This window comes from Paenibacillus canaveralius, assembly GCF_047238265.1.
Lineage (GTDB): Bacteria > Bacillota > Bacilli > Paenibacillales > NBRC-103111 > Paenibacillus_F.
In genome coordinates this window covers 1,697,501-1,812,843 of the sequence record NZ_JBDFMM010000001.1, presented here as the reverse complement: position 1 = coordinate 1,812,843, position 115,343 = coordinate 1,697,501, and the positions used below count along the sequence as shown (strand labels likewise).

The 115,343-nt window shown below is 54.8% G+C and carries 108 protein-coding genes, 2 rRNA genes and 6 pseudogenes (2 of these 116 running past the window's edge); 26 read left to right on the top strand and 90 right to left on the bottom strand.

Annotated features, from left to right (window positions below):
- The 20 genes and pseudogenes from dxs to ABC395_RS08390 all read right to left on the bottom strand — a co-directional run.
- A protein-coding gene (gene dxs / locus ABC395_RS08485) for a 1-deoxy-D-xylulose-5-phosphate synthase (RefSeq protein ID WP_413002236.1) crosses the window boundary here: on the bottom strand, positions 1–1,582 show its 5' portion. It extends 320 nt beyond the left edge of the window; the window shows 1,582 of its 1,902 coding nt (coding positions 1–1,582); the start codon lies at positions 1,580–1,582; the stop codon falls past the left edge of the window.
- A 94-nt stretch (positions 1,583–1,676) separates the two neighbouring features.
- Positions 1,677–2,567, bottom strand: a complete 891-nt coding sequence (locus ABC395_RS08480; RefSeq protein ID WP_413006708.1) for a polyprenyl synthetase family protein — start codon at positions 2,565–2,567, stop codon at positions 1,677–1,679.
- Positions 2,568–2,575: 8 nt separating this feature from the next.
- Positions 2,576–2,851, bottom strand: a complete 276-nt coding sequence (gene xseB / locus ABC395_RS08475) for an exodeoxyribonuclease VII small subunit (protein WP_103995211.1) — start codon at positions 2,849–2,851, stop codon at positions 2,576–2,578.
- Complete coding sequence (xseA, locus tag ABC395_RS08470; protein ID WP_413002234.1) at positions 2,835–4,202, bottom strand: exodeoxyribonuclease VII large subunit; 1,368 nt, start codon at positions 4,200–4,202, stop codon at positions 2,835–2,837. Before xseA ends, xseB begins: the two co-directional genes overlap by 17 nt.
- Positions 4,203–4,205: 3 nt before the next feature.
- A complete protein-coding gene (gene folD, locus ABC395_RS08465) occupies positions 4,206–5,078 on the bottom strand; it encodes a bifunctional methylenetetrahydrofolate dehydrogenase/methenyltetrahydrofolate cyclohydrolase FolD (RefSeq protein WP_413002232.1) in 873 nt (290 codons plus the stop codon).
- A gap of 167 nt (positions 5,079–5,245) precedes the next feature.
- Positions 5,246–5,707, bottom strand: coding sequence for a transcription antitermination factor NusB (gene nusB / locus ABC395_RS08460; RefSeq protein WP_413002231.1), 462 nt, complete (start codon positions 5,705–5,707; stop codon positions 5,246–5,248).
- Positions 5,708–5,811: 104 nt separating this feature from the next.
- Positions 5,812–6,042: a DUF2273 domain-containing protein gene (locus ABC395_RS08455; RefSeq protein ID WP_103995215.1), complete on the bottom strand. Its 231-nt coding sequence runs from the start codon at positions 6,040–6,042 to the stop codon at positions 5,812–5,814.
- A gap of 14 nt (positions 6,043–6,056) precedes the next feature.
- Positions 6,057–6,623 carry an alkaline shock response membrane anchor protein AmaP gene (amaP, locus tag ABC395_RS08450; protein ID WP_103995216.1) on the bottom strand — a complete coding sequence of 189 codons (567 nt, stop codon included), beginning with the start codon at positions 6,621–6,623 and terminating at the stop codon, positions 6,057–6,059.
- 79 nt (positions 6,624–6,702) lie between these two features.
- Positions 6,703–7,113: an Asp23/Gls24 family envelope stress response protein gene (locus tag ABC395_RS08445; RefSeq protein WP_103995217.1), complete on the bottom strand. Its 411-nt coding sequence runs from the start codon at positions 7,111–7,113 to the stop codon at positions 6,703–6,705.
- 84 nt (positions 7,114–7,197) lie between these two features.
- Positions 7,198–8,557: pseudogene (accC, locus tag ABC395_RS08440) on the bottom strand (acetyl-CoA carboxylase biotin carboxylase subunit).
- 18 nt (positions 8,558–8,575) lie between these two features.
- Positions 8,576–9,070 carry an acetyl-CoA carboxylase biotin carboxyl carrier protein gene (gene accB / locus ABC395_RS08435; RefSeq protein ID WP_103995219.1) on the bottom strand — a complete coding sequence of 165 codons (495 nt, stop codon included), beginning with the start codon at positions 9,068–9,070 and terminating at the stop codon, positions 8,576–8,578.
- A gap of 170 nt (positions 9,071–9,240) precedes the next feature.
- Positions 9,241–10,014, bottom strand: coding sequence for a SpoIIIAH-like family protein (locus tag ABC395_RS08430; RefSeq protein ID WP_413002228.1), 774 nt, complete (start codon positions 10,012–10,014; stop codon positions 9,241–9,243).
- Positions 10,015–10,180: 166 nt separating this feature from the next.
- A complete protein-coding gene (spoIIIAG, locus tag ABC395_RS08425) occupies positions 10,181–10,822 on the bottom strand; it encodes a stage III sporulation protein AG (RefSeq protein ID WP_413002226.1) in 642 nt (213 codons plus the stop codon).
- A gap of 43 nt (positions 10,823–10,865) precedes the next feature.
- Positions 10,866–11,642 (bottom strand): stage III sporulation protein AF, encoded by a 777-nt coding sequence (locus ABC395_RS08420; protein WP_413002224.1) that lies wholly within the window; start codon positions 11,640–11,642, stop codon positions 10,866–10,868.
- Positions 11,643–11,784: 142 nt separating this feature from the next.
- Positions 11,785–12,984 carry a stage III sporulation protein AE gene (gene spoIIIAE / locus ABC395_RS08415; RefSeq protein ID WP_413002223.1) on the bottom strand — a complete coding sequence of 400 codons (1,200 nt, stop codon included), beginning with the start codon at positions 12,982–12,984 and terminating at the stop codon, positions 11,785–11,787.
- Between the two features lie 51 nt (positions 12,985–13,035).
- Positions 13,036–13,428 (bottom strand): stage III sporulation protein AD, encoded by a 393-nt coding sequence (spoIIIAD, locus tag ABC395_RS08410; protein ID WP_103995224.1) that lies wholly within the window; start codon positions 13,426–13,428, stop codon positions 13,036–13,038.
- A 10-nt stretch (positions 13,429–13,438) separates the two neighbouring features.
- Positions 13,439–13,642 (bottom strand): stage III sporulation protein AC, encoded by a 204-nt coding sequence (gene spoIIIAC / locus ABC395_RS08405; protein WP_009674926.1) that lies wholly within the window; start codon positions 13,640–13,642, stop codon positions 13,439–13,441.
- 15 nt (positions 13,643–13,657) lie between these two features.
- Positions 13,658–14,179 (bottom strand): stage III sporulation protein SpoIIIAB, encoded by a 522-nt coding sequence (spoIIIAB, locus tag ABC395_RS08400; protein ID WP_413002221.1) that lies wholly within the window; start codon positions 14,177–14,179, stop codon positions 13,658–13,660.
- A 4-nt stretch (positions 14,180–14,183) separates the two neighbouring features.
- Complete coding sequence (locus ABC395_RS08395; RefSeq protein WP_413002219.1) at positions 14,184–15,398, bottom strand: stage III sporulation protein AA; 1,215 nt, start codon at positions 15,396–15,398, stop codon at positions 14,184–14,186.
- Positions 15,399–15,466: 68 nt separating this feature from the next.
- Positions 15,467–15,733 (bottom strand): YqhV family protein, encoded by a 267-nt coding sequence (locus ABC395_RS08390; RefSeq protein WP_413002217.1) that lies wholly within the window; start codon positions 15,731–15,733, stop codon positions 15,467–15,469.
- A gap of 146 nt (positions 15,734–15,879) precedes the next feature.
- Here ABC395_RS08390 and comA point away from each other — a divergent pair, with 146 nt between their 5' ends.
- The 3 genes from comA (at position 15,880) to ABC395_RS08375 (ending at position 18,207) form a co-directional block, all read left to right on the top strand.
- Entirely contained in the window at positions 15,880–16,725 is an 846-nt protein-coding gene (comA, locus tag ABC395_RS08385; protein ID WP_413002216.1) for a phosphosulfolactate synthase, read from the top strand.
- Positions 16,715–17,452 carry a 2-phosphosulfolactate phosphatase gene (locus ABC395_RS08380; RefSeq protein ID WP_413002214.1) on the top strand — a complete coding sequence of 246 codons (738 nt, stop codon included), beginning with the start codon at positions 16,715–16,717 and terminating at the stop codon, positions 17,450–17,452. The genes comA and ABC395_RS08380 overlap by 11 nt, the downstream gene beginning before the upstream one ends.
- 290 nt (positions 17,453–17,742) lie before the next feature.
- Positions 17,743–18,207 carry a DUF441 domain-containing protein gene (locus ABC395_RS08375; RefSeq protein ID WP_103995230.1) on the top strand — a complete coding sequence of 155 codons (465 nt, stop codon included), beginning with the start codon at positions 17,743–17,745 and terminating at the stop codon, positions 18,205–18,207.
- Positions 18,208–18,381: 174 nt separating this feature from the next.
- Here the strand turns inward: ABC395_RS08375 and ABC395_RS08370 are convergent, their stop codons facing one another.
- The 8 genes and pseudogenes from ABC395_RS08370 to ABC395_RS08335 all read right to left on the bottom strand — a co-directional run bounded on the left by ABC395_RS08370 (position 18,382) and on the right by ABC395_RS08335 (position 25,636).
- Positions 18,382–19,638, bottom strand: a complete 1,257-nt coding sequence (locus tag ABC395_RS08370) for an aspartate kinase (protein ID WP_413002212.1) — start codon at positions 19,636–19,638, stop codon at positions 18,382–18,384.
- 215 nt (positions 19,639–19,853) lie between these two features.
- Positions 19,854–20,649 (bottom strand): annotated as a pseudogene (locus ABC395_RS08365) (ABC transporter ATP-binding protein).
- Positions 20,636–21,559 (bottom strand): ABC transporter permease, encoded by a 924-nt coding sequence (locus ABC395_RS08360; protein ID WP_413002210.1) that lies wholly within the window; start codon positions 21,557–21,559, stop codon positions 20,636–20,638. The pseudogene ABC395_RS08365 and the gene ABC395_RS08360 overlap by 14 nt, the downstream one beginning before the upstream one ends.
- 64 nt (positions 21,560–21,623) lie before the next feature.
- On the bottom strand, positions 21,624–22,655 hold the full coding sequence (locus tag ABC395_RS08355) for an ABC transporter substrate-binding protein (protein WP_413002209.1): 1,032 nt from the start codon (positions 22,653–22,655) through the stop codon (positions 21,624–21,626).
- Positions 22,656–22,880: 225 nt separating this feature from the next.
- Entirely contained in the window at positions 22,881–23,438 is a 558-nt protein-coding gene (gene efp / locus ABC395_RS08350; protein ID WP_042228653.1) for an elongation factor P, read from the bottom strand.
- Between the two features lie 26 nt (positions 23,439–23,464).
- The gene (locus ABC395_RS08345; RefSeq protein ID WP_413002206.1) at positions 23,465–24,535 is read right to left on the bottom strand and encodes a M24 family metallopeptidase; all 1,071 of its coding nucleotides are present in this window, start codon (positions 24,533–24,535) and stop codon (positions 23,465–23,467) included.
- 4 nt (positions 24,536–24,539) lie between these two features.
- A pseudogene (aroQ, locus tag ABC395_RS08340) lies at positions 24,540–24,984 on the bottom strand (type II 3-dehydroquinate dehydratase).
- Between the two features lie 94 nt (positions 24,985–25,078).
- Complete coding sequence (locus ABC395_RS08335; protein WP_413002205.1) at positions 25,079–25,636, bottom strand: YqhR family membrane protein; 558 nt, start codon at positions 25,634–25,636, stop codon at positions 25,079–25,081.
- A 160-nt stretch (positions 25,637–25,796) separates the two neighbouring features.
- Here ABC395_RS08335 and ABC395_RS08330 point away from each other — a divergent pair, with 160 nt between their 5' ends.
- Both ABC395_RS08330 and ABC395_RS08325 read left to right on the top strand, forming a co-directional pair.
- Positions 25,797–26,747 carry a DUF1385 domain-containing protein gene (locus tag ABC395_RS08330; RefSeq protein WP_413002204.1) on the top strand — a complete coding sequence of 317 codons (951 nt, stop codon included), beginning with the start codon at positions 25,797–25,799 and terminating at the stop codon, positions 26,745–26,747.
- On the top strand, positions 26,744–27,031 hold the full coding sequence (locus ABC395_RS08325) for a hypothetical protein (RefSeq protein WP_413002202.1): 288 nt from the start codon (positions 26,744–26,746) through the stop codon (positions 27,029–27,031). Before ABC395_RS08330 ends, ABC395_RS08325 begins: the two co-directional genes overlap by 4 nt.
- Positions 27,032–27,246: 215 nt before the next feature.
- On the opposite strand, the gene ABC395_RS08320 is transcribed toward ABC395_RS08325, so the two are convergent.
- Both ABC395_RS08320 and mntR read right to left on the bottom strand, forming a co-directional pair.
- Positions 27,247–28,212: a patatin-like phospholipase family protein gene (locus tag ABC395_RS08320; protein WP_413002201.1), complete on the bottom strand. Its 966-nt coding sequence runs from the start codon at positions 28,210–28,212 to the stop codon at positions 27,247–27,249.
- Positions 28,213–28,331: 119 nt separating this feature from the next.
- A complete protein-coding gene (mntR, locus tag ABC395_RS08315) occupies positions 28,332–28,766 on the bottom strand; it encodes a transcriptional regulator MntR (RefSeq protein ID WP_413002200.1) in 435 nt (144 codons plus the stop codon).
- 206 nt (positions 28,767–28,972) lie between these two features.
- Here mntR and splB point away from each other — a divergent pair, with 206 nt between their 5' ends.
- A complete protein-coding gene (gene splB, locus ABC395_RS08310) occupies positions 28,973–30,031 on the top strand; it encodes a spore photoproduct lyase (protein WP_413002199.1) in 1,059 nt (352 codons plus the stop codon).
- 32 nt (positions 30,032–30,063) lie between these two features.
- Here splB and ABC395_RS08305 read toward each other — a convergent pair whose 3' ends face one another.
- The 8 genes from ABC395_RS08305 to ABC395_RS08270 form a co-directional block, all read right to left on the bottom strand.
- Positions 30,064–30,777 carry a cytochrome c biogenesis CcdA family protein gene (locus tag ABC395_RS08305; protein WP_413002198.1) on the bottom strand — a complete coding sequence of 238 codons (714 nt, stop codon included), beginning with the start codon at positions 30,775–30,777 and terminating at the stop codon, positions 30,064–30,066.
- A 33-nt stretch (positions 30,778–30,810) separates the two neighbouring features.
- Positions 30,811–31,614: a metal ABC transporter permease gene (locus ABC395_RS08300; RefSeq protein WP_413002196.1), complete on the bottom strand. Its 804-nt coding sequence runs from the start codon at positions 31,612–31,614 to the stop codon at positions 30,811–30,813.
- 65 nt (positions 31,615–31,679) lie between these two features.
- A complete protein-coding gene (locus ABC395_RS08295; protein WP_413002194.1) occupies positions 31,680–32,453 on the bottom strand; it encodes a metal ABC transporter ATP-binding protein in 774 nt (257 codons plus the stop codon).
- A 70-nt stretch (positions 32,454–32,523) separates the two neighbouring features.
- A complete protein-coding gene (locus ABC395_RS08290; RefSeq protein ID WP_413002192.1) occupies positions 32,524–33,480 on the bottom strand; it encodes a metal ABC transporter substrate-binding protein in 957 nt (318 codons plus the stop codon).
- 212 nt (positions 33,481–33,692) lie between these two features.
- Positions 33,693–35,711, bottom strand: coding sequence for a methionine--tRNA ligase (gene metG / locus ABC395_RS08285; RefSeq protein ID WP_413002190.1), 2,019 nt, complete (start codon positions 35,709–35,711; stop codon positions 33,693–33,695).
- Positions 35,712–36,166: 455 nt separating this feature from the next.
- Entirely contained in the window at positions 36,167–36,406 is a 240-nt protein-coding gene (gene yidD, locus ABC395_RS08280) for a membrane protein insertion efficiency factor YidD (protein WP_413006707.1), read from the bottom strand.
- Entirely contained in the window at positions 36,403–36,816 is a 414-nt protein-coding gene (locus tag ABC395_RS08275; RefSeq protein ID WP_103995248.1) for a Fur family transcriptional regulator, read from the bottom strand. Before ABC395_RS08275 ends, yidD begins: the two co-directional genes overlap by 4 nt.
- 281 nt (positions 36,817–37,097) lie before the next feature.
- Entirely contained in the window at positions 37,098–37,994 is an 897-nt protein-coding gene (locus ABC395_RS08270) for an MBL fold metallo-hydrolase (protein WP_413002189.1), read from the bottom strand.
- A gap of 193 nt (positions 37,995–38,187) precedes the next feature.
- Here ABC395_RS08270 and ABC395_RS08265 point away from each other — a divergent pair, with 193 nt between their 5' ends.
- Entirely contained in the window at positions 38,188–38,823 is a 636-nt protein-coding gene (locus ABC395_RS08265) for a DsbA family oxidoreductase (RefSeq protein ID WP_413002187.1), read from the top strand.
- 216 nt (positions 38,824–39,039) lie between these two features.
- Positions 39,040–39,144: a sporulation protein YjcZ gene (locus ABC395_RS08260; RefSeq protein WP_219819049.1), complete on the top strand. Its 105-nt coding sequence runs from the start codon at positions 39,040–39,042 to the stop codon at positions 39,142–39,144.
- An 84-nt stretch (positions 39,145–39,228) separates the two neighbouring features.
- Here the strand turns inward: ABC395_RS08260 and ABC395_RS08255 are convergent, their stop codons facing one another.
- Positions 39,229–40,542, bottom strand: a complete 1,314-nt coding sequence (locus ABC395_RS08255; RefSeq protein ID WP_413002185.1) for a hemolysin family protein — start codon at positions 40,540–40,542, stop codon at positions 39,229–39,231.
- Positions 40,543–40,917: 375 nt separating this feature from the next.
- On the opposite strand from ABC395_RS08255, the gene ABC395_RS08250 reads away from it, so the two are divergent.
- A complete protein-coding gene (locus tag ABC395_RS08250) occupies positions 40,918–41,307 on the top strand; it encodes a divergent polysaccharide deacetylase family protein (protein ID WP_413002183.1) in 390 nt (129 codons plus the stop codon).
- Positions 41,261–41,737 carry a divergent polysaccharide deacetylase family protein gene (locus ABC395_RS08245; RefSeq protein ID WP_413002182.1) on the top strand — a complete coding sequence of 159 codons (477 nt, stop codon included), beginning with the start codon at positions 41,261–41,263 and terminating at the stop codon, positions 41,735–41,737. The genes ABC395_RS08250 and ABC395_RS08245 overlap by 47 nt, the downstream gene beginning before the upstream one ends.
- A 436-nt stretch (positions 41,738–42,173) precedes the next feature.
- Here ABC395_RS08245 and ABC395_RS08240 read toward each other — a convergent pair whose 3' ends face one another.
- Positions 42,174–43,175 carry an NAD(P)H-quinone oxidoreductase gene (locus tag ABC395_RS08240; protein WP_413002180.1) on the bottom strand — a complete coding sequence of 334 codons (1,002 nt, stop codon included), beginning with the start codon at positions 43,173–43,175 and terminating at the stop codon, positions 42,174–42,176.
- A gap of 291 nt (positions 43,176–43,466) precedes the next feature.
- Here ABC395_RS08240 and ABC395_RS08235 point away from each other — a divergent pair, with 291 nt between their 5' ends.
- Entirely contained in the window at positions 43,467–44,573 is a 1,107-nt protein-coding gene (locus ABC395_RS08235) for an NAD(P)H-dependent flavin oxidoreductase (RefSeq protein WP_413002178.1), read from the top strand.
- Positions 44,574–44,776: 203 nt separating this feature from the next.
- Here ABC395_RS08235 and ABC395_RS08230 read toward each other — a convergent pair whose 3' ends face one another.
- The 13 genes and pseudogenes from ABC395_RS08230 to ABC395_RS08170 form a co-directional block, all read right to left on the bottom strand.
- Positions 44,777–46,462, bottom strand: coding sequence for an alpha/beta hydrolase family protein (locus ABC395_RS08230; protein WP_413002176.1), 1,686 nt, complete (start codon positions 46,460–46,462; stop codon positions 44,777–44,779).
- A 161-nt stretch (positions 46,463–46,623) separates the two neighbouring features.
- Positions 46,624–47,079, bottom strand: coding sequence for a Dps family protein (locus tag ABC395_RS08225; RefSeq protein WP_413002175.1), 456 nt, complete (start codon positions 47,077–47,079; stop codon positions 46,624–46,626).
- 240 nt (positions 47,080–47,319) lie between these two features.
- Positions 47,320–49,467 carry a DNA topoisomerase III gene (locus tag ABC395_RS08220; RefSeq protein WP_413002173.1) on the bottom strand — a complete coding sequence of 716 codons (2,148 nt, stop codon included), beginning with the start codon at positions 49,465–49,467 and terminating at the stop codon, positions 47,320–47,322.
- A gap of 208 nt (positions 49,468–49,675) precedes the next feature.
- Positions 49,676–50,848 (bottom strand): MFS transporter, encoded by a 1,173-nt coding sequence (locus ABC395_RS08215; protein ID WP_413002171.1) that lies wholly within the window; start codon positions 50,846–50,848, stop codon positions 49,676–49,678.
- A gap of 42 nt (positions 50,849–50,890) precedes the next feature.
- Positions 50,891–51,526: a KinB-signaling pathway activation protein gene (locus ABC395_RS08210; protein WP_413002169.1), complete on the bottom strand. Its 636-nt coding sequence runs from the start codon at positions 51,524–51,526 to the stop codon at positions 50,891–50,893.
- Positions 51,527–51,605: 79 nt separating this feature from the next.
- Complete coding sequence (locus ABC395_RS08205) at positions 51,606–51,959, bottom strand: DUF1516 family protein (RefSeq protein ID WP_413002167.1); 354 nt, start codon at positions 51,957–51,959, stop codon at positions 51,606–51,608.
- A gap of 244 nt (positions 51,960–52,203) precedes the next feature.
- A pseudogene (locus ABC395_RS08200) lies at positions 52,204–53,191 on the bottom strand (Gfo/Idh/MocA family protein).
- Positions 53,184–54,188, bottom strand: coding sequence for a Gfo/Idh/MocA family protein (locus ABC395_RS08195; RefSeq protein WP_413002165.1), 1,005 nt, complete (start codon positions 54,186–54,188; stop codon positions 53,184–53,186). Before ABC395_RS08195 ends, ABC395_RS08200 begins: the two are co-directional and overlap by 8 nt.
- A gap of 150 nt (positions 54,189–54,338) precedes the next feature.
- The gene (locus tag ABC395_RS08190; protein WP_413002164.1) at positions 54,339–54,953 is read right to left on the bottom strand and encodes an NAD(P)/FAD-dependent oxidoreductase; all 615 of its coding nucleotides are present in this window, start codon (positions 54,951–54,953) and stop codon (positions 54,339–54,341) included.
- 73 nt (positions 54,954–55,026) lie between these two features.
- Positions 55,027–55,548: pseudogene (locus ABC395_RS08185) on the bottom strand (FAD-dependent oxidoreductase); the annotation flags it as partial.
- A gap of 152 nt (positions 55,549–55,700) precedes the next feature.
- Positions 55,701–57,374: a b(o/a)3-type cytochrome-c oxidase subunit 1 gene (locus tag ABC395_RS08180; protein ID WP_413002162.1), complete on the bottom strand. Its 1,674-nt coding sequence runs from the start codon at positions 57,372–57,374 to the stop codon at positions 55,701–55,703.
- Between the two features lie 29 nt (positions 57,375–57,403).
- Complete coding sequence (locus ABC395_RS08175) at positions 57,404–57,874, bottom strand: cytochrome c oxidase subunit II (protein WP_413002160.1); 471 nt, start codon at positions 57,872–57,874, stop codon at positions 57,404–57,406.
- Positions 57,875–57,927: 53 nt separating this feature from the next.
- Complete coding sequence (locus ABC395_RS08170) at positions 57,928–58,101, bottom strand: cytochrome c oxidase subunit 2A (protein WP_009677255.1); 174 nt, start codon at positions 58,099–58,101, stop codon at positions 57,928–57,930.
- A gap of 211 nt (positions 58,102–58,312) precedes the next feature.
- Here ABC395_RS08170 and ABC395_RS08165 point away from each other — a divergent pair, with 211 nt between their 5' ends.
- Positions 58,313–60,412, top strand: a complete 2,100-nt coding sequence (locus tag ABC395_RS08165; RefSeq protein ID WP_413002158.1) for a sulfatase-like hydrolase/transferase — start codon at positions 58,313–58,315, stop codon at positions 60,410–60,412.
- An 82-nt stretch (positions 60,413–60,494) separates the two neighbouring features.
- On the opposite strand, the gene ABC395_RS08160 is transcribed toward ABC395_RS08165, so the two are convergent.
- The 4 genes from ABC395_RS08160 to ABC395_RS08145 all read right to left on the bottom strand — a co-directional run bounded on the left by ABC395_RS08160 (position 60,495) and on the right by ABC395_RS08145 (position 63,867).
- The gene (locus ABC395_RS08160) at positions 60,495–61,337 is read right to left on the bottom strand and encodes an SMP-30/gluconolactonase/LRE family protein (RefSeq protein ID WP_413002156.1); all 843 of its coding nucleotides are present in this window, start codon (positions 61,335–61,337) and stop codon (positions 60,495–60,497) included.
- Between the two features lie 99 nt (positions 61,338–61,436).
- Positions 61,437–62,648, bottom strand: coding sequence for an ROK family protein (locus tag ABC395_RS08155; protein ID WP_413002154.1), 1,212 nt, complete (start codon positions 62,646–62,648; stop codon positions 61,437–61,439).
- A complete protein-coding gene (locus tag ABC395_RS08150) occupies positions 62,641–63,177 on the bottom strand; it encodes a chromate transporter (RefSeq protein WP_413002152.1) in 537 nt (178 codons plus the stop codon). The genes ABC395_RS08155 and ABC395_RS08150 overlap by 8 nt, the downstream gene beginning before the upstream one ends.
- A 15-nt stretch (positions 63,178–63,192) precedes the next feature.
- Positions 63,193–63,867, bottom strand: a complete 675-nt coding sequence (locus ABC395_RS08145; protein ID WP_413002150.1) for a chromate transporter — start codon at positions 63,865–63,867, stop codon at positions 63,193–63,195.
- A 381-nt stretch (positions 63,868–64,248) separates the two neighbouring features.
- On the opposite strand from ABC395_RS08145, the gene ABC395_RS08140 reads away from it, so the two are divergent.
- Positions 64,249–65,274, top strand: coding sequence for a phosphatidylinositol-specific phospholipase C/glycerophosphodiester phosphodiesterase family protein (locus ABC395_RS08140; RefSeq protein ID WP_413002148.1), 1,026 nt, complete (start codon positions 64,249–64,251; stop codon positions 65,272–65,274).
- 427 nt (positions 65,275–65,701) lie between these two features.
- Here the strand turns inward: ABC395_RS08140 and ABC395_RS08135 are convergent, their stop codons facing one another.
- The 14 genes and pseudogenes from ABC395_RS08135 to ABC395_RS08070 form a co-directional block, all read right to left on the bottom strand.
- Complete coding sequence (locus ABC395_RS08135; protein WP_413002147.1) at positions 65,702–65,935, bottom strand: CsbD family protein; 234 nt, start codon at positions 65,933–65,935, stop codon at positions 65,702–65,704.
- A gap of 292 nt (positions 65,936–66,227) precedes the next feature.
- A pseudogene (locus ABC395_RS08130) lies at positions 66,228–66,882 on the bottom strand (HD domain-containing protein).
- Positions 66,883–67,207: 325 nt separating this feature from the next.
- Positions 67,208–67,927, bottom strand: a complete 720-nt coding sequence (locus tag ABC395_RS08125; RefSeq protein ID WP_103995274.1) for a KDGP aldolase — start codon at positions 67,925–67,927, stop codon at positions 67,208–67,210.
- A gap of 43 nt (positions 67,928–67,970) precedes the next feature.
- Complete coding sequence (locus tag ABC395_RS08120; RefSeq protein WP_413002145.1) at positions 67,971–69,071, bottom strand: DgaE family pyridoxal phosphate-dependent ammonia lyase; 1,101 nt, start codon at positions 69,069–69,071, stop codon at positions 67,971–67,973.
- 78 nt (positions 69,072–69,149) lie between these two features.
- Positions 69,150–69,800, bottom strand: coding sequence for a DUF4310 family protein (locus ABC395_RS08115; RefSeq protein ID WP_103995276.1), 651 nt, complete (start codon positions 69,798–69,800; stop codon positions 69,150–69,152).
- A gap of 1 nt (position 69,801) precedes the next feature.
- Positions 69,802–70,587 carry a DUF4311 domain-containing protein gene (locus ABC395_RS08110; protein ID WP_042228726.1) on the bottom strand — a complete coding sequence of 262 codons (786 nt, stop codon included), beginning with the start codon at positions 70,585–70,587 and terminating at the stop codon, positions 69,802–69,804.
- A 77-nt stretch (positions 70,588–70,664) separates the two neighbouring features.
- Positions 70,665–71,003, bottom strand: a complete 339-nt coding sequence (locus tag ABC395_RS08105) for a DUF4312 family protein (protein WP_042228729.1) — start codon at positions 71,001–71,003, stop codon at positions 70,665–70,667.
- 3 nt (positions 71,004–71,006) lie between these two features.
- Positions 71,007–71,372 carry a glycine-rich SFCGS family protein gene (locus ABC395_RS08100; RefSeq protein WP_103995278.1) on the bottom strand — a complete coding sequence of 122 codons (366 nt, stop codon included), beginning with the start codon at positions 71,370–71,372 and terminating at the stop codon, positions 71,007–71,009.
- A 13-nt stretch (positions 71,373–71,385) separates the two neighbouring features.
- Positions 71,386–71,751 (bottom strand): hypothetical protein, encoded by a 366-nt coding sequence (locus tag ABC395_RS08095; RefSeq protein WP_413002141.1) that lies wholly within the window; start codon positions 71,749–71,751, stop codon positions 71,386–71,388.
- Complete coding sequence (locus ABC395_RS08090) at positions 71,735–72,874, bottom strand: amidohydrolase/deacetylase family metallohydrolase (protein WP_413002139.1); 1,140 nt, start codon at positions 72,872–72,874, stop codon at positions 71,735–71,737. The genes ABC395_RS08095 and ABC395_RS08090 overlap by 17 nt, the downstream gene beginning before the upstream one ends.
- Positions 72,875–72,876: 2 nt before the next feature.
- Entirely contained in the window at positions 72,877–74,805 is a 1,929-nt protein-coding gene (locus ABC395_RS08085) for a BglG family transcription antiterminator (protein ID WP_413002137.1), read from the bottom strand.
- Between the two features lie 189 nt (positions 74,806–74,994).
- Positions 74,995–76,749, bottom strand: a complete 1,755-nt coding sequence (gene ptsP, locus ABC395_RS08080; protein WP_413002136.1) for a phosphoenolpyruvate--protein phosphotransferase — start codon at positions 76,747–76,749, stop codon at positions 74,995–74,997.
- A gap of 8 nt (positions 76,750–76,757) precedes the next feature.
- Positions 76,758–77,015 (bottom strand): HPr family phosphocarrier protein, encoded by a 258-nt coding sequence (locus ABC395_RS08075; RefSeq protein WP_009677256.1) that lies wholly within the window; start codon positions 77,013–77,015, stop codon positions 76,758–76,760.
- A gap of 196 nt (positions 77,016–77,211) precedes the next feature.
- Positions 77,212–78,468, bottom strand: a complete 1,257-nt coding sequence (locus ABC395_RS08070) for an MFS transporter (protein WP_413002133.1) — start codon at positions 78,466–78,468, stop codon at positions 77,212–77,214.
- Positions 78,469–78,676: 208 nt separating this feature from the next.
- Here ABC395_RS08070 and ABC395_RS08065 point away from each other — a divergent pair, with 208 nt between their 5' ends.
- From ABC395_RS08065 to ABC395_RS08055, 3 genes are all read left to right on the top strand, one after another.
- On the top strand, positions 78,677–79,894 hold the full coding sequence (locus ABC395_RS08065; RefSeq protein WP_413002131.1) for a S8 family peptidase: 1,218 nt from the start codon (positions 78,677–78,679) through the stop codon (positions 79,892–79,894).
- Positions 79,895–80,340: 446 nt separating this feature from the next.
- Entirely contained in the window at positions 80,341–82,086 is a 1,746-nt protein-coding gene (locus ABC395_RS08060; RefSeq protein ID WP_413002129.1) for an ABC transporter ATP-binding protein, read from the top strand.
- A complete protein-coding gene (locus tag ABC395_RS08055; protein ID WP_413002127.1) occupies positions 82,079–83,986 on the top strand; it encodes an ABC transporter ATP-binding protein in 1,908 nt (635 codons plus the stop codon). The genes ABC395_RS08060 and ABC395_RS08055 overlap by 8 nt, the downstream gene beginning before the upstream one ends.
- A 319-nt stretch (positions 83,987–84,305) precedes the next feature.
- On the opposite strand, the gene ABC395_RS08050 is transcribed toward ABC395_RS08055, so the two are convergent.
- From ABC395_RS08050 to ABC395_RS08035, 4 genes are read right to left on the bottom strand one after another with little or no spacing between them, the layout of a single operon-like run.
- Entirely contained in the window at positions 84,306–85,508 is a 1,203-nt protein-coding gene (locus ABC395_RS08050) for an acyl-CoA dehydrogenase family protein (RefSeq protein WP_413002125.1), read from the bottom strand.
- The gene (locus ABC395_RS08045) at positions 85,505–86,347 is read right to left on the bottom strand and encodes an ATP-binding cassette domain-containing protein (protein WP_413002123.1); all 843 of its coding nucleotides are present in this window, start codon (positions 86,345–86,347) and stop codon (positions 85,505–85,507) included. The genes ABC395_RS08050 and ABC395_RS08045 overlap by 4 nt, the downstream gene beginning before the upstream one ends.
- A gap of 28 nt (positions 86,348–86,375) precedes the next feature.
- Positions 86,376–87,179: an ABC transporter permease subunit gene (locus tag ABC395_RS08040; RefSeq protein ID WP_413002122.1), complete on the bottom strand. Its 804-nt coding sequence runs from the start codon at positions 87,177–87,179 to the stop codon at positions 86,376–86,378.
- Positions 87,180–87,210: 31 nt separating this feature from the next.
- Complete coding sequence (locus ABC395_RS08035) at positions 87,211–88,260, bottom strand: sulfonate ABC transporter substrate-binding protein (protein WP_413002120.1); 1,050 nt, start codon at positions 88,258–88,260, stop codon at positions 87,211–87,213.
- Positions 88,261–88,553: 293 nt separating this feature from the next.
- Here ABC395_RS08035 and ABC395_RS08030 point away from each other — a divergent pair, with 293 nt between their 5' ends.
- The 3 genes from ABC395_RS08030 (at position 88,554) to ABC395_RS08020 (ending at position 90,922) form a co-directional block, all read left to right on the top strand.
- Positions 88,554–89,186 carry a YhbD family protein gene (locus ABC395_RS08030; RefSeq protein ID WP_413002119.1) on the top strand — a complete coding sequence of 211 codons (633 nt, stop codon included), beginning with the start codon at positions 88,554–88,556 and terminating at the stop codon, positions 89,184–89,186.
- Positions 89,187–89,188: 2 nt separating this feature from the next.
- Positions 89,189–89,917 (top strand): bactofilin family protein, encoded by a 729-nt coding sequence (locus tag ABC395_RS08025; RefSeq protein WP_413002118.1) that lies wholly within the window; start codon positions 89,189–89,191, stop codon positions 89,915–89,917.
- Between the two features lie 75 nt (positions 89,918–89,992).
- Complete coding sequence (locus tag ABC395_RS08020) at positions 89,993–90,922, top strand: helix-turn-helix domain-containing protein (RefSeq protein ID WP_413002117.1); 930 nt, start codon at positions 89,993–89,995, stop codon at positions 90,920–90,922.
- Between the two features lie 125 nt (positions 90,923–91,047).
- Here the strand turns inward: ABC395_RS08020 and ABC395_RS08015 are convergent, their stop codons facing one another.
- The 5 genes from ABC395_RS08015 to ABC395_RS07995 form a co-directional block, all read right to left on the bottom strand.
- Positions 91,048–91,734 carry a hypothetical protein gene (locus ABC395_RS08015; protein ID WP_413002115.1) on the bottom strand — a complete coding sequence of 229 codons (687 nt, stop codon included), beginning with the start codon at positions 91,732–91,734 and terminating at the stop codon, positions 91,048–91,050.
- A gap of 89 nt (positions 91,735–91,823) precedes the next feature.
- On the bottom strand, positions 91,824–92,816 hold the full coding sequence (locus ABC395_RS08010; RefSeq protein WP_413002113.1) for an aldose 1-epimerase: 993 nt from the start codon (positions 92,814–92,816) through the stop codon (positions 91,824–91,826).
- Positions 92,817–92,882: 66 nt separating this feature from the next.
- Positions 92,883–94,025 (bottom strand): metallophosphoesterase, encoded by a 1,143-nt coding sequence (locus ABC395_RS08005; RefSeq protein WP_413002111.1) that lies wholly within the window; start codon positions 94,023–94,025, stop codon positions 92,883–92,885.
- Between the two features lie 361 nt (positions 94,026–94,386).
- Positions 94,387–95,910: a glycosyl hydrolase family 18 protein gene (locus ABC395_RS08000; RefSeq protein WP_413002109.1), complete on the bottom strand. Its 1,524-nt coding sequence runs from the start codon at positions 95,908–95,910 to the stop codon at positions 94,387–94,389.
- 379 nt (positions 95,911–96,289) lie between these two features.
- Positions 96,290–96,847, bottom strand: a complete 558-nt coding sequence (locus ABC395_RS07995; protein WP_413002107.1) for an NUDIX domain-containing protein — start codon at positions 96,845–96,847, stop codon at positions 96,290–96,292.
- 232 nt (positions 96,848–97,079) lie between these two features.
- Between ABC395_RS07995 and msrA the strand changes: the two genes are divergently transcribed.
- The 4 genes from msrA (at position 97,080) to ABC395_RS07975 (ending at position 101,186) form a co-directional block, all read left to right on the top strand.
- Complete coding sequence (msrA, locus tag ABC395_RS07990) at positions 97,080–98,048, top strand: peptide-methionine (S)-S-oxide reductase MsrA (protein ID WP_413002105.1); 969 nt, start codon at positions 97,080–97,082, stop codon at positions 98,046–98,048.
- A gap of 188 nt (positions 98,049–98,236) precedes the next feature.
- Positions 98,237–98,932, top strand: a complete 696-nt coding sequence (locus ABC395_RS07985) for a response regulator transcription factor (RefSeq protein WP_413002104.1) — start codon at positions 98,237–98,239, stop codon at positions 98,930–98,932.
- Positions 98,922–100,058 (top strand): sensor histidine kinase, encoded by a 1,137-nt coding sequence (locus tag ABC395_RS07980; RefSeq protein WP_413002102.1) that lies wholly within the window; start codon positions 98,922–98,924, stop codon positions 100,056–100,058. Before ABC395_RS07985 ends, ABC395_RS07980 begins: the two co-directional genes overlap by 11 nt.
- Positions 100,059–100,247: 189 nt before the next feature.
- Complete coding sequence (locus ABC395_RS07975) at positions 100,248–101,186, top strand: D-alanyl-D-alanine carboxypeptidase family protein (protein WP_413002100.1); 939 nt, start codon at positions 100,248–100,250, stop codon at positions 101,184–101,186.
- Between the two features lie 155 nt (positions 101,187–101,341).
- On the opposite strand, the gene ABC395_RS07970 is transcribed toward ABC395_RS07975, so the two are convergent.
- Positions 101,342–103,258 (bottom strand): arginine--tRNA ligase, encoded by a 1,917-nt coding sequence (locus tag ABC395_RS07970; protein ID WP_413002099.1) that lies wholly within the window; start codon positions 103,256–103,258, stop codon positions 101,342–101,344.
- Between the two features lie 670 nt (positions 103,259–103,928).
- Between ABC395_RS07970 and ABC395_RS07965 the strand changes: the two genes are divergently transcribed.
- Positions 103,929–104,249, top strand: coding sequence for a T9SS type A sorting domain-containing protein (locus tag ABC395_RS07965; RefSeq protein WP_413002097.1), 321 nt, complete (start codon positions 103,929–103,931; stop codon positions 104,247–104,249).
- Between the two features lie 943 nt (positions 104,250–105,192).
- Here ABC395_RS07965 and cyoD read toward each other — a convergent pair.
- The 6 genes from cyoD to ABC395_RS07935 form a co-directional block, all read right to left on the bottom strand.
- Complete coding sequence (cyoD, locus tag ABC395_RS07960) at positions 105,193–105,537, bottom strand: cytochrome o ubiquinol oxidase subunit IV (protein WP_413002095.1); 345 nt, start codon at positions 105,535–105,537, stop codon at positions 105,193–105,195.
- A 1-nt stretch (position 105,538) separates the two neighbouring features.
- Positions 105,539–106,138: a cytochrome o ubiquinol oxidase subunit III gene (cyoC, locus tag ABC395_RS07955; protein WP_181024381.1), complete on the bottom strand. Its 600-nt coding sequence runs from the start codon at positions 106,136–106,138 to the stop codon at positions 105,539–105,541.
- Positions 106,139–106,168: 30 nt separating this feature from the next.
- On the bottom strand, positions 106,169–108,139 hold the full coding sequence (locus tag ABC395_RS07950) for a cbb3-type cytochrome c oxidase subunit I (RefSeq protein ID WP_413002094.1): 1,971 nt from the start codon (positions 108,137–108,139) through the stop codon (positions 106,169–106,171).
- 23 nt (positions 108,140–108,162) lie between these two features.
- Positions 108,163–109,131 (bottom strand): ubiquinol oxidase subunit II, encoded by a 969-nt coding sequence (cyoA, locus tag ABC395_RS07945; protein WP_413006706.1) that lies wholly within the window; start codon positions 109,129–109,131, stop codon positions 108,163–108,165.
- 501 nt (positions 109,132–109,632) lie between these two features.
- Positions 109,633–109,911: a hypothetical protein gene (locus ABC395_RS07940; RefSeq protein ID WP_103995309.1), complete on the bottom strand. Its 279-nt coding sequence runs from the start codon at positions 109,909–109,911 to the stop codon at positions 109,633–109,635.
- 429 nt (positions 109,912–110,340) lie between these two features.
- Positions 110,341–111,387, bottom strand: a complete 1,047-nt coding sequence (locus tag ABC395_RS07935) for a glycoside hydrolase family 88 protein (protein WP_413006705.1) — start codon at positions 111,385–111,387, stop codon at positions 110,341–110,343.
- 207 nt (positions 111,388–111,594) lie between these two features.
- Here ABC395_RS07935 and ABC395_RS07930 point away from each other — a divergent pair, with 207 nt between their 5' ends.
- A complete protein-coding gene (locus ABC395_RS07930; protein WP_413002092.1) occupies positions 111,595–112,458 on the top strand; it encodes a helix-turn-helix domain-containing protein in 864 nt (287 codons plus the stop codon).
- A gap of 59 nt (positions 112,459–112,517) precedes the next feature.
- On the opposite strand, the gene ABC395_RS07925 is transcribed toward ABC395_RS07930, so the two are convergent.
- Positions 112,518–113,276 carry an SDR family NAD(P)-dependent oxidoreductase gene (locus ABC395_RS07925; protein ID WP_413002090.1) on the bottom strand — a complete coding sequence of 253 codons (759 nt, stop codon included), beginning with the start codon at positions 113,274–113,276 and terminating at the stop codon, positions 112,518–112,520.
- 202 nt (positions 113,277–113,478) lie between these two features.
- On the opposite strand from ABC395_RS07925, the gene ABC395_RS07920 reads away from it, so the two are divergent.
- The gene (locus ABC395_RS07920; RefSeq protein WP_413002089.1) at positions 113,479–114,147 is read left to right on the top strand and encodes a TetR/AcrR family transcriptional regulator; all 669 of its coding nucleotides are present in this window, start codon (positions 113,479–113,481) and stop codon (positions 114,145–114,147) included.
- A 380-nt stretch (positions 114,148–114,527) separates the two neighbouring features.
- Here the strand turns inward: ABC395_RS07920 and rrf are convergent.
- Both rrf and ABC395_RS07910 read right to left on the bottom strand, forming a co-directional pair.
- A 5S ribosomal RNA gene (gene rrf, locus ABC395_RS07915) occupies positions 114,528–114,644 on the bottom strand.
- A 175-nt stretch (positions 114,645–114,819) separates the two neighbouring features.
- Positions 114,820–115,343 (bottom strand): 23S ribosomal RNA (locus ABC395_RS07910) (it continues 2,393 nt past the right edge of the window).

Sequence of the window (115,343 nt, the reverse complement as noted above, 5' to 3'; positions counted from 1 at the left end):
GGTTAATGCCTTCCTTCTTCAGCATATCCGCGGCTTCAAGAGCGACCTGATTCATCGGGCCGACGGCCAGTACCGCCATCGTATCCCCTTCGGTCAGCGTTTCCCAACTGCCGATCGGAATCGGCTGCGGATTCTCATCCATCGGGACGCCGAGCCCGTTAATGCGGGCATAACGCACGGCGACCGGTCCCTCGTTATAGTCAATCCCCGTCCGCATCATGCGGCGGAGTTCATTCTCGTCTTTAGGCATCATGAGCACCATATTCGGCAGACTGCGCAGGAACGCGATATCGTACACGCCCTGGTGCGTTTCCCCGTCCGGGCCTACAAAGCCCGCACGGTCAATGGCAAACATGACGTTGAGCTTGGGACGGCAAATATCATGCACAACCTGATCGTAGGCGCGCTGGAGGAACGTCGAATAGACGGCGAATACCGGTTTCAGCCCTTCCGCAGCCATACCGGCACACAAAGTGGCCGCATGCTGTTCGGCGATCCCCACATCGATCATACGCGTAGGGAAACGGGCGGCGAAATTCATCAGCCCCGATCCGCCCGGCATGGCCGGCGTTACAGCTACGATGCGCTCGTCTTGCTCCGCAAGCTCTATCAGCGTATTGCCGAAAACTTCGGTGTACATCGGATTGCCCACGGCTTTAAGGAACTGGCCGGATTCAATCTTATACGGGCTGGCTCCGTGCCATTTGTGGGAATCCATCTCCGCGGGAGAATAGCCTTTCCCTTTGGTCGTAATGACGTGGATGAGCACGGGGCCCTCCACTTTCTCGGACTGCTTCAATGTTTCAAGCAGCAGAGGAAGATTATGACCGTCGACGGGACCGATGTAATTAAAGCCCAGCTCTTCGAACCAGACACCGGAAACAAGCAAATATTTCAGGCTATCCTTGACTTTCTCCGCGGTCTTGGCCAGAGTCCCTCCGATAGCCGGGATTTTCTTAAGGAGACTTTCGACTTCTTCTTTCGCTTTGCGGTAATGCTTATCGGACCTGATCTTGCTCAAATAATTGTGGATCGCGCCCACGTTAGGGGCGATGGACATTTCGTTATCGTTCAAAATAACGGTCAAATTCTTCTTCTCGTGGCCGATATGGTTCATCGCTTCAAGCGCCATACCGCCCGTCATGGCTCCGTCGCCGATAACGGCAAAAACACGGAAGTCTTCGCCCTTCAGATCGCGGGCCATGGCCATCCCCATCGCCGCCGATAGCGAGGTGCTGCTGTGTCCCGCTTCCCATACGTCGTGATCGCTTTCCGCCCGCTTGATGAAGCCGCACATCCCTTTATACTTGCGCAGGGTATCGAAGCGGTCTTTGCGCCCGGTTAAAATTTTGTGCACATACGCCTGGTGCCCCACATCGAAAATAAATTTGTCCCGGGGGCTGTCGTAAAGCGTATGCAGCGCAATGGTCAGCTCCACTATGCCCAGGTTGGAGGAGAGGTGCCCGCCGGATGCAGACAGCTTTTCGATGAGAAATTGCCGGATTTCTCCCGCAAGCTGTTCAAGTTCCGCCGTAGACAACCTCTTTAAATCCTCTGGCTGGTTAATATGATCGAGCAGCACATTAATTTCCTCGCTTTCCGAAGGTGAAAATTAGCAATATTTATGAAATACGTTCATGTGTTCGTGTATTTTATTTCACCATTATACCACAATTTCAGCGGTCACGCTTCATCAGGTAATCGGCCAGCTCAAGCAGCCGCCGCGGATCCGGCAGAACCCCTCCGGAGATCGCCGTTTTGGCCTCGTCCGTTAATTGGACGACCCGCCGTTCCGATTCCTCCAGCCCGATGAAAAAAGGATACGTCACCTTCTGCTGCTTCTCGTCGCTGCCGACGGCTTTGCCCAGCTTCTCCTGCGTGCCGGTCACATCCAGAATATCGTCCTGGATCTGGAACGCCAGCCCGATCGAGCGGCCGAAGTCCGTAAGCGCTTCAAGCTGCCTGTCGTCCGCCCCGGCTATCCGGCCGCCCGCGCGAAGCGAGAAAATAATGAGATCGCTCGTTTTGTGCTGATGAATATATTCCAGCCCGCTCAGTTCCGTAATCCCCTGCTCGCCCTTCATGTCGGCCACTTGTCCGCCGACCATTCCCCGGGCGCCGGCATATTCGGCCAGCTCCTCGACAATCGTCAGTACTTGATCGGCTGGAACGCCGTGCCTGCGCGCCTGCGAAACGCTGTAGAACGCCTGAGTCAGCAGAGCGTCTCCGGCAAGGATGGCCATCGCTTCTCCGTAAACTTTATGGTTGGTTAGTTTACCCCTGCGGTAGTCATCGTTATCCATGGCAGGCAAATCATCGTGAATCAGCGAGTACGTATGAACCATTTCGATGGCGCAGGCTACCGGCATAGCGGCTTCCATGCGTCCTCCCAAGGCTTCCGCCGCGGCAAGGACAAGTATCGGCCTCAGCCGTTTACCTCCCGCGTCGATCGAATATTGGGCGGACTGCCGCAGCACGTCCGGAATGTCCCATATCCGGGGAAACAGCTCCCGAAGCTCCCCTTCGATTTCTTTCGCATAGGAAGCGATATATTCTTGAATGTTCATGTCGTTGTTCAACGGGATTCCCCTTTGTCCTCGATCATATTGGCTCCGAACGGCTTTTTCGAAAGACCGGCTTCGCTTTCCACAAGCATTTCGATCTTCTTCTCCACAACTTCAAGCTTTTGGCCGCACAGGTGAGACAATTTCATGCCCTCCTGGTACAGCTCGATCGCCTGCTCGAGAGGTACGTCTCCGCTCTCCAGCTTCGCTACGATTCCTTCCAGCTTGTCCATCGCTTCCTCGAAGCTGATGGCGGTCTCTTCCTGCAAATTACTTTCGTTCCCCATTTGTTTTCTCCTCCATCGCCCAGACGTGGCAGTCGAGCCGTCCGTCGGTCAGCTGAACTCGGACCATATCGCCGATCTGAACCTGCTCGATCGAATTTAATACGCGTTTTTCTTTCTCGTCGTAAACAAGGCTGTACCCCCGCTGCATGACTTTAAGCGGGCTCAGCGCATCCAGGTGGCGCAGGGTGGATACGAGCTGCTGCCTGCGGCCCCTGGCGACGCCCTGCATCGCCAGCGTGAGCGCCCGTTCCGCGCCTTCCACGCGCTTGCGGGCGTAGCGCACCTGCTCCTGCGGGTTGAAACCCGACAGGGTGCGCTCCAGACGCATGCGGCGGTCGCCGGCCCGGCCGACAAGCTGACGCATGCGGAAAGAAAGCTGCTCGCCCAGCCGGTCCAGCCGCTGGGCCGGATGCTGCAGAAGCTGCCGGTGCGGATTGATCAGGTAAGGCGAGCGGCGGAGCCGGTCCAGCCGGTCCTGACGACGCTGCAGCTGCTGCAGCAGGCCGCGGTGAAGGCGCTGGCGGAGATGAGCCATCTGCTGCTTCAGCTCCAGATGGTGAGGCACCGCCAGCTCCGCCGCGGCCGTAGGCGTCGCCGCCCTGAGATCGGCGACGAAGTCCGCGATGGTGAAGTCGGTTTCGTGGCCGACGGCCGAGATGACGGGGATCGCGGAGGCGAAGATGCTGCGGGCAACGACTTCTTCGTTGAACGCCCACAGCTCCTCCAGCGAGCCCCCGCCCCGGCCGACGATCAGCACGTCGACTTCACCGAGCCTGTTCATCGTCTCGATGGCACGGACGATGGACGGGGCCGCCTGAGCTCCCTGCACAAGCACCGGATGCAGCAGAATCGGCACATTCGGAAACCGCCGCTGCAGGGTGATAATAATGTCCCGGACGGCGGCCCCCGTCGGCGATGTGATCACGCCGACGGCTTTGGGCATCCGGGGAATCGGCTTCTTCCGCTCGGTGCGGAACAAGCCCTCGCTCTCGAGCTTCTGCTTGAGCTGCTCGAACGCGAGGTACAAGCCGCCGATTCCGTCCGGCTGCATCTGCGTCACGTAGAACTGGTACTGCCCGTCCCGTTCGTAGACGGAAACGTTCCCGCGGGCGATTACCATCGTCCCTTCCTTCGGACGGAAAGGAAGCCGCTGGTTGTACGACGCGAACATAATGCTTTTGAGCCGGCTGTCTTTATCTTTAAGCGTAAAATACATATGACCGCTTGAATGATGCGTAAAGTTGGAAATCTCCCCGCGGACCCAAACGTCTTGAAGTCGGTTGTCGCCTTCAAGCTTCATTTTGATATAGCGGTTGAGATCCTTAATGGATAATACGGCGCGCTCGCTCATGCGTTACACGCCCGCTTCTGTACCCGTATTGGACGCGCGGCGGGCCGAGCTCAGCGTATTCTTGAGCAGCATCGTGATGGTCATCGGACCTACACATCCCGGAACCGGCGTGATATAACCCGCGATTTCCTTGACCGCATCGAAATCGACATCCCCGCACAGCTTGCCTTCCGCGTTGCGGTTCATTCCGACGTCGATCACGACCGCACCCGGTTTCACGTGCCGGTCTTCAATCACGCCGGCTTTGCCTACCGCGGCAACGAGAATGTCCGCCTGGCGTGTAATATCCTGGAGATTCGGCGTGCGCGAGTGACATATCGTAACCGTAGCATGCTCGCGGAGCAGCAGCATCGCCATCGGCTTGCCGACGATATTGCTTCTTCCGACGACGACGGCATGTTTTCCGGCCGGGGACACGCCGATTTTTTTCAGCACTTCCATAACGCCTGCCGGCGTACAAGGAAGCATGCCTTCTTTGCCGATCATCAGATTGCCCACGTTAACGGGATGGAAACAGTCCACATCCTTCTCGGGCGTAATTTCATCTACGACCTGCTCTTCGTTGATGTGGCCGGGAAGTGGAGACTGGACAAGAATTCCGTGAAATTCCGCATTACGGTTATATTCGTGGATCAGCTTCACAAGCTCTTCTTGGGAAGTATCGGCCGGAAGACGGTGAACATGAGACTGGATACCGACCTGGGCGCAAGCTTTTTCCTTGTTGTTGACGTAAACGTGGGAAGCCTGGTCGTCGCCGACGATAATCACCACAAGTCCGGGTGTCGTACCCCGGGCGGAAAGCTCCTCGACTTCCTGTTTGATTTCTTCCCGAATGGAACGGACGATTTCTTTGCCGTTAATCACTTCTGCTGCCATGACGGTTCTCCTCCCTAATTGTCCGTGAATGGTTTTCTTTGTTTTTCCTGTGTCCCTGTTATCCTTGTTGTCCTTGTTATTTCCCTATTGTAGCCCGCAATAAGCAGATAGCGCAAAGCCGCCGGACAATTCTTCTCAGAAGTCCCGACAACCGTGCGCCCGGTTTATTACTGTTTGCCGCCGCGGATAGTTTCCCTCAGCGTATCTACGTCTTTGATCATTTTGCCGAGTACGCCGTTCACGAATTTACCGGAATCGTCCGTACCGAAATGCTTTGCCAGATCGATGGCCTCGTTAACGACAACCTTTGGCGGGACGTCTTCCTGAAAGAGCATTTCGAATGCGGCCAGACGCAGCACTTCACGGTCTACGCGGGAAAGCCTGTCCATTTTCCAGCCCTTCAGGTAACCGGCCAGCAGTTCGTCGATGCGGTCCCGGTTGCTTAACGTGCCGTCCACGAGTTCGCGGATATACTCCGGCATAATTTTTTCCTTATGATCGACCTGGGCCTCGTTATCGTTCTCCGCCTCATGGACGGCAACGTTCACCGCTTCCGCCGCCGAAACCCCGTTCATATCGATCTGATACAAGCTCTGCAAAGCTATTTCTCTGGCTACTCTACGCCTCATTGTATGCCTCCCACATCTTAAACCGCTAGTTCGTTCGTCTACGTCTAGTATACGTCATTTTAAATCCAACCCAAACAAAAAAATCCAAGGTTGAACCCAGGATTTCAGCGAAACATTCTCCATTTTTGCGTAAGAAATTGCCAAAGGTTCTGGAAAGGGAGCAGAAAATCTTCGCCCCGGTCTACTTTTTTGCCGATATAATACCCCAGGAACACGATAAATGCAAAAATCAGCATATCCCAGAAGCCGAAAAACAGATAGACCAGGCCCAGAACAAGTCCTGCGCCTCCGCCGGTTATCGTTCCGGGGTGCTCCTGCCACAATTTTCTCCACATGAGAGGACCCACCTCTATTCTACCCGGCTTTTAAACGTTGGGGTATTCTGCACGATATTCGCCACATACACGGATACGACGGAGACCGGGATTCCCGTAATCTCTTCCACGTGATTCTTGACCGCGGACTGCATTTCCTCCGTAATTTCCGGAATGGAAGTTTCCCCGTCCACTACGGTACGGATACCGATCTCGAGTCCGGCTTCACTCACCTTCACACGAGCGCGCAGATCGCGTACGCCGCGGCTTCTTCCGGCCGCTTTCAACGACAGATTCTCCACCGTTTCCACCGAAATCCGGATATCCCCATACTCACTGCGCTGGTCGATAGACGGCGCCTGCGTACGGCTTCTGCGGACAGATATGTAAAAAAAGCGGATGCTGATCAGAAAAATAACGATTCCGGCACCGATCACCCATGCCTTGGATACGGTAAAGCCGCTGTCGAACACATCCTGGAGAAAATAATCGGTCGATCTCATCGGAATAAGCTGAAAAGCTGCGAGTACGGCGATGGCGGAAAGGAACATGATCGCGAGGCTGAATAGAAATAACAGGAGTCTGTCCAATAGTTTGACCACAGCAAATGGCTCCTTCCGAAATAAGTGAGGAACCCCCGTCCTTAGCGGTTGGGGGTCAGTGTGTAGCCGCTGCTATTTATTATTTTACGCGCAGTGCGGCCGAATCCTCTTCAACCGGCTTCTCGGCCGTTTTGAATTGGACGTCGTGAATGTGAACGTTTACTTCCACGACACTCAGCCCTGTCATCGATTCGATTGCCAATTTCACGTTCTGTTGGATCTTGCCGGCCACTTCGGGAATCCGGTGTCCGAATTCCATCACGATCGAAACATCGATCGCCGCTTCGCGCTGACCGACGTCCACCTTAATGCCTTTGGCAAAGTTTTTGCGTCCGAGAAGCTCGGTAATGCCGTTAACAAAGCCGCCGCTCATGCCGGCCACGCCTTCAACCTCGACGGTAGCGAGTCCCGCAATCACTTCTATGACTTCCGGAGCGATCTGAATGGTGCCCATATCTGTCTTCTCGTAATCCGCTGCAATCATCGTCATCCTATGCACACCTCCTGCACGTTTGGGATAAGCCCACTAATTTAATACTATACCATTCCGGAATTTTTATGACAACGAATCCGCTCAGGATTCGGGGTCGTTCACGTCGTGCTCTTCCAGGAATTTGATATCGAAATCTCCGCTCAGGAATTTACGATGATTCAGCAGTTTCAAATGAAAAGGAATCGTCGTATGGACGCCTTCGATTTCAAACTCGGCCAATGCCCGCTTCATCCGGTTCACGGCTTCTTCACGGGTCGCTCCCCATACGATCAGCTTGGCGATCATGGAATCGTAATGCGGGGGAATCACATAGCCCGGATAAGCCGCACTGTCCACACGGACGCCTATGCCGCCCGGAGGCAGATAGAAGTTGACGCGTCCCGGAGAAGGCATAAAGTTGCGTTCGGAATCTTCCGCGTTAATCCGGCATTCGATCGACCAGCCGTTGATCTGAATATCTTCCTGCGTAAACGGAAGCGGGTTCCCTTCTGCGGCACGGATCATTTCCTTGATCAGGTCGACGCCCGTCACGTATTCCGTTACCGGGTGTTCCACCTGGATACGGGTATTCATCTCCATGAAGTAGAAGTTCCCGTCGGGTCCCAGCAAAAATTCGAGCGTGCCCGCACCGGAGTAGTTGACCGCCTTCGCAGCGCGGACGGCCGCCTCTCCCATCGCCTGACGGATCTCCGGCGTCAAGGTCGGGCAAGGTGCTTCTTCGACCAGCTTCTGGCGGCGGCGCTGCACCGAGCAGTCGCGTTCACCGAGATGGACCGCATTGCCGTGCTTGTCCGCTATGATCTGAATCTCGACGTGCTTCATGCCCGTCAGGTATTTCTCCAGATAAACGCCGGAGTTGCCGAAGTTCAGTCTGGGCTTCCTGCTGGGCCGTCATTATATGCTGAATCAGCATATCCTCGCTTTCGGCGATCCGGATGCCTTTGCCTCCGCCGCCGGCCGTCGCTTTGATAATAAGCGGATACCCGATGTCACGGCCGAGAGAAATGGCTTCGTCGAGATCCTCGATCAGCCCGTCGGAGCCCGGAATAACGGGAACGCCCGCTTCCTTCATCGTCTGCTTCGCGACCGCCTTGTCCCCCATTTTGGTAATGGCTTCCGGGGACGGACCGATAAACGTAATGTTGCAGTTTTCGCAGATTTCCGCGAAATCGGCATTTTCCGCCAGGAACCCGTAACCGGGGTGAATGGCGTCCGTATCCGTGAGCGTAGCCACACTCATGATATTTGTAAAATTCAAATAGCTGTCTTTGGAAGGCGTAGGTCCGATGCAGTACGCTTCGTCGGCAAGACGGACGTGTAGAGCGTCCCGGTCCGCTTCCGAATAGACGGCAATCGTCTGAATGCCAAGTTCACGGCAGGCGCGAATAATCCGCACGGCAATTTCACCGCGGTTTGCAATTAAGACTTTCTGAAAACCCATTTTGTTCCCTCCGTTCAATTACTCCGGCTTCACCAAGAACAGAGGCTGGCCGTACTCGACAAGTTGGCCGTTCTCGACCAGAATTTCAACGATTTCGCCTTTTACTTCCGCTTCGATCTCATTCATCAGCTTCATTGCTTCCACGATGCAGACGACCGATTTCTCGTTCACGTTAGAACCTTTCGAAACAAACGGGGCAGATCCCGGAGAGGAAGCCTGGTAGAATGTGCCTACCATAGGCGATACGATTTTATGTAAGGTAGAATCCGATTCCTTCTGTTCATCCGCTTTCGGAGCTTCTGCTGCCACTTGTGCGGGAGCGCTTCCGGGTACCGCTTGAGCAATGGCGGGCGCGTACGTTTGCTGCACGGGAGCCGCCGTAACGACTACGGACTCGGTTTTGTTAGGTTTGCGTATCGACAAACGCGCACCCTCGTTTTCAATTTCGAGTTCCTGCAGGGACGTCTGGTCCATTAGTTTCATTAATTCTTTAATTTCGCTCAGCTTGAACATCCATGTCACTCCTTCAAAAATGGTGAACCGATGCCGTAATACGACGTATGTATTATATCACAACCGCAAGAAATGGAAAGAGTCCAGTTTGTCCGGACTCTTTCCATTTCTGGTTACTATGAGGTTACATGCGCTATCCCAGCCGTATTCCGTGCCGTTTTTCCCGCCGTTTACTTCACGTACTGGACCGAAATTTCGGGTCCGACTTTCAGTTCTTTCATCACAGTTTCCACGATGGAAACCGCCTGGCTTTTCTCGAGTTTGTCCGATTGTACGGTCACTTTCCACTTGCTTCCGTCCTGGGTGAGAACCGCGTTCGGATAATCTTTGGAGAGAACGTCCTCCACGTTCGTCACGCGCGTGTTCGTGTCCTCGATCTGCTGAAGCTCCTGCTGCGCTTTGCTCACCGCTTCGGAGGACTGGTTTTTATCGGTGATGAGCGTCAGCAGCTCTTCGGTCTTCTTGGACAGGGCGTCCTGGCGGTCGAGCTGGAGCTTCGTGAGGTAGTCACGGCCGGATTTGCTGCTGGCCTGCGTCTGCTGGCTCACTTTAGCTTCAGCCGAAGCCGGAGCGGCCGCCGCATCCTTGCCGTCCTTCGACGCGGTCGCGTCCGTTTTCGTGTCCTGCGCCTTGGCATCGCCCGCTTTGGCCTCCGCTTTCACATCCGTTTTCGCGTCGGTTTTGGTGTCGGTTTTGGCGTCGGCCGTCGCTTTCGTATCGCCGGCTTTCGCATCGGACGCTTTATCCGCGGCAGCTTTACCCGCTTCGGCGACGGCCTGCTCCGGGGATACCTGGCTCAGATCGATCTTCACTTCTTCCGCTTTAGGAGCCGTGGAAGCGACATCCACCTTGCTGACATCCTCGGTGAACAGATAATAGGCGGACAGTACGACCATCAGGCTCAGCATGGAAACGAGCCATATTGTTTGTCTTTTGGCATTCATGGAATAATTCCTCCTAACGGATTAATAAGTGGTGGGTTTTGCCGCACACTGTTTTACTTGCTGTTTTACTTGCTGTTTTACTTGCTGTTTTACTTGACGGCTTACTTTTTTACTTACTTACTGCCTTACTTATGCCGGAATGCCCGGTCCTTTCTTTAAGCCCCGACTATTCGGCTGTTTTTCTCGGGAGAATGGAGATCCGGTGAACCGGAACGTCGATGCCCCGGGCGACGGCTTCGATCATCATCTTCTTGACGGTAAGATCCTCGGCCCCTTTGGCGACTACGAGTACTCCGCTCACTTTGGGTTTTATCGTCTTGACGATAAGGGGCTGCTGATCGCCCGACACTTGATAAAGCACGACTTTGCCTTCCTTCGTAACCTGGGAAATATTGCGGTTCGCGCCGTTCGTATCTTTCTCCGTCGTCAGCTGCTGATTTTCCTTCGAATCCTTCTCCACGACGATTTCTTCCGTAGATTCAATCGTGATGAGCACTTCCACATCCCCTACGCCGACTACCTTGCGGAGGATATCCCTAAGCCGGGATTCGTAGGCTTCCTCGTATTCCCGGAAAGGCGTTTTGTCCTTGGCCGCTCCGCCCATAAACGTCTCTTTGCCCGGCTGGGCCAAAGGGGACGCCCGGCTGTCGCCGGCGGGTTCCACTTCTTTGAAATTGAGAAACGAGCTTAAAATCATCAAGGCGGCACCGACCAGACCGAGCAGTACAATCCAAAGAAAGGAATTGGAACGTTTGCCGTCCTCGCCTGTCCCGAACCATTTACTCCTCCACTGCTTCCAAGAGCCCATCCGCTCACCTCACCATCGCTCCCTGCCGCTTCTTCTGGTTTTCCTAAAGCTTCGACTTTTCCTTCGTCCATTGCACCGAAATGTGAGACGGGTCAACCTTCCAGCCAAGTTCTGCGGCTTTGGCGAGCTTCTCTTCCGCTTCCCGCTGCGCCGGGGTCGGCTGCTCCCCGGTCTGCGCGGGAACGGCTCCGCCGCCCGGTCCGCTTGCGCCGCCGATGCGGACATCCACGGGCGCCACGGGCGCAATGGGCGCGACCGGCTTTACCGGCCCCATGCCGGAAGCTCCGGCTTCGCCCGCCAGAGCGCCGCCGTTGGCGTCCGGTTCCGCTGCCGCAGGTGCCGCTTCGTCCAGCGTCATCTCCACGCTCGCCACCATTGCGGCGCCCTGCCCGTCCACCGCCGCCTTCACCCGGATGTCCCGGATGAGATAAGGCGTTTCCTTCTGCAGCGTCTGCCTCATCTCGGCGGCAAGCTTCTCTTCCAGCAGGCGGACCGCCTGCTCCCGGCTGCCGGCCTGAAGCCGGTCCGACTGTTCCATGACCGCCTGAAGCGATGCCGGCTGGCCGGGAGTTCCGCTCCCTGCGGACGCCCCGCCGTCCCCAAGCTGCCGCCCCTGCTGAGCCTCGGCGAGAAGCCTTCCCGGGTCCCAGCTTTTGCGGGCCAACTGCAGCACGGGCGAAAGAAGCGTCAGCAGGATGAAAAGGCTCATCGCCGTCCGGACATACCGCTGCATCTTGTTCGTCGGGAGCATCAGCTCGATAAAAGCGGCGAGCAAAATCAGGGCGACGACCGTTTTGAGCCAACCGCCTAGCCAATCCACGGGGCAAGCCTCCTTCTTAGGCGAGCAAGCCCCTATCCGGCAGTCCCCAGGTTGTTTGAGCTTGTTCGCCTATGCTTGTATATATTCGCCATCGTTTCGGGATATGCCAAAATTTTGACGGAAGCTTACGGCTTCTTCCGGTTTACCGCACCATCACCGCGATATTCCCGGCCGTTATCATAATCGTAAGGGCAAGGAAGAACATGAGGCCGACGGCCGACAAGGCGGCGAACACATACACCATGCTCTTGCCGATCGTGGACAGGCAGGCGATGATGGGGCTGTCGCCCAGAGGCTGCATGACCGCCGCACTAATGTGGTAGATCAAGGCCAGCACCAAAATTTTGATCGCCGGAAACGCGCAGAGCAGTATCACAATGACGACTCCGGTCAGGCCGACCGCATTTTTCACAAGCAGCGAGGCTCCCAGCACCGTCTCCGTCGCGTCCGAGAACAGTCTGCCGACAATTGGGATAAAATTGCCCGCAATATATTTCGCGGTCCGCAGCGTCACGCCGTCGGTTACGGCTCCCATGCTCCCCTGAACGGAAATGACGCCCAGAAACACGGTCACGAACACCCCGAGCGTGCCGATGGCGATTTTCTGGAGGAGTTTTGCCAGTTGGGTCACTTTATATTTGTCCGTCATGGAACTGACGATATGGAGAACAGCCGAGAAGAACAGCAGCGGAAATACGAATACATAGATGACCGTACCGATGGTATGGATCATGAACACGATCAGGGGATGCAAAATGGCCACCGACGTGATCCCCCCGGAAGAAGCGAGCAGGGACAGCAGAAGGGGCATGAGGGCGATCATAAACTGAATCATGGACGAAATCGCGCCGTTGGCATACTCGATAGCCACCTGAAAGCTGTTCACGGCTATAATCAGGAGCACCAGATAAGACACGACAAAAGCCACCTTGCTGACATTGTTGCGTTCAAACGAGCTTTGCAGCGTCTCCAGCAGCATGCTGAATACGGTAAGAATCACAATCGACACGAGCAGCTTTCCATTAACCACGATCTCGTGAAAAAGATATTTCAGCGCCCCTTTCCACAGGTTGGAGAAATCGAACGCTTTGGTCCCGGTGATGAGATCGGAAAAGCTCGGCGGCCGGTTTTCGGGAAAATAGCCCCCGTAATCTTTCATAAGCTTGTCCCAGAACTTCTCGACAGACGCCGTATCGAGCTGGTTCGTCTGTTCTTTGACAAGCGTATCGATCGGGTTTACGGGATTCAGATTCTGCGCCCCCGTGTGGCTGAGAAAGCCTAAAAATAGTGCGACGAATAAGACAAGTGTTGTCCATGTCCTTTGCGGCATCTGCTGCGCCAATGCTCTCCACTCCCTATCCGGTCCAACTCCCGTTCAGGCTTGTCCGGTTGTTCAGGCGGCCGGAAACAGTTTAATCACGGTTTCGATAATAACGGTGATAATCGGAATGGCCATGACCATAATGAGAATCTTGCCGGAAAGCTCGATTTTCGAAGCGATCGATTCCTGCCCCGCATCCCTTACGATCTGCGCACCGAATTCCGCTATGTACGCGATGCCGATGATTTTGAGGATCGTTTTCAAAAACACCATGTTGACGCCGGACTGCTGCGCCAGATTATGAAGCACTTCGATAACCGAAGCGATTTTGCCGACCAGAAAAAGAAAAATCAGGATGCCCGTAAACGCCGCCAGCAGGAAAGCGAACATCGGCTTCTGTTCCTTGATAATGAGGATGAGGACTGTGGCGATCAGGCCGAGTCCGACGATTTGAATAATCTCCACGTCATCCCTCCTACTGGAACAAAAAGATGGTTTTGATTTCCTGGAACAAATTATCGAGCAGCCTGACCACCATAAACAGCACGACGACGAAACCGATGACCGTTACCCAATGGGCCATGTCTTCTTTCCCCATCTGCTTCAGCACCGTATGGATCATGGCGATAATAATCCCGATCCCGGCGATCTGAAAAATGGCGTTTACATCTACGTTCATGCTCGGCACCCCACTTTAATACATCAAAATAACGATCAGGGCTCCCACCAGGACGCCCAGGCTCTTCCACATCGCTTCGTAGCGCTTCTGCTCTTCCGCCGCCGTCGTCTCTTCGGCCTGGAGCTGAAGAACCGACAGGCGGAGATGCTTGGCCTGATCGGTACGGTCGCTGGCCCCGAGCGTCTGCCCGAGCCGGAGGACGACCTGCAGCTCGGCCGGTTTCATCGCGGAGTTCCGCCAGCCGTGCTGCACAGCGTCGCGCCAGATGGCGCTCAGCGTGTCGTCTTGCGGCTCCGACAGGCGGTCCGCCACCTCGCGGAACACGCCCGCCAGAGGCGCCCGCGTCTGCCCGCTCAGCGTTGCGATCGCATCGGGCAGCGGCGTCGAGCCGTAGACGATCTCGGTTTCCAGCCGCTGGAGCGCCTGAATCACTTCCCGGATCTGCTGCGGCCGTCTCCGGTATCTTCTCGCTTTGGCGAATCCGAAACCCGCCCCGGCTCCCAGCACGAGAGCGGCTCCCGCAAGTTTGATCCACATCGCTTTATCCCCTTCCGCCGGTTGAAAATATCGTGTTCCAGCCGCCTGATTTCTCCGCGGCCGGAGCACGGTAAGCGCCGAAGACGGCAAGCTGGCGGCCTTCCCCGTCCAGCACGTGCACGAGGCGCCCGCCCGCTGCCGAGCGGCCGAGAATCACATAGCGGCCGAAAACTCCGCCTTCCAAGAGCCCTCCGAGGGCGGGTCTGCGCTTGACATCGTCCAGGTCCCGGCCGTGTGCCGTGGCGATGACCCGGATTCCCGCATGAAGGGCCTCGCGGATAGCCTCGGCATCTTCATAGCGTCCGATCTCGTCCACGATCAGCACCTCCGGAGACATCGAGCGGATCATCATCATCATGCCCTCCGCTTTCGGGCAGGCGTCCAGCACATCGGTGCGCGGCCCCAGGTCGAATCGCGGCACCCCGCGCTCGGAAGCGGCGATTTCGGAGCGTTCGTCGACGATGCCGACTTTCCAGCCCGTGCTCCTCCGAGGAGCCTCCGGCGCGGCGCACGGGCGGGCGAAATCCGGGTTCCCCGCTCCGGATCCCGCAGCGGAAGGCGGGTTTCCCGCTCCTCCCGGCAAGCCAGGGGCGCCGCCAGTGCCGGCACGGGAACCGCCGCCAGTGCCGCCGGGAGGGGCACCGGAACCGGAACCGGGACCGCCTTCGCCGCCGTCTGCTTCCCCGCTGCTGATCATCCGCGCCAGATCGCGGATCAGCGTCGTTTTCCCCAGCTGGGGAGGCGAAATCAGAAGCGTATGGTGAACGCTTCCCGACTCCGGGTCGAGCAGATGAGGGAGCACCGGTTTACCGGCTCCGGGTAGTTCCCTCGCGATCCGGATGTTAAACGAGCTGACATCACGGATATGTTTGACGCTTCCCCCTTCGAGGACGACCCGTCCGGCCAGCCCTACCCGGTGACCGCCGGGAATCGTGATATAACCGCGCTTTAGCTCCTCCTCGAAAGAGTAGAAGGAATGACGGGTCAACAGCTCGAGCAGCGTTTTGCACTCTTCACGGGACGGCCTGTACGCCCGCGAGGCTTCGGTGTCCGGCAGACCATCCCGCGTAACGAACGCGCTGCTCCGGTCAAATACGATCTCCAGGGGACGGTCCTGACGGATCCTGATTTCTTCCAGCCCCCCGCGCAGATGCTCAGGCAGGGATTCCAGTACCCCCCGTATGGAAGCGGGCAGATGGGCGAATACGGACGCAAGCACAGCCTCACCTCCGGAATGTCTTGTCCTTTGTCTTTATATGTATGTCCCGGTGCAGTGAATATGTCGGTTTACTTTTTGAGGATGCCGATAAAAATGCAGCTCACGCCGGCCACCACCCACAGCATTTTGCCGAATGAAAGTTTTTCCGCTATCCCGACCAGTCCCACGGTAGTCGTCGCCAGAAGAATCAGCGGTCCCGCCATGGCTAGGCCCGTATTGACGAGGAGCGCTTTCTCGATCTGGTTGAAGCGGAGCATCAGCAGCGCCGCTATAATTTCCAGCGATCCCGACAGCAGACGCAAGGACGCCATACTGAGCACGATTTTATTGATCACAGCCGTCACCTCTCCTTTTTCAAAGCCATTCGATTCACCATATGCGGGCCTGTCTGATTTTAGGCATACCCGGCACCTACCCAGAAACGTCCGCATAAGATGACTACGAAATTTACTCCACCGGAAAGTACTGAGGTGAGGACGTTATGGAAGAGTCTTCTTGCAAAAAGTGGCATCCGATTCTCGCCGATCCCACAGGGTGCCGGCAAAGAAAACCCCGGACGCTCGGGAAAACGATGGTAATGGACAAAGGCCTCGGCCTGAACGCTTACGACGATTTGCTGCAGGCCGCCGGAGAACATGTGGATTATATAAAGCTGGGCTTCGGCACTTCCCCGCTCTACCCGCGGGAACTGCTCCGGCACAAGATCGAACGCGCGAAAGCTTTGGGGATCGACATCTATCCGGGCGGCACATTTCTGGAGGTCGCGGTCCAGGAAGGACTTATTTCGTCTTATTTCGACACGGTCGCGGCTATAGGGTTTACTTGTGTCGAAATATCGGACGGCACAATCGAGCTGGACCGGAGTCTCCGCAGCGAGCTGATCGTCCGGGGAATTGAAGCCGGGCTTAAAGTGGTGACGGAGTACGGCAAAAAATGCTGGGGTTCTTCGGTAGAAGCGGACGCGCTGGTCGCTACGGTAACCGGGGATGCGGAGATGGGCGCGGAGCTCGTCACGATCGAAGCCCGGGAATCAGGCGTGGGGGTCGGCATCTTCGACGAGAACGGCGCCTGCAAGGACGAGGAGCTTAGCGGAGTACTCCGCTCGGTACCCAGCCCGGATATTCTCCTCTGGGAAGCTCCGCTCAAAAATCAGCAGATTCATTTGCTGGAACTGCTGGGGCCTGACGTCCACCTCGGCAATGTCGCTCCGGCCGATGTGATCGCTCTGGAGGCGCTGCGCCGCGGCCTGCGGTCCGACACGTTCCATTTCGGCGCAAAGCTCAGGAAAAGCGCACGGGAAGAAGGCGCCGAAGTCCATGCGGATTGATGTCATCCCGACCCTCGGCGAGGTACGATTCGAGCTGCTGGCCGGGCGGACCGCTATCGTCATCGACGTGCTGAGGGCGACAACGACGATCACTGCCGCGCTGGAAAGCGGCAGCTCCGGCGTTCTTCCCGCCGAGTCCGTCCAGCAGGCCGTCTTTCTGCGCGGGAAGGAGGACGTGCTCGGCGGAGAACGCCGCTGCCGGCGCATTCCCGGCTTCGACCTCGGCAACTCGCCGCTGGAGTATACGCCGGAAGCCGTCGGCGGCCGCCGGGTCGTGCTGACCACGACCAACGGCACCCGGGCGCTGCAGAAAGCGGCTCCGGCGGATAAAATCGTGGCGGCGTCCCTGCTGAACGGCGAAGCGTGCGCCGGAGCGGCCGCCGATTGGAAGCGCGACATCGCGATTGTGTGCGCGGGCACGGCCGGCGCGTTCTGCTTCGAGGACGGCCTCTGCGCCGGGCTCATCGTCTCCGCGCTCCAGCGGCTCTGCGCGGGCGGCGCGGACGTCTGCGATCTGGGCCGCAGCCTCGCGGCCTGCTACGAGCGGCACGCGGATGATCCCGCCGCGCCGCTTGCGGCCTGCGCCAGCGGCCGCAGGCTGGCTTCCATCGGCTGCGAAGCGGACACGGCTTTCGCCGCCCGCGTGAACGTCTCGGAGGTCGTTCCGCTGCTGAAAGACGGCGTCCTCGTCCCCTGCGCGCCCGCCAGGGAGCATCTTGCCCGCTGAATGCGGGACGGGATGCCTGTGCCGGGCCCATGTCAGAGCCGGTAATGGCGGCGGTGACGCGGTCGGTGACGGCGGCTGGTGACGCGGTCGGTAATGCCGGCCGGTGACGCCTGACGACTTGCCGTGCGGCCGCTTGCCGCCTGCTGTCCTCCGCATGGCGAGCGGATTGACGCCCGGCATAACGATAGCTTACCGCCGCTTGCATTCCAGCCGTATCCGTACCGGAGAGCTCGTTCTAAAACCTGTCCCCGTTCATACAATAAAGGGAGACTGGTACAAGGAGTTTTCCCATGAACGGAGATCTGCTTCTCGTTATTTTGATTATCGTCGGCATGATCGGACGCTCCCCTATTATTACAACGGCGGCTTGTGTCCTGCTCGTCGTCAAGCTGATCAGCCTCGACCGCTACCTGCCCGCCATCGAACGAAGGGGGCTGGAGCTCGGATTGCTGTTTCTGACGATGGGCGTGCTCGTCCCTTTCGCAAGCGAACGCATTTCGTATAAGGATATCTTGACGGTGTTTACGACTTGGCCCGGTATTCTCGCTTTGTCCGGAGGCGCAATCGCCACTTACATGAACGGCAAAGGGCTCGATTTGTTGAAGGTCGATCCGCAGTTGATCGTCGGGCTCGTGATCGGTTCTATTTTCGGCATTATTTTTATGCGGGGTATCCCCGTCGGTCCCTTGATGGCCGCAGGCATCACAGCCGTTCTGCTGAAAATATTCACGTTCGTCGCCGACCGCATCTCCTGAGTTCCGGCCACCACGAATTGCAGCCTGGAAATAAAAAAAGCGCCTAACTGTCCTCGGACAGTTAAGCGCCTGGCCGGCCTTTCGGGGCCGGTTTTATTTAGGTTGTTGGTTGTTTTCATGCTTTCGTTTAAAAAGCCGCGCGTTGCGGGACGATTCCCTGACCGGAACGACGAATTAACGTCTGTCCTGCGGGCCGCCCACGAATACCTGCTCCTGCGCATCGAGTCCGTAAGCCGTGTGAAGAGCCTGCACGGCTTCCGGCAGCAGCTTGCCGTCGATCACGCAGGAAATTTTGATTTCCGACGTGGAGACCATGTTAATGCTGACGCCGATTTTCGAAAGCTCGTCGAACATTTTGGCTGCCACTCCCGGTGTGCTGACCATGCCGGCGCCGACGATGGAGATTTTAACCAGATCGCCTTCGGAAGTCACTTCGCGGAAACCGATCTCTCCACGGATGTTTTCGATAGTCTGAAGCGCCTTGTCGCGGTCGGAAAGCGAGACGGAGAAGGAGAAATCGGCCAGGCCGTTCAATACGCCGCTTTGTACGATAATATCCACGTCAATCTGTTCGGCCGCCAGGGATGTAAACACTTTGGCCAGCTGGCCCGGTTTGTCCGGTACGCCCAGAATGCTGATTCTAGCGATATTTTTATCGTAGGCGATGCCTCTTACGACGATTCCTTGTTCCATCTCCGCTTCCTCCTTGACATACGTGCCTTCGTTTTGAGTGAAACTCGAACGAACGACAAGCGCCACATTATAATTTTTGGCATATTCCACTGCACGGGGGTGCAGAACCGCAGCTCCCAGATTGGCGAGCTCCAGCATCTCGTCATACGAGATTTCTTTCAATTTTCGCGCATTTTTGACAACACGGGGGTCGGTTGTGTAGATCCCGTCTACGTCTGTGTAAATTTCGCATAGATCGGCATGAATCGCCGCGGCCAGTGCCACAGCGGTTGTATCGGATCCGCCGCGTCCGAGCGTCGTGATCTCACCGTCTTCGGTCATGCCCTGGAAGCCCGCCACAATCACGACGTTGTCTTTCTCAAGCGCCGTGTGAATCCGGTGGGGCTGAATGTCCGTGATGCGGGCTTTGCCGTGCAGGTCTTCCGTAATCATGCCGCTCTGCCAGCCGGTGTAGGAAACGGCCGGTTCGCCCAGATTTTGGATCGCCATCGATAAAAGCGAGACCGAAACCTGCTCTCCCGTAGTCAACAGCATATCCATTTCTCTTGCCGGCGGTGTGCCGTCATACAACTGCTTGGACAAATCGATGAGATCGTCCGTCGTGTCGCCCATCGCGGAAACGACTACGACACAGCGGTGTCCTTCTCTTTTGCGGTCCACGATCCGCTTGGCCACGCGTTTCATCCGTTCGGCATCGCCAACGGAGCTGCCGCCGAATTTCATCACAATTAATGACAACCCTGTTCACTCCCTATGCTTGCAAATGAATAATTGTAGATCATTATAGCATAAACGTTCGGAATTGTGGGAGCAGAAAACAACACGGTCCGACATTTCCCTTTATCCCCAGCAGAATTGAAGGAAATCACGTTTTATTTGTTCGAAAAAGAAGAAAGCCTGCCCGCTCCGTTGTCCGGGCGCAGACACGCTTTCCTGAATGGCAGACCGATGGATTAACCCAATACAACCCGGTCATCGACGAACTTCTCGCCGCGGATTTTTTCGAATTCCCGCAGCAGCTTCTCTACGGTCAGATCCTGTTTCGAAGCCGCGGGAATGTCGAGGATAATCCGGCCCTTATCCATCATGATCAGCCGGTTGCCGAGCCGGATGGCCTGCTCCATGTTGTGCGTCACCATCAGCGTCGTGAGCTTCGACTCCTCCACGATTTGTTTCGTCAGCCGGGTGATGAGCTCCGCACGGGACGGATCAAGTGCCGCCGTGTGCTCATCCAGCAGAAGAATGTTCGGCTGCGTAAAAGTGGCCATCAGCAGGCTGAGCGCCTGGCGCTCTCCTCCGGAGAGAAGACCGACCTTAGCGTTCAGCCGGTTTTCCAGACCGATGCCGAGCCGCTCCAGGTGTTCCTTGAACGCGTGCTTCCTCTGCTTGGTCACGCCGAGTCCGAAGCCGCGCCTGCCGGCACGTGCCAGCGCCATGGCGAGGTTTTCCTGGATGGTCATGGTAGGCGCCGTGCCTGCCATCGGGTCCTGGAAAACACGGCCGATCCAGCGGCTGCGCTTGTGCTCGGAGAGAGCCGTGATATCTTTGCCTTCGATGCGGACGACGCCGTAATCGGGCTGCATAACGCCGGAAATGACGTTCATGAGCGTCGATTTTCCGGCTCCGTTGCTTCCGATGACCGTAACGAAATCGCCGGGAGCGAGGTGCAGTCTGAATGTCCGAAAGAGCGACTTTTTCATCCGGGGTTGCCGGGTTGAATATTTTGGATGCGCGATCAATGTGAAGCATGTTCCACACCTCCGCTCTTCTCCGCAAGTAGCGCTTTCCGTTTTCGGATAACCGCCTTCTGTTTCAGAGAACTCCGGATTTTCGGCAGCGTTAACGCGATGATGACGATAAGTGCGGTCATCAGCTTCATGTCCGTCGATTCCAGACCGACCTGCAGCGCGATCGCCACAACGAACCGGTAGACGATTGCACCGAGCACAACGGCTAAGGTGGCCCGGAAAATCGTTTTCGTCCCGAAAAGCGCCTCCCCGATAATGACGGAAGCCAGGCCGACGACGATCATGCCTACCCCCATCTGCATATCCGCAAAACCGAGATATTGGGCGACCAGCGCGCCGGATAACGCCACCAGTCCGTTCGAGAGGGAAACCCCGAGAATAATCGTGTTATCGGTATTGACGCCGAAGCTCCGGATCATGCGCTTGTTGTCGCCCGTGGCCCGCAGCGCAAGTCCCAGCTCCGTGTGAAGAAACCAGTCCAAGGCGAGTTTGAGGGCAACTACGATGATCGGCATGATATACAGCAGCGATTCCTTGCTGATCAGAATCTCGCTTCCGAACAAGGAGGTGTTCGCTTTGCCCATAATTCTCAGATTGATCGAATACAGGGCGATCATCATGAGAATCCCGGATAGAAGGGCGTTGATTTTGCCTTTTGTATGCAGCAGACCGGTGATAAGCCCCGCAACCGCTCCCCCCGCGAATGCCGCCAATGTGGCGAGCAAAGGCGATAGCCCGTTGGTAATCATAATCGCCGCGATAGATGCTCCCGTCGTAAAACTTCCGTCCACAGTCAAATCGGGAAAATCCAAAATGCGGAAGGTCAGGTATACGCCGAGCGCCATAATCGCATAAAGCAGCCCCTGCTCCAGCGATCCCTGCGCGACCGCTCCCCAGTCGATAGTCATCATGTTCACTCCGTTTCGTGTTCAATCATAAGGCGGCTTCGCAATCCGAAGCCGCCCCCATTTTTTCTTATTCAAACAGGTTGGCCTTTTCTTTCACTTCCGCTTTCATTGCGTCCGTGACTTCAACGCCCATATTTTTAGCGGCTTTCATGTTGATGGCCAGATCGAGCTTTTTCGGATATCCGACCGGGATGTCCGCAGGCTTTTTGCCGTTTTTCAAAATTTCGACGGCTTGAAGGCCTGTCGTATATCCCAAATCGTAGTAGTTGGAACCATAGCCCGCAAAACCGCCGGCTTTAACGGAATCGTTCTCACCTACGAACAGGGGCTTCTTGCCCTGCTCCGCTACCTGGATCACCGCGTTCAAGGCCGAAACGACCGTGTTGTCGAGCGGCACGTACAGCGCGTCGGCTTTGCCGATCAGCGATTCCGCCGCCTGTTTCACTTCGGAGCTGTTGGAAGGCGACGCTTTGACGACTTTGATGTTATGCTTGGCGAAAGCTTCCGTCGCCTGCTTCACCTGCACCTGCGAGTTGCGCTCCCCTTCGTTCGCTATGATTCCGACCGTCTTCACGTTCGGGAATTGCTTGCCCACAAACTCCGTCAGCTGGTCGACGGCCTTGGGATCCAGATCCGAGGTGCCCGTCACGTTGCCGCCCGGCTTCTCGATGCTTTTGACAAGCTTCGCGTCGACGGGATCCGTCACGGCCGTGAACAGGACGGGCGCGTCCTGGACAGTCTGCGCCGCAGCAAGCGCGGACGGTGTCGCGATGCCCAGCACTAAGTCTTTTTTGTCTGCCGCGAATTTTTGCGCGATCGAAGTGTTGTTGTTCATATCGTTCTGCGCATTCTGGTAATCGATCTCGGCCGTTTTCTTGTCTTCATAGCCGTTGTCTTTGAGGGCCGCGATAAATCCTTGACGGGCGGCGTCCAGAGACGGATGCTCGACGATCTGCATAATGCCGATTTTCACTTTTTTGCCTTCAGGAGCCGCGGAGGCCGCCCCGCCGGTAGTTTCCGGTGCCGCCTGTTTGCCGCAGCCTGCGGCGGTGACCAAAGAAGCCGCCAGTAAAAGCGTAACGAACGGTTTCATTTTCATCTGTTTTTCCCCCTAAATTAACCATCGGTTGAATTAATGTTTTACTGCATGAAAGCATAAAACCTGTAAAGCGTTATTGATATAATAACCCGCTGGCCTAAAGTCGTCAATGAAAACGTTTCATTCCCGAAACGATATTTTTTGAACCCTTTTCCCTCTCTCCGCCGGAACGCAAAAAGCCCCCGATTCCTTGACGGGAATCAGGGGCTTGCCATGCCTGTAAGACTAGGCGCGGGAGATATATTTGCCTTCGCGCGTATCGATCAGAAGGACGTCGTTTTCGTTGATGAAAAGCGGAACTTGAACGTTCAAGCCGGTTTCCACTTTCGCGTTCTTCGTTGCGCCTTGAGCCGTGTTGCCTTTAACGCCCGGCTCCGTTTCAACGACTTTGAGCTCAACGCTGTTAGGAAGGTTGATCCCGAGGATTTCTCCCTGGTAGCTCATGATGTGGATGTTCATGTTTTCTTTGAGGAAATTCAGCTCCCATTTCAGCTGCGCTTCTTCCAGGGAAATCTGGTCGTAAGTTTCCGTATCCATGAACGTGTATTCGGAACCGCTCGCATACAGGTACTGCATTTCGCGGTTTTCGATATGAGCGCGGCCCACGTTCTCGCCTGCGCGGAATGTTTTTTCCACCACGTTGCCGTTGCGCAGGTTCTTCAGCTTGGAGCGGACGAACGCGGCGCCTTTACCCGGTTTTACGTGCTGGAAATCGATTACGGAAAATAAATCGTTATCTACTACAATCGTCAAGCCTGTTTTGAAATCGTTAACTGAAATCACGTCTCAAGTTCCCTCCTGGAAATAAATCAAATGGTGATAAGCTCTTTCGTGGAATGCGTCAGCAGGCGGATACCGTTTTGCTCGATGACAACGTCGTCTTCGATGCGGACGCCGCCGAATCCCGGGATATAAATGCCCGGTTCCACCGTCACGACCATGCCGGGCTCAAGAACGCCCGCAAAGCCTTTGGCAAGCCGCGGCTGCTCATGGACTTCCATCCCGAGGCCGTGTCCCGTACTATGGCCGAAGTTGTCCCCGTACCCGTAGCCGGCAATAATATCGCGGCAGAGCGCGTCGCCTTCGCTTCCCGTCATGCCGGGCTTCAAGCTGCCGACACAGTTCAGCTGGGCTTCGAGTACAATGCCGTAAATTTCCTTGTGCCTGTCCGTAGGCTGACCCAGCACAACCGTGCGGGTAATGTCGGAGCAGTAGCCTTTATACAAGGCGCCGAAATCCAGTTTGACGAATTCGTTGGGCTGAAGCACCCGGTCACTCGCCACACCGTGAGGAAGAGCCGATCTTTCGCCGGAAGCGACGATCGTATCGAACGAGGAGGATGTGCCTCCGTTCTCCCGGATGAAAATTTCCATCTCCAGCGCGATCTGCTTTTCGGTCACGCCCGTTCTCAATCTCGTTAGTATGTAAGAAAAAGTCCGGTCCGCCAGATCTGCGGCTTCCTGCATGATTTTGAGCTCGGACTCGTCTTTGACGATCCTGAGCTTCTCCACAATACCGCCGGTCGGGATCAATTCAACCCCTTGCAAATCGCCAGTATAGCCGGAATAAGCGGAATAAGTCAAGTTATTTTCTTCAAAGCCGAGCTGCTTGATCGACTCTTTGCCGAGAATATCCAGAATGGTCCGGCCGATCTTACCTTGATGGTCGATAACTTCGTAACCTGCGGCTTCTTTAGGAGCCTGCTCCATATACCGGAAATCCGTAATAAGGACGGCTCTGCCGCCCGTTACCAGCACGATGCCCGCGCTGCCCGTAAAGCCCGTCAGGTATCTGCGGTTGATGGCATTCGTAACGAGTACCGCAGGAATTCCCTGCTTGGTCAACTGCTGGCGAAGACGTTCCAGACGCTTGTCCTGCATAATATCACCTAGCTTCCAAAAAGTGTTGATGAAGCGCTCTTAATCCGAGTTCATAGCCGAAAGCCCCGAAGCCCGCAATCTGTCCCACCATTACGGCGGCCAGAACGGAATGGTGCCGGAACTCCTCACGCTTGTGAATGTTCGACAGATGCACCTCTACGGCAGGCAGTCCAACCGATGAGATCGCGTCGCGAATGGCGTAGCTGTAATGGGTGAAAGCCCCGGGATTGATCAGGATCCCGTCCATCGACCCGTGGGCTTCGTGAATCCAGTCGATCAGCCGGCCCTCGTGATTGGACTGGTGGAAGGTCAGACTGGAGATCCAGCGTTCCCGCTATTTCCGTCATCGCCGCTTCAATGTCCTTGAGCGACGTCTTTCCGTAAACGGCCGGCTCCCGTATACCGAGCATATTCAAGTTCGGCCCGTTAAGGACCAGCACTTTATTCACGCTGAGGCGCCTCCTTCATAGCCGGCCGAACGTGCTCCGGCTTCTCGCTTTACCGTAGCCATTTTACCATAAGTTGCTTGGAAAAGGTAGCTGGCTAGGCGGGCTTGCGGCTGTGCTCCTCCGTGAATTCGAAGGCGGTCGAATAGCCGATAAACATCCCCCAGAGCAAGAACAGGCAAAAATCCGTCAGGATCGTGTTCCAGTCGCTGTAATACAGCCAGCCCATCATGCCCGTCCAGGGGCCGATCGCCAGGTAGAGCAGGCACCACCAGGCGATTCCGTACCCGACCCCCATCCACGGCCCTCTTACTTTTCCTAACAGAAACATATAGATGAAAGACGCGAGAATCGAAAACACGATAAAAAACACCCAGCCTACCAGCGTGCCCCGCCACGTAATCAAAAAGTCGTGCCTGTAGAACGGTTCAGCCAGAAAAGCGGGAATAATTCTGGTAAACTTGAAGATATATTCGATAATTTTGACAGCCCCCCAGATTACTCCCGCAAAAAAACCAAGATACAGGGCGAAAAAAGCCCGGTTCGTTTTTTTCTCGTTTCCGGCCGCTCCTCCGTTTTGCGAAAACGACTTTCTTTGACCGCCGGCCGCTTTTCCGTGTCCTGCCGCGGCTGTCGCCTGCGTGTGGTTAACCATCTTCCTTTTTCCTCCCGGCTGTTCCAGTATCCGTAAATTTACGTCCCGCCTAGTATGTACCAATTCCCGCTTCTTAACCCGAACAGAAAGCGGTGGCATTCTGCTGGAAAATTCGCTAAAATAGAGAAGAAACCAGCTATTTAGAGAAGGTGGATAGAACGTGTCCCAATCCAATACCAGCATTTACGGCGGACAAGCCGTTATTGAAGGCGTCATGTTTGCCGGCCGGAATGTTCATGTTACCGCGGTCCGCAAGAAAGACCGCACCATCGATTTTCTTGAAGTTCCCAAGACCGAAATCGGCTGGGTCAACAAACTGAAGAAAATCCCGCTGCTCCGCGGCATCGTCGGAATTATCGAATCCAGTGCCAAGGGCGCGCAGCACCTTAACTTCTCGGCCGAAAGCTTCGCGGAGGAAGAAGAAGGCGAAGGCAAGGCTCCGGCCAAGGAAGAGAAACCGGGCTTCAGCTTGTCGATGATTCTCGGGGTAGCCGTAGTCGGCGTCCTGTCCTTCCTGATGGGGAAAGTGATCTTCACGCTCGTTCCGGCTATTCTGGAGGATGTCATGTTCGGCAGGTTCTTCGAACAGCATCAGATCTGGCATAACATCATCGAAGGACTGATCAAGATCATTTTGCTCGTGTCCTATATTTACATCATTTCGCTTACGCCGGTCATTAAACGGCTGTTCCAGTACCACGGTGCCGAGCACAAAGTCATTTCCGCCTATGAAGCCGGCGTCGAGCTCAATGTCCGCAACGTCCAGCAGTTCAGCACGCTTCATTACCGCTGCGGCAGCAGCTTTATCGTCTTTACCGTCATCATCGGAGTCATCATTTATTCGTTCTTCTCTTACGACAATATGATCGACCGCATCATTCAGCGCCTGGTTCTTCTGCCGGTCATTATCGGCGTCTCTTACGAAGTGCTCCGTTTTACGAACTCGCTTCGTGAAGTGCCGGTTCTCCGTTTCCTCGGTTATCCGGGGCTCTGGCTGCAAAAGCTGACGACCAAAGAGCCTACGGACGATCAGGTGGAAGTGTCGATCGCCTCATTCAACCGGATGCGTGAAGCCGAAAGCCGGCTCACCCAGTCCAAGGCAAGCGCATGAACCGCCGCTGGTCGGCCGCTACCGTCGTCATCGCGGCGCTCGCTCTGATCGGACTCGCCTACAGCTTAAACCAGTTTCTCATTCCCATCCTCGTACTCGGCCTGATTTTCGTCCTGTACAAGATGGCTCCACGGAAGGGGCAGGGCACCTCTTACAAAACCCGCTCCGCAAACCGTAAGCCGGACCGGCTCTCGGCATCGGAGCGGAGGCGGAAAGCCAAGTTCCGGGTCATTGAAGGCAGCAAGCCTTCCGACCCTCCCGAGGACCCGCCGAGATACCACTGAGAAAATGGAAACAAAAAGCGGACCTTTTCAGGTCCGCTTTTTGTTGTTGGCCGGATAGGCTGCCGTTCCCGGCGGATTTACTGTTGGCAGACTATGCCGGCGCCGGTTACAGGCTCATTCGTCGTGCTCCGCACAGGCAGCCGTACAAGCAAGCGTACAAGCAGCGGTACAGGGAGGCCGAGCATATAGCTGCGCCGCTGCCCTTATCCCTCTCCTCATACCGGCTTGCGGAGAACATATTTTTCATAAGCGGACTCATACAGATGCATGGACCACTTGCGGAAATAGTCGTCGGAAGCCCGGTATCCCGCTTCATACAGGTTTTCGCTGTCTTCCAGGGTCAGATTGAACTGGGTCGAATTCACGTTAAGCGCGGGTATTTTGATCGTCCGAAAATAATTATTTTCTTCGATATACCGGGTATCGTGGGCGTCCATCATCGTCGTAAACAACGCCTGGAACATGGAAATAATCCCGTTGATTTTATGAATATGCTTCGGAATCTTGCCGACCAGGGAAAAACCGAGAGTCGGTATGCGGCTCGGCTGCTGTTCCGGCTCGTCGAAAAGCCACAGGGGGAAGTTGCTTAGAATGGCTCCGTCCACAATGTATACAAACTGGTTGCGGAACGGCTCGTCGTGCCGGGTCTGCCGCGCGGGTTTCCGGATTTTCACGGGGTCGAAAAAATACGGAATCGAAGAACTCATCCGGACGGCGCGGGCAATGGAAAATCGGCCGGGATCGATCCCGTACTGGGCGACGTCATCGGGAAAAACGAGCAGCTTGCCCTGTGAAATATCCGAAGCCACGATCCGCAGCTGGTTTTTGCGCAGGTCGCCGAATTTCCGGATCCCTTTGACCTCCAGCTTATGGCTGACCCAATCTTCCAGGGCGTCACCGGAATAGAGCCCTTTTTTCCAAATCAGCCTGGCGGCCGAACCTACAATTCCCGTATCGAATATGGGAGAGCGCTTTAAAAATTTGTGAAACGGTGTTTCAATAATGAGCCGCTTGATTTCTTCCCCCGTGTACCCCGCCGCGAGAAAAGCCGCCACAATGGAACCGGACGAGGTTCCCGCTACGTCGTGAAACTCGAATCCGTTATCCATCGCGGAGCTGACAGCCCCTGCCAGAGCGATTCCTTTGACTCCGCCGCCTTCGAATACCGCGTTTATTTTCATTCCGCCACCTCCGCACACCTTCCCTAGGTATGTATGCGGCAGCGGACGTTCCTAGACGCGAATTTTGTATCATAAAACAAAAAAACGTCCGCCGTCATAGTTAGGCAAACGTTCAGGTCTTATTCGGAGTCCGAGCCGTTGTCCAGCTCTGTCCTTATGCTGCGGAGATCTTCCAATCTGGCCGGATCCCGGTTCAAATATTCAATCAGTGTTTCAATGCAGGTAATGGAATCCCAGCTCAGATGATGCTCGATTCCTTCCACATCGCGGTAAATATTCTCTTCCTGGACACCGATAACGGTTAAAAATTGTTCCAGCAAGGCATGTCTGTCCACCAGCCGCTTGCCCATTTTTTTGCCTTTTGAAGTCAGAACGAGTCCGCGGTATTTCTCATATACGAGATATTTATCTTTATCCAGTTTCTGGATCATTTTCGTCACGGAAGAAGGATGCACTTCAAGGCCTTCGGCAATGTCGGACACACGGGCGTAGCCTTTCTCGTCGATCAGTTTGTAGATCCGTTCCAAATAATCTTCCATACTGGGCGTCGCCATCCCGAGTTCCCCCTGCTTTTGCTAAAATTAGTTGCTACCTTATTTGCTTTAGTATAATACCGTTTATTAACTAATAAAGCAAGTTAACGGAAGGGGCCTCCGCCATTTCCGCGAACTTTTCCCACGGTTACAGGCCCTTTGTCAGGAGCAGACTATAGCCGAACGGAAGGACTGTTCCGTTACTTCCCGTCTTAAAGGAGCACGCCATGGCTACTGAGCAGATGACCCGCACCCGAAGCACCGCGTTGTTCGTGCCCGAGCTCGTCTATTTCGAACCGGATGCCCTGCTGTATCCCAAGGGCAAACGCATCCTGGAGTGGGCCCAAAGCATAGGGCTGCCCATCCACATGACGACTTCCCACAACCGGATTACAAATCTGCCCGGAGAAACCGAGCTGGAAAAGTACCGGATCTCGAAGCGTACGCTTGTGGTGGGAATCCGGAAAACGCTGAAGTTCGATACGTCCAAACCGTCGGCCGAATATGCCATCCCGATTGCAACAGGCTGTATGGGACACTGTCACTACTGCTATCTGCAAACGACCCTCGGCAATAAACCTTATGTACGGGTATACGTCAATACCGACGACATACTTAAAGCCGCCAAACAGTATATCGAAGAAAGAGCCCCCGAAATTACGCGGTTCGAAGCGGCCTGTACCTCCGATCCCGTCGGCCTTGAGCATATAACCGGCTCGCTGAAAGAGTATATCGAATTCATGGCGAACGAACCGCTCGGCCGGCTTCGGTTCGTTACGAAGTACCACCATGTCGAGCCTCTGCTCGATGCGAAGCATAACAAGCATACCCGGTTCCGGTTCAGTGTAAACGCCGACTATGTCATTAAAAACTTCGAGCCGGCCACCTCGGCGTTTCATGAACGCATCGAAGCGGCTGGCAAGGTGGCCCGCGCGGGGTACCCGCTCGGTTTTATCATTGCCCCGATTATTTGGCACGACGGCTGGGAAAAAGGCTACGAGGAGCTGATCGTCAAGCTCCATAATGCCCTGCCGCCCGAGGCGCTCGACGACTTGACGTTCGAGCTTATCCAGCACCGTTTCACGAAGACGGCAAAAAATGTGATCGAACGCCGATATCCCAAGTCCAAGCTGGAAATGGACGAGGCCAAACGCAAGTATAAATGGGGCCGCTACGGCCGCGGCAAGTATGTATATCCCGACGAGCAGGCGACCGCTCTGCGCGAGTTTATAACGGAGCGGATTTTCGAGAAATTCCCGAACGCCAAAATCGAATATTTCACCTGATCCTCCCGATCTTCCGCTTTTCCGTCAGAGGGTCAAAATTGCAGCCATTGGGGCGTTATGTTGTTCAGCCAGATTGTAATTTTGTACATCTGATTGGTGTACAGTAAAATGGCGAAAACAATCATGACGCCTCCCCCTATTTTCATAATAGTGGCGGAGTAGCGCAAAATCCATTTGGTGGACCCGATAAAAAAGGATAAAACGAAAAACGGAATCGCGAATCCGAGCGAATAAGCGCTGATCAGCGGCAGCCACGAATCCGGCTCTGCGGCAGCCATGACGAGCATGGATGACAATATCGGACCGATGCACGGCGACCAGCCGGCGGCGAAACCGATTCCGATCAGGACCGAACCGAGGTAGCCCGCAGGTTTCCATTTTAGCTGGAGCTTGCGCTCTCTCATCATCCATTTAGGCTGGAAAATGCCGAGAAGGAACAACCCCATCACCAGGATGAGCAGAGCCGCAATTTGCCTGAGAAGATCGCGGTTCGTTACAAAAAACTCCGAAACGGAGCTGGCCGCGAGACCCAGACTGTAAAAAATGATTGAAAATCCGAGAATGAATGCAAGCGTATGAGCCATCGTCTGAAATCTTGCCGCGCCTTTCGTCTGCCCCGACTTAAGCTCACTGACCGAAATTCCGGTGATGTAAGACAAATAAGAAGGATAGAGCGGCAGGCAGCACGGCGAAATAAACGAAGCGAACCCGGCCCAGAATGCGAGCCAAACATTAACATGCTGCATGTGTAAGCATTCCTCCTGCTTCCGCCCGCCGGTTTAAGCGCGGCGGACCGTTTTCCAAACCAGCTGAACGATGAGGACGACGATCAGGGAAAGAACGATGGTCGCTCCGGGCGCAAAATCGTACCACGCCGCCAAGGCCAGTCCCGCAACGACACCGATCTCCGAGATGAGGACCGACAGTACGACCGAATGCCGGAAGCTCTTCGCCGCAAGAAGGCTGCAGGCGACCGGGATCGTAAGCAGAGCGGATACGAGAAGCGCTCCCACGATCTTGATCGATACGGAGATAACCAGCGCCGTCAGCATCGTGATCATGATGTTGTACACTTTCAGCGGCAGTCCGCTTACTCCCGCCGCTTCCTCATCGAAGAACATGAGGAACAATTCTTTGAAATGGAGAGCAACGACGGCGAGCACAAGAATACACACGCCGAAAACGACCCACAGGTCGCTGGAATCGAGTGTGTAGATACTGCCGAAGAAATAGCTCATCACATTAATATTATATCCTTTGCCCAGCGTAAACAACAGCGTTGCCAGAGCCACCCCGCCGGACATGATGATGGCGATGGACAGCTCCGCGTACGTTTTGTACGCCTTGCGGAGTTTCTCGATCGCAAACGATGCCAGAAGCGCAAAAAGCAGCCCCATGCCGATCGGATATACGCCGAGAAGAAATCCGAGCGCCACACCCGCGATGGATACATGCGCAAGAGTATCGCCGATCATCGAAAGTCTCCGCAGCACCAGAAAAACACCCATCAACGGGGCGGTCAGCCCGATGAGGATGCCACCGATAAGTGCTCTTACAAAAAACGGTTCCGTAAAAATGTCCAAGCTGCTCGCCCCTTACTTACTTCCTCTTAATCCAACTATCAACAAGCCCTGCCAGCCTCTTGCCTTCATTGACTTGTTTGAAGCTCTTTCACCGTAGAATGCGTCAGATCGGTCTCTGCGCAATTCTCGGGTTCATGCGTGTGCTTCACGAAAAACTTCAGTCCGCCGCTCTGCGTCTGCGGCTCCGAACCGAGATACGACCTCATCATTTCCCGGTCATGAGACACCATGATAAAGGTCATGTGATGATGCTGGTGCATATGGCGGATCATGTTAAAGAATACCGCCTGGCTTTCCGCATCAATCCCTACCGTCGGCTCATCCAGAATGAGCAGCTCGGGGTTGTTGGCGATCGCGCGCGCAAGGAACACCCTCTGCTGCTGTCCGCCCGACAGTTCCCCGATTCTGCGTTTCGCCAAGTCCTCGATGCGCATCGCTTCCATCGCATCGTCACACCGGCGCATATCTTCTTTGGTCAGGCGCTTGTACAGTTTCTTTTTCGTATACAGCCCGGACATGACCACCTCCCGGACCGTTGCCGGGAAAAGCGGATTCAGCGAATTCTTCTGCGGTACATACCCGATACGCTCCCAGTCCCGGAACTGCCGGATCGGCTGTCCGAACAAGCGGATATCGCCTTGCGTAGGCTTATGCAGGCCGACCAGCATCCGCAGAAGCGTCGTTTTACCCGCTCCGTTGGAACCGATTAGACCTACGAAATCTCTTTCAAGCACGTCAAAATTTAAATCCGTTATCACCGGCTTGCTTCCGTAGGAGAAGGAGATGCCGCTGAATTCCACGATTTTGTTATGGCAGCCGTCCGGTTTCCACGTTTCCATTCCGTTCTTCTGCTCCCTTCGCCGCCAGGCGGCTTTCGCTTCTGTCACTCACTTCGATGTTGAGTCCCTTCTATTGTAAAGCTTTCGTCAAATTTTTCAAATTTTCTTCCATGACGGAAATATAATCTTTGCCCTGCTTAACCTGCTCTTCGGTCAATCCTTCCAGCGGGTTCAATACAAGCGTTTCGACGTTCGCATCCTTGGCCAGCGTTTTCGCCAGTTTGTCCGAAACCAGTTCTTCGAAGAAGATGTATCTGATCCCGTGCTCCGCGATGTACTCTCTCATTTTCTTCATATCTTGAGCAGTCGGCTCGGCATCCGGGGAAAGTCCCATGATGGCCATCTGGGTCAGCCCGTAGTCATGGCACAAATAAGCGAAAGCTTGATGGGAGACGGCGATTTCTTTTTTCGGCAGTCCGGTAAGGCTGTCCTTGTACTGCTTATCCAATGCATCCAGTTTCGCCGCATATGCGGAATAGTTTGCTTCATAGTCGCTTTTGTGAGCCGGATCGGCCTCTACGAGAGCGTTTTTGATGTTCTCGGACATTTTTTTGGCGTTTTTGGGACTCAGCCAAGCGTGAGGGTCCGTATCTTTTCCCGCTTCTTCCGAGTGATTATGCTCGTCCTTGCCGTGATCGTGCCCGTCGGCTTCTTCTCCGGCTTTAAGGAGTTCGACTCCCGTGCTCGCCACGACGGGTTTTACTTTGCTGTCCTTCAAGCTTTTGAGGAAATCGTCCACCCAGCCTTCAAAACCCGCACCTTGATAAAGGAACAACTGGGAATCCCCGATATTTTTGATGTCCCGGCCTTTCGGTGTCCAGTCATGAGGTTCCACGCCCGCGGGTACCAGATTGATAACATTCACATGGGCGCCCCCGACCTTGACCGCAAAATCGTAAAGCGGGTAAAAGCTCGTCGTGATGTTGATTTTATCTTCCACGACCGCCGACTTTTGGCCGCCTCCGCAGCCCGCCAGCAGCAGAGATATAGCCAGTGTCAACCCTGTAAGTATACGCCCTCTTTTCATAGAAAATAACTCCTCCCGGCAGCTCGCCATTATAATCATGCTGTGTAAATCGTAATTATTTTTATTTACTTGCTGATTATACGGAGACAACCCGCCGCCTGTCAATACTAATCATAAAGATTACGATTAAAAGACAAAAATTTGCTCCCGCCCATGTCAAAACCCGGAAAAACGCGAAAGTTGTCCGCGCTTTTCCGGGTCGGTTAGGGTGTTTATTTCACGATTGCGCCGTTCGGCATCGAATCCGGCACGGTCGCCAGCGTCAATCCGTCGCCTTCGGAAGCCGCCAGGATCATCCCCTGCGACTGCACGCCGCGAAGCTTCACCGGCTTCAGGTTCGTCACGCAGATGACCTTGCGTCCGACGAGCTCTTCCGGCTTGTAATACTTGGCAATGCCGGAAACGACCTGCCGCTGCTCGTAGCCGAGGTCCAGCTGGAGCTGCAGCAGCTTGTCGGCGCCCTTGACGGGTTCCGCCGCCGTGACCTGCGCCACGCGCAGCTCCACCTTCGCGAAATCGTCGATGCCGATTTCGGGCTTCGCTTCCGGCGCGGGTTTGCCCTCAGCCGCCGGCGTATCTTCCGCCGGAGCGGACGCGGCTGCCGCGGACGCAGGCTCGGCTGTGTCTTCCCCGGCCGGCGCCTGGCCGCCTTTCATTGCGGCCGCGATAAAGGCGACCTCTTCCGCCATATCCAGGCGCGGGAAGAGCGGATCGCCTTTGGCCGTTTTCGTGCCGGGCGGCAGCAGACCGAACGTGTGGGCGCTCTCCCATGCGGTAAGAGTTCCGGCCTGGATGCCGAGCTGCTCCCAGATTTTCGCCGGCGTGCGGGTCAGGAACGGCTGCAGAAGCACGCTCACGATGCGCTGCGCCTCGAACAGGGCGTACATGACGGAACCGAGCGTGCCGTGGTTCACGTCGTCTTTGGCCAGAGCCCACGGCTGCGTTTCGTCAATGTATTTGTTCGCGCGTCTGACAAGCGCCCAGATGGCCGACAATGCGGTAGAGAATTCCATCTTCTCCATCTGCGCTTCCACGGTCTCGACCGTTTCCTTCGCCGTCGCGATCAGTTCCTTGTCAAAAGCCGTTGCTCCCGGCTGGAAGTCCGGAACGACGCCGTCGAAATATTTGCCCAGCATCGCCAGAGTCCGGTTGAGCAGATTGCCCAGGTCGTTGGCGAGATCGTAATTGATCCGCTCGACAAACGCCTCGGGCGTGAAAGTACCGTCGGAACCGAAAGGAACTTCGCGAAGCAGGTAGTAACGCAGCGCATCGAGGCCGAAATGGTCGATGAGCGTAACCGGATCTACGACGTTGCCTTTGGATTTCGACATTTTGCCGTCCTTCATGAGAAGCCAGCCGTGCGCGAACACTTTTTTCGGCAGAGGCAGATCCAGCGCCATCAGCATGATCGGCCAGTAGATCGTGTGGAAGCGGACAATCTCCTTGCCCACCAGATGGACGTCAGCCGGCCAGTAGCGCTCATACTTGGACGGATCCTCGCTGCCGTAGCCGAGAGCCGTAATATAATTGGTCAGCGCGTCGATCCAGACGTAGATGACATGCTTGGAATTGCCGGGCACTTTAATGCCCCAGTCGAACGTCGTCCGCGAAACGGCTAGATCCTCCAGGCCCGGTTTAATGAAGTTGTTGATCATTTCGTTCTTACGGGATTCCGGCTGGATGAACTCCGGATTTTCCTCGTAATATTGAAGCAGTCTGTCGGCATATTTGCTCATCCGGAAGAAATAGCTTTCTTCCTTCACCCATTCGACGGGGCGGCCGCAGTCCGGGCATTTGCCGTCAACCAGCTTATTTTCCAGGAAAAAGGATTCGCACGGCGTACAGTACCAGCCTTCATACGTATCCAGGTAAATATCCCCCTGCTGAGTCAAACGGTCGAAAATTTTCTGGACGGTATCTTTGTGACGCTGGTCCGTCGTACGGATAAAATCGTCGTAGGAAATATCGAGCCGGCTCCACAAAGACTTGATGCCGTCGACGATTTCATCCACGAATGCCTGAGGAGTCAGCCCTTTTTCCTTCGCTTTGCGCTCGATTTTCTGGCCGTGCTCGTCCGTACCCGTCAAATACATGACATCGTAACCACGGAGCCGCTTGTAGCGCGCCATGGCGTCTCCCGCCACCGTCGTGTAGGCATGCCCGATATGAAGCTTGTCGCTGGGGTAATAAATCGGTGTCGTCAAATAAAAGGTTTTACGGTTATTGTCCATGTTACCCATCCTCTTTCTTCGTTAATGTTCTGATTGGTCTATGAAACAAGAGACGGAAGCGGAAAATCACAAAAAGCCCCCGTCCAACAAAGGGACGAGAGCTGTGCTCACGCGGTACCACCCAGATTCCTCCGCCTCTTGCGAGGGCGAAGCTCGGCAGCCGCCGGCTGCCCGGCGGCTCTGTCCGTTAACGCCGGACAAGCGATGCCCCCTTACGCCCTGACCGCGGAAGTACCTTCCTTCCTCATCGGGGCCGCTCGAAGGCATGTTCTCCGGGACCATACTCCGGGGTTCCGTCTGCACCGGCTTTCACCTGACCCGGCTCTCTGCAGCAGCTTCCTCCCGTACTCATCCGTTCATCGAACACGTTTTATTCATAAAATGATCGCTTTGATTCCATTGTTCCCGCGAAAAGGCAGGTTTAACCAACAATATAGCGAATCCCGCAAATTGTGTCAACCGGTATTTCGCCCCTCATTCCGCGGCGGCGGAACCGGATCCACCCCCCCGGGGTGAAAAGGGTGGCAACGGCAGATCCGCTTGGCCGCCAGCCACGAACCGTATAACGGCCCGTGCCGCTCTATCGCCTCCAGCGCATACTGGGAACAGGTCGGATAGAAACGGCAGGTGGGCGGTTTGAGCGGGGACAAATATTTACGGTAGGCATGAATGGGTGCCTGGAGCACCTTTTTCATTTCTGGCATTCTTTGCAGTATCCGTAAATTTCGAATTTATGTTTGACCGCCTTGAAGTCTTCCGGCAATCCTTTCACCTCGTCCATGGGACAGAAGACGAACGGGATCGTTTTCTCGCACTGCAGGCAGATCAGATGATGATGATGGTCCATTTCCGAACAGCGTGCACGGAATTTGATCCCGTCTTCAAAAACAAACTGTTCCAGGACGCCCATGTCATGCATGATTCTCAAATTGCGGTATACCGTATCAAAACTGAGGCCGCCGTATGTTTTTCCCATGCTTTCATACACGGCTTTCGGTGTCACATACCCTTCGGACTTGGCGAACAATTCCGCCAGCGTGCGTCTTTGATCGGTTATCCGCATCCCTTGTTCGGACATGGCCTGTATAATTTCTTCGGCTTTCACTGCGGTCCCTCCAAGCTGCATCATATCTCTTAATAATGCCTTATAAGAACAGCAGCGTCAATAAGAGAGCAGGCCGAAGGTCCCGCTTGCAGGCCGCCGATACGGATACGTCCGTTCCGTTCACTTAACCGGCTTTGCTGCCTGCGCTCGCAGGTGCACTTCGGTTTAAAATGCTTTTGGCCGCATATAGGAGGCTTAGTTAACCGTTAAGCGGGCGCTGAACGACGGATGGACGAACCGGATGCTGGTACCCAACGGACCGGGCAGCCCTAGAGGGAATTTTAACCCTCGCTTCCCCCGCCGCTCCCTTTCATCTCATCGTCCGCGTAATAAATGAGCCGCTCTCCCGGAGCGAACAGCTTGAACTTTTGATGCGGATAGGTGTGATGAACGTAGTCGACAAAATAGGCCGGATTTTCCGTATTGAAAGCGAAAAGGTCGTAGTGCATGGGAACAATCAAGTCCGCTCCGATTCCGACTCCCAGATCCGCCGCTTCCCGGAAGTTCATATTGCCCATGAGATTCGCTTCGTATCTCTTGATATCCCGGCCGTTAATAGGCAGGCAGGCGATATCGATCCGGTGCGGCCGCAGCGTCTCCAGCAGGCCCGCGTACCCGACCGTATCTCCGGCATGGTACAGCGTGACCCCGTTCAGCTCCAAAACATAACCGAGATACTTGTGGTCCCCGTTCTCGTCCGTTTCGAAGTCTTCATGCTTACCGGCCACGGGTGTAATCCGCATATCCCGGAAATCGATCATTTGCCCCGCCCGGGCCCCGATAACCGCATCCGGAGCAATGCCGAGTTCAGTCAGCTGCGGCACTACCGGGGCTGGGCAAATCCACGACGCTTGCGGGGATGCGATAGCTATCGCGCGTACGGTGACCGGATCCAGATGATCGGGGTGATCGTGTGTGATCAGGACGAGATCCGCATGCCCGATAAGCTCCGGGGAAAGAGGCGTTTCGAATTTGCGCGGCGAATTGCCGAATTCTTCATCTATGTAATTGCTTAAATAAGGATCCACATATCCGATGATTCCCGCCGCTTTGAAAGCCATTCCCTCCTGACCCAAATGCCATAGCGCAACAGCTTTATCCGGAACGAGCGTACGGTCGATTTGTCCGATGATCGGTTCGCCCCGCTTGGTTTTGTCTTTGTCTTTTTTATCTGCCACCTTAAGATCGCTCCTTTTCGCTGGATTGAAAACTCCATCAGGTTTTTTAGCCGTTTTTTCCCTGTCTCAAACAGTATTCCGGTTTTTGGCAGAGCGGGGCGTTTCGGTTTCCCGCAGGAAGTATACTATAATGAGTATGGCATTATTCCGCTAAGCGCATGGTAAAATCCCAGGACGGAAGGAGCTGACTCTATTGATTATCGATATTTTTCAAGATACCGTCTGTCCCTGGTGCCGGATCGGCAAGTCCTATCTGGCGGAAGCCCTCGGTTTATGGAAAGGCGAACATGTCACTGTCCGCTTCCGGGCCTTCCGCCTCGACCCGTCTATCCCGCCTCAGGGCGTTCCTTTTGCGGAAGCGATGAACCGGAAACTGCAGGACTCCGGCGGTGAAAAGCTGCAGGCTTTACTGGACGGGGTAACCCGTGCCGGCCGGCAGGCAGGCGTCCCCTTCCGCTTCGACCGAATTACGACGATGCCCGATACCCGGCTTTCTCACCGTCTGATCGCCGCCGTACCGGAGACTTCTAAATCGCTCGTTCTCGACCGTATATACCGGGCTTATTTCGAAGAGGGGCTCGATATCGGCAAGGAGTCCGTACTGCTGCGGATTGCCGGAGAATGCGGGTTAACTCCCGCCGAAATCTCCAAACGCCTTTATCACGAAGACGTCGAAAACAGCGTACGGTCCGATTACGCACTCGCTAAACGGCTGAACATAAACGGCGTACCCTTTTTCATCCTCAATAAAAAAGCGGGCTTCTCCGGAGCAAGACCTCCCGAAGCTCTGCTGGACTTAATGAAGCGCGTAAGCGAGGACCGGAATTAGCCGGTATGGGGAAGCCACGGCCAGAATGGCGATAACGTCTTGGCCCCGTACCGGCCCTCCTGCCGCCTGCACTCTGTTTCAACTGCGCTCGCAATAGGAAAACGGATTTCCTTTAAATTTTGCGCAATCCGGGCATACGTCCATGACAACCGCCCCCGCCCTTCATAGAATATCTTGTAAACCAAAGCAAACTAACACACTCGGGGAGGCGTTTATATGTCAGGTTACGGAACAGGCGGTATCGGTGGCGGTTGGTACACGAGCACAGCGGTGATTCTGGTTCTTTACATCCTGCTGGTTATCATTCTCGCTACATTCTAAGCAGGTTAACCAGGGTTTTACCGTCTTCACAATCGAAAAAAAACACAAGAAACGCCGCGGATACGCGGCGTTTCTTGTGTTTTATCAAGAGACGACCTGGTGAAGCAGCACTTCTTCCTCCGGACGTTCTTTGCGTACGATGAGCCGAACGATCCGCATATGCTCCACCTCGTCGATAATAAACTGAAGCGGGCCGAGATGGATGCGCTGGTTTTTCATAGGCGGAATCTCCACCTGGGAATAAATCCAGCCGCCGATCGTATCGTAATGCTCCGTTTCGATTTCCGTACCGAAGTGATTGTTCACTTCTTCGATAAGCATCATGCCGTCGATCGAGTACGTAAATTCGTCTTTCTTCTCCATAACGGGACGTTCATGGTCGAATTCGTCCTGAAGCTCGCCGACGATTTCTTCCAGAATGTCTTCAACCGTTACAAGTCCCGACGTGCCGCCGTATTCATCGATCAGCAGCGCCACTTCCGTTTTGCGTTTCTGCATCAGCTTCAGCAGCGTGCTGATCGGCATCGATTCCGGCACCGTCATGAGAGGTCGTATAATCTTGCGTATATCGTCAAGCTGGTCGCTTGCTTTTAGTAAATCCTTGATATGGACAAATCCGATAATGTTGTCCTTGTCCGGGTCGCAAACCGGATAACGCGTGTAAAGCTCCTGGATGGCCATTTCCTTGTTTTCCTCGAAAGAATGGGCGGCATGCAGGCACACCATTTCCGTACGCGGAATCATAATTTCGCGTGCGTTCGTTTCCGTGAACTCAAAAATATTATCCACCAGGGTAAGTTCCGTATTGTCGATCAGCCCGTTCCTGTGGCTTTCTTTCATCAGCAGGCGGATTTCGTCCTCCGTATGAACCGTGTCGTGGTCGCCCTCGGGTTCAATACCGGATTTGCGGAGCAGCCAGTTGGATGTTCCGTTCAGCATCCAGATGAAAGGATACATGATTTTGTAGAAAATCAGCACAGGTCCGGCAACCCAAAGAGTCACTTCTTCCGATTTGCGGATCGCATACGTTTTGGGAAACTGCTCCCCGATAATAATGTGAAACGCCGTAATAACCGAGAATGCGACGATAAAAGAAATGGTGTGAATAATAACAGGTGGTACACCAATGTTGACCAATAGCGGTTCGAGTACATACGCCACCGTAGGCTCTCCGATCCAACCGAGCGCCAAAGACGTCAGTGTAATTCCGAGCTGGCAGGCGGACAAATACGCATTCATATTCTGAACGATTTTGCCGGCGAAGCGCGCTTTCACGTTCCCTTCCAGGGCGAGCGCATCAATACGGCTTGCGCGCACTTTCACCATCGCAAATTCCGCCGCCACAAAAAATCCGTTCAGTAGAACAAGAACCACAATCAGTACAAAATTCAATAACACTGGTAAAGGGTCACTATCCAATTAATCCCTATCCGCCTCTTGGAAGCAGACAGGTACACCTCCTTTTAAGTTGAAAAATGAAAGATCAAAAAAGGTTTGAGTCTTTCCTACTTTACAGTATAGCGTCTCGCGGTTTTTGAAGTCAAAGCCAGGGATAGCCAGCATGAAGGCGCGAACCGGAGCATCTTCCGGATTGTGACACCCCTTTCGCACTTTTTGAGGATTTACTCCATGCTATTCGCCGCAGCTTGGAATTTATGCCATTTTCCGTGCCGTCACGGCCTTCTTTTTGGGCTTCCCGCATAACTTTCGTCAGGCATTCCCATATTAAAAATAGAACTTCATTAAAAAACTACCGCCGGGAGGAATGCGATTATGCCTGGTATCCGTTACCGGTCCTGCAGGCTGCTCGCCGCGGCCGTTCTGGTGGCAGGTGCGTCCCTGTTTGCGGGACCCGGAGGACTAGCGGCGGCCCGCCATGACGAGCCTCCGGCCGCCACTGTCCGAAAGGCAGCCATTATCATCGACGACCTCGGCAACAACATGAAAGGCACCGATGCGATTCTGGATTTGCCTTTTCCGATTACGGCTGCCGTAATGCCGTTTCTTCCCTCCTCTCACAGCGATGCGGAGAAGGCGTTCGGCAAAGGCCACGACGTGATCGTCCATCTTCCGATGGAGCCGCGCAGCGGCCGCAAGAAGCTGGCTCGGGCCCGGTGTGATAACCACCGACCTCAGCGACGGCGAGATACGCAAACGGGTTAACGCCGCCATTGACGACATCCCGCACGCAATCGGAGTGAACAACCATATGGGCTCCAAGGCGACGGCCGATGAGCGCGTGATGCGGCTTGTGATGGAAGTGCTGCGCGAAAGAGGACTCTTCTTTCTGGACAGCCATACGAATTACCGGAGCATTGCCTGCCGGGAGGCCAAAAAAGCCGGGGTGCCATGTCTGGAAAACCATCTTTTTCTGGATGATATCCATACGAAAAGCAAAGTAACCCAGCAGATTCAACTGATCGGCGCCCACTCCAAAGCGCACCAGCCCTGCATCGCCATCGGCCATGTCGGAGCCAAGGGCGAAATAACGGCCTCCGCCTTGCGGGATACAGTGCCGGGACTGAAGGATACACTGTCCTTCGTCAAGCTCAGCGAGTTATATAAGCCTCCCGCTCCTGAGACGGCTCCGTAAACAAGCGGATTGTCTCCGGCTTTATTTCCGGTACGGGGCGGGGCCGGTGACCGTTACGAGACGCTGTGACGCGTCCAATGAACAACGGACGAATGTAAACAAGAAGCCCTTGATCGGTTTAACCTGATCAAGGGCCTTTTGCCGTGAAAGCTTATCTTTTTCCGCTGAAGTTCCGATTTATAAGTTACCGGGGTCTTCCGGGTTAACCACGAATATAACCGGGCATTTGCCGCCGAGCGGCCTTCATGACTTGCAATAAGAATCGTTAACCTCGCTCATGAAAAGGTCCCATTCGTTCTCGATGCCGTTGTTATGTGTGATGACGAGAATACAAATCAATACGTCGGAAGCGTTTTATAGGAAAACTTTTAAAAATACTATCGAATCGGATCAAAAAAGAGCTGAATATTCAGCTCTTTTTTATTCGATATGCGGTTTATTCCGCATCCGCGGTAATATCCAGAATCACTTTCCCCTTGTTCCGGTTCGCTTCCATCCACTGGTGAGCTTCACGCACACGGCTCCACGGGAAAATCCGGTCTACGACCGGCTGGAGGGCACCGTCCGCGAAGCCGTGACCTGCCTGCTGCCAAAACTGCTGGGTCAGCCGGATTTTGTCCCCGCGGCTGCGGCTGCGCAGGGTTGACCCGATGATGGAAATCCGTTTCATCAGCAGAGGATTGAGATCAAAGCTCTCCATCGGAACTTCGGAACCGCCCGTCATGCCCACCAGGACGATACGTCCTCCTATGGCCGCACCCGCAAGATGGTCCGTAAAATACGGGGCGCCTACAAGGTCGAGCACAATATCGCTCCCGTGTCCGCCTGTTGCCTCTCTAAGCCAAGGGAGGAAGGAGCCTTCGCGGTAGTTCCAGCCGTATTCCGCGCCGAGTTCCCGGCAAAACTCAAGCTTCTCGCCCGAGCCTGCTGTCACCAGGGTATGGGCTCCGAATTCCCGGGCAAGCTGGATCGCCGCCGAACCGACGCCGCTCGCGCCGGCATGAATGAGCACATAGTCTCCTTCCGTCATTCCTCCCAGTTTAACGAGATTCAGATAAGCCGTAAGGAATGCCTCCGGAATAGCGGCTCCTTCCGCATAGCTGAGATTAGCCGGCAACCGCATCGCCATACCTGCGGGAACGGCTACCCTCTCCGCATAGCCGCCTCCGGGCAGAAGCGCGCAGACGCGCTCCCCTTCTCTCCAGCCGGTAACGCCGCTTCCTACACCTATAACAACGCCTGCCATTTCCAGGCCGAGTATGTCCGATTCCCCGGGAACCGCCGGGTATTTGCCTTCACGCTGCATCAGATCCGCACGGTTGAGACCCGCCGCCTTCACTTGAATAAGCAGTTCGCCTTCGCCCGCAACGGGATCAGGCCTTTCCCCGATATACAGCTCTTCCGGTCCGCCATATTGTTTGATCTGTACCGCCTTCATCGGGATCACTCCTCTGGTTGATAAACATCTGCAATAGGACTAGTATACCACGCGCTCCTGGTATTTGCTCATCCGCCCCCCGTGCAGGCAAAGTTGTTTCAACCAAGGTATACTTAAGCTATCCGCATAAATATCGGACAATGGGCACGGATTAATCCTACAACCGTATTTTTTTTAAAAAGAGCCCTTGCAGCCAATCGGCTATCAGCTATCAGCTATCAGCCCTCAACTTCCAGCAGTCAAACAGTCAGCCGGCCCTCAAAAACAGATCAGAAAGCGAGGACTCCAAGCATGGATCATTCCAACCGCATTTGCGACCTTTTCCAAATCCGCTACCCCCTTATCCAGGCCGGAATGGCCGGCGGAAGCACGACGCCGGCGCTCGTAGCCGCCGTATCCGAAGCCGGCGGCCTCGGAACGCTCGGCGCCGGCTATATGACGCCGGAGCAGATTTCCGCCGCCGTCCGCGAAATCCGCAGCCGGACGAGCCGCCCTTTTGCCGTAAACCTGTTCATCCTGCCCGAGCCCGGGCAAGGTCCTCATGAACAGGAACAGCGGCAAAAAGCCGGGGAAGCGTGGCGGCTGCTGGCTCCCCTGCGGGAGAAAACCGGCACCCGCGAGGAACGGCCGCCCGCCGTGTGGAGCGAATCGTACCGGGAACAGCTCGCCGTCCTCCTGGAGGAGCGGGTTCCGGTATTTAGCTCCACATTCGATGTGCCGGATGCGGCAACTCTCGCGGAATGCGCGCGTCTGGGCATCCGGACCGTCGGCACGGCGACCACCGTGCGGGAAGCCGCCGCGCTGGAAGAAGCCGGGGTCGACGCGATCGTCGCCCAGGGCAGCGAAGCCGGCGGCCACCGCGGCACGTTTCCCGGCGAGAACGACGGCGAGCCGCCGCTCGTCGGCACGATGGCCCTCGTGCCACAGATCGCGGACCGCGTCCGTGTGCCGGTCATCGCCGCCGGCGGGATCATGGACGGTCGCGGCATAGCGGCCGCGCTGGCTCTCGGGGCGGAAGCCGTGCAGCTTGGCACGGCTTTCCTCGCTTGCGCGGAGAGCGGCGCTCACGCCGCCCACAAGGAATCCGTGCTCGCCGCAAGCGACGAGTCCACCGTGCTGACGCGTGCGGTGTCCGGCAAGCATGCCCGCGGCATCCGGACGCCCCTGCTGGATGAGCTGCGCCCTTTGGACAGCCGGCTTCCTTCCTACCCTGCCCAGAATGCTCTCACCCAAGGCATTAGACGGAATGCCGCCAAAGCGGGCAATCCGGCTTATATGGCCATGTGGGCCGGCCAAGCCGCCTCTCTCGCTAGACGCGCAGGAGCCGCCCGGCTTATCGAAGAACTCGTCCGTGAAACCAACGAGAGGCTGAACAAGATGGGCGGACGGAAGCTTTGATCGTGATTGCGCTTTGCGACGGCCTACCGGCCTGCCGCATGGTGCAAGGATAGAGGATCGGGACGTTCAAACCAGCAATCCGTAAAACCTTGCAACCCGCTGAAATCGGCCCCCCGCCTAGTCGCCAAACCGTCTATTCACGCAAAAAAGCCTGCACGGAAAGGAAATCTCCCTTCCGTGCAGGTTTTTTTCATTTTAATGGCTTACTTCGTTTTCTTCACCCAATCGGCGATATCTTTAACGACGGAAGCCGGTGTGTTCGCCGGTTCGTTATATTCCGAACCGGTCGATTTCTCTTCTACCTCGGCAAATACGTGGTTCAGTTTCGGATACAGCTTGTATTCCACGTTCGAACGGTCTTTGAGGGCTTCTTTCCATTTGTCGAGATGATAAGAAAGCACCTGGGCATCGTTATCTCCCTGGAGGATAAGCATCGGCTTGTCCTGTTTTTTGGCGATTTCGGAAGCGGAATAATTGCGGAAATCCATCCACCAGTAAGCGTTGCTCAGCGCCAGATCCTTCGGCAGATTAGTTACGGAATACTGCGGGTCTTTGATCAGTTTAATCTGCTGCTCCCAGAAAGCGATCTGCTGCTCCAGCATGCTCGTATCAAGACCGCGTTCCCGGCTTACTTCCAGCTGGTACTTGGACTGCTCCAGCACGACGTCCTCGATGGAATTCGTCGGTCCGGCCATTACGACGGCACCGGCCAGTTTCACGTCCTTAACTCCGTCGATAATGCGCGGAACGACCATTCCTCCCTGGCTGTGACCCGCTACGAAAATGCGCTGGGGATCGATATCCGCCGTCTTCGCCAGTTGATTCACCGCGTATACGGCATCCGCTACAGTCTCGTCTTGTACGGTAAAGGTCGGCGTCGCCGATTTGAAAGGATGCTCGCGCGTCACTTTCTCGTAACGGAGAGTGGCGATTCCTTCGGCCGCCAGACCGACCGCCAAATCCCGGAACAGCTTGGAGCCGCCGATCGACTCGTTGCGATCGTTGGCGCCCGAGCCGTGAACGAGGACGACGACCGGATGCGGGCCCGGTTTAGCGGGCAGCGTAAGAGTTCCCGGAAGTGCGAGCCTGCCTTCGCCGAGCTTCACTTCTTTTTCAACATAAGCGCTGGAATCGTCGTAAGACGGCTTCCGGTAAGTATCCGGAGAATAGTAGGGCGGTATGTATAAATCGTCGATACGTTCCTGCTTGTCGAACCGGACCGTCATCTGGAACGGCAGGGTGCTCTGCGTTTCGTAAGTCAGATACACATTCTCATGAACGGAATTGCTTGTCGTTCCGGCTTCAAGCTGTCCGTTGATCGTTCCGTACATGTTCGTGTAGTACTGCGATATGTAGTACAGCTGATTGGCATTGAGGGATTTCTTGAGATCCTCGTTAAAATACGAAACCGCGCTCTCACTTTCCCCCTGCAGCCAGTGGCTCGCGAAGGCGCTTGCGGCGGCCTTCAAATCCCCTTTCGGGATGATGAGCTTGCCGGATTGCGGATCCCAGGAGACAGCCGTGTGCAAAGCCTCCGTCAAGAACTTCAGAGGAACGAGCGTTTTATCGTCCTTGATTTGGACCGCAGTCCCTAAATCCACTTCTTTATCGTTGATCCGGGCCGTAGATTTTCCGATCGTGAGCGTGATCGTATCGCTTCCAAGCGACAAGGTTACGCTCCGCTCTTCATTGTTCCAGGCTACCTTTGCACCGGCCGTTTCGCTTACGAGACGCAGCGGGGCAAGAACAACTGCCCCCTGTTTCAAATCGGCAGCGGGAACGGATCCGGCTGCCGGTGTATCCGCGGAAGCGGCTCCCGCAGGCAGGGCACCGGCAAGAAGCATGGAAGCAATCACGGCGGATTGCCAGACAGGCAGACGTTTTTTCATGGGGTCACCTCAATATAGAAATAGTTGGAGAAACTAGCAGCCTCTTTCTAGCAGCCGCCATCTATCAGTATAGCACAATCTTCCAGACGGTCGACGGGACTTAAGTAGGAAGTACGCCAAAAAGACAGGTTCCGCGGGAACCTGCCTTGATTAAGAGTCATTTATACGCGGCCCAGGAAGGCGCCCAGCATCCAAACGTGCTTCTGCAGCGTTGCCTGAAGTTCCGTCAGCATATCGGCCGTCGGCTCGTCGCTTTCTTCTTCGGCGGCGGCGATTCCTTCCTGCAGGAAACCGATCAGCTGCTGGAAGTCGGCGCGCACGGCTTCCGCCATCTGCTCAGCGGTTTCCGAGCCCCCGGCTTCTTGGAGACGGGCCAGTTTCAAAACCTCGGCCAGCGTCGCAACCGGTTTGCCTCTAAGCGCAAGCACCCGCTCGGCGATCTCATCGATATACTGAGCCGCTTCGTTATAAAACTCCTCGAATTTCTCGTGAAGCGTAAAGAAATGAGGACCGCTGACATACCAGTGGAAATTGCGCAGTTTCATGGAAAGGACCGTCCAGTCGGCGGCCAGTTGATTTAATTGGGTCGTAGTTTTCGCTTGGGTCACAGTTTTCATGGTTAGTTTCCTCCTTGGATGATAATCGCTAGGGTTCATTTATTCTTGTTTTGTTGCCGTAAATATAGTTTACCACCGCCCTTATTTAAAATCAATACTTAATTATAATAATTCTAAATAAGGCGTTGTGAAAAAGGGCAGGAGTTCACTCCCGCCCTTTGGCCGACACCCTGTGTGACTCGACCGACCCCGCGCTGCGCCGCGCCGCAACATATTCCAGAGATTCGAGCGCATTGGATATTAATCGTCTTTTTTGGCTAAAGCCGCCTTAAGTGCATCCCCGAGACTCGACCCTAAATCTTCTTGCTTGCTGTACTGTTTGACGAGCTTCTGCTGCTGGTGCTTGGCGACTTTCCCCGTACTTTCTCCCAGCACTTCGACGACGTTGCACGGGAGACACTGGACATATTTGCCCGCTTTGCCGGTTTTCAGCTCCATCTTCTTGTGGCACTGAGGGCAGCGGCGGTTAACGAGCTGCTTCTCCGCGGAACGGCGGTATTCGCATTCGCGGTTTGCGCATACGAGCATTTTGCCCCGCTTGCTTTTCCGCTCCATTAACCTTTCCCCGCATTCGGGACACCGGCTGTTCGTCAGGTTGTGGGGCTTGTATTCCGTTTGGCTTGTTCTTACGCCGGTTACAAGCTGCTTCGTCATATCGCGGATTCCGCTGAGGAACGTTTCGGTGCGGCCCCTTCCGCGGGCGATATCTTCAAGCTCCTGTTCCCACTTGGCCGTCAGCTCGGGAGAACGCAGCTCCTCGGCAACCAGCTCGATTAGCTGCGTCCCTTTGCCCGTCGGGTGGAGGGACCCGCCTTCGCGTTCGATCGTATCGGAGCTGACGAGCTTCTCGATAATTTCCGCCCGGGTCGCAGGCGTACCGAGATGGTGCTTCTCCATCTGCGTCAGGAGTGTCGCCTCCGTATGCCGCTTCGGCGGCTGGGTCCGGTGCGTGCCGACCCGGCAGCGGACCGCTCCGGCACTGTCTCCGGCGGACAGCGCGGGAAGCTCCTGCAGATCAGCGCGGTCAGCACCCTGGCCGCCGTCCTCCTCGTCGCCGTCTCCGGAGTCCGCGGCTGTCCCCGGGCCGTATACGCTCCGCCAGCCCGCATCCTTCACGACGCGGCCGGCGACATGGAACGGTTCGCCGTCCACTTCGACGACCATCAAAGTCGTCTCGTATCGGGCGGCCGGATAGAACAGCGCGAGAAAACGGCGGACGATAAGGTCGTACAGCTTTCTCTCATCGGTTGAGAGAGCGGACAGATTCACATATTCGTCCGTCGGAATGATCGCGTGGTGATCGGACACTTTCGAATCGTCCACGATCCGTTTGGACACGGGCAGCGGGCCCTTCATGAGCGGCTTCGCAAGCGGCGCGTACGGGCCGACGGCCACGGACTGGAGCCGCTCCTTGAGCGTGCCGGTCATATCGCTGGTGAGGTACCGCGAATCCGTCCGCGGGTACGTCACGAGCTTATGCTGCTCGTAGAGCCGCTGGAGCGTCGAGAGCGTATGCTTCGCCGAGAAGCCGAATCGGCGGTTCGCATCCCGCTGGAGCTCCGTCAAGTCGTAGGCGAGCGGCTGAGGCTCCGTCTTCTCGCTCTTCTTGACGGAGACGACTTTGCCGCTCTTGCCCGAGACGCGCTGCACGAGCTCGTCGACGCGCTCGCGCTCAAACAGGCGGCTCTCGCCCGAGCGCTGGCGCCATATCCCTCGGAACGCGCCGAAATCCGCCTGCACGGTCCAGTATTCCACGGACCGGAAATTGCGGATTTCCTTCTCGCGGTCCATGATCATGCCGAGCGTCGGGGTTTGGACGCGTCCGGCCGATAGCTGCGCGTCGTACTTGCTCGTGAGCGCGCGGGTGATGTTGAGGCCGATCAGCCAATCGGCCTCGGCCCGGCAGACCGCCGACTGGAACAGGCGGTCGTACTGTTTGCCGGGTTTCAGGTTCGCGAAGCCTTCGCGGATCGCCTTATCGGTCTGCGAAGAGATCCACAGCCGCTGGAAAGGCTTGTTCCACCGGATCATTTCCATGATCCAGCGCGCGACAAGCTCGCCTTCGCGGGCGGAGTCCGTCGCGATGATCAGCTCCGTCAAATCTTTGCGCTTAGCCAGATCCGCAATGGCACGGAACTGGTGGGACGTTTCCTTCAGCACTTTAAGCTTCATGCGGCCCGGAATAATCGGCAGGTCTTCCAGATTCCACTTCTGATAACGGGTATCATAATCTTCGGGCTCCGCAAGGCCGACAAGATGCCCAAGAGCCCAGGTTACCACATGTGAGGGTCCTTCGAAATACGATTTATGCTTTTGACCGCAGCCGAGCACACGGGCGATTTCTTTGGCCACGCTCGGCTTTTCGGCCAGTACGAGTGATTTGCTCATCTATTTCTCCTTTAATAAACCGGTAACGGACCGGAAAGCACATGAGGTGCTTATTGGGTACCGTTCCTGCTGTATCGTGCTTCTATTGTAAAAACGTTTCCGGGGCCTCGTCAACCAAAGACGCTTTCCGGAGGGTTGGTCCCGTCCAGGGAAACGGAAAAACCCGCCGGATTGCGGCGGGTTCATCATGGCCGGGAAGAGCGGCGGGCTAAGCGGTCCCCTGCAGTTCTTCCCCCGATTCGCGGTCGAGCTGACTGAAACGGAGCAGCAACAGGCCGGCCAGCACCGAAACGACGGCTCCGGCCGCGAAAGGAAGACCGCTTTGGATGCCGAAGAGCGAAGTTCCCGTAATCGGCCCCGCGATGCGGCCCAGGCTGTCCATGGACGAGCTGAGGCCCGTTGTGACCCCTTGACCGTGCCGGGTGCGCTGGGTGAGCAGCGAGTTGATGCAGGGCCGGATCATCGCGTTGCCGGCGCTGAATACGGTCAAGGCCAGCGTAGCCGACCAGAAACCGGAGGAGCCGAGCACGAGCAGGAAGCCTGCGGCCGAAGCGAGAAGTCCGCCGAGAATGGCGGCCTTTTCCTTCTTTTTCTTGGCAATGACCCGAACGAGTCCGCCCTGCACCAGCGCATCGGCAAATCCGCTGAACATAAACATCAGACCGATCTGCAGCGGCGTCACGCCGAAACGGGCGATCTGGAAATACTGGAAAGTCGCTTCCAGACCCGCGAGCGAGAAGGTGACGAAGAAGGTCATCAGGTACAAATAGCCGAGCTTTCCGCGCAGCAGAGACCAGCGGGACGGCTTGTCCCCCTGCTGTCCCCTGTTTTCCGGCAGCGACTCTGTCAGCTTCAAAAATCCGCCGCAGAAAATACCCGCCGACAAAAGCGCGGCTCCCCAGAACGGAAGTGACAAACTGACCACGCTCAAGGTTCCTCCGATCGCCGGGCCGAAAATAAAACCGAGTCCGATCGACATTCCGACAAAACCCATCGATTTGGTCCGTTCCTCATGAGTCGTAATATCCGCCACGTAAGCCAGCGCGACTCCGCTCAGCGCTCCCGAGCAAATGCCGCCCAAAATGCGGGATAAATAAAGAAGCGGCAGATTCGTTCCCGCCAGCGCGAGCAGAACGAAGGAAATCATAAAGCCGAAAATTCCGGTCAGCAGAACGGGTCTGCGGCCGATTTTATCCGATAGGCCTCCCCATAAAGGAGAGACCAGGAAGGACATGACGGAGTATATGGAAAGAACCCACCCCAGATGCGTCCGTCCGTTCGGTATTCCATGCAGCAGCTCGGGCAGGACGGGAATGATCAATCCGAATCCGAGATAGACGGTAAACATCAGCAGCATGATGAACACGACACGCTTGTTCATACGATCGGCCCCTTTGGAAGTACTTTGTATCTTGAGTCAGGATTACGCTTTCTTGACCTGAGCCTTTTTCATCTGCTGGTGTTTCTTCGTGTTCGTCAGCTTGTGGAAAATAAGAATCTGCCACGCGTTGCAGGAAAGCAGGACGAGCGAGACATACAGCAGGGAAGTCAGATCGTTGATGCTGAAAGCCGGGAGCATTTCCAGGCAGGTGACCACGACCATAAAAAACAGCGTCGGAATTCTGGCCGAAGCATTGGTCAGTTTCACCTTCACCTGCGAAACGATCAGAGCCGCCGCAACGATCAGAACCGGAATGCCGGCATACATCGCCAGGCTTTCCTTGCCTTCCGCAAAGCTCTGGTAACGGAGGAAAAACAAGTTCGCGACAGCCATAACGATAAAGAATAGCTGAAGACCCGACCAGGCGCCTTTACGGTTGCGGAGTATTCCGATCATGTAGTAGTTGGTCATCAGGTAAGCGAAATATCCGACCACGCTGATCAGACACATGGTAAGTGTCGCCATAATAATCATAGAAAATTCACTTGCACCGCTCACCGCGACGTCCATGGACACAAAGTCCGGGAAAATCGCCTTGCCGATTCCCCAGACGGCAATACCGAGAACAAGCCCGCCCAACATCGTGGACCAGAACAGAAACAGCATCGGTTTTAACATGATCTCTCTCCTTAACCGGATACACGGACAAAACCGTCCCCCATTCAGGCAGGGACGGTTCTACCGCTTTTTCGTTTACTTAAAAGATTCCGTAGCCGAGAAGCACGACGATCAGGATCAGAACCGCCCAGACGACAAAAAGAATCTTGGTGGACGATTCCTTGCCTTGTCCTCTTTTCATGCGGCCGAGAATCATTTCCATCAATCCGATCACAACGATGGCGATAATTCCCTTCACTACGTACTTGACCGGGAAGCCGTAGCCGATCAGCATGCCGATTCCGGAAACCAGCATAATCAGGTAAAACAATCTGAGGATCATCGGAGTAATTTTCTGCCGGTAAAAAATGGCGCTTACCACAAACAGGATGACGATGAATGCCCACGATCCCGAATGCGACTGGTAAAAAATGTTTAACAACTTGTCTGACATGTCGATTCCTCCATGTTCGTATATGTATTCCTTGTAGACGCAGCAACGCCCTTATCATATCAAGCCGGCCGGGGGTTTACAAGGTCTTAGGGACAATATCCCGCCCAATAAGACACTAGTGTCGGAAAGTGTTCACAAAACTTTGAACGGAAAAAGGGCCGGAAAAAACCCTCGCGAAACGGACGGAATCCCGCTCGCGCAGGATATCCGCCGGAACGCAAGGGTCCCGAATTCCATGAAAATATCAGCCCAGAACGACCGGTTTTCCCGCCCGGGCCGATTCGTACGCGGCCAGGCCGACGGCCGCCGCTTTAAGTCCGTCTTCACCGGTGACCGGTACGGGCTTCCCGCCGAGAAGAGCATCCACGAATCCTCTGATCATGTATTCGTCCATGTCGTCTCCCCAATAGCTCCATTGGACCTTGCCGGTAACATCGCTGAAAACCTCGTTTTTCTGCGCGAAAGAATCGATGGAAATGACCCCTTTCGTTCCGGTGATTTCCATCGTTACGTCGCCCCAGGTCGGGAACGATTTGCTGCGGGACCAGCTCGGGTCCAGCACGGCAATGACGCCGTTCCCGAACTTCACGTGCACCATGCCGGAATCGTCGATATCGAGGTCGTGGAAGCGCGTATCCGCATAGGCGAACACTTCACGGACGTCGCTGCCGAGGAACCAGCGCATCAAATCCATCACATGGACCGTATGGTCGAACACGGCCCCGCCGCCGGAGAGCTTCTTGTCGACGAACCATCCGCCCGGCATGCTGCCGCGGTTGGTTCCTTTAATGGCGATAATCTCGCCGATTTCCCCGCGGTCGACGGCTTCCTTGGCCTGCACGACAGCCGGTATGTAACGGCACGGAAACGCTGTCATCAGCTGCACGCCGTTGTCCTTGCAAGCCGCGATCATCTCTTCCATCTCCGCCGTGGAGATGCCCAGCGGTTTTTCGCACAGGATGTGCTTCCCCGCTTTGGCGGCGGCGATCGTAAGTTCCGCGTGGCGGGAATTCTCGGAGCAGATGACAACGGCATCTATGCCGGTTTTCAGCAGTCTCTTCCGCCGTGCCGTAGTAGGAGATCCCGTGAGTTTCCGTAAGCTTGGCGACACGGTCCTTCTCTTCGTCGGCAATTCCGGCAACCTCGACCTCCGGCATGGCATTCAGTGCGTTAAAATACGAAAACGCGTGACCGTGAGCAAAGCTGATCATTCCGATTTTGAGCTTACGCATGGGCAGTACCTCCTTTTACCGGCAGACGGACTGGCTGTCCCGTACGGGCGGATTCGAGCGCGGCCAGCACGATTTCGAGCGCGCGCAGCGCATCTTCCGCCGTAACGAGCGGCTCCTTGTCTTCACGGATACAGGTGATGAAATGCTCCAGCTCGTAGTAATAAGGATCTTGGTAAGACGGGCTTTTCGGTACCTGCACCCTGCTAGCCGATGCCTTCGCCGCTCCTTGCCGCAGCAGCTTCAGGGAATTCGAATCCCCGCTGTTCATCCGGATAATGCCGGATTTCCCGGCGAATTCGGCGGCTGTCGAGAAGGCCCCCGGATATCCCCAGTGGCCTTCGAGGTTCGCGATGGCGCCGCTTTCAAACCGCAGGGTCACAAGGGCGTAATCCTGGTCGGCGCTGCGCCGGTTGAGGGCAAACACTTCCTTCACTTCGCCGTACGCCCAGCGGGCAAAGTCGATATCGTGAATCATCATGTCCATGATGACGCCGTGACTTTTGTCAAAATCGTTGTACCAGTCCTTGGCGGTTCCCGGATGCGAGCCTACCCGCTTCAAATGAGCCACGCCCGGTTCTCCGGCCGCGCCGGAATCCAGTTTGCGCTTGAGATCGGCATATTCCGGGAAGAAACGGACCACATGGCCGATGAACAGACGCACACCCTTCTCTTGGCAGTAAGCGATCATCTCTTCCGCATCTTCCAGCGTCAGGGCGATCGGTTTTTCACAGATCACGTGCTTGCCCAGATCCGCCGCTTTCATGACGTATTCTTTGTGCAGGTGGGTCGGCAGCGCGATGCTTACCGCATCGATCTCCGCCTCCGCCATCATGTCCTCGAAAGAAAAGTACGCTTTCGTCTCCAAATGTCCGGCAAGATCCCGGGCCGTTTCGCGGTCGAGATCGCATACGCCGGTTAATTCGACTCCCGGCAGCAGACTGTAATCCGTTCCGTGAACGGTCCCCATTGTTCCGCAGCCAACTACGGCGACTTTCATGCTTGTTCTCCTCTCCCTGAAGCAAAATCTGTGCGAAGCGCACAGCTTCTTTCATTATATAGGAAGGGAGGGGGCCGTAAAATGTCTGTATTTATTAAGAAAAGATTAAGTTTGGAGCGGCGGGACCGCGTCCGCTCTTTAGTTAACGCCCTATCTCTTTCTATCAAAACGGAACAAGGATTCTCCCGGATGAGGACGTCCTTTTGCAAGACCGGCAATGATCTCGGCCCCCAGGACCGAGTACACGATCCCATTCCCTCCGTATCCCAGGGAAAACAGGCTGTTCGGAAAACCCGGCTGGGTTCCGATCATCGGATAGCCGTCATGAGTCGCCCCGAAGACGCCCGCCCATACATATTCCGGCTGAAGATTCAGATGAGGAAAAAGTTCCTTCGCTTTTTGCAGCAAAATATCTTTCTTTACCGCCAGGCGGCTGGCTCTCTCTTCATCTGTCATGATCCGCTCATCCTCTCCCCCGATTATAATCCTTCCGTCTCCGGTGGTACGCATATACAAGTAAGGGCGGGCCGTCTCCCAGATCATGCATTCCTTATGCCAGCCCGTTATTTCTTGAAGAGGTTTTGTCGCGAGAGCGTAGGTGGTGAGCAGCTTCGCGTTCGGATTCCTGCTTATTTCCTGGGCTTCGTGTCCGGTCGAGTAGACCGCATAGCGGGCACGGATGCGGCGGCGGTCCCGGGTCGTGAACACGATTCCTTCCTTGGTATCTACACGGGAAACGATTTCGGTTCCTGTATACACCTTCATTCCCTTGGCTGCCGAAGCTTGCTATCAAGCCGTGCACGAAGGCATAGGGATTAACGGCGGCCCCTTCGGCGGTCAGGATGGCTCCCGGTTTTGTAAATGAGAATTTATCCGCGATCCGTCCGGGCGTTAAATATTCGACTTGAAAACCGTATTTCATCAGGGTCCGGTATTCCTCCAGCAGCATGGGCACATCTTTCTCCTCCGATGCCAGGTACAGCGAATCCCGCTGCGTATAGTGGATGTCCAGCTTCTCCTCACGGCAGATCTCGCCAAAAGTCCGGACCGCTTTCCCGCACAAGTTGTAAAAAGCGACGCCGTTTTCTTCTCCGAATGTATGGATGCAGCTCGTCAAGGTTTTATCGTTGAATACATGGACAATTCCCGTATTGACTGCCGTACTGCCCCCGGCGATATCCCGGCTGTCCACCAGCATAGGAGTGAATCCCTCCCGGATTAACTTGTAAGCGGCCAGCGCACCCGATATTCCGCCGCCGATGATAAGAATCTCGCATTCGGTATCGCTTTCGAGTTTCGGATACCGGGCGGTTTCCGGCTGAACATGCGGCCAGTAAGGCTCTCCTGCAATGAGGTTCATACGGTCAAGTCTCCTTCCGTTTGAAATCGGCGAATGGTACCGATATTATGCCCATTCCGGGAAACCTCTACCTTTAAAATGGGCTTTTTACGCTTGACGGCACGAAAAAACCGCCTGACGCAGCATCTGCACCAGACGGTTAGTTATTATTTTTACCAGGTTACAAAAGGGATCGAGCCCGGCGTATCTCCGCCCATCATCTGGGCGACCGGTATCGTATACGCGACTAGAATCAGGACGGCGGTGACGCCGAGCCAAAGTCCCCAGCGCTCGAACAACTTCGGAGTCGGCTCCGATGCGTCCCGCACTTCGCCGAGCGGGTATTCCGTCTCGCCTTTAGGCGAACGCATAAGCGCGACGACATTATAGATCATCAGCAGCACGGCTACGAAAAGAATCATGCCGCCGATCGCCATCGCAACATGGTACGGCATCCACAGCACTGTGTCGGGATGGTTCTCGTACGTCGTGTACGCTGTGCGGCGGGGCGAGCCGAGCAGGCCGACGGTATGCATGGAACCCGACATGAAGAACATGCCGACGCACCAGAGAATCGTCTGCCAGATCCCCAGCTTGTGCAGTCTTGGCGTCAGCTGCCGGCCGGTAATCGACGGGATGAGCCAATACGTAATCCCGAAGAAGGTGAGCGCCACGCTCGTCGCGACGGTCAGATGAAAGTGCCCCGTTACCCAGAGGGTATTGTGCACGACCTGGTTCATCTGGTTGCTGGCATTGATGATCCCGCCCGCTCCCGCAGGGATGAAGACCAGCATGCCCATAAACGGAGCGAAGAAGCGGACGTCTTTCCAAGGGAGAAACTTGAACCAGCCGAACAGGCCTTTGGCCCCTTTCTCCCTGCCTGTCGTTTCGAACGTGGCGAACAGCGAGAACGCCGTCATCAACGAAGGCACGATGACCATGAAGGTCAATATAACCTGGAGAAACTTCCAGAACGAGCTGATTCCGGGCTCCGTCAGTTGATGGTGGAATCCGACCGGAATCGAGAACAGCAGAAACAGGATGAACGAAAGCCGGGCAAGCGCGTCGCTGAATATTTTGCCGCCGATCACTTTCGGAATAATCGTATACCAGCAAATATAGGCGGGCAGGAGCCAGAAGTAAACGAGCGGATGGCCGAAGTACCAGAACAAGGTGCGGCTTAGCAGGACGTTTACGGTGTCGACCCAGCCGAACGACCACGGAATCAGCTGAAGTAGAATTTCCGCCGCCACCCCGATGGTCGCGACCTGCCAGAGCAGCATCGTAATGACCGCCATGAAGGAAAACAGCGGCGAAAGCTGCCCTTTGTGCATCCGTTTCCAGAAGCGGTAATTAATGAAGATGCCGAAGCCGCTCATCCAGCTTCCGACGACTACCATCGTCAGCGCGATGTAGAAATAGGGCGACGCTTTAAGGGGAGCATAGAACGTGTACAGCACGGACGCCTTATTGAGCAGGATAAAAACCGTTCCCAGCGCCGTTCCGCCCGCCATCAGGCCGAATCCGAGCCAGCCGAGGCGCCGCGGGAGCGGCAGCAGCTCGCCTCCGAGCGTTTTGGAAATACCCGAATACAGGAATCCGATAATGAAAAAGGTCGTAAAAATGAGGGCCATAAGCACGCCGTGAGCCGTCAGAAGCTGATAATAACCGATCCCGGCGGGCAGTTTGACCATGCCTCCGCGTACCAGGCCCTGCAGCACTCCGGCGATCCCTCCGAGAAGAAGAGCGCCGAAAGCGAATAAAATGTGAGCGAGAACGAGCTTGCTGTCTTTCGGACTAAAAGAAACGGCGGCTTGCCGCGCCGGTTGCGTTTCGGTTCCGTTCATACATAACGACTTCCTTTCTGCCGGTGGGTTTAGTTAACGACAATCGTCGTTTTCATCCATTCGTGGGCTCCGCCGCAGTATTCGTTGCAGAGCACGAGGTAAGAACCCGGCTTGTCGAACTTATACGTAAGATGATTCACTTCACCCGGAAGCACCATCATATTGACATTCGTGCCCGGGATTTCAAACCCGTGGACAACGTCCTTGCTCGTGATTATAAAATGTACGGTCGCTCCCGCGGGAACTTCCATCTTGTCGGGCTTGTAGCCGAACGCGAAGGCGGTCATCACGGCTTCGTACTCGTTCTCTCCGACTTTCTTCAGGCCCGGCTGATCGAACGGCTGCGTCAGATCGACCTTCGCCGGATCAATCGTGTGCGCATGGCCGGTCGGCGGGTTCATTCCCATCGCAAACGCCGATACGCCGATCACGGACAGGAAGACGATCAGCATGGAGATGCCGAAAACGATCCAAATTTTTTCTAAACGATGAATATGCATGTAATATCCCCTCTTTTTTTCCGATTCGCGGAACTTTTTGCGTATTTGCCCCGTTAACTTCTTATAAGATACAGTGCAAACACGCCGAACCAGGTAATCAGAATAAACGCGCCCAGAATCATAACCGAAGCGAAAGCGCCTTTCAGTTCCGGCTCCTTCTCGTTCGCCCCGCTTTGCGGAGCGGGCTTAATGTCCTGCTTTTCCTTGGCAGGCGCGAGCTTTGCCATAGCGGCATCCCCCTTTGTCAATGAAGCTTTTCATGGTTTCATCTTACCTTCGGCGTGAGCACCCACATGTGATAAGAATCACAATTTCTTTATCAAATTGTAACGATTTTGTTACAACGTTTTAGGTATCGAGACCCGGTCCTACATGGTATAATGGCATAGCAAATCATATGTAAAATGTTTGTAAATCGAATGAACAGGGAGATCTGTGATGCAGAAAGGTATTCATTTTATAGCGCGTCGGCTGCACTTATTCGTTTGGCCCCTGCTGCTCGTTGTCTTCATTGAGTTTTTAAATCGGGGAGGAGTGACGGCCACCCTATCCTGGGCCAAGCACAGTCCGGGAGAAATGGTGCTGAACTATTTGCTGACCTTCTGCCTGTTCCTAGTTTTTACCGCATTGACCGGCCGGAGCCGTATCGCGTTCTGGATCGTAGCGGCTTTCATGCTGATCTGCGGTCTTATCAGCGGCATTAAATTCAAAATTCTCGGCGTGCCTCTACTGCCCTGGGATTTGTTCCTCGGCAGCGAGACGACCGATATCGTCCAATACTTGAACGGTTTGTTCGATAAAACGATCGTGATCGGCATTATCGTCTTTCTCGCGGTCAGCGTCGCGCTGCTCTATTTCGTTCCTTGGACCCACTCCCGCTTCCGCTGGAAAGAGAACATCGTTCTCGGTGTCCTGGGCGTCGCGCTCGCTTGTGTCGTCTATTTCGACAAGCCGCTTCCGATCAAATCCGCCCTTCATATTTCCACCATTCCCTGGAATCAGGCCGATAACTATCATGTCAACGGGTTCATGCTTTCCACCGTCATGAATATCGAGCAGATCATTATCGACGCTCCGCAGGGCTACAACCAGGCGAATATGGACAACTTCGTGAAGAAAGTCGAACGCCGTACAAACATAGATCCGAATGTAAAACCGAACATTATCGTTATTCTCGGGGAAACGTTCTGGGACCCTACCAGAATGAAGAACGTCACGTTCAGCGAAGATCCCATTCCGTTCGTCCACCACCTTCAGCAGAACTATTCCAGCGGCTATATGCTGTCGCCCCAGTTCGGCGGAGGAACGGCGAATGTCGAATTCGAGGTTCTCTCGGGCAATTCGATCCGCTTCCTGCCGGAAGGCGCGATCGCCTATAACCAGTACATGAACAGACGCGTCGATTCGCTTGCCAGCATATTGGCCAGACAAGGCTATCAGACCGCGGCCATCAACCCGTTCCACAACTGGTTCTTCAACAGCCGCAACGTGTATCAGAATTTCGGATTCTCCAAATTCATCTCGCAGGAATATTTCGAGCCGGAATACAACGGTCCTTATCTGGCCGACAAAGCGGTGATGAAAAAAATCATCGAACAAGTCGACAACTCCGCCGGTCCCGATTTCGTCTTTGCCAACACGATGGAGAATCACGCGCCGTTCACGCCGGATAAATTCAAACAGAACACCATCAAGGCGAGCGGTAATTTCCCGGAAGAAACGAAGGGTATGCTCGAAACTTACGCCCAAGGCGTTCACAATACGGACGATGCGCTCAAAATGCTCGTGGAGCATTACGAGAAGAAAGGCGAGCCGACGATCATCATGCTGTTCGGCGACCACCTGCCGTCCCTGGGCAACAATTATCAAGCTTACAAAGACACCGGCTATTTAAAAGACGACGACGATTCCGCAGCCGTACTGGATAAACTGTACAGCCTCCCGGTCGTCGTCTGGAACAACTATTTGCCGAAGCATCAGGATAAGCTCGACATGAGCTCTTCCTTCCTGGGCCCTTACCTGCTGAATTTGGCTCAGCGCGAAGGAACGCCTTACATGGACTATCTCTTCTCCTTGTCCAAAAAGTTCCCGATGATTCCGCCGCGCAATCATTACGAGCGCATGAAGCTGACCGAGCAGGACGTGACGGAGTACCAGATGCTTCAATATGACGTGCTGTTCGGGGAGCAGTACAGCTTCAACGGCTTCCGTGACAAGATCATCAATCCGAAATATACACTCGGCTTCGGTGAGATGACGATCGACAATGTGTCGCCGCTTCACCAAAGCACGGCCGGAGGCACCGGTGGAGACGCTTCCGTCGAAATCAGCGGCAAAAATTTCGCTCCGGGCTGTGTCGTCTATATGAACGACAAGGCTTTGAAAACAACCTATGAGAGCCGCCAATCGCTTTCCGCCATCGTACCGAAAGATGCTGTGGAATCGGGTAAACCGGTGAACCTGCAGGTAAAAGTGATCGATTCCAAAAACCTGCCGATCCAAACCACACCCGTCAAACAAGTGAATGAACTGAAATAACGGCATTATAAAAAGACTTGGCCGTACGCTTCCCGAGGGAAGTGTACGGAACCAAGTCTTTTTTGCTGCGCCTGAAAATCTTCTAGGAAGAAACGACCCCGCTCAACACCCGGCATCTGCCGGGAACGTCCGTGCGGAACTTTTCCACGTTGCCGTTGTCCGCTACGGTAACATAGACCGTTCTGCCGTCTGGACCGCCGAAGGTCAGGTTGGTGCAGTTTTTTCCTTTCAGAACGACTTCCTGAAGAATTTTGCCCTGAGGAGAAATTTTCAGGACCGTTCCTTTACCGAAACGGGTGCTGTACAGGTTGCCCTGCGAATCGCAGCGCATACCGTCCAGGCCGAAGTCGGGGAATTCGATAAACAGACGCTTGTTCGAAATCGCGCCCGCCTCGGTCAGATCGTACACCCAGATCCGGCGCTGTACGGATTCGTTCACATACAGCTTTTTCCCGTCCGGCGAAACTTCGATCCCGTTCGTTGTCCCCATTCCGCTCTCCAGAAGGGTCACGCTGCCAGGGGTTACCCGCCACAGGTTGCCCGTATTGTTGCTCCAGTTCGGATCGCTGGCAAACACAATATCGTTAGCTGAAATCGCGATATCGTTCGGCTGGTTCATGCCGGGTCCGTGCGCCCAGACCGAAACGGCCTTCGTTTTCATGTCCACTTTCAGCACGTTGTGGTTCTTATAATCGGCGATCAGCATCTCTCCGGCCCGCGTAAAGCGGATCCCGTTGCCGATGCTGCCGTTCGGAAGCTCGATGAATACGCTGCTTTCTCCCGACGGCGTCACTTTACCGATGGTGCCTTCTCTCGCATAGTTCACGGCATACAAGTTTCCTTGGGCATCGCAGGCCGGTCCTTCGATTCCACCCGTAAAACCGTGCGGAGGCGTAAATACACTGCTTTTGAATAATTGTTCCATGTCTGATCTCTCCTTTTTTTGATCCACTCCACTTTCCGGGATCGTTTCGTATAGCCGGCAAGCGGCTTTCTCTTTAAACGAAAGAAGATAGATGAGAACTCAATGGGCGGAAAGCTGGCGGATGACCAGTCCCGCCGCCCCGATAGCGAGCGCTTCCTCTCCGAAGCTTCCTTTGCTGAATAGCACCTGGTAGTCCGGGTAATAATAAGTTTTCTTTATCGCGGTCTGTGTGGCGGTATAGAAAAACAGATCATTCGTCGAAATAAGCGGTCCTCCGAGAACGACCTTCTCCGGATGCAGCATATTGAGCAGATTGGCCAGTCCGATGCCGAAATACACGGCAGCCTGAGTCATCACCTCGACCGCCAGCGGATCGCGGTTGTTCAGGGCCTGGACAATCTCGCGGAATGTAAGGGCATCCGGACTGCCGAGCGAGGATAACATACTGGACCGTCCCTGTTTGAGCTTGGAGCGTATTTCCCGTTCGACCGCATAAATGGAAGCATAGGACTCCAAGGCCCCGTAATTGCCCTCCTGGGACCGGGGAGCGACGCCATCCGTCTGGATGATCATCTGCCCGATGGAGCCTTCCAAATCGACGGCCCCGTAGATGATCTTCCCTTCGCTGAGCATGGACGAACGGAGTCCGACGCCCAGGTGTACATACAGCATATGGCGGAACGAGCGTTTATGCCTGGACCAGGATTCCGCGAGAAGCGCCGTATTGGCTCCGTTATCGAGCAGGACGGGCAAACCGAGCTTTTCTTCCAGCATCCGGCGCACGGGCACGCCCTGCCAGCCCGGTGTCGGGAAATAGCGCGGATTCAGGATGACGCCTTCTTCGCGGTCCACCGGGCCTACGGCTCCGACACCCATCCCGAGCACATGCTCGGAAGCGATTCTCCTGCGCTTCAGCATGGCCTTCGCTTCATCGGCAAGAGCTGCCAGGAGCACATCGGGTGTCATCATCTCGTTCATTTCCCACGTACGGGATTCGAGCACCTTCATCTGCATGTCGGTCAGCACGAGCCGGGAAAGCGTCCGGGAAATATCGATGCCGAATGCGCAGCCGTAATTGGCCTGGATCCGGTACAGAACCGGCCTGCGGCCGCCTGTCGAGGGGCCGTGTCCCGATTCGGCGATCAACCCCTGCGTGCACAGCTCGTCCAGAAGCCGGGTTAGCGTGCTTACGGTCAAGCCGCTTTCTTCCAGCAGTTCGATCTTCGAGACCGTTCCGCCTTGACGGATCAACTCGAATAATTCTTTTTGTTTGCGGTTTCCGATACGCTCGGAAATCGGACGGTTAACCATAAATCGCCACACCCACTAACGCACTAAGCAGAATAACGGACAACGGATGCATCCGGTAACGGATAAGCCCGAGCAGCGCCAGCAGAAATATCGCCGCCGAAACGGCGGTCTTCCATGTCCACCACTCCGCCCGGAAATAGGTAAAGCCGAAGCGCAGAGCCGCCACGGCGACCAGCGCGGCTACCACGGGGCGCAGCCCGTAGAAAACGGTTTTGACGGTACGATGCGTCCGGATGCTGTAGAAGAAACGTGCCACGGCCGCGATCAGAACGACGGACGGAAGCACCATGCCGAGCACGGCAGCCGCCGCTCCGGGAAGTCCCATCGTCATTTTGCCGATATAAATCGCGCAGTTCGTGGCCAGCGGCCCCGGCGCCATGCCGGAAACCGCTACGGCTTCCGAAAACTGCCCGGGCGTCAGCCATCCGTGCAGCTCGACCTCATGCTGAATGGCCGGAATCATGGCGAAGCCTCCGCCGAAGGAGAGAATACCGATTTTCAGAAACGTCCAGAAAAGGAGGATCAGCATCTGTTCTCTCCCCCCTTATATGCCTTCGCCGAAATAGCATTCCAGCTCGGGATAACGGGGTACGGCCTTGTCAGCGGGATGTTCCCTTTTCCGCTTCTTGGGCTCGAAGCTCACGGCGAAGCCGAGACGGCCTTTGGCCAGCACCAGCGCACAGCCGGCAAAGACGCCGAGAAGCATAACGAGCAGAGGATGGATTCCCGTGAGCAGCAGAGCCGCGATAGATCCGGCGAACACAAACAGCGAGGCACCGTCAAAGACCGATGAGCGCAGCAGCTTCAATCCCGCGTAGGAGATCAGAGCCAGTACCGCCATCTGAATGCCTTCCATTGCCGCAATAACTTTAGGATACTGCCTGAACGCCGAAAAGCCAATAGCAAGCAGGAGTACCATAACGAAGGTGGGCAGCATCATGCCGAGAACCGCGGCCAGCATGCCGGGCACGCCGCTCAGCTTATAGCCGACGAAAGCGGCCGCGTTTACTCCGACGCCACCAGGTGCTACGCCCGAAACCGAAATCACCTCGCCGAATTCGTCTTCGTCCAGCCAGCGGCGGCGCAGCACGATTTCCCTTTCCAGAATAGGCAGCATGGCGAAGCCTCCGCCGAAGGAAACGGGCCCGATGCGGGCGAACGAACCGAACAAGTGAAGCAGCAGTTTCATACGGGCAGTGGAAATTTTCAAGAGAGTCATCTTCTTTCGTGTCTGTAGGGTAGGATAACTCTATTTTAAACAACTTTATTTCATTTTGGAATAAACTTATGCGTATTTCCATGAAAATAGACGTTTATTTCTTTCTTCCTGTGTATTTTATGTTCACTTACAATTCATTTTATATAAAAGTTGGGATTTTTTATGTCATTTACCTTTTGTCATACCGATAAAATCCGATGTTTTTAGTTGGACTAAATTTTCCTGATTCGACAAAAACCAACCTTACCCGACTATTTTTGTTTCACTCAACCTTTACCGGGTAAATAAAGTTAGTTTCTAACAACCCGTACGTCATGTGCCCGAATCTTCGATCGGAGAACTCCGGGACAAGAGATGAATACCATGAAGGAGGTTGTTTTAGTGAAAAAACACTTGACGGGAGCTCTTGCTCTTCTGCTTGCGCTAACGTGGCTGCCTTTAGAACACGCCTCGGCGGCCAAAGAAGCGGGGCCTTGGACCGATCAAACCCTGATCGCCCATGCGATGGGCGGAATTTCCGGTGAAACTCTCACAAATTCATATGAAGCGTTTCTGGACAATTACGAAAAAGGGCACCGCCTGTTCGAGGTCGATCTTAATTTGACATCGGACGGCCAGCTTGCGGCCCGGCACGACTGGATGCGTTATTTGTCCGACCGTCTGCAGCCGACTCTTCCCGAACATCTGAAAGACGGGCCGATCCCCTTGGCTGATTTCAAAAGCCATAAAATTTTAAACAAATATACGCCTCTTGATCTTGATCTGCTGCTCCAGCTCCTGGAGCAATATCCGGATGCTTATATCGTTACCGATACGAAAAGCGAAGATCCCGAAGTCGTACAGAAACAATTCGAGCTTATCGTCCAAAAAGCAAAAGCGGCGGACCCGGCTCTTCTGGAACGTATCGTTCCCGAATTGTATGAAATCGAAATGATTCAGCAGGTGAAGAAAATCTACGATTTTCCGAACTATCTTTTTTCCATTTATATGACAAGCTATTCGGAAAAAGAAATCATTTCGCTCGTGAAGAAGCATAACATCAAAGCGGTCGCGATGCCCTACGAACGGGCGACTTCAACGATGATCGGGGGCCTCGACAAACTGGGCGTTCCGGTATATGTTCACACGGTCAACGAAATGAAGGAAATCAACCGGCTGAAAAAAATCGGCGTTCACGGGTTCTACACCGATTTCCTGACTTACCGCCAGGTGGCGCCGAATTCGGCGGCCGCCAAGACACAGGAAACCACAGCCGTCAAAACGGCGTCGGCCGCTCCGGCGGACAGTCAAGGCGGCAACGTGGTACAGGCCGGTGAAAAATCCGCTGCCGTGACTGCGGCCGTTGCGCCTAAAGAGACGCTTATGCAAAAGCTCGCCGCGCTTGTCAGTCAAGTTTTCGAAAAATAGATAAAAAACGGGCCACTTAAGGGCCCGTTTTTTTACGGTTCTTTTTCACTTTTCTCTTTTCACTTTTCACTTTTCTCTTTTCACTTTTCTCTTTTCACTTTCTTTTTTCTTTTTCGCGTTACGCTTTCCCGTTAACACCTCTTGCATCCTCCATGCCCGATGATCGGTCATAACGTCGATCACTGGCTGCAGAACATGAGGCTCTAGTCGGCTTGTTTGTTCCACGGCGCCGTAAACGCCGTAAAACAGGCAGAATGCTTTCTCTCCCCTTATACATCCTGTCTAACAACCGGGCATTCCTATGTTTTCATTCTCCGTTGTCCCAGTTCCACGCTACCCTGGAAACGAAAAGAAACCGGATCTCAAAGATCCGGTTTCTTTTATAAGAACGGAGCGTTCTCCGTTTCTTTTCCGTTTATCGTGCTGCTCAGATGCGGCGGTCGGCTTCCGCAGGAGCGTCATCACGGTAGCTGCTGGACCAGCGGTGATATTCGTCCTCCGCGGCATCCTTCGTATGACCGTAGCGCTCTTGAAGCTTGCCTACCAGTTTATCTTTCTCGCCGTTAATGACATCCATATCGTCGTCCGTGAGTTTACCCCACTGTTTTTGCGCTTCCCCTTTGAGCTGTTTCCATTTCCCTTTAAATACGTTGTTGTCCATGGTATCTCATCTCCTTAGAGGGTTATTTGATATCTCTACATCCTTTACTTACCCTCACAGCTATCTGATGAAACCCTGCACCCGTGCCAAAAGGCCGGACATCAAAAGAGCCGACTCTCTTGGAATCCAAGCAGCTGTCGGCTATCTTTATTAGATCATATTTCATCCCCCAGCGGCAGGGGGAAATTTTTACAGAAGGGGATACATATGTACACTCCATACAAATATCGTATAAACGTTTCATAAAAAGGTCATACCGTTTACCGGTCGGTGCCTCTGCCTTCCGCCGGTTTTACTGGCCGCTCCCCAGGTTCCATTCGGAATAAAACCGCACCAGGTACTGCTCCATAAACTCATGCCGCTCTTCCGCCAGACTGCCTGCCCGTTTCCGTATTCATCAGCTCTTTGAGCTTGAGAAGCTTCTCGTAAAAATGGTTGATCGCCGTGCTCTTGCCCTCGCGGTACTGTTGTACAGTCATTTCCGTCCGGGGTTCAAGCTGCGGATCGTAAATCAGGCTTCCCCGCGCACCCGCATAAACGAAAGTCCGCGCTATGCCGATGGCTCCGATCGCGTCGAGCCGGTCCGCATCCTGAACGATCCGGCCTTCCGGCGTGCTCATTCTCGTACCGCTGCCCCCCTGAAAAGACAAGGTGCCGATAATGTCGAGAATATGCCGTGCGGTTTCGCCGGGCACTCCGTTGTCCGCCAGCCAACCGGCGAGTTTTGCGGTTTCCTTCTTTTTATCCTCCACCAGCTTCTCGTCAATGAGATCATGCAGTAAAGCAGCCATTTCGCATACAAACTCGTCGGCGTTCTCCTTCTTCGCGATAAGCTTGGCCATACGGGTCACCCGGTGAATGTGCCACCAGTCGTGTCCGGTCGGCTCATCCTTCAGCTTTTCCCCAGCCAATTGATACGCTTTCTCCAAAACAGTCTGTTGTTCCATAGCATACAATCCTTTTTAAATGATAATGGTGGAAAAGAACGACTCGCTTTTGCCCCGATTTAGCTTCTGATTGCAGCGGATCTGTTCTCCGGACAAAAAAAAGTGTACTCCCCGGAATTGCGAGAGTACCAGAACGTGTGGAGTGTGAAATTGAAGCTGACCCGTACCCTTATTACACCATAAATAGACAAAGTTCATAAGGGATAAATTCGGCGAATAAAGGGCACAATTATCTACTCTTTGCGGGAATTCCCCTTTCTAGGCAGGAAAAATACCGCATGCGGCTCCTGCCTGCATGCGGTATCGGGCTTTTTTACGTCTGCTGTTAAGAAATAGCGCGAAGCAATTCCTTCACATCTTCAATGCGGGTCAAGCCTGTTGCGGAATCGATAATCGACGTGTACACGTGAGGAATGATGATTTCCGCACCGTTCTCCGCGCAAACTTCCACGACTTTGCCGATCGTATCGATATCGATACCGCCGGTCGGTTCGAATATTTTGATTCCCTGTGCGACGGAAGCTTTCACCATAGCCGCCAGTTCGTCAAGACGCGTCGTACCGCCGATCGGATAGAACTTCACGGAGTGAACGCCGATTTCGGCGAGCATAGCCGCTGCAGCTTCGCAAGAAATCGTGTCGTTTTCAAAAGAAACGCTGGTCGGTCCCGTTGCGATTCGGACTTGTCCGGCCGTTCCGCTTGGCGTAATCAGGGCGTTCACGAGCGTATCTTCGCTGCCCACCGCGCGCATAGCTCCGAGTGTGTAACCCGCAGCCGGGAATACCTGGTTCACGTGAGCCGGTTTGGTGCGGACGGAAACGTCCACAACCTTGCTCCACATCGCCGGATCGCCGGCGCCGAGACCTACGGAAACCGGTACGCCTGCGGCTTGAAATTCTTCTACGGTTTTAACCGCTTCGTCCACGGACGGGAAGTTTTTAACCATCAGGCCTACATATACGCGGCCTTCCGCTGCTTCTACGATTTGCTTGGCGTTTTCAGCCGTTTTCGCTAGTACGTTTAATTTAATCGTCGGTTGTGCCATTTCGTTCTCTCCATCTCCTTTATCTTTAAGGGGGTTTTAAAAACTAGGCTTGCAAAATTTCTTTGATTCTCTGCGCGATCACGCGCTCCTGGCCTTCCAGCAGAGGACGCGGGTCCACGCTGATGATTCCGAGGTTGGAGTAATGATTGCGCGTGTACACGGCCGGGCTGCCCGATTCGAGCTCTTTGATGAGCTCGTAGGCGGTTTTGCCCGCAGCTTTCGCGTCGATGGTGAGCTGCGCGCGGTAAATGGCGCGTCCCGCTTCATCCTGAGTGATGGCGCCCTTCACGCCGGGAACGTCTTTCAGCTCCCCGATGAGCCATTCCATGCGCTCACGCTGCTGCTGGGACTCGTCCGGGCGGTTGTCGTAACGGCGAAGCGCCGTCAGGAGGCCGATGATGCCCTCCTTGCCGATCTTCATCGGACGGCCGACGCCTTTGTACTGCGCCCGACAGGCGGCCATCAGGTCCGCGCGTCCGCAGATGAAGCCGGACGTCGGGCCTTCCAGGGCTTTGCCGCCGCTGTACACGACGATCTCCACACCCATCGCGACGTACTTGCGGAAGTCTTCTTCGGCAGCCGCGTCCACGATAAGCGGAATGCCTTTGTCCTTGGCGATCGCCGCCATCGTTTCGATGGACTGCATCCCCTTCTGCACCGCGTGGTGAGACTTCACATAAAGAAGGGCGGCGGTTTTGTCCGTGACCGCTTCCGCGATGTGATCTTTCTCCACGTGGTTAGCCTGGCCCACCTCGACGACTTTGCCGCCGCCGATCGCGATCATCTGCGGAATGGACGCTCCGAAATGGACGGAGTGGCCTTTCTGGATGATGATCTCGTTGCGGAGGCCGTCGGTGAGCGGGATACGCTCAATCAGCGACAGGCTCGTGCCGGCGATAACGGCCGCGACCGAAATCGCGATGCCTCCGGCCGCACCCGTGGTCGGACAGCCGTCTTCGGCGCCCGTTACCTCGGCGATGACCTTGCCGGCCTGTACCATCAGTTCGCTGATGTCCACATAGTCCATTGCCGCCTCCGCTACCGCCGCCGCCACATCTTTGTGGACGGCGCTGGCTCCGAGGGCGGTCATTTTACCGCTTGCATTGATGACTTGCTTACAACCGTAACGCTCAAAAATACTCATGGTCTCTCTCCTCTATCCTTGATTTGAATCCATGGTATGAACATCTTGTCGTGCAGGGCTGACTTTCGCCAATCTCGCTTATTTCGTTACGATCGGGAAGATCGCGCCGAGGATCATGGCTCCGATAATCGCGCCGCCGGCGATCGGCTTTTTATAATAGTAGAAAATAGCTGCGCCGATAGTTGCGCCGATCCCGACCGGAATGGAGGCCATAACGGCGGAGATGACAATCAGCGGGCCCAGATAGCGCCCGGAGGCATTCCCCGCACCCATCATGACATCCGCTCCGAACGTCGAATTCGAGGCGTTGATCGTAAACTTACGAATCAGGATGATGACTGCTCCGACGGCTACGCCGAGTACGGCGCCTGTCAGAAGAGCCAGCGGGAAGTTCGTGAGCGGTGCCGTCATACCGGCGCCGAGCATAAGAGCCGGCACACCGATACCGATTCCGGTTTGAAGAGAGCCGCCGATGTCGAGGATACCGACCAGAGGGGCTTCGAGAATACGGGCGAACAGGAAGCTTGCGCCGAATGCCGCTGCGGCTCCGTAGCTGCCGCCCTTCAGACCGGCTTCCAGCATGGCGACGATCGCGATATCGTTAAAAGCGCCTACATGATATACATAGTATAAGTGAGTTCCGGCAAAAATCCCAGAAGAAAGACAAGCTACGAACAAAACAAATGCCCATTCCGAGAACCAGAAGCCTTTTTGCAAGTTATTTTCCATGTTATTTCACCACCGATCCGAAGAATGCATGCAGGTCGATCAGCCACTGCGGTGTCGTCAAGCTCATGCTCTTAAGAAGCGCCACGTCAAACGCGCGGAAGAATCCGCTGAAAATGAACAGCAGGATAACGGCTACGAGCATGGTCTTAGTGATCCGGTTCCAGCCGCTGTCGTCCACGCCCTTGCCGATGAGAATACCGAGCACGATACCCGGCACGGCGTTGCCCATTACGAGGTGGGAGAAACCGCCGAGCATGGTCGCCCATACACCCGTCCGTTTGCCCGCATCCATGGCGGCGGTCCAGAATACGATCGGCATGATCGGATTGATCAGCCAGTTTGCCGCCGGGACAAGTACTTTCGTTGCGACGGATTGCAGCGAAGCCGGAATCGCCGCCGCGGTCGAGTTCAGAAGCGCGACCACCACGGCACCGATAATTGCGCCGGTCCAAGCCATTTTACGCGGGTCGTGGAGTGTTTCCTCCAGCTTTTTGTTGCGGGAAAGCAGCGCAGCGGCCGACCAGTGCGGAATGATCCGGTGGTCGACGTCCTGGGTCAGGGCGCCTGCGCCCACGACGGATGCCCAGGCGTTGAACAGGAAGCCGAGGCCGAACGAGAAGTGAGCGACGGCGTCGCCTTCGCAGGCGTTCAGCTCGCCGAAAGTGCGGAATGCGCCCATTCCCTGCACGTTCGGTGCGTGGAACATCCGCGCCGCGCCGGCTCCGACCCCGAAACCGACCAGGAGTCCGATAATGATGGACTCAAATACGATCATCAATGTGTTCATGTGTATCCCCCAAAACTTCAGTATACAGGTGGTCTCCAGATCTCTCTATCCTCACTCAAAACAGCTGTCCCGGCAGCTCAGCGCATATGAAGCAGACGCTGATACTTGCTCAGGTTCTCTTTATTTTCTGTAAATTCCACTTCCGAAAGGTTCACATATTTCAGTTTGACCGTTATTCGCAGAGTCACCTCGTAGCGGGTTCTCGTCCGCGGAAATAAGAATCCGAGAAACTTCTCACGGTATTGCGTCAAATGGGCCGAAACGACTTCCACATCCTGAGGCTCGATTTGCAGAAGAACATCTGACGTTTCCTTCGAAATTTGGCTTTTCATGCGGGTCAGAGCCTGTTGAAAAGCTCCCTGCTTGGTTTCCGACATCCCGCTTACGACGAGTGTTAACGGCTTTTCCTGAAACATGGTTTACCTCCCGTTTTTCTTGATAAATTCTTCGGTTAAACGGCGGCCGAGTTCTTCGACATCCATGAAACCGAACCCAAGAACTTTTTTGCCTTCGCGGATCGCCGTAACGCCCGCATCAATGGAACGCATGCCGAATTCCATCGGATATTTGTATTTGGTATTCGCCGTAACCGCACCCGCACCGCCGCTTCCGCAGAAGGAGATGCCGAAATCGGCGTTTTCTTTGTTCATTACGTCGCCAAGCTTCATGTCGGCTCCGACGCCCGGAATCACGATAGCGACTCCGCCGGCGGCCTCTACGCCTTTTGCCACGTTTTGACCTTTACCCAGACGGTCACCGATAACTACTTTCACCTTGTTTTCCATGGACTTTCACTCCTCAAAGATTAGTTTTCGCCGCTTCGAAATGAACAGCCAGGAAAAACACCTCGGCGTCATCCAGTTTCCTTTGCGGCGGCATGTTGTAGCCCGCGAACAAGCGCTTGCTGAGATCGATAGACTCCGCACTGATCTCCTCGAACATCTCCGGCTCGATTTCCGGCAAATATTCGTCCTGATCGACTCTTCTCAGGAAAGCGAGAAGATGAATGCCGATAATGACGGCTTTCGTATGCGGTATACTAAGCCCGATCTCTTGCGACATCGGGCGAAGTTTCGTTAACAGGTCTTCTACCGCTTCGAGCTTTTCGGGAGAAGCTTCCGTTTTCTGCGGGATTTCTTCCAGAACTTCATTTATGTTGTACATGGTGTATCGCTCCAGCTCTTAAAGTATATTGCGGCACCAGCTGCTGGTCGTATTGAACCGTTTTGCTTTCCGAATCCGTTAGGGAAACGGGCTCCTGCACAAGCTTGAATACGGTGATATCCGCTTCGGCGCCTTCGCGGAGGGTACCGATTTCGTTTTCACGCTGCATGGCTTTGGCCGGGGCCACGGTCGACCAGGCTACTACCTGCTCCAGGGAATAGCCCATCGCCAGGAGTTTCGTCATGGTCAGGGCGAGGCTGTAAACCGGCCCGCGCTCCAGATTTTCCAGATACAAGTCCGTGGAAATGGAGTACGGATCAATGCCCAGCTCCTTCGCTTTAATCATCGTATCGAAGCTGAAGCTGGAGCTGCCGTGTCCGACATCGAACAGGACGCCGCGCTCCAGCGCGCGGACCGCCTGCGGTATCAGGCTGCCGTCCGGGCTCAGGATGCCGCCCGCTTTGCCGTGGAAGGCGTGCGTGACGACATCGCCGGCTTCGAGCAAGTCCAGCACGTCTCCCAATTGAGGAGGCGCGTTGCCGATATGAACCATTACCGGAAGGCCCGCTTCTCTTGCCGTGTTTTTGGCAATTTCCAGGGGACGGATGCCGCTCGTTTTGACGACCGATCCGCTCATGCGGGCTTTGATGCCGATTATCCGGTCCTTGTTGCGCTCAATGACCGCAAGGACTTCCTCCGGGTCGAGCTTCGTCAGATCGGCCAGCTCCGACCGGCCTTCGACGAGACCGGGGGCCGAGATGTTCAGCCAGGCATAAACCCGGCTTTTGCTCGGTTCGATGCTTCTGCGGACAAAATCGTCGAAATTGGCGGCTCCGGAGCTGCCTGCGTCTACGACGGTCGTTACCCCCTGGTCGATCCCGACGCGGTCCGGGGCTACGCCCATGGCCGGTACGCCTTCATAAATGTGGGTATGCATATCAATGAAGCCTGGCGACACGTAACTTCCCGAAGCATCGAGCGTCTTCTCGGCTTCGACGTCGACCGTGCCCCGTTCGAACACGCCCGCGATTTTTCCTCCGCTTACCGCAACGTCAAATGCACCGGATATTCCTCTGGATGGATCGATTACTGTTCCTCCGTGGATCAACAAATCCGCTTTCATGGTTACGCACTCCTCTCAAAATACCTTAGAATGGCCATTACTTCGCCTTCCGTCGCATGGATGCGATGTTCGGAAAGCAGCATTTTTAATTCCTCCGCAAGCTCGCCTTCCGCCCCTTCGGTTACAGGAGCGGCTCCCGTCTGAATATAAGCCGTATCGAACGCGATGCGGTTCATCATAAAAAGCAGATGAAGCGTCAAGCCTGCGAGTCTCTCCTCATTCAGATACGGGGCAAAACGTGTCCGGATGGCCCGGCTCAGTTCAAAGCCTCTCCAGATTATATCCTGGAACTTCTGCTCCAGGTAGGAAAGTTCGGGTCTCTGCAGGCTCGATGACCGGCCCGCCGAGTTACTTTCCGGGTCTTCGTGCTTCTCCAGGTTTTCAAGCCTTAGCCGGATCGATTTGAAATCGTTCTTGTCCGGAATCGGATTGACGACCACGACAGGTACGGACGCTTCAATCGGGAATATGCTGATGACCAGATCGAAATCGCCGCCGGCCTGCTTGTCGAACTCCATTACGGAACAGAAGGCCGCGACCTGGAGGGTCTTGATTTCATTTTCAATGACCGTCTTTAACAGCTTGGATGTCCCCCGGCCTGTTCCGCATACGACCAGCGCCCGGTACCTCTGTACTTCCTGCCTTCGTTCGAAAGCGGCTTGAAAGTGAAGAACGATATAAGCGATGTCCGAATCCGACAGCAGGATGCCGTAAGGGGAAAATACTTCTCCGCAGGCGGAACTCACGGTTTCGAACATGCTCCGGTAAGATCGCAGTATCTCTTGAAGCAGCGGATTCGGTTCCGCGACTCCGTAGCTGTATTTGTTCAATTTGTCCGCAATATGCGCATGAAGATGCTGCATAAGATCCGGATCTTTGCGGAACCGGACATGAACCGACTCACTGACTCTGTCGATAAGCTTCTTCGTCACGGCAAAAGCGTCGGGCAGCTGCGCCCCGTCTTCATCCCGCTCCTTGAGCAGCGGGGGAATGAGGCCGATCGCCGGCAGGCTGATGTAGCGGATATTCTCCTCGGATAGAGGCAGCTCCAGCTCCGCAAACAGTCCCGTCAGCTTCTGCCGGAACAAATCCGAGATGCTCAGATGGTAGCCCGCAAGCGTCCGCTGATCGAAGGCGACGGCGCGTTCGCCCGGATCGGAAGCGGCTTGTTCCTCCGCCTTCGCCGTGTACTGCCTCTGAATGACGATGCAGAGCCGGATGAACACTCCGATGATCGCGTTGTCCGTCAGCAGCAGTTGAGTCTTCTCCTGGATTTCGCGGACCAGCGAGCCGACTTCCTCGAACACGCGGTCGAGATCGCGCACCGGCTGCAGAAACCATTCCAGCAGCTTGCTGAAGTGAAGGTGCGGCCGGCGCTCCTGCACGACCCCCTGAACGATCTGGAACATGTCGTTCCCGTCCAGCAGGTCCTGAATCACATGCTCCAGGACTGCGCGCCTTCTCATTTCGGAACCGCTTACCCGGATTCCGTGTCGGGTCCGGCTGAGGGTCAGGCCCGATCCCGCCAGCAGTTGATCGGCCAAAGCCAGATCCGCCTGAACGGTATTCCGGCTTACATCGTGTTTGGCGACAAGTTCGCCGATGGTGAGATAGCCGTCCAGCAGCAGCAGGTCGATCAGCATATGCCTCATCCGTCCCTGCTGGTTCAGAAAGACGTGCTCGCCGACCGCATCCAATTTTTCCAGCAAATGAATGCGTTCCGTATCGGTGCAGTCGATCCAGATTCCCCGGCTCGGCTTTGACTGCAGTTCGATCTGTTCCTGCTGAAGCCAGAGCCGGATCGTTTCCAAATCATATTTAACGGTACGTTCGCTGACTTGAAACTCTTCCGCACATTCCTTGATGCGGAGCGGACTGTGGGAATAGACGATTTTTTTGAGCAGTGCACGAGATCGCGTTGTGAGCGTCATGATAGCCCTCCTGCATATTCATCCTGTTAACGTCTATTGTACCACTACCCGCCCGCCGATACGGAAGAAAAACAAGTCTTCCCCAGCGGCCCGGCATCTCGGTTACCGCCATTACATTTCTATGGGCGCGTTCTTCGCTCGCAGGCATTTATAGACTTACCGGTATATCGGGCCGGCCCGCGCAAAAGTTTACAGCCATTCCGCCACGGCCGGAACCCGGCTCAGGATATGACGGCGGATTTCCTCGGCCGTCTCCAGTTCCAGCGCTTCGTCCGCCAGACGGCTCATCTCGCCCCGGTCCAGCTTGTGCATCAGTGCCCGCGCCTGAGCGACGGAGCCGCTTCCCATGCTGAACTCATCCAGCCCCATGCCGAGCAGCAGGGGAATCGCGATTACGCTGCCGGCCATTTCGCCGCACATGCCTACCCAGCGGCCTTTCGCGTGCGCCGCCGTGATCACGTGACCGATCAGCCGGAGCACCCCCGGATTGAACGGTTCGCTCAAATGCGCGATCGTTTCGTTCATCCGGTCCGCCGCCATCATGTACTGCACGAGGTCGTTGGTGCCGATACTGAAGAAGTCGGCTTCGCGCGCCAGCTGATCGGCCGCCATACCCGCTGCCGGCACCTCGATCATGATGCCCACTTCGACGCCGGCTGCATAGCTGACGCCTTCGGCATCCAGCTCCGCTTTCGCTTCGGCGAGGACCGCGTTCGCCTGGCGGAGCTCTTCAATGTTGGAGATCATGGGATACATGATCTTCACATTGCCGTAAGCGCTCGCACGGAGTATCGCGCGCAGCTGCGTGCGGAACAAATCTTTCCGGTCCAGGCAGAGGCGGATGGCGCGGTAACCCAGGAACGGGTTCGCTTCCTTCGGCAGGCTCAGATAAGGAAGTTCCTTATCGCCGCCGATATCCAGCGTACGGATGACGACCGGCCGGCCGGCGAACATTTCGGCCACGATCTTGTAGGCCAGAAACTGCTCTTCCTCCGTCGGCATCGAATCGCGTCCCATATACAGGAACTCCGTCCGGTACAGCCCGATGCCCTCGGCTCCGCCGTCTCTGGCGGCCTGGGCGTCCTGCGGGCTGCCGATGTTCGCGGCAAGCTCGACATGATGCCCGTCCGCGGTTTCCGTCGGGCGGCCGATGTAGGCGCCCAGCCGAGAGCGGCGCTCTTCGTACCGGGCCTGCTTGCCCCGGTACAGCTCCAGAAGCCCGGCATCGGGATTGATGTGGACGGTGCCTTCGCCCCCGTCCACGATCACGTAGTCGCCGGGCTGCACCCGTGCCGCTCCCGCGCCCATGCCGACAACGGCCGGAATCTCCAGGGAGCGGGCCATGATCGCCGAGTGCGAGGTCCGACCGCCCACCGCCGTAACGAAGCCGGCGATGCGGCTGCGGTCGAGCCGCGCCGTGTCCGACGGCGTCAGGTCATGGGCGAAGAGGACGACCGCTTCGCCGTCGCCGCCGATGTCGCCGGCAGATTCCCCGCGCAGCAGACGCTGCAGGCGGCCCGCCACATCGCGGATGTCCGAGGCGCGCTCGCGCATGTAGGGGTCGCTCATGTTCTCGAACAGCTCCACGAGCGCCTTGGCCGCGTCCTCTACGGCCGCTTCGGCGTTCAGCCGCTCCGAACGGATGGCGTCGGCCGCCGCCCCCACGAAGTCGTCGTCTTCAAGCAGCAGCATGTGCGTTTCGAAGATCTCGGCGTGAGCCTCACCCAGTTTGAGAGCGGTTTCTTCTTTGAGGCACTGAAGCTCGTCAAGAGCTTCCTTTGTCTTCTCTTCCAGCCTTGCGGCTTCGGCCGCGGTTTCTTCTTCAGCCAGCGTTCTGCGCTGCGCTTTCTCTGCCTGCGGCTGCCACAAATGCGCCTTTCCCATCGCGTAGCCGGGTGCGGCCGCGATTCCCTTGACGCTTTCCGTTTCTCTCTCCACTATCATCCCGTCACCTATTCAAGTACGGACTCGAGCATGGTTCCCAGCTCGTTTACCGCTTCTTCTTCCTGTTCGCCGGAAGCTTTAACCGTTACTTTATCGCCGTAACGCATTTCCAGGGAAAGCAGACCGACGATGCTTTTCGCATTAACGCTTTTGTCTCCCTTGGCAATCGTAATGTCACATGTAAACGCTTTTGCTTTTTTCATAAGTGCCCCTGCGGGACGCGAGTGAATACCTAACGGATTCTGTACGGAAAACTCTTTCTCCATCTGTGGTATCTCCTTCCGATTTGAAGCTGGTTTCTGCTTAAACTTTTTGTAAAGGAAAGGTTCCTGTAAGCCCAAGATAACGCAACCGCTTCCAACTGAAAAGATCAAACCTTTTGCACCATCCACGGTGCAAAAAGAAAACCGGGTCTGGGAAAATAGTCCCAAACCCGGTCTTCAGTTGCCGCCATGCGGGGAATTACGCCGGAAAATTAGGCGGTTGAGGCAAATGGCCTTCCTCCGCGGAGGGCACCGCTTCTTCTCTTTTTTTACGGCCGTCGGCCATCAGCCTGACTGCTTTCGCCTGTACGACTGGAATCGATAGAAGACTGACAAGCGTGATTCCGATTATGGAAATATACAGCCAGCCCTCCAGTTTATCCAAAGACATAATGAACATCAGCAGCACAATCCGCATCCCGACCAGCATCGTTTCCCGCCAGACGAGAAAGGCCGCTTTTCTGCCCGGAGCGTAGTCTTCAATACATTGAAACTGCTGGGCGTTCCAGATCATCGCAAAGAAAAACATGCCGAACGCCGTAAGCACATTCGAAAGGATCAGCAGCGGTTTAAGGGGAAACATCGCGATCACAAATCCGGCCGAAAGCAGAAGAACGCCGAGCCAGAGGCAGAAATTGTCGTTCCATTTGAATTTCCGGTACAGAACAAGCCCGAGAAAAGCCGATCCCGTATACAGCAAATTCAGCAGCGCGATAAGCAGCTTATCCTGGGTGACCGTGAACGTGAAAACGAGCGTAAACAGGTTTTGAAACTGAAGGAATACGCCTCCGGCCAAAATCGAAAGAATCAGCCAGACGGAATGGCGGTCTCCGAAAACCCGCTTCCACTGAAGCTGCTGCCAGAAACCCGTGGGGGGCGTTTCCGTTCTCGGCAGGGCGATACGGGGCATCGTCGCCGAGAAAACCAGCATGACGATCAGGAAGACAAACATTAGGATAAACGAGCTTTCATACCCGAACCAGCCGATAAACTGGGCCGAAATAATTGGAATAACCATGGACAGTATCGACGCGATGAGGTTGTTGGCCGCGAAAAAGGAAGCGATTTCAGTTCCTTTACCCGAGAAAGAAACGCTCAAATTTTGAGCGACCGTATAAAACCCCCACATGAGACCGACCGGAAATCCGATAAGGGCGATCCATAGAATCCGGTTTTCCAGCGTCAGGAACGTCAGCATACTAAATGCGGCCGCACCCCCGAAGGCGGACAAAGCGAGCAGCAGGCGGATCGTGCGGTGATAAAGCAGCTTCGCCCCGAAAACGAACGAAAATCCCCAGCCGATAAACATCACCATGTTGAACCAGGATATTTCAAAAATGCTGGTGTTGGCCTGCCAGATATACAGGTTCACGAAAATCCCGATGTAAATAAAAATGATGGACGACACAAAATTCATGATGAGCATTTTTCGCATGTTCGTCGACAACGGATTCACCCTTCCGGCTCAAGCATCCAATCGATCGGGAAAATTTTCCGATTCTCAAGCCCTGTTCGCATTATAAGCATAAGTTGTATACGCGTCCATGATTAAATTTGTTAATTTTCGCGATTATTTTTTTATAAAGGGACAACCCCCCAGTCCTCTCTATCTTACGGTTCATAGCATAGAGAGATTTCTAATCGAGAACCTGGAGGAATGAGCCATGACGACTTGGATCACCACACTCGCTTTTATTGCCGCCGCAGCCGTCGTTTTTCTGATTTTCCGTAAAAAAGAACAGCCGAAAGAGCCCCATCAGCCGTTCCAGCTGATCGTAAAATTCAAGCCGGAGACACCGGAAGAGCTTATCTCGAAGCTTCATAAAAAGTACAAATGCAAGGTGCTGGAACAGTGCAGCACGCTCGGTCACCAGGTTTTGTTCACAAAGCAGCCTCTGATCAAAACGATTAAAAAGTATGAAAAACACGACAGTGTGGATTACGCGGAACTGAATTATATTTATCAGGCGTTCGACTCCCCTCCCGCCGCCGGCAAAAAACAGGGGAAAGGCCCCTCCTCTCCGGATGCGGAAACGTTTGCGACCCCCAACGATCCTTATTTCAGCCTCTATCAGTACGGTCCGCAGAAGATTTCGGCGCCTTCGGCTTGGGATTTTGCGCAGAGCAGCAGCTCCATCGTCATCGCTGTCCTGGATACGGGGGTCGAGCTGACTCATCCGGACCTGGCCCCGCATCTGGTTGCCGGGTACGATTATGTGGACAACGATTCAATCCCGAGCGACGGTAACGGACACGGCACCCACGTGGCGGGCATTGCCGCTGCCGTTACGAACAACGGGATCGGCATCGCCGGCGTCGCTCCGCTCGCTTCCATCCAGCCGATCCGGGTCCTTGACAACTCCGGCAACGGAACGGTCAGCAACATTTCCAACGCGATCATCTATGCTTCTTTCTTCGGCGCCCAGGTCATCAATCTCAGCCTAGGCTCCCCATACAGCTCGACTACTCTCCAATACGCGCTCGACTACGCATGGGGCAAGGGCTCCGTCATGGTGGCGTCCGCCGGGAACGACGGAAGCACAACTCCCAACTATCCGGCCGCTTACTCAACCGTCATCTCGGTAGCTTCCACGGATTCGGCCGACAACATTTCCTCCTTCTCCAACCGCGGAAGCTGGGTGCAGGTCGCCGCGCCCGGGACGACAATCCTCTCGACATTCCCCGGCTCAAGCTACGCCTACCTCAGCGGCACGTCCATGTCCGCTCCCCACGTGTCGGGTCTTGCCGCTCTCCTTGCGGGACAGGGCCGTACGAATGCGCAGATCCGCGACGCGATTCTGTTTAACGCCGATCCGATCGCCGGAACGGGCACCTACTGGGTGTACGGCCGGGTAAACGCCGACCGTGCGGTACGGTCGTAAGGCAGAGCGGTTACGTTCGCAAAACGGTTCCGGGACGGCCGGCCATTTTCACCGGATTCCTCCCGGGTCAGGCGCACAGACGGCTTTCTCCTCATCCCTAAATCCTCGACAGATCAGCGCATATGCGGATTGCTCCTCATCCGTAAATCCTCGACAGATCAGGCGCATACGCGGATTGCCCTTCATCCGAACATCACCGCCCTTTATTAAAAGCTCCCTCTCCGGGGGCTTTTTTTTGTAGCAGCATTTTAATTCGGCAGATTTCGGGACGATCATTTGGAGGGCTTCTCCAAATCTTTTGATTTTCTTGGAAATAAACCGCTTTCAGCCCGTTAGGTCCCCTGTACGGCTTCTTTTCCGCCTATATGAGGCTCAATCTGCCTTGCCCGCGTTTTCCATTGCCCTTTACAATAAAGAAATGAGTTTATCCCTGAGGAGGTGGTTGCATGGGCAGTCAGAGGCTGCTTCGGAACTATGTGAAAGCGAACCTGGGGTTGTATTCGGTCGGGGTCGCCTTTATTATCCTGTCTAACGTCGTGCAATCGTTCTTTCCCCGGGTGCTGGGAGAATTTACGGACGATCTTCAGCTGAAAGTCGCCACAGCCCACACGATCGCAAGCTACAGCATGCAGCTTCTCGGCATCGGTGTGGCTTACGGAGTGCTCTTCGGCATCGGCCAATATACGAACGCCAGGCTCGGACGCCGGTTCGAATACGCGACGAGGCAGAAGCTGTTCCGTCATTTCTCCACGCTAAGCGAGTATTACTTCTCCAGGCACGGTGTCGGCAAGCTCCTCAGTTACGTCATGAACGACGTGACGGCCGTAAGAGAGTCTATCTCGAACGGAGTCAACCAGACCACCAACGCCATCTTCTTTATTCTCTCCGCTTTTGTCATGATGTCTTTCAGTTCCATTCCTTTCGGCTTGATAGCTTTGAGTCTTGCGCCTATGGCGCTTATTCCGTTCATCGTGGTGTTCCTGGGGCCGCGTATCCGCTCCCGGTCTCTTGAGGTGCAGGAATCGCTCGCCACAATGACCGAATCGGCCGAAGAACAGTTCGGCGGTATCCGCGTGACCAAAACGTTCGCGGCGGAAGAAATCGCCTATGAGCGGTTCGGCCGGAACGTCGACGCGATCCGGGAAAAACAGCTCCGGCTCGTCCGGATGTCTTCGCTTTTCCAGTCCCTGCTTCCCCTGATGGGCTCCTTCTCGATGATTATCGCCCTTCTGGCAGGCGGTTATATGACGCTGCACGGTCAAATTACGCTCGGCAGCTTCGTGTCCCTTACCTTCTACCTCCGGATGATGATGACGCCTTTGCAGCAGATCGGCAACGTGATCAATATGATGCAGCGTTCGCGAGCGTCGCTGGAACGGCTCAATCATCTGCTGGCCGTAAAACCCGATATCCGGGAGGAAGAAAAAGCGGCGCAGCTGGAAAACGGTGCGGGAGAACTGGAAATCCGCGGACTTTCCTTCTGCTACCCCGGTTCGGACCGCCAAGCTCTGGAAGCCATCGATCTCAAAGTGAAGCCGGGCAGGACGCTCGGAATCATCGGACGCACAGGGAGCGGCAAAACGACGCTCGTCAAGCTGCTCCTGCGCATTTACGATCCGCCCGCGGGCACGATCTATATCGGAGGCCACGATATCCGCCGGGTTACGCTCGACAGCCTGCGCTCGCAGATCGCCTATGTCCCGCAGGACGGCTTCCTGTTCAGCACGACGATCCGGGACAACATCGCCTTCTCCAGGCGGGATGCGGCGGACGACGAAATGCAGCAGGCCGCCCGCGAGGCGCAGATATACAGCAGCATCACGGAGCTGCCGCGCGGCTTCGAAACGAAGCTCGGCGAACGCGGCATCACCTTGTCCGGCGGGCAGCGCCAGAGAGCGAGCCTCGCACGCGGCTTCATGAAGCAGGCGCCCATCCTCATTCTCGATGACAGCGTAAGCGCCGTGGACGCCGTGACGGAAACGAACATCGTCCGCCAGATCCGCGCCGCCCACCGCGACAAAACAACGCTGATCATCGCGCACCGGATCAGTGCGGTCAAACATGCGGACGAAATCGTCGTCCTTGACGAAGGGCGGATCGTCCAGCGGGGGACGCATAAGGAGCTGCTCGCCCGTCCGGGCTTGTATGCTTCCCTGTATCAGATTCAGGAGGAGGGAACCCGGCATGCCTGATCCGAAATCTCCAGACAGTAACGCTCCAAGGGAGTCGGCTTTCACCGGTCCAGCCGGGCAGAAATCTGCCGGTCCCGGACAACCGGCGGATACCGCCAAGAGTCCCGGGACCTCCGCTCCGAAAGAGGGCCCGCGGCCTGGAAGACTCGCCGCATTCAAAGCGACGCTGACGTATGCCAAGCCGCACAAGCTGACGTTCATCGGCATTTTCTTCTGCTCGCTGATCGCTATCATCGCCGAGCTGCTGCAGCCGTATCTCGTCAAGATCGCCATCGACGACCACCTCTTCGGCGGGAGCGGAGCCATGCGGCCGCTTGTGATCATCGGGCTGTTTTACCTGGGGTTGTCCGTCGTCAACTTTGCGTTTACCTATGTCCAGAACAACCTGCTCCAGTATGCCGGACAAAGCATCGTAGCCAGCATCCGCAAAAATCTGTTCGCCCATATCTCCAAGCTGTCGATGTCTTTCTTCGACCGGTATCCGATCGGCAGCCTGGTCACGCTCGAATCGAGCGATACCGAGACGATCAGCCAATTTTTCACCCAAGTGTTCCTCAGTCTCGTCCGGGACGGGATGACCTTGGTGCTTATCATCTTTTTCATGTTTCAACTCGATGCCACGCTCGCCTTATACAGCCTGCTTCTTCTGCCGGTCATCGCGCTGATCGCCGTCCTTTTCCGCTCTATGCTGAGAAAAGCTTACCAGGAAACGCGGGCGCAGCTGTCCCGCCTCATCGCTTATCTCGCTGAAAATCTCGCCGGAATGAGCCTGATTCAGACATACAACCAGCAGGATGAGCAGTTCGAACGGTTCAGCGGCCGCAACGGCCAGTACTTGAAAGCCAACTTGAAAGAAATCCGCACGAACGTGCTGTTCAACCGGTCCTTCGATATTTTCGGCAACATATCCGTCGCACTTCTCGTCTGGCTCGGCGGACTCGCTTTTCTCGGCGGCAGTATCGAATTCGGCGTGCTCTACGCCTTTATTACATATATCCGCCAGTTTTTTCAGCCGATCAACCAGATTACCCAGCAATGGAACACCCTGCAATCGACCTCCGTTTCGATGGAACGGCTGTGGAACATTTTATCCACGGAACCCGATGTAAAAGAACCTGCCAACGATGAAAAAGCCGAAATCGACTGGCAAAAAACAGCCGGAAAAATCGACTACAATCACGTGGATTTTTCTTATGTGGAGGGAAGCAGAGTCCTCCGGGATCTGGATCTGCACATCAAGCCGGGAGAAATGATCGGAATCGTCGGAACGACAGGAGCCGGCAAAAGCTCGCTCATTTCCCTGCTTACCCGCTTCTATGACGTGAATGCCGGAAGCGTCACGATTGACGGTACCGATATCCGGCGTATTCCGCAGGACACGCTTCACCGGATGATCGGTCTTGTCCAGCAGGAGCCGTACCTGTACTCCGGTACGATCCTCGACAACGTGCGGCTGTTTCGGCAGGAAATCAGCCGCGAAGAAGTGACCGCCGCCTGCAGGGCGGTCGGCGCCCATCCGCTCATTACCCGGCTCAAGGACGGGTATGATACGAAGCTTTCGGAGCGCGGCAGCGGCCTGTCGGCCGGCGAGAGACAGCTTCTGTCGTTCGCGCGCATTCTCGTATTCAAACCGAGAATTCTTATACTCGACGAAGCTACGGCCAACCTGGACTCCCATACGGAGCAGCTCGTGCAAAAGGCGCTCGCCGTCGTTTCCGAAGGCAGGACGTCCCTGATCATCGCCCACCGGCTATCCACGATTATGCACGCCGACCGGATCATCGTCATGAAACACGGCGAAATCGTGGAAGAAGGCAGCCACCGGCAGCTGCTTGCCAAGAAAGGCTCCTACGAGGAGCTGTACCGCCACTCGCAGGGCATGCAGGCGATCGGGTCCTGAGCATCCTGCACGGTTGCACTAAAAAGACCCGCAGTCCGCGTTCGTAACCGAACGTGAGACTGCGGGTCTTTCTTTGGGCACCGTATGAGGTTTCGGCGCGGTGTCTGGCTTCCGGCTTCGCATGAAGGCGGTAATCTCGCATGCTTCCGAAGGGCGGCTCTCTTAGAGTGAGAGCGCGAAGCCGGGTCCGCTTCCGAAGAGCCCTGCTGCGCCAGGACCCGGCATGCGCTATGGCGCCCCTTCACGGCGGTGAACCGCTCCGCGCTGAAGCGTACCCCTCTTACCGCGGCAAAGACAGAGGCCCGGCACGCCAAAGCGCTTACGCCTCCGCCGATTCCGCGGGCGGAGGCAGCAGCTCGCGCTCCGCGCGGTCGGCCAGCTGCTTCAGCGTAACGTCGTCCATCGGGGGATTGTGCAGCCCGAACCGCACATCCCGGTAAAGCCGCTGAAGCGGGTGAGTCATCGCCAAGCTGTGCGCGCCCGCGATCCGCATCGATTTGTCGACGACGGTAAGCGCCGTGCGCACGGCGAACGTCTTGACGGCGCTCAAATCCGCGGCGAATGCCCCCGGATTTGCGGGGGCCGTCTCCCAGCGCTGCGCCACCGCGTAGAGGAAATGCCTCGCCGCGGATAGCTCCAGCTCGATCTCCCCGATCAGCTGCCGGATATGCGGCAGCTCCAGAATCGGGTGAGGAAGCGAGTTCGGGCGGTAATCCGCCGCGAAGGAAATCGCTTCCCGCCTCGCCTCAAGAGCGATGCCGAGATAGCAGGCGGGAATGTGCAGCAGATACGGATGAGCCGCCGGCCCGGGTCTGCTCGGTTCGCTGCGGGTGTGCTTCACTCTCGCCTCCGGCGGAACCAGCACATCCTCCAGCACCAGGTCGTGACTGGCCGTTCCGCGCATGCCGACCATATTCCAGGTCGGCTCGATGCGGACGCCTTCCGTCGCGACGGGAAAAACAAACTCGCCGTGACTTCCGTCCGGCTCCACGGAAGCCGTCACAATGACGAGGTCAAGAGCGGGAGCCAGCGTCGTAAACGTCTTGCGCCCGTTTAGAAGATAGCCGCCCTTTACTTCTTCAGCCGTTGTAGCCGGACGGCCTCCGCGCGACGGGCTTCCCGTCCCTTTTTCCGTAGCCGCGCGGTTAATCAGGAGGCTTCGGGAAGCGATGTCTCTGCACAGCGCCTCGTATTTGTCGTGCCAGGCGGGCTGTTTCGCCAGCTCCAGAACGATGCCCAGATGCCAGCCGATCCCGAGTGCGGTCGCCGCATCTCCCTGCGCGAGCCTTTCCTGCAGCAGGACGAACTCGTACAGGGAGGCTCCGGCACCTCCGTACCCGGCCGGAACGGTTAACGAAGGATATCCGGCTTCTTTTAACGCGTCGATAGCCTTGTAAGAGAAGCCGTTCTCCTCATCCGCCTTTGCCGCTTCTTCACGTAAACTGTCGGCCAGGCGGCCGATCTCATCGAGACGCGCCTGCTCTTCCGCCGTCCGGGCGAAGCTGAATGGAGACGGATTCATCGGCTCTCCCTCCCGCCCGGCCGCATAATCCGCTCCAGTACCCGCTTCTCCAGACGTGCGGCCCCCGGGTCCGCCTGATCCCTCGGCCGCGGAGACGGATTATCGGCATCGAGCGCGATTTTTCCGTCTTCGATGAGAAGAATCCGGTCGGCCAGGCGGACCGCTTCGCTAACGTCGTGCGTGACGAGCACGGTCGTGAAGCCATGCCGCTGCCAGAGCGTGCCGATCAACTGCTGCATCTCCAGCCGGGTCAGCGCATCCAGGGCGCTCAGCGGCTCATCCAGCAGCAGGAGCTTCGGCTGGCGGACAAGCGCCCTCGCCAGGGAGACCCGCTGCTTCTGGCCTCCGGACAGGACACCCGGCCACTCTCCGGCACGGTCCGTCAGGCCCACCTGTCCGAGTACGTGCAGGGCACGCGGGCGCCAGTTCCCGGATAAACCGATGCCGACGTTGTCCAGCACGGTTTTCCAGGGAAGCAGCCGGGCCTCCTGGAACATGACCGTGATATCGCGGCCGGCGCCGGACACGGGCCTGCCGCCGATCTCGATCGTGCCCGCGGAAGGTTTCTCAAGCCCCGCCAGCAGTCTCAGCAGCGTGCTTTTTCCGCTTCCGCTTCTGCCTGCGACGGCAATAAACTGGCCCGGGGAGATCGTCAGGTCCAGTTCATGAAGCACGGTTTTGCCTCCGAACGATTTATGAATGCCATGCAGCCGGACAGACGCCCCAAGCAAGCCTTCCCCTCTCTGCCCGGCGTCATCGCCGGCATCCGTCTTTCGCCTATCATCTGCCAAGGTTTCCGGATCTTGAACATCCTCGGCCAACTGACTCCAACCGCTCACTTGCGCACCCCCGTTTACGTTGTTTGTTCTAAGCTTTCCGGTAGCTTACATTCCACTTGAGCACGGAATGCTCCAGCCATTTGGCGATCACATCCGCCAGCTTGCCCAGCAGCGCATACAGCAGAATACTCAAGATAATGATATCCGCCTGCATGAATTCACGGGCATTTAAAGCCAAATACCCGATTCCTTTATCCGTGGCAATCGTTTCGGCTACGATCAGCGTCAGCCACATAATTCCGAGTCCGTAACGGATTCCGACAAAAACGGAAGGAAGAGCGCCCGGCAAAATAACATGGCGGAACAGCTGCCAGGAAGTGAGCCCGTAGACGCGGCCCATTTCCAAATATCCCGGGTCGACCGACCGTATGCCGTGAAACGTATTTACGTAGACCGGGAAAAGCACGCCCAGAGAGACCAGAAATACCTTCGCTCCTTCGTCGATTCCCATCCATAATATCACAAGGGGTACCAGCGCAAGGTGCGGAATGTTCCGGATCATTTGAATGGATGTATCGAAAATCCGGTAGGACGTGAGAAACAATCCGTTCGCCGCCCCGAGCAGCAGCCCGATTCCCCCGCAGATGAGGAAGCCCGCTGCCGCCCGGCCGAGGCTGACACTCAAATGATACGTCAGTTGGCCGGAGGTAAGCAGCTTCCACCCCGACTTCGCCACCTCAAGAGGCGGCGGGAACAGCCGCTGGGAAACGGGCCCGTAGACAGCCGCCAAGTGCCAGCCCCCCAGAAGAAGAACCGGCAGCAGCCAGGGCAGCACAACCGCAGCCCATGTAACTCTTCTCCTCGTATCCCCTTGTCGTATACTTACCGGCATCTTGTCATCTCCCTCCCGTTAAAATTTGCGCTCACTTCCCGATCGCCCACGCCTCTTGGACCGGCATCAGCGGAGCGACATCGATTCTCTCGCCGATGAGTCCGATCCGTTGAAACGTGTCGGCCAGTTTTTGCTGCGGTCCGATGATTTCCGGAGTCAGGTTTTCCACGCCATATGTCCGGCGGTTTACCGCCCGTTCGATTGCCTTCCGGTCAATGCCGAGCGCTTCCGTCAACTGCTTGACAACCTCCGGCTTGTTCGTATTGGCCCATTTGTCGGAGACGTCGATTTCTTCCAGAATGGTTTTGATCAGTCCCGCATTACTTTTCGCGAACGTCTCATTGGCGTAATAAAAAGTCCGGTTCGGCGAAAATCCCGTTCCGTCGGTCAGCGTAACCGGCGACAGATCGTTCTCGACCGAAGCGAAAAAAGGGTCCCAGGAGCCCAGCGCGTCCACCTGCTTCGTTTCAAACAAGGCTCTCCCTTCGGATGCGTCTTTGACGAACACGAATTTGACATCTTCCAGTTTGAGACCGGCTTTTTCTATGGCCAGAACAGCAAGATAATGATGATTCCCGCCTTTCGCCACGGCGATCTTCTTGCCCTTCAAGTCCGCGGCGGTTTTTACCGGAGAACCCGCATGAACCACGATTCCCATACCTTCCGGATTGGGAAGATCACAGCCCACGTACACAAACGGTTTGCCTCCGGCCTGCGCGAATACGCCGGAACCGTCCGCCGCATGCCCGAAATCGATGCTTTCCGCCGTTAACGCTTCCAGCAGAAAATTACCGCCCGCGAAAACTTTCCATTCCACGGTTATGTTCTTCTCTTTCAGCCGTTTCTCCAGATTGCCGTGCTCTTTCAAAATATTAAGCGTGTTCCCTTTTTGATACCCGATGCGCAGCACCTTGGTTTCTCCCGATACGGCGGATTTCGCTTCTTTCGGCGCCGCCGCGCCGGTTTCCACGGCCTTGCCCGAAGAGCATGCGGACAGCACGGCCGCGGCCGCCAGCATGAAGACCGCCAGCCGTACCTTGGTACGTGCGGAACGCGTCAGCCGCCGGGTTATTGTTGTCATTTTTGGTTCTCCCCTTTGCTGTTGTTCTCCCGCTTCCACTCTTCAAAAAAAGAAGACGCACTTTCCCCCGAAAGGAAAAAAGCGCGTCTCCGTTCGAACGGTAGACCGGCAATTAGTTTTTCTATAATTCCGATTGGATTAGTTAGTTATCGGATTTTCAAGTAGCTTAGCACACGCATTTTTGAAGTGTCAATGTCTTTTTAATAACGTTATTGGAAAGGTAATTTCTCAATCTTAAGAATGATTTACAGCGTAACAGTGTTATGTTACAATCCTTTTCAAGAGGTGTTGAGATGACACAGGAATTGATTTCGAAAAAAGATCTGCTTGAATTGACCGGCATATCCTACGGCCAGCTTTACCGCTGGAAACGCAAAAATCTTATACCCGAAGCGTGGTTTATCCGTAAATCAACCTTCACGGGTCAGGAAACGTTTTTTCCCAAGAAGGATATTCTCATCCGCATCGACAACATTTTGCATCAGAAAGACGATCTGTCGCTGGATGAGCTGGCCGATCGCTTTTCTCCCCATCCATCCGACCTGAGCATGACAAAAGAAGAGCTTATCCTTCATAACATTGTTTCGAAGGTGGCCCTGGATTATTTCGTCCGCTTCTGCGGAGACGCCGAGATTTGGACGTTCGAGCGCATTTTTGCCGTTTATCTGTTTCATACGCTGCTTGAAACCGGGGAAATCGGCCTGGAGGAAGGAAGCGGCCTCATCCAGCTTATGATGGACGAATATCCCAACATGAACGGCAGCGACGGGGAACTTCTTTTTATCCGCAAAATGGGGGTGTCCACCTGTCTCCTGAAGCAGGGCATGGGGGAGATTTATCTGGAAAAGGGTGTGAAAGTGGCGGCGCGCCTCCAGCTTTCCGCATCCGTCGAAGCATTAAAAACAAAAATTTGGCGGGAGGCCTGACCATGGAAGCACAACCTATTGTAACGAATGATTTGTCGATCGCGGGATCGGGTTCGGCAGACGGCGGACGCTACCGGAACGCGAGAATTAACGGGAACGGACGAATAGACGGGGATCTGGAGTGCAGAAGCTTTAAATCCGCCGGTCACAGCCATGTATACGGCAACTTGGCCGCCCTTGAAGTTATCGTACGCGGAAGCGGGTCCGTATCCGGAAACGTCCGTACCGAACTGCTTAGTGTGAGCGGAAACGGGGAAATCCGCGGCGATGTGGCCGCAGGTCATGTCAAAGTGAACGGATCGACCGGCATCGGCGGATCCTTGACCACGGACGCGGCGGTTATTCGCGGTTCCGTACAGATCGGCGGAGACTGCGAAGCGGAAAAGTTCGAAGCCTACGGGAATTTTGAAGTCGGCGGTCTGCTGAATGCCGGGCTTATCGACATTCGACTGTTCGGACCGTGCCGGGCCAGGGAAATCGGCGGAGAGTCGATCCAGGTGAGAAAAAACGGATTCCTGAACTCGCTCGCCTCTCTTTTCGGTTCCAAATTGACCTCACTCGAAGCCGGAATCATCGAAGGGGACATTATCTACTTGGAGCATACATCCGCCTCCGTCGTACGCGGGAGAGACGTAAAGATCGGCCCCGGCTGCGAAATCGGACGGGTGGAATACTCGAACACGCTCTACGTGGACAGCCATTCGGCCGTAGCCGAACGGCAGCAGCTGTAAACTACGCAAGATCGATCAAGTTTCTTTCCGGCTCTCCATGTTAAGCTAATAGCGGAAAGGCAGGTGATACCGGTTATGGTGCAGGCAGCCGTACATTCGGAAACGGTCAACCGGACCCTTTCGTATATTGAGGCTCATCTCAAAGAGGAACTGACTCTGGAAATCCTCGCCGGGCGGGCGGCGTTTTCCATGTATCATTTTCACCGGATCTTTCAGGCTCAAGTAGGCATGCCTCCCGCCGACTATATCCGCAGGCGCAGACTGTCCAGTGCGGCCTGCAGCCTGCTCGGAACCGAGCGGAGGATCCTTGATATCGCGCTGGAATACCGCTTCGATTCCCAGGAATCGTTTACCCGCTCTTTCAAGCGGATGTTCCTCATGACACCGGGCCAGTACCGTTCCTACTACCGCAAGCTTACGATGCAGAAGGAGAGTGAAGCCGAAATGGCCGAACAGACGGAAGGATTGAACGCTTTCCAAGGAGAACCCCGGGGCTGGATGCTTACCGGCACCCATTCGGGTGAGTACGAGATGGGCATAGACCGGCTGGAGGTCCACCACGGCAAATCGTCGGGTTATCTGCGTTCGCTTACGGAAAGGACTCTCGGCTTCGGAACCATGATGCAGATGTTCAAAGCGGACGCTTACACGGGCACCCGGCTCCGGCTGAGCGGATTCGTCAAAACCGAGCAGGTCAGAGACTGGTGCGGCCTGTGGCTGCGTATAGACGGCCAAGATCACGACGTGCTCGGGTTTGATAACATGAGCGGCAGACCCATCCGCGGAACGACGGACTGGAGCCGGTACAGCGTGGTGCTGGATGTGCCCAAAGAGAGCGTAGCCATCGCGTTCGGCGTCCTGCTGAACGGTAGCGGCCGGGTCTGGATCGACAGCATCCAGTTCGATACCGTCAGTCTCCAGGTGCCTGTGACGAATCTCGAAGAAATTGACGCGCTCCCCGACGCTCCGGTTAACCTGAACTTCGAAGAGGAACCCGGCCTGTAGAGCGTGGATGGTTACGACAAAAAGACGATTCCCCGAAGGGAATCGTCTTTTTTATAAGCGTCTGCCGGGCGGACCCGGTAAGGGACACCGCTGTCGGCAAACGGGCATCGGCGGTCCGGAATCGGCTAGGTGTTCTCCGCCTGCTGCTGATGCTCTTCATGAATTTTATAGAGCGCCTGAACTAGCGGATCGGCAGGATCGCGGTTCAGCAAGTGAAGCGTCATCAGAAACTGGAGCGGAAGCGCGAACGTGTTGTTTCCTTCTTTAATGGACGGGAAGCCCACTTCGAGAACGGGACCCGCTTCCGGGTGCATCTCCAGATCGACGTAAATCTGTTCTTCCGGAAATTCGCTTCTTACGCTCTGCGCGCAGTGAGGCACGATATAATTGTCCAGCAGCTCTTTCGCTTCTTCTTCGCTCTGAGGAGCGGCCGGAAGCGGACGATTGTCGGAGCTGCGGATCAAGTCCACGAAGAAGGAAGACATCCATAGACCCGGATTCTCCTTGTTCTGGAACGTATGAACGAGTTCATTGAGGAAAAATCCGCAGGAATAGCTGTTATCGTTTTGACGGACGGTGTAGGCGAACAAAGGACCGAAGACGGGATGCTGGCCCACCTGTCCTTCCACTTCGTAGTCGGAAAACTGCTCTTTCAATACCTGCTCGGCATGCTTGAACCAGGCAAAAATAATTTCATTCTGCTGCTGCTGCTCCTGCTGTTCTTTGGCTGCCTGCTCTTCGGGAGACAGCTGCTCTTCTTCGGTCGCTTGAGCTTCGATAGGCTGATCGCCGGATTCGTTAGGTGTGGTCATATATACTCCTCCTTGCCTCCCATCTTATCATGTTCTGGAGATGATGGGAAAGCGCCGTCTTCTTTTCCCGCTCGGTTATAAAGCGGCCTTTATTTCACGTAAAGCCTTCCGGTCTCTTCCCAGATTTCTCCGGGTTCCAGCCCGAACAGGCCGATCTCTTCCGCCGGCAGCGTGCTGTTCGGCGCGTTTACAAGGTTCACCTGCGGCTCCGGGCAGAAAAACCCTTCTTCCCCGAAGTGGTTCCAGATCATCCACTGCTTGAAGGATGTGCCCGCATCGTAAACGAGGGTAACGTTGTTCTTGGTATCGGTAAGCTCCATGCGGTTGCGCCCGTCCTGGGCGGACACCGTATAATGGTTGTCCAGCGGCTCGTAGAAGGGATAGATGCCTTCGTCCCGGAGCTGCTCCTCTTCCCGCGTCAAGGCTTGCTGCCTGCCCGTAGGAAGCATGCGGTCGTTCATCTCCCAGCGCTTGCCGATCGTCAGCTTCACACGGTAATCCTTCGCCGAAGCATCCGGGGCGAAAGGAGCGTTCACCGACGTATGAAAAGCGAGCAGGCAGGGCATCCGCTCTCCGCCTTCGTTGCGGATAAACAGATGCTGGGCCAGACCGTCCGCGCTGAGCGAATAACGCAGGCGGATCGTGAAGCGGAACGGCAGAAACTTGTACACTTCATGAGCTTCATCCACCCGGACGGATACGCTTACGAAGCTTTCGCTCTCCGTCGTCCCGTATTCGTCAACCTGCCAGGGTATTTTATGTAGAAATCCGTGCAAATGATTGCCCGTCGCTTCTTCGTTAATCGGAAACCGGAGCACTTTGCCGTTCCACGGGAACTTGCCGTCTTCGTAACGGTTCGGCGGAAAAAGCACGGGTATTCCGTGAATTCCCGGATTCGCCTTAAAGGATTCCAGCTCTTCTTCAGCCGGTTCGTGCAGAAACCGGTAGCCCTTGTCCGTATCCCGGAAAGCGATAAGGTTGCCTCCGTATTCCGGGAGCATGACGGCTTCATAACCGCCCCATTCCAGCCGGACGGCTTTCATTCCCTGATAATCACTCTCATACGCACGGTTGTGTGTCATGCTTCTCTCTCCCCTCGTCAGTTACAGTGCGGCCTTTTACCCCGTTATTATAGCATGAAAACTCTTTCATTCCGCTTCCTTAAAATCGAGGATAAGCTCGATAACCTCCGAACGGCTGGCGATCCGTATAGGCGGCCCCCACGTGCCGAAACCGGACGATACGACGACATGCATCTTTTCTTTCAGCATGTAGCCCCAATCCAGCTCGAATAACCTTCCCGTAATCCAGTGATTCGGCGCGAACTGCCCGCGATGCGTGTGGCCGCACAAAAGCACGTCCGCTCCGGCGGCTGCGGCCTTGGCAAAATGATAGGGCTGGTGGTCCATAAGAAGGATCGGCTTCGATGGATCCAGCCCGGCCAGCAGCTCGTCCACCTTCATGCGGCCGGCGGTATCGAACGACTCCGCCGTCTTGTCTTTGCGTCCCGCGATATAGAAGGCATCCTCCACGGATACCGTCTCGTCCCGCAGCACGCTAATCCCGATACGCTCCATTTGGGAGATATGCTCTTCGATATGGCCGCCGTAATATTCGTGGTTTCCCAGCACCGCATATACGCCGTATTTCGCCCGAAGCTGCTTCATGACCTCCGACATCCCGTTGCGGATATACGGCTCGATGCTGTCATCGATAAGATCGCCGGGCAGCAGAATAAGATCGGGCTTTATCGCGTCGACCGTCTTAACCAGCCGGGCCAAGTGCCGTTTTCCTACAATATTACCCATGTGAATGTCGGATGCAACGGCTACCCGGAGCTGACGCAGCTGACCGGCTTGCTTGCCGATCTCCACCCGGTACGTCCGGACGATGGGCGTCCAGGCATTCCAGTATCCTTTGATAAGCAGGAGAATCAGAATCACGAGCACGATACTTCCCGTACCTCCGAAATAAACGGCAGGCGGAAATCCCGCAAGTTTCAAGAGCCAGGCGGCCAGATCACCCAGCGGAAGAAGAATTACGGCAAATTCCAGAACAGCGAAGTAATAAGATCCGATAACTTTCAGCAGCCTGCCGGGAGGTCCCGGGACTGCGGGAGAACGGCCCAGCATGTAAGAGAGAGCCAGTACGGCCAGCAAAGTCCAGTACAGACCGCCCAGAATGGAAATTCCCCAGAATTCAAGAAATCTCGCTCCATGCCAACCGATGTAAATATTAAGCCCCCCGTAAACCAGCAGGGCCAAAACAAGCAGAACAAGACGCGATTTCACCGGCGCTCCGACTCCTTTATTTAACAAGTAAACAGATGAGATGTCCGCATTATACCACGGGGAGACGGCACCGAACCAATCCCCGTCTCATCCGCTGCATCTACCGGTTAAAAAGCAGGTTTACCGCCGGATAATCTTTAAACATACGTCTGCCCGGAGAGCCGGCACTTTCACGCCATAAAAATACACTCCCTGGATATCACCGGCTGAAACCGAAATTCCGGCGAGTTCCAAAGAGTGTATTCCGTCAAAACGCGGGCCCCGCGTTCCGCATAGCGAACAGCCGGCGGGCGTATCCCCGCCCTCTCGCTGAGCAATCCGAGCCAAGGGAGCACCGGATGGTGCCCGTCAGACCGCTTCCTTAACGGTCCAGCGATTCCGCCAGCCGCGGCAGCAGCTTGCCGTCCGGATCACCGTTCAGCTCCCAGAACATGGCTCCGCCGAGGCCTTTTTCCTTGATGAATTCGGCCCGGTAGCCGATCGATTCCTCATCCTCATAGGAGACGAACTGGCCGGTTTGCTTGTTGTACAGGTAAGGAACCTTGGCGCGGTCGTTCCAATAACGCTGGAAGCCCTCCGGCTTTTCGGTCCAATCCACGACATCTCCGCCTTTGCACGCCTGGTATAGCCCGTTGTTTACGGCTTCGCAGCCGCCCCAGGAACGGCCGTAGAACGGAATGCCCAGCACGAGCTTTTTGGCCGGCACGCCCGCGTTCAGATGACCGTTCACCGCCGCCTCCACGTAGAACCGGTGAGCGTTCGGGTCCGGATCGGCCGGATCGTAGTACAGGGCGGCGTTATTGTTGCTCGTCGGCTCCCAGTCTCCATGCAGATCGTATGTCATGATGTTGACGAAATCGATGGATTCCGACACTTTATCGAGCTCCGTATCCCTCACGTAGTTCGGATTCGCCCCCGATGCGATCGTGAGCAAATAATGACGGCCGTCTTCGCGCCCGGCGGCTTCCAGCTTCTCCCGGATCATTTGCAGCAAGAGAGTAAAGTTCGTGCGGTCCTCCGGACGGCGCACGTTCGTTTCCAGGCCTCCCGTCACCGGGTACTCCCAGTCGAGATCGACTCCGTCGAAACCGTTCTCCCGGATAAAGCGCACGGCACTGTCGGCAAACTTGATACGCGAAGCCTCCGTAAGGGCCGTGTCCGAGAACCGGCCGGACCATGTCCATCCGCCTACGCTCACCAGTGTCTGCAGGTGCGGATTCGCCTGCTTTAATTTGGCAAGCTCTTTGAAATCGCTTACGAATTTGGCGCAGTCGTCTCCTTTGCACGCGCCGGGATAAGCCTCTTCCTGTTCTTTAGGCGAACTCAGCGCCACCTCGCCGTCCACAATGTTGGCAAACGCATAGTTGATATGCGTAAGCTTGGACGCGTCGATCTCGGAAGCCTTCAATTTTCCCCAGGAGGTGAAGTAGCCGACGACTTTGTACGCGGGGCTGACGATCGCCATCCGTCTGGCCTGATCCCATTCAACCAGGCTGCGTGCCGCTTCCGATACGAAACGGAGAGGAACATAGACCGCATCACCGTGCTTCGCCGGAGCGGTTTCAAGCTTAACGAGCTGATTGTTCACGCGCGCCTCTCTGGAGTCCAGCTTCAGCTCGATATAAACACCTGTCTTGGACAGCGTAAAAGTTCCGTCTTCTTTCAGTCCGCTTAGCTTCAGTTGAAGCTGCTTGGCCAGCCCTTCGGCGGGAACGGTCAAAGTATCCCCCTCCAAAACAGGCTTCTGCTGCTGCACGGCGACACGGCTTCCGTAAGCGATGCTGATATCCCCGGCCGGCGACGCTCCCATGGCGGGAAGAGCTCCCAGCGCGAGCCCCAGCGTTAATGCGGTCACTAAAGAGGGTTTCCATTTTTTCAAGAACATGACCTCCTTTACATGATGGCGGAAGATTCGCAAACGTTCCCTGAGGCGGAAAAGCGTAAGGAAGAAACTATGCGGGGAAGTTGGAAAAGAAGACTTGCTGCGGAGGGGAAAATCGTCTCGCCCGCCTTTCAGGAAAACGCTTCCAAATCTTTCTATGGCAATAAGATAGCACAGGAAACTTCCATCTGTACAAGGAATTTTTATTGCGGTTTTTCACGCTTATGGAGAATAATTTTACCAGTTGGAATTCAGACTCCGGATCTTTGATAGCCGGCTGTTTTTCAAATGCTTTTTTCCGCTATAAAAAAACATGCAGCTCCGGCGGTTACCGCCTTTGCTGCATGCCTATGCTTTGTATCCCGCCCGCCGTTTAGCCGCGCTAGACGCGGAAAAGTCCGTATCCGTCCAGGGGCACCACCGGGTCCGTGTCGATAACCAGCCCTTCGCCACGGCCGTTCCAGGCAATGTCGGCCAGCCAGCGCGTGAAAGGAGCCACGTTCATCGTCTCCATTTCTTCCCGGCTGTAAAACCCCGCGGCGTCTACCTCGCAATTGTCCGGTACGGGTTCGCCGCTTACGTAGTCCATCGCGAAGGCGATATAAATGTTATGAATGCTTTTCGGCATATCACGAAGCGCCACCACTCTTTTGACGGACGCCTCGATGCCCGTCTCCTCCAGCACTTCCCGCGCAATCGTCTCGTGTATAAGCTCAAGCTGTTCGATAAAGCCGCCCGGGTTGGTCCATCTTCCCCTGCCCGGCTCCTGCGCTCTGCGGACGAGCAACAGCTTATCTTCGCGCATCACGAGAGCCCCTACGCCCGCGCTGTAGCTGCCCCAGTGGACAAAGCTGCAGGCCGGACAGGCCCGGCGGAGCGTTCCGTCCATATCCCGCGTTTCCAGCGGGGTTCCGCACGCCATACAATAATTCGCTTCCATCGAAGTCACCTGTTTCGTTTGGGATTGGACTGCATACGCTCATGCAAGGGCCATTATACTCCTTTCGCGGCTCACGTGAAAGAGCGGCCCGGCCGTAAAGCGGGGGCGGAGAACGACCGGCCGCCTGACCCCCGCGGCGGATTTCTTTTTTCGGGCGGAGAGATGGTATAATGGAAAGGTCAGGAATCTAACCGACATTAAAGAACTTTTTAAATAAAGGAGCTGGGAAACCATGAGTTTGGAAAACAAATCATCCGAGCTGGCGACATTTGCGGGCGGCTGCTTCTGGTGCATGGTCAAGCCGTTCGACGAACAGCCGGGAATTCTCAAGGTCGAATCCGGCTACACGGGCGGTCACCTGGAGAACCCAACGTACGAACAGGTCTGCTCCGACACGACCGGTCATTACGAAGCGGTCCAGATCACGTTTGACCCTGCCGTGTTCTCTTACGAGCGCCTGCTTCAGGTATTCTGGCAGCAGATCGACCCGACGGACGCGGGCGGCCAATTTAACGACCGCGGACAGTCGTATCAAACGGCTATTTTTTATCACAGCGAGGAGCAGAAGGCGGCGGCGGAGAAATCCAAGCTGGAGCTGGCCCGCAGCGGACGGTTCGATAAGCCGATCGCCACGGAAATTTTACCGGCCAAGCCGTTTTACCCGGCGGAAGAGTATCATCAGGCTTACTATAAAAAAAATCCCCTGCGCTATAAAGCGTACTCGGTCGGATCAGGGAGGGCGGCATTTTTGAAAAACACATGGAAAGACCACGCGAAAGATCAGGATCTCAAAAAACGCCTCACGCCCATGCAGTATGAAGTGACGCAGAACAGCGGCACCGAGCCGCCGTTCCGCAATGAATTCTGGGATCACAAAGAAGAAGGACTGTACGTCGATATCGTATCCGGCGAGCCGCTGTTCAGCTCCCTGGACAAGTTCGACTCCTCCTGCGGATGGCCTTCCTTTACGCAGCCGCTCCAGGGCGAGCAGGTAACGGAACACGTGGATCTGACCCACAATATGGTCCGTACGGAAGTCCGCAGCAAAGAAGCGGATTCTCATCTGGGGCATGTTTTCGAAGACGGTCCGGGTCCGAACGGGCTCCGCTACTGCATCAATTCGGCCGCTTTGCGCTTCGTTCCGAAAAACAAACTGGAAGAAGAAGGCTACGGCGATTACCTGAAACTGTTTTCGAAATAAGAAGCGGGCCGGGTTCCTCTTGTGGAGCCGGGCCGGCCTTTATTCAAGCCGCGGGGGCATCCCCGCTTTTTTTATTGAAAGAATTTCTTAACCTTTTTGTAAAAAGATCCTGACCAACAAATGATACAATGGAACCATTATGACTGCCGGCCCGCCGCAAACGGGCCAAACAAAGGATGAAAACGGACATGGACAAGCATATTCTGATCGTCGACGACGACGATAAAATCGCTCAACTGATCGAAATTTATTTACAAAACGAAGGCTATACCGTCTACAAAGCCGACAACGGCCTGACGGCTCTGGAAATTATGGCGGAACAGACGGTTCACCTCGTCATCCTCGATATTATGATGCCGGGCATGGACGGCCTTCAGGTGTGCATGAAAATACGCGAAAAGCAAATGACCCCCATCTTGATGATCAGCGCCAAAGACGGGGACCTCGATAAAATTACCGGGCTGATGACCGGGGCGGACGATTATGTCGTGAAGCCTTTCAATCCGCTGGAGCTGATCGCCCGTGTCAAATCCTTGCTGCGGCGGGCTTATTTCCAGGCCCAGGCGTCTGTTCCCGCCGAGGAGCACACGACCCGGATCGGCTCCCTCTTGATCGACAAGCAGACCCACACCGTTACCGCCAACGGTCGCCTCGTCAAGCTGACGCCGATCGAATTCGGCATTCTGTCTCTGCTGGCGACTCATCCGGGACGTGTATTCAGCTCGGAAGAAATTTTCGAGAAAATCTGGAAAGAAAAATATTTCGAATCCACCAACTCCGTAACGGTTCATATCAGCCGCCTCCGCGACAAGCTGGAGAAAGAAACGGAAGGCGAGAAACTCATTCACACGATCTGGGGGGTCGGCTACAAGCTTGAAAACTAATTGGAGCAGAGCCCTGCTGTACAGCCTCGGATCGGCCCTGATCGTGCTGCTTCTGATTTTTCTCCTGGGCCGCACGCTCTTCTATTCCTACCTTTCCGAGCGGATCAGCCTGGAAAATATTTTGATCTGGATCAACTACCGGATCGGCTATCCCGATGCTTACATTCAGGCCGGACTGATTATCTTTCTTCTCTTTTTTATTTACTTTTACCGGCTGGAGCAGCGTCACCGGGACAAGCGTACGCTCGCGCAGATTATCGAGAATATGCAAAAAATCACCGACGGCGATTTTAATCACCGCGTTCCGGCAGGAGGCTCCGGCGAGCTCGGTCAGCTAGCCGTGCACGTCAACCGGCTTGTGGACCGTCTGAAGCTCTCCCTGGAGGAAGAACGACAGGCCGAACAGGCCAAGAACGACCTGATCACGAACGTGTCGCACGATCTCCGGACACCGCTCACTTCCATTACCGGTTATCTGGGCCTGGTGGATCAGGACAGATACCGTGACGAAGTGGAGCTCCGCCACTATATCGGGATGGCTTACGAGGAATCCCAGCGGCTGAACCAGCTCGTTCAGGATTTGTTCGAGTACACGCGGCTCCGGAACAAAGAAATGAAACTGCAGCTCGTCAAGATCGATCTGGTTGAAATGCTGCATCAGATTTTCTCCGCTTTTCAGCTGCAGCTTAAGGAAGCTGAAATGGATACGCGCATGACGTTCGAGCAGCCCCGCCTCTACGTGCTTGCGGACGGCAACAAACTGCGCCGGGTGTTTGAGAATCTGATCACCAACGCCATCAAGTACGGGCATGACGGAGCCTATCTCGACGTCACGGGACGGATCGAGGGCAGCGAAATTGTCCTTTCCGTAACCAATTACGGAGAATCGATCCCCGCACCCGATCTTCCGCGGATTTTCGAGCGGTTTTACCGCGTTGAGAAGTCCCGTACGAAGCATCTCGGGGGCTCGGGAATCGGTCTGGCCATCGCCAAGCAGATTATCGATCTTCACGGCGGAACGATCGAGGCTTACAGCGATCCGGAAGAGACGGTATTCACGGTTCGCCTGAGGACGCTGAATCCCGAAGGCGTTCCTCCCTCCTCCGTCCGTTCCGGTTCTTTCTAGACGCGATCTCCCGCGGGAGATCGCTTTTTTTATCCCCGGAATAGACTGTGCCGGAAACTCTCAAAATCTGTCTAAAATCACAGAGAAACGTAATTATTTCGTAAGGTTTTCTTATCGGATTATTAAACGTTGGGGTCCAATATAGAAGGAGAACAGTTACCGCCTCAAACCCGAAAGGAGCAATACCCTATGAAACTAAAATCAACCCTGCTGGGACTCACGGCTGCCGTCGTCGCCCTGACCCTGGTTTCGGATCCTTTACATGTCATTAAGCCTCGCGCCGTATCCGCTTTATCGACCCTGCGCTCAGGTCTTCTGGGCGGAAGCGGCAGCCCTTTAACGTCTTCCGTTGAGGGAGAAGCCGCCGTCCTTATGGACGCGGATACCGGCAAGGTCCTTTTCGAGAAGCAGAAGGACTCGCGCCTTTACCCCGCCAGCACCACCAAAATCGTCAGCGCCATGGTCGCCCTCGAGAAAGGCGGCTCCAAAGACCGCATCACGGTCGGCGACGAAATCCGGCTGAAAACGCCGGGGGAAAGTACCGCCGGACTGTGGGAGGGCCAGCGCCTCTCGCTCAAGGATCTTGTCGCCGCGATGATGCTTCCATCCGGGAACGACGCGGCAAGAACCGTCGCCCGCTACATCGCGGAGAAGGACAGCGGCCGGAAGCTTTCCGCGGAAGAGGGCATCGACTACTTTGCCGGCCTGATGAACGAGAAGGCCGCCGCGGTCGGCGCCAAGCGCTCCCACTTCACGAACCCGCACGGGCTGCACGATCCTAAGCATTACACGACTGCGGGCGATATGGCTCTGCTTGCCCGGGAAGCCATGAAGAACAAAGTGTTCCGAGGTATTGTCGATGAGCCCCGGCATACGGTCGCTTCGTCCGGACATTCGCAAACGTTCGTCAACCGGAACCAGCTTCTTCAGGAAGGCGGCGCCTATTACTTCAAAGGCGTTAACGGCGTCAAAACAGGCTTTACGGACGAAGCCGGCTATTGTCTTGTTTCGTCGGCCGATCTCGACGGAAAGAACCTGATTACCGTCGTCCTCCGTTCAAGCTCCGGCGGCGTTTATACCGACACCCATGCGCTGCTCAAGCTTGCCGTGAACAAGGAAACGGCCTGAACCGGCCGGCTCCAAGCCACGGTCAGGACCGGGCCGGGCTTCGGCAGTGTCTCCACAGCTGCCTTACTCTCCTTGTCCCGAACGGCTGTCCCTGCTTGAACGAAAGGTGATGAACCTTTCGGGCAAAGTGAGTCATACCGTGCCAGCCGTCAAAATCACATCCGTTCGGGAGCCGGCAGTCCGAGCACATCCAGCGCTTTCCCTAACGTTTCACGGAATTTCCACGTCAGCCAAACCCGCAGCCCCACCCGGTCGGCCGGTCCCTTCAGTATCGGACAAGCTCCGTAGAAGTTGTTGAACAGCAGCGACAGCTCGAAAGCATAGCTGCAGATCAGATTCGGAGCCAGCTGCCGGACGGCGGCATCCATCGTCTCGGTCCAGTACGCGATCTGCTTCAGCAGCTGGCGCTCGGGGGTTTCCAGCGTCCCGCCGTCCACGCAAGGAACTTGCGGCTCCTTGAACGCCTGCCCGTTCACTGTCCGTTCTGCGCCCGCCTTCTCCAGCACACTACCGGCACGGGCGTACGCGTACAGCAGATAAACGCCGGAGTTGCCGCTTACTTCCGTCGCCTGGCGCAGATCAAAAACGACTTCCGTCTGAAGATGATATTTCAGCAGGTAATACCGGATCGCGGCGGCCGCAATGTCCCGGCTGGATAGCCCTTCCTTCCGGGAGCGCTGAGACTCGATGCTCTCCTCCATCGCCTGGAGCAGCTCGGCCACTTTGATGCCTATACCTTGGCGGCCCGACATGGCATACGAGCCTTTCCCTGCGGAAGTGTCGACTCCCAGGCTGCCCGCCGTTTCGGGGCTCAGCGAAACGACCCCGTAGCTCACATGCAGCAGCCGGGCAGCCTGTACGCCGTAGCCGAGCGCCTCCAGCGCCAGCTTGACCATCGTCTGCGGATACTCCTGCCGATGATCGATCACATTGATCACCGTTTCTCCGCCGCCGAACGGCCTCAAGTGTCCTTGCGGTTCGGTGGACCAAACGTCTTCTTCAAACGGCATATACTTAAAATCCTGGGACAATAAACCGAACTTCCACAAATGGTAGGCGATATCTTTCGCCGTATACGTCAAAATTCCGTTCGACCGGACGAGTACCTTATCCGCCTGATGCGCTTCCGTGTCAAGATCGCCGGGCACCTCCGCTTCATCCCCGCTCGCTCCTTCGTGGCGAAGTACCCAGCAGCCGGCCAGCTTGCCTTCCTCCACTTTATAAAACGCATCCGTCGCCTTAAGATGTTCGAAAGCGGCTTCCCACAACCCTTCGGCCACAATACGGCTTTCCCATACGAGCACGTCATACCCGATGCCGAACGCCTTCATCTCGTGAAGCTGCTCCCGCACGATTTTTTCCGCCGTCAAACGTCCGATCCAGGCCGTAGAAGATTTTCCTTCCTCCAATTCGTGGAGCACCCTCGTTCTCTCTTCAAGCAAAGCGGAGCTCTCCTTGTACGCTTTGTTTACTTTTGCATAGGTGTCCCAGCAATAATCACCGAAACGGACATGCTCCCCCTCCGCACTCGTACAAAGGATACCTACCACCGTATCGGCCAGCTGATTTCCCAGGTCATCGATATAATTGTGAATTTCCACCTCACAGCCCGCTCTCACCAAAAGGCGCGCCAGCGTATCTCCGATACAGGAATTGCGCAGATGTCCGATATGGGCGGATTTGTTCGGATTGATCGACGTATGCTCGATCACCACCTTCCCCTTCTCCGTCTCGCTATGGTAATCCGAATATTCCCGGTGGCGGTTCAGCCAAACTTTCCAATCGATTGAAACGTTTAAAAAACCCGGTGCCGCGATCTCTATTCCGGAAAAAATACCTTCTGCGATCTTCGCATGCTCCAGCTCACTTTTTAGCTTATTTGCAATTTCCATGGGAGACTTTCTCAAGGTTTTAGCCAAAAGCATGGCGACATTCGTGCTGTACTCCCCGTGTTCGGGATGGGCGGGTCTATCTACCCGTACTTTCAGTTCCGGCGGCCACGAGATGCCCGCTTCGTTCAGCAGCTTCCCGACCTCTTTTTCGATTTCAATGCGCAATAGTGCGGATATCATTTTCACAACCCCCTTTTGATGATGAACGCAAAAAAGCCCCGTCTCTATGAAGAGACGAGAGCTCATGAGTTCCCGCGGTACCACTCTAAGTGCCCGATTCCGCTTCTGCGGATAACCGGACCTCTTTTGACCGATAACGGCGTTCAGCCGGATCTTCCTAGTTTCCGTTCAGAAGACCATCTCCCGGGCCCGAGGCCAACCAGACATCCGTACCGGCTTTCACCTTCTCCGGCTCGCTGCGACTATCCGTCTGAATACCAATCCCGTTCTTAAACGTTCTGTTTTTGCGTTGTTTGAATAATTAGATTATTTATACCGGAACATCTTCTTGTTGTCAAGGCGGCATTTGTTAAAAAGAGTTGTAGCAAGGAAAAACTTGCGGAAGAAATGACCCCGGTTCCGATTGAGACCTAAACTAAAAACCTGTGCTGAAACACATGTTTATGTTTACAAAAATATTCATGATGATGATAAGTATTAATTTATGAAGAAATATTTCTCCTAAAATTTATGTAATAAATTCATTATCCGTATTAAATTTCTTTTTATAGATTATAACTATAATAATTACAGATTTTATTTTAAATTCAGCCATTTTAACCGTTTACACTTGTACGTTAATGTGTTACTTTGATGATGTAATCTAAATTATGGTAAAGGGTGTGTAATTATGAAGAGTAGAGTTTTAGCTATGTTGTTCCTCTGTTTCGCCCTGTTTATTGTTGTTCCTATCTCCGCATCAGCCGCTACAAGTGTGCAGGCTACAGGCCAGGGCCAGCTGAACATTACGGCCAATTTCACAGGGTCTACTTATGCTGAGGTTTATGTCAGCAACCAGAACGGACAAGCAGTTTACAACAAAATCTTCACCTCCGTTGGCGGAAATGGAACAATCAACGCTTCGATTCCTAACCTTCCATACGGCACTTACAAGATCATTATCGGCGGACAAGCTATTTCGGTCTCGAACCTGCATTACGGTTTCCAATAATGCAACATGAAAAAGCCTCGATTTCGAGGCTTTTTTATTTATTTCTTGTCCTGATACTTCCGGTTCATGACGTCGCCCTATTCCTAAGGCTGAAAGCCGATTGGGCTTTCTTTTTTTCTTCTTACACGGGTGTAACAAAATTCTGCCGTTGCAATTACCGGCCAAAAGCCAACTCCCACAATTGCTCCATAACCGGGGGATTAAATTCTTGAGGATGCAATAAAATCGAAAGGAATAACGTTATCAGGATTGCGACGGTTACCGAAATCGTCCGATTTACGTATTGTGGTCTTTTTAGGAAGCCAATCGCGATCACCGTACTGTTTAAAACATAAACAGCGGGAAGGCTAACAATTCTGCCAAGCCCCGTGGAAGGAAAATATACGATTAACGCTGTAATCAAAAACATGGAAGGAGCAAGGGCCAAAACACACTGATCCCAAACCGAAAATCCGAATAGAGAAGCCTTGTTCAATAAGGGGAAAAATTTATAAAACCTATGACTGCAGTTAAGACATGTATGATCATAGGGAACTACGAAAGAAACCAAGCAAAGCATGGCCCCATATGAAAATCCTCCCGTGTAAAACAGAAAAGTCAGAAATAAATAAAGGGCTATTAGCAATCTCGTGAAAATTGAAGAAGTTCGCTTTATTCGGTCACTCTTGCATTTAGGACAATGTTTCACACTTATCTCCATTCTTATCCGCCTACGAAGTGTCGTTAATTAAAGGGGCTTACAAGCATAGTGTATTATTCTTTTTTATTGATTGGTTTCCTCTTTTATCCGTGAACATAACCAACCTGCTTATAGCCGAATCCGATTGCACTCAGCCTACTGCTTCTAAATTGACTAAATTTCTTCTATTATCGAAAAATCGTGCTCACGCGCCCATAAAAAAGAGCCTCCCCGCATAAGCGGGAAAGCTCTTCGAGACCTCGCTCAATGAGCGACGGTGTTGTAAGTCATAATCCAGATGGAACCTGCTACGATCGTCGTCAAAATCACGAGACCGAGAATCAAGGTCAACAGGTTGTAACGCGGTCCCTTCTCGTCCGTCAAGTGCATGAAGAACAACAGCTGCACGGCGAATTGGAGAACGGCGGTAATGAGCAGGACCAGAATGGCCGCCTTGCCCGTTACCATTTTGTTCAGAACAACGACCAGCGGAATAATCGTCAGCACGATCGACAACAGGAAACCGATGACGTAAGACTTCAGAGAACCATGCGATTCATGGTGTTCATGGTCGTGCGCTCCGCCCGAATGGGTCGTATGTTGTGCCATCTTACATCACCCCCATCAAGTAAACGAACGTGAAGACGAAAATCCAGACCACGTCCAGAAAGTGCCAGTACAAGCTGATGATGTTCACTTTACGGCGTGTTACCGTGTTGATGCCGTGACGGCTGAGCTGAATCATCAACGCAATCATCCATACGAGACCGACGGATACGTGAATACCGTGCGTTCCGACCAGCGTGAAGAACCCGGACAAGAAACCGCTCGTCGAAATCGTCGCGCCTTCATGAACCATTTTGACAAACTCGGTTACTTCCAGCGTGATAAAGGAAGCGCCCAGCAGCGCCGTTACGGCCAGCCAGCCGATCAGGCCTTTGCGGTTGCCTTTGTTCATCGCCAGTACGGCCAGACCGCTTGTAAAGCTGGACGTGAGGAGGATGAACGTCTCCGCGATAATGCCCGGCATTTCGAACAGCTCTGCCGGAGTCGGACCGCCGTTTGTGTTGCCGTGAAGAACAATGTACGTAGCGAACAACGTACCGAACAGAATAACGTCGGTGATCAGGAAGATCCAGAAGCCGAACATCCGCAGCGATTCGAGGTCATGATGGCCATCATCATGGCTGTGATCGTGCTGGTGAGACATTGCTTTATTGTGACTGCTTGCTTGTGCCAATTAGACCGACCCCCTTGCCGCGGCTTCCGTGCGTTCAATCTCATCCACCGGAATATAGTAATCTGTATCATAGTTAAAGGAATGTGCGAGCATACATACCGCGACTCCGATCATGCCCGGGATGGCGAAGAACATCCAGCCGAACACGAAGCCGAAGCCCGCGATGAACCAGCAAAGCGATTTGATGAACGGAATCGCCGAGTTTTTCGGCATATGAATCGGTTCAAGCTTCGCCTTAGGCGCCGGTTTGCCGCCCTGCTCCAGACGCTGCTTCTCTTCCCACCAAGGATCCTGCTCGCTTGCCGTAGGAATCGTCGCAAAGTTATAAAGCGGAGCCGGAGAAGGAATGGACCATTCCAGCGTACGGCCGTCCCATGGATCGCCTGTTGTGTCGCGCTCCATGAACTTGATGCTGTGTGCGATCTGCCATACTTGGAAAATGAAGCCTACCCCCATCAGGAAGCCCCCGATAGTGGAAGTCAGGTTCAAGCCGTACCAGCCCGAATCCCAGCCGTATGTGCTGATACGTCGTGTCATACCGTCCAGGCCGAGGAAATATTGCGGCATGAAGCAGACATAGAAACCGATATTCCAAAGCCAGAATGCCCATTTACCGAGCTTCTCATTCAGCTTGAAGCCGAAAATCTTCGGCCACCAGTAGTAAAGACCCGCGAAGTATCCGAATGCGACACCGCCGATAAGCACTTGGTGGAAGTGGGCAATCAGGAAGTAACTGTTGTGGAACTGGAAGTCGGCCGGCGCTACGGAAAGCAGCACGCCTGTCATCCCGCCCACGATAAAGCACGGAATAAATCCGATCGTCCACAGCATCGGCGTATCGAACCTGATTTTACCCCGGTACATGGTGAACAGCCAGTTGAATACCTTCACTCCCGTCGGAATCGCGATAATCATCGTCGTTATGGCAAAGAAGGCATTGACATTGGCCCCCGAACCCATCGTGAAGAAGTGATGCGCCCAAGTAAAGAACGAGAGAACGCTGATAATCATCATGGCGAATACCATGGATTTGTACCCGAACAATTTTTTCTTCGCGAAAGTCGAAACGACTTCCGAGAATATACCGAATGCCGGCAGTACAACGATGTAAACCTCAGGGTGACCCCACATCCAGATGAGGTTGATGTACATCATCGGATTGCCCCCGCCGTCCAGCGTGAAGAAGTGCGCGCCCATGAAACGGTCAAGGAACAGCAGAGCGAGCGTCACGGTCAGAATCGGGAAGGCGAAAATGATCGCGATACAGCTGGAAAGCACGGACCAGGAAAACATCGGCATTTTCATAAGCTTCATGCCCGGTGCGCGCATTTTCAGAATGGTCACGATAAAGTTAATACCGGTCATTAAACTACCGATACCGGAAATCTGAATCCCCCAGATATAGAAGTTCTGCCCGACTCCCGGACTGTGTGAGAGCTCCGACAGCGGCGGGTAGGCCAGCCAGCCCGCATCAGGCGATCCTCCGATAACGAAAGACATATTGAACAGCATCGCGCCGAAGAAGAACAGCCAGAAGCTGAGCGCGTTCAGGAACGGGAACGCAACGTCGCGCGCTCCGATCTGAAGCGGTACGGCGATATTGAACAAGCCGAACATCAGCGGCATCGCCATGAACAAAATCATGATTACGCCGTGCGTGGTGAAAATTTGGTTATAGTGCTCCGGCTGCAGGAACTCCATATCCGGCATCGCCAATTGCGTACGCATAAGCAGCGCATCGACGCCGCCGCGGAACAGCATCAGGATCGATGCGATGATATACATGATACCGACACGCTTGTGGTCGACGGTAGTCAGCCATTCGCGCCACAGCCATGTCCATTTTTTAAAATAAGTCAGTACAAAGATGATGGCGATAGTCGCCAGAGCGATACTCACGTCAGCGCCGTAAATCAGCGGATCGCCGGTTACGAAGAACGTGGACGCGAAATCTTTGATTTTATCCAGCATGATGGATGTTCCCCCTTTCCTCTCTATTCATGGCCCGTATGAGCGGCGGAAGCTTCCTGCTTCACTGCTCCCGAGCCTTCCGTTGAACTGTTTCCGGCGGCTTTGTCAGATGTACCCGACTCGGTACCGGCGGATGGCTTGGCAGGCACAGGTGCACCGAAGCCTCCATGGTTATGGGACGGGGAGTATCTCGTTACGATCTTCTCAAACAACCCTTCCGGGAATTTGGAGAAAGACTGAACTTCCGATACGCCAGGCTCAGCAAGCTTCTTGTATCCGTCCAGCGTAAGCTCCGGAGAGCTTCCTTTGATTCCATTGACCCAGGAATCGAATTCGGCTTGAGTCGTTGCTTTCGCGACGAATCTCATCTTACCGAAATCTTTACCGCTGAAGTTGGCGCCCGAACCCATATATTCGCCCGGCTCGTCGGCCATCAGGTTCAGCTTCATGGCCATTCCGGACATCGTGTAAATTTGTCCGCCAAGCTGCGGAATCCAGAAAGAGTTCATCGGTGCGTCCGAAGTCAGCTCGAAACGAACCGGTACATCTTCCGGAAACTGAACATAGTTAACTGTCGCGATACCCTGCTCGGGATACTTGAAAAGCCATTTCCAGTCCAAAGACGTAACTTGGATCGTGATCGGCTTAACCTCTTTCTCGGCCGCAAGCGGTTTGGAAGGCTCCAGCGCATGCGTGTAACGGACGGTAACGATACCAAGTGCCAAAATAATCAGAATCGGGATCCCCCACCAAATTGTTTCTAGCTTGGTGCTGTGCTCCCAGTTTGGCGTATATTTCGCCTTTCTGTCCGGCTTGTCACGGTAGCGCCACACGATTACAAAGGTAATCACGAGTACGGGTACGATGATGACCAGGCAGAGCAGAGTCGAAATCACGATCAAATCCATCTGCTGCTGACCGACGGGACCTTTCGGATCCAATACGATCGGACTCTTACAGCCTGCGGAAACGACCGCCATCAACACCAGCATGAATACTGCGCTAAAACGCCGGAACAAGTTCCCCTTCTTCAATTCTCCTCATCTCCTGACTAACGCCCCCGCCGTCCTAAGACGCGGAGATCGTTCGTTCTTTCATGTATGTGATAAACATAACAGAAACGGAATCGAACATCTGCCCTGTTAACAAAGGTGTCATCGAACCGTTGAAATTCCGTAATAGAAAGTTCAACGTTTCGACGTTTTTTTGTAATGAATAGGCAGAAAACCTTGCCAGACCAGCGTTTCCACCAAAACTTGGATGAAACCGAGGTCCCATCCGGCTCTAATTGTGAACGCAAATTCTGTCCGATTATGTCGATCCGTAGACACACCTTTAGGTTCATTACCCGAATTGCCCGTCTTCTAACAGCCCGTTCCGGTTAATCTTCCGTTTTCCTTTACACGTTCAAACTTTCTATATACATTCACGGGAAGACAATAAAAAGAAGCCCTCCACCCTTGCGGGTCCAGAGGACTTCTTCTTCATTCCGATTATTCGGTTACTTCACCGTTCTCCTGCTGTTCAAACTTACGCTCGTGCACCAGGTGAATCGCAGTGCCGATCGTATAGATGAACACGCTGCCGACCATAAAGCCGATGCCGACCATCAGCGTCAGGTTCTTGTCACTAAAGTGGAACACGTTCCACAGGCTCATAATAACGCCGATTACAAGCGCGCTCCATGCCATCAGGTTCATAAAAGAGAATAAGCGACCAACTTCGCGTTCGTTTTTTTGTCTTTGCGGTACGGTTAATGTTTTGGTTGTCATTGAAATCACTTCCCTTTCGTGCAGTAAGGGTCTATTTGTGTCTATTATAGCACAATCTTTAAAATTTGTTCAAACAATTTTCAAATTTTGATCAATAATTGGACACTTTTTATTACCCGAAACGAGAAGGAGGTAAACATTAGGAAAACAACGTTCCATAACCGCACTACTTGTGCCGCAAAAACTCTTTTCCCTCTCATCCCCCAATACACTCTAGTGAACTTACGGCATCCCCCTCTTCCGATAATCATATTTCTGTCGCCAGGAATTCGGTTTCCTAACCACACGGATAGGATTCCGTCAATAAAAAGCCAATATTCGTCGGGCACCGCGTAGCTCCCAATGCACCCTGCTCGGCGTCACATGACGCTAGGTCTCTTTTTAGACTTCCCTGCCTGTCTTTCCCTTCCCATTTTCAAAAAACACCTTTCAAAAAACGCTTCCCTGCCAGCCGTTCAGTTTTGCGGCCGCCTCGACAAAGAAATAGTCTCCGTAGATCAGCCCTACATCGATGTTCTGGCCGGCGGGTTTATTGCCCGTGCCTTCCCGAAGGATCGCTTCGCTCCCGTCGTCAAATGAAGCGTATGAGCCGGCCAAAGCCGCCATAATCCTTGCCGCCGCTTGCTCATACAGCGCTCTCTCGAATTCCGGCACATGCTTTGCGATTTCGAGCATTCCCGACGCGGCGCAGGCTCCCGCCGAAGTGTCCCGGGGCTCTCCTTCCGCATTCCCGGTGCGGAAATCCCAGTACGGCACGCCGTCTTCGGGCAGGCATGCCACAAAATAATGGGCGACTCTTTTCGCCGCATGAAGGTAGCGTACTTCGCCGGTATACCGGTAAACGTTCGCCATCCCGTATAGGGCCCAAGCCTGTCCGCGGCTCCATCCCGATTCCGGCGCATGCCCTTGACCTCCCAGCGCTTCCAGGAAAGCCCCCGTTTCCGGATCAAAGCTGACAATATGCCGGACCGATCCGTCTTCCCGGATAAAATGTTCCAGCACGGTATCCGCGTGGGCTGCCGCTATATGACGGAAGCGGGGGTCCTGTATTTCTTCCGCCGCCCAGAAAAGCAGCGACAGATTCATGCAGGAATCAATAATCGCCCAGCCGGTTTTGTCTTGGTTCCAGGCCCGCAGAAAACGGCCGGCGAGATTAAACCGCCCCGCCAAGAAATTCGCCGCCTGCAATCCTCTTCTGCGAGCATCGGCGTCTCCCGTAAGCTTGTATTTGATAACCGCCGTCGGAAGAAATTGAAAGCCGACGTCATGGTGCAGATTGGAGGCGTTCACCATACACTGTTCCAGTCTCGCATCCCAGTCCCAGGCTTTTTGCCGCAATGAAGGATCCCCCGTCATTTCATGCATAATCCACAACATTCCCGGCCAGAAGCCGGAGGTCCACCAATCCACTCTCATATCGTCATATACCCCGTCAAAAGCCACATGAGGCGACCGGTCCCCCATTTTTTCCGCCATGTTGTTTACTTTCTTCCGCAGCTCGCTCCATAATTGTTCGTTATTCACTCTTATCCCTGCCCTCTCCGGCTATCCGTCCGGCCCATGCTCTACCGCCGGACTCCGTTAGTGTCCTTATGCTTCTATCGTAACAAACCGCGTTCGGCATAGTTTTGGGAATATTATGATATAATGTTGTCAAATTACGAATTCATAGAGGGCCTCATCATGAAGATTGATAATTATGCCGATCTTGGACGGCATCCCGTTCAGCTTTCTCTTTGTGTCAACCGTTCGGAAAGCTTTCGCGATATTTTTCATGCCCATCAAGGAATCGAAATACTATATGTTCACCGTGGCAGGGGAAGAGTCATGATCGGACAGGATCTGTTCGAGATGAAGCCGGGTACGCTTCTGTTTTTTAAACCGTTCCAGCTTCATACGATACGGATGACCATTACTGAAGAGCAGCCCTATATCCGTTCCATGCTGTTATTCGATCCGGCCGTTTTGCTCCGGTACACCGAGCCTTACCCGGCGTTAAACAGTTTTTTGCTGCATATTTGGAAACATCCGTTCGATCATCAGTGGATTGATGTACCGGATCCCCAAGCAGTGGATGCCCTTTTTCATTTTTACAAAGGAAATACATCGGTGAACGGGAGCACCCCTCTTCAATCTGAAAAAATTGTGCTGGATACGATATCCCTTCTCCACCGGATTCAAGTTCTTTTCGAAAAGGGATCTGCCCCCGGAAGAGTCGGCACTACGCTTCGCTTTTCCCCGTCCGTCGCCGCTATACTGGACTGGATCGAAGTCAACTATGCGTCGGAGTTTCGCCTGACCGATTTGGCCCGGCACGTGCACCTTACTCCCAACCATGTCTCCTACCTGTTTCACAGGGAAACCGGGAGCACCTTAACCGGCTATCTGACCGCCAAAAGGCTGCAGCAAGCCTCTTTTCTTCTTAAAACGACGAACTTATCCGTCCGCGAAATCGGCCATCGAATCGGGTTTTCTAACTTCTCTTACTTTTGTCAATTGTTCAAAAAACATAACGGCCTCTCGCCCGCAAAATATCGCGCCAGTTAAACGCAAAAAAGGCAGGAACGTCTTTCGACGCCCTGCCTTTTCTTTTACGTGTACGATCGTTACAGTGTCAAACCGCCATCGACTACCAAAATGGAACCGGTCATATAGCTGGACTTATCCGATGCCAGGAAAGCGACAGCTTCAGCCAGCTCGTTAGGCTGCGCATACCGGCCCATACGCATGTTAGGTATTTCTTCCGGTACAAAACCCGTCGTTTTGAACATTTCGGTTACGCTGTCCGTTAAAGCGGTTTGAACCCCACCCGGGCAGATCGCGTTAACGCGGATGCCTTTTTTGACATATTCAAGAGCCGCGGATTTCGTTAATCCGACAACCGCATGCTTGCTGGCCGAATATACGCTCACGCTGTGCTCACTCCGTATGCCTGCTGTAGAAGCCGTGTTTATGACCACGCCGCCGCCCTGCTTTTCCATCACCTGCAGCACATATTTCAGACCGAGAAATACTCCTTTTACATTCACATTCATAAGGCGGTCATATTCGTCTTCCTCAACTTCCGTAAGCGGACTGAATTTCTGAATAATTCCCGCGTTATTAAAGAAAATATCGATGCGGCCGTACTTTTCTACCGCCTTATTTACATAGTTCTGCACATCTTCGCTTATAGCCACGTTAGCCTGGACAAAAAAAGCCTCTCCGCCCTGTTCTTGAATGAGACGGACCGTTTCTTCACCGGTCTCTTTGTTAAAGTCTACCGCTACGATTTTTGCACCGTCTTCGGCCAGCTTCAAGCTGCTTGCTCTTCCGATTCCGCTGCCTGCACCTGTCACTACTGCGATCTTAGCTAATGTTGTCATGTTCTTAATCCCCTTGAGCCAGAGTATAATGATTAAATATATGATAGTTTAACTATCGTATTGATTGTTATTATATCACTCATAAAAACGTTGCTCAATAACATGTTTTGGAAAAAATGAAATCGGGCCTGCATTGACAATTAGCGGAAGGTTTGCTAGGATGGCAATCAGCCCAACCGGGATTGAAAGGACGTGAGCTTCAATGCCCCCCAAAACCAGATTGGAACAAGAACGCCGTGAAGGCAAGCAAGTCAGAAAAAACAGCCTGATCGATGCCGCCGAAAGAGTTTTTATGCGCAAAGGTCTCGAAAAAACAACTATGCAGGAAATCGCGGATGAAGAAAATATCGGCATCGCTACGGTTTTCCGTTATTTTCCTAAAAAGGACAAGCTGATCGTTGCGGTTGCCGTTAAAATTATTGAATCCCAAATCTCAACTTTTCAGTCCGTAGCCGATTTACCCTGCACATGTATGGAGAAGCTGGATAAACTTTTTGACCATTTTATTTCGTTCATTGAGCCGCAGCATTTGGACAATACCCGTTTTATCGAGGCTTTCGAGAGTTACGCGGCCCAGTCCTCCGTTCCCCTGGCGGATATCGAACTATACAACGCCGCTATCCGCAAGTTCAGCGAGGTTCTTACCGAAATCATCATAACCGGACGGATCGATGGATCTATTCGCAGTGACATCACGATTCAGGATACGCTCTCCAGCCTTATTCATGCTTTTGGTATTGTCTCTAAGAAACTCTCTATGCAAAAAAGCATCGTCATGCTGGAAGCCAAGCTTCCGCCCGAAACTCAGTTGGCTATCCTCAAAACTATTTTTCTGGACTATCTTAAGCCGTCGACCAAAGAGGCACCTTAAACAGTTAGTTCTGTTATAAGGTCTCCAAGGCCTAAACTGGCTCCATGGCTTTATCGTTTGAATCACTTTTTAAAGGTTCCGTTTATGCAAAACAACCCTGTTGGGATTCCCAATAGGGTTGTTTTCGTTAACGCGGCTTATGGCAGCTAATGACAGAGAGGTTGTTGACAGTTGTCTGGACAGTTTCTTTTTATAATTTCTTTTTTTCTGCTCCAATGAATCTCCGATAATATAACTGGTTATTCTTATTGGATTGATCGATTGAGCCGCATGGTGATAAAAGCATGCCGTCACCTAATGCCATTGTGACTCTGCAAATGAAAACAATATAAACAAAAAAGAGCCCTCTTGAACGGTTACGTTCAAAAGGACTCTTGCGTGCTTGGCAACGTCCTACTCTCCCAGGACCCTTCGGTCCAAGTACCATCGGCGCTGGAAGGCTTAACGGTCGTGTTCGGGATGGGTACGCGTGGTTCCCTTCCGCCATCGTCACCAAACAGGTGTCTATGCAGACACATCAGGGTTGCTCCCTGAAAACTAGCAGCGAAACAAGCAGTCGATCCATCCAAAGATCTTGTGGTGCATACGCTGGGTATGCTTCCGATGCGGCATTTACTGTCGTAAGTGCCTAAGTATATGCTTTCGAAGTAACCTGTACTCCGCACATGTTTGGTGGTCAAGCCCTCGACCGATTAGTATTGGTCAGCTCCACACATTGCTGTGCTTCCACCTCCAACCTATCTACCTCGTCGTCTTCAAGGGGTCTTACATACTGGGAAATCTCATCTTGAGGGGGGCTTCACGCTTAGATGCTTTCAGCGCTTATCCCTTCCGTACATAGCTACCCAGCGATGCCTCTGGCGAGACAACTGGTACACCAGCGGTACGTCCATCCCGGTCCTCTCGTACTAAGGACAGCTCCTCTCAAATTTCCTGCGCCCGCGACAGATAGGGACCGAACTGTCTCACGACGTTCTGAACCCAGCTCGCGTACCGCTTTAATGGGCGAACAGCCCAACCCTTGGGACCTACTTCAGCCCCAGGATGCGATGAGCCGACATCGAGGTGCCAAACCTCCCCGTCGATGTGGACTCTTGGGGGAGATAAGCCTGTTATCCCCAGGGTAGCTTTTATCCGTTGAGCGATGGCCCTTCCATGCGGTACCACCGGATCACTAAGCCCGACTTTCGTCCCTG

Excerpts from the sequence above, each read along its gene's own strand:
- ABC395_RS08010 (WP_413002113.1), bottom strand. The coding sequence starts at position 92,816 with ATGACACACAACCGTGCGTATGAGAGTGATTATCAGGGAATGAAAGCC.
- ABC395_RS08220 (WP_413002173.1), bottom strand. The coding sequence starts at position 49,467 with ATGAGCAAATCACTCGTACTGGCCGAAAAGCCGAGCGTGGCCAAAGAA.
- ABC395_RS08355 (WP_413002209.1), bottom strand. The coding sequence starts at position 22,655 with ATGAAAATGAAACCGTTCGTTACGCTTTTACTGGCGGCTTCTTTGGTC.
- ABC395_RS08020 (WP_413002117.1), top strand. The coding sequence starts at position 89,993 with ATGGTGCAGGCAGCCGTACATTCGGAAACGGTCAACCGGACCCTTTCG.
- ABC395_RS07970 (WP_413002099.1), bottom strand. The coding sequence starts at position 103,258 with ATGATATCCGCACTATTGCGCATTGAAATCGAAAAAGAGGTCGGGAAG.
- ABC395_RS07930 (WP_413002092.1), top strand. The coding sequence starts at position 111,595 with ATGAAGATTGATAATTATGCCGATCTTGGACGGCATCCCGTTCAGCTT.
- ABC395_RS08215 (WP_413002171.1), bottom strand. The coding sequence starts at position 50,848 with ATGAACAAGCGTGTCGTGTTCATCATGCTGCTGATGTTTACCGTCTAT.
- ABC395_RS07950 (WP_413002094.1), bottom strand. The coding sequence starts at position 108,139 with ATGCTGGATAAAATCAAAGATTTCGCGTCCACGTTCTTCGTAACCGGC.
- accB (WP_103995219.1), bottom strand. The coding sequence starts at position 9,070 with ATGTTCAAGCTGAGCGAAATTAAAGAATTAATGAAACTAATGGACCAG.
- ABC395_RS08455 (WP_103995215.1), bottom strand. The coding sequence starts at position 6,042 with ATGTGGAGAAAATTGTGGCAGGAGCACCCCGGAACGATAACCGGCGGA.
- cyoD (WP_413002095.1), bottom strand. The coding sequence starts at position 105,537 with ATGGCACAACATACGACCCATTCGGGCGGAGCGCACGACCATGAACAC.
- ABC395_RS08320 (WP_413002201.1), bottom strand. The coding sequence starts at position 28,212 with ATGAAAATAAACGCGGTATTCGAAGGCGGCGGAGTCAAAGGAATCGCT.
- ABC395_RS08160 (WP_413002156.1), bottom strand. The coding sequence starts at position 61,337 with ATGGAACAATTATTCAAAAGCAGTGTATTTACGCCTCCGCACGGTTTT.
- ABC395_RS08110 (WP_042228726.1), bottom strand. The coding sequence starts at position 70,587 with ATGAACACATTGATGATCGTATTTGAGTCCATCATTATCGGACTCCTG.
- ABC395_RS08295 (WP_413002194.1), bottom strand. The coding sequence starts at position 32,453 with ATGGAAACGTGGAAACCGGACGGCTGCCATAACAAAATCGTGGAATTC.
- ABC395_RS08225 (WP_413002175.1), bottom strand. The coding sequence starts at position 47,079 with ATGAAAACTGTGACCCAAGCGAAAACTACGACCCAATTAAATCAACTG.
- yidD (WP_413006707.1), bottom strand. The coding sequence starts at position 36,406 with ATGAAAAAGGTGCTCCAGGCACCCATTCATGCCTACCGTAAATATTTG.
- ptsP (WP_413002136.1), bottom strand. The coding sequence starts at position 76,749 with ATGATAGTGGAGAGAGAAACGGAAAGCGTCAAGGGAATCGCGGCCGCA.
- ABC395_RS07925 (WP_413002090.1), bottom strand. The coding sequence starts at position 113,276 with ATGACAACATTAGCTAAGATCGCAGTAGTGACAGGTGCAGGCAGCGGA.
- ABC395_RS08165 (WP_413002158.1), top strand. The coding sequence starts at position 58,313 with ATGCAGAAAGGTATTCATTTTATAGCGCGTCGGCTGCACTTATTCGTT.
- spoIIIAC (WP_009674926.1), bottom strand. The coding sequence starts at position 13,642 with ATGAACGTAGATGTAAACGCCATTTTTCAGATCGCCGGGATCGGGATT.
- ABC395_RS08235 (WP_413002178.1), top strand. The coding sequence starts at position 43,467 with ATGGATCATTCCAACCGCATTTGCGACCTTTTCCAAATCCGCTACCCC.
- ABC395_RS08135 (WP_413002147.1), bottom strand. The coding sequence starts at position 65,935 with ATGGACAACAACGTATTTAAAGGGAAATGGAAACAGCTCAAAGGGGAA.
- comA (WP_413002216.1), top strand. The coding sequence starts at position 15,880 with ATGGAAGAGTCTTCTTGCAAAAAGTGGCATCCGATTCTCGCCGATCCC.
- ABC395_RS08000 (WP_413002109.1), bottom strand. The coding sequence starts at position 95,910 with ATGTTCTTGAAAAAATGGAAACCCTCTTTAGTGACCGCATTAACGCTG.
- ABC395_RS08025 (WP_413002118.1), top strand. The coding sequence starts at position 89,189 with ATGGAAGCACAACCTATTGTAACGAATGATTTGTCGATCGCGGGATCG.
- ABC395_RS08150 (WP_413002152.1), bottom strand. The coding sequence starts at position 63,177 with ATGCTGATCCTCCTTTTCTGGACGTTTCTGAAAATCGGTATTCTCTCC.
- ABC395_RS08060 (WP_413002129.1), top strand. The coding sequence starts at position 80,341 with ATGGGCAGTCAGAGGCTGCTTCGGAACTATGTGAAAGCGAACCTGGGG.
- ABC395_RS08345 (WP_413002206.1), bottom strand. The coding sequence starts at position 24,535 with ATGCAGGACAAGCGTCTGGAACGTCTTCGCCAGCAGTTGACCAAGCAG.
- ABC395_RS08380 (WP_413002214.1), top strand. The coding sequence starts at position 16,715 with ATGCGGATTGATGTCATCCCGACCCTCGGCGAGGTACGATTCGAGCTG.
- ABC395_RS08085 (WP_413002137.1), bottom strand. The coding sequence starts at position 74,805 with ATGACGCTCACAACGCGATCTCGTGCACTGCTCAAAAAAATCGTCTAT.
- nusB (WP_413002231.1), bottom strand. The coding sequence starts at position 5,707 with ATGAGGCGTAGAGTAGCCAGAGAAATAGCTTTGCAGAGCTTGTATCAG.
- ABC395_RS07965 (WP_413002097.1), top strand. The coding sequence starts at position 103,929 with ATGAAGAGTAGAGTTTTAGCTATGTTGTTCCTCTGTTTCGCCCTGTTT.
- ABC395_RS08305 (WP_413002198.1), bottom strand. The coding sequence starts at position 30,777 with ATGCAGCATGTTAATGTTTGGCTCGCATTCTGGGCCGGGTTCGCTTCG.
- ABC395_RS08260 (WP_219819049.1), top strand. The coding sequence starts at position 39,040 with ATGTCAGGTTACGGAACAGGCGGTATCGGTGGCGGTTGGTACACGAGC.
- ABC395_RS07920 (WP_413002089.1), top strand. The coding sequence starts at position 113,479 with ATGCCCCCCAAAACCAGATTGGAACAAGAACGCCGTGAAGGCAAGCAA.
- splB (WP_413002199.1), top strand. The coding sequence starts at position 28,973 with ATGGCTACTGAGCAGATGACCCGCACCCGAAGCACCGCGTTGTTCGTG.
- ABC395_RS08430 (WP_413002228.1), bottom strand. The coding sequence starts at position 10,014 with ATGAATGCCAAAAGACAAACAATATGGCTCGTTTCCATGCTGAGCCTG.
- ABC395_RS08125 (WP_103995274.1), bottom strand. The coding sequence starts at position 67,927 with ATGGCACAACCGACGATTAAATTAAACGTACTAGCGAAAACGGCTGAA.
- ABC395_RS08180 (WP_413002162.1), bottom strand. The coding sequence starts at position 57,374 with ATGAACGGAACCGAAACGCAACCGGCGCGGCAAGCCGCCGTTTCTTTT.
- ABC395_RS08325 (WP_413002202.1), top strand. The coding sequence starts at position 26,744 with ATGAACCGCCGCTGGTCGGCCGCTACCGTCGTCATCGCGGCGCTCGCT.
- ABC395_RS08170 (WP_009677255.1), bottom strand. The coding sequence starts at position 58,101 with ATGGCAAAGCTCGCGCCTGCCAAGGAAAAGCAGGACATTAAGCCCGCT.
- ABC395_RS08445 (WP_103995217.1), bottom strand. The coding sequence starts at position 7,113 with ATGACGATGATTGCAGCGGATTACGAGAAGACAGATATGGGCACCATT.
- ABC395_RS08230 (WP_413002176.1), bottom strand. The coding sequence starts at position 46,462 with ATGAAAAAACGTCTGCCTGTCTGGCAATCCGCCGTGATTGCTTCCATG.
- metG (WP_413002190.1), bottom strand. The coding sequence starts at position 35,711 with ATGGACAATAACCGTAAAACCTTTTATTTGACGACACCGATTTATTAC.
- ABC395_RS08075 (WP_009677256.1), bottom strand. The coding sequence starts at position 77,015 with ATGGAGAAAGAGTTTTCCGTACAGAATCCGTTAGGTATTCACTCGCGT.
- msrA (WP_413002105.1), top strand. The coding sequence starts at position 97,080 with ATGAGTTTGGAAAACAAATCATCCGAGCTGGCGACATTTGCGGGCGGC.
- ABC395_RS08205 (WP_413002167.1), bottom strand. The coding sequence starts at position 51,959 with ATGTCAGACAAGTTGTTAAACATTTTTTACCAGTCGCATTCGGGATCG.
- ABC395_RS08030 (WP_413002119.1), top strand. The coding sequence starts at position 88,554 with ATGACACAGGAATTGATTTCGAAAAAAGATCTGCTTGAATTGACCGGC.
- ABC395_RS08210 (WP_413002169.1), bottom strand. The coding sequence starts at position 51,526 with ATGTTAAAACCGATGCTGTTTCTGTTCTGGTCCACGATGTTGGGCGGG.
- ABC395_RS07985 (WP_413002104.1), top strand. The coding sequence starts at position 98,237 with ATGGACAAGCATATTCTGATCGTCGACGACGACGATAAAATCGCTCAA.
- spoIIIAB (WP_413002221.1), bottom strand. The coding sequence starts at position 14,179 with ATGTGGATCAAACTTGCGGGAGCCGCTCTCGTGCTGGGAGCCGGGGCG.
- ABC395_RS08480 (WP_413006708.1), bottom strand. The coding sequence starts at position 2,567 with ATGAACATTCAAGAATATATCGCTTCCTATGCGAAAGAAATCGAAGGG.
- ABC395_RS08360 (WP_413002210.1), bottom strand. The coding sequence starts at position 21,559 with ATGATGACTATCGACTGGGGAGCGGTCGCGCAGGGATCGCTGGAGCAG.
- ABC395_RS08375 (WP_103995230.1), top strand. The coding sequence starts at position 17,743 with ATGAACGGAGATCTGCTTCTCGTTATTTTGATTATCGTCGGCATGATC.
- ABC395_RS08095 (WP_413002141.1), bottom strand. The coding sequence starts at position 71,751 with ATGTACAACATAAATGAAGTTCTGGAAGAAATCCCGCAGAAAACGGAA.
- ABC395_RS07995 (WP_413002107.1), bottom strand. The coding sequence starts at position 96,847 with ATGGAAGCGAATTATTGTATGGCGTGCGGAACCCCGCTGGAAACGCGG.
- ABC395_RS08050 (WP_413002125.1), bottom strand. The coding sequence starts at position 85,508 with ATGAATCCGTCTCCATTCAGCTTCGCCCGGACGGCGGAAGAGCAGGCG.
- ABC395_RS08105 (WP_042228729.1), bottom strand. The coding sequence starts at position 71,003 with ATGTTTCAGGAAAAGCCGTTAACACTCGTCGTAAGCGGGATGTCGGAA.
- ABC395_RS08040 (WP_413002122.1), bottom strand. The coding sequence starts at position 87,179 with ATGCCGGTAAGTATACGACAAGGGGATACGAGGAGAAGAGTTACATGG.
- ABC395_RS08335 (WP_413002205.1), bottom strand. The coding sequence starts at position 25,636 with ATGGTTAACCACACGCAGGCGACAGCCGCGGCAGGACACGGAAAAGCG.
- ABC395_RS08115 (WP_103995276.1), bottom strand. The coding sequence starts at position 69,800 with ATGGAAAATAACTTGCAAAAAGGCTTCTGGTTCTCGGAATGGGCATTT.
- ABC395_RS08195 (WP_413002165.1), bottom strand. The coding sequence starts at position 54,188 with ATGAAAGTCGCCGTAGTTGGCTGCGGAACAATGGGGACCGTTCACGGA.
- ABC395_RS08190 (WP_413002164.1), bottom strand. The coding sequence starts at position 54,953 with ATGAAGGTGTATACAGGAACCGAAATCGTTTCCCGTGTAGATACCAAG.
- spoIIIAG (WP_413002226.1), bottom strand. The coding sequence starts at position 10,822 with ATGGGCTCTTGGAAGCAGTGGAGGAGTAAATGGTTCGGGACAGGCGAG.
- ABC395_RS08175 (WP_413002160.1), bottom strand. The coding sequence starts at position 57,874 with ATGCATATTCATCGTTTAGAAAAAATTTGGATCGTTTTCGGCATCTCC.
- cyoC (WP_181024381.1), bottom strand. The coding sequence starts at position 106,138 with ATGTCTCACCAGCACGATCACAGCCATGATGATGGCCATCATGACCTC.
- ABC395_RS08015 (WP_413002115.1), bottom strand. The coding sequence starts at position 91,734 with ATGACCACACCTAACGAATCCGGCGATCAGCCTATCGAAGCTCAAGCG.
- ABC395_RS08100 (WP_103995278.1), bottom strand. The coding sequence starts at position 71,372 with ATGGAAAACAAGGTGAAAGTAGTTATCGGTGACCGTCTGGGTAAAGGT.
- ABC395_RS07940 (WP_103995309.1), bottom strand. The coding sequence starts at position 109,911 with ATGACAACCAAAACATTAACCGTACCGCAAAGACAAAAAAACGAACGC.
- ABC395_RS08290 (WP_413002192.1), bottom strand. The coding sequence starts at position 33,480 with ATGAAAAGAGGGCGTATACTTACAGGGTTGACACTGGCTATATCTCTG.
- ABC395_RS08240 (WP_413002180.1), bottom strand. The coding sequence starts at position 43,175 with ATGAAGGCGGTACAGATCAAACAATATGGCGGACCGGAAGAGCTGTAT.
- ABC395_RS08090 (WP_413002139.1), bottom strand. The coding sequence starts at position 72,874 with ATGAAAGCGGATTTGTTGATCCACGGAGGAACAGTAATCGATCCATCC.
- ABC395_RS08120 (WP_413002145.1), bottom strand. The coding sequence starts at position 69,071 with ATGAGTATTTTTGAGCGTTACGGTTGTAAGCAAGTCATCAATGCAAGC.
- ABC395_RS08035 (WP_413002120.1), bottom strand. The coding sequence starts at position 88,260 with ATGACAACAATAACCCGGCGGCTGACGCGTTCCGCACGTACCAAGGTA.
- ABC395_RS07975 (WP_413002100.1), top strand. The coding sequence starts at position 100,248 with ATGAAACTAAAATCAACCCTGCTGGGACTCACGGCTGCCGTCGTCGCC.
- ABC395_RS08055 (WP_413002127.1), top strand. The coding sequence starts at position 82,079 with ATGCCTGATCCGAAATCTCCAGACAGTAACGCTCCAAGGGAGTCGGCT.
- mntR (WP_413002200.1), bottom strand. The coding sequence starts at position 28,766 with ATGGCGACGCCCAGTATGGAAGATTATTTGGAACGGATCTACAAACTG.
- ABC395_RS07935 (WP_413006705.1), bottom strand. The coding sequence starts at position 111,387 with ATGGCGGAAAAAATGGGGGACCGGTCGCCTCATGTGGCTTTTGACGGG.
- xseB (WP_103995211.1), bottom strand. The coding sequence starts at position 2,851 with ATGGGGAACGAAAGTAATTTGCAGGAAGAGACCGCCATCAGCTTCGAG.
- folD (WP_413002232.1), bottom strand. The coding sequence starts at position 5,078 with ATGGCAGCAGAAGTGATTAACGGCAAAGAAATCGTCCGTTCCATTCGG.
- ABC395_RS08155 (WP_413002154.1), bottom strand. The coding sequence starts at position 62,648 with ATGGTTAACCGTCCGATTTCCGAGCGTATCGGAAACCGCAAACAAAAA.
- cyoA (WP_413006706.1), bottom strand. The coding sequence starts at position 109,131 with ATGCTGGTGTTGATGGCGGTCGTTTCCGCAGGCTGTAAGAGTCCGATC.
- ABC395_RS08145 (WP_413002150.1), bottom strand. The coding sequence starts at position 63,867 with ATGACTCTCTTGAAAATTTCCACTGCCCGTATGAAACTGCTGCTTCAC.
- ABC395_RS08065 (WP_413002131.1), top strand. The coding sequence starts at position 78,677 with ATGACGACTTGGATCACCACACTCGCTTTTATTGCCGCCGCAGCCGTC.
- ABC395_RS08250 (WP_413002183.1), top strand. The coding sequence starts at position 40,918 with ATGCCTGGTATCCGTTACCGGTCCTGCAGGCTGCTCGCCGCGGCCGTT.
- xseA (WP_413002234.1), bottom strand. The coding sequence starts at position 4,202 with ATGAGCGAGCGCGCCGTATTATCCATTAAGGATCTCAACCGCTATATC.